This window comes from Rhodococcus sp. IEGM 1351, from assembly GCF_030056875.1.
GTDB lineage: Bacteria > Actinomycetota > Actinomycetes > Mycobacteriales > Mycobacteriaceae > Rhodococcus_F > Rhodococcus_F opacus.
In genome coordinates this window covers 169,940-280,998 of sequence record NZ_JASHKU010000002.1, presented here as the reverse complement: position 1 = coordinate 280,998, position 111,059 = coordinate 169,940, and the positions used below count along the sequence as shown (strand labels likewise).

Genomic DNA, 111,059 nt, shown 5'->3' with positions numbered 1-111,059 from the left:
CACGTTCGACAAGGCCGATGTTCCGACTATCGAAGCTGCCCTTGACGTCAGCTGGTTGCGCGACGTTGTTACGGTCAGCTCAGGTAGCGATCGTTTAAAAGCCTAGATCTCGTAGACCTTGAGCGCCAGTACAAAGACTTTCTGGTGCGTGGACTGACGGCAGGAGTGTCCGAAGAGGTCGTCGAATCGATTAGCCGCTTTCGTTACCGGGAGCGACTTCATCTGACCGTGGAGCAGATGGAGAACGAACCGTGGGAAGCTATCTACGAGGCAAATCTAATATGGTCACTCGATATTGAGCGTGATAAGTTAGAGACAGAAAGACAGCGCGCCAACCAAACGAACTAAAGCGCTAATCGAGTTCTGCACTCTGTGACTAAGAAGATAAACATCGTAATCGACGTCGACCGCAAGAAGGCTAGCGGCGAGCTTTCAGAGTTCAAAGGCGATGTAGACGGTTTATCCGGTTCAACCGGTAAACTTGGTGCGTCGATGGCGGGCCTGGGGGCAGTGGCTGGCGCTGCATTGCTCGCTATTGGTGCCGCTGGTGTAGCGGCTGCTACGGCCGGTGCCGCAATAGGCTTTGGCTTCAATAGCTCGGTTGAGCAAGCCCAGACCAAGCTCATGGCCTTCATGAAGGACGGCAACAAAGTAGCTCAGACCCTCTCGTGGGTGAAGGACGAAGCCGCCAAGACACAGTTCAGCTTTACCGATATGGCAGATGCTGCAGCCAACCTGACCCCGGTCGCAAAGACGTCGGGCAAATCACTCGAATCCCTTGTGCAGCAGGCGGAAATCCTCGCGGCCATCAACCCAGCCGAAGGGCTAACTGGGGCCACCTTCTCGCTAAGGGAAGCGCTGTCGGGCGACTGGGTGTCGATCGTCGATCGATTCAACCTTCCTCGCCAGCGAATCAATGAGCTGAAGGAACAAGGCGTTCCGGCGATGGAGATCATTAGCCGCACGCTAAGCGAGATGGGCATCGACTACGGGCTTGTAGCTGCTCAGGGGCAGACGCTCTCTGCCAGATTCGATCAGGTCAAAGACAAACTCACCATGATGGCGGGGGCAGCAACTAAGCCAATATTCGACAAAGTCTCTAAAGAATTCGACAAGCTCGGCCAAGTTGACTTCACGAAAATCGGCAACGACATGGCCGACACGGTCCAGAACGTACTGGGCTCCATGGAGCTACTTAGTACCGGAGACTTCAACAGAGGAATGTTCGCGGACACGATCCAAGAGGATTCGAAACTGGTCGACGTTCTGTTGACTATCAGGGATACGGCGATAGGTGTCATCAACTTCCTTAAGCCGGCTTTCACTGACTTCGCGAACACCTTCACGAATAATCTCATCCCTGCGTTTCGGCGCTTATGGGTTGAAGCTGGTCCGATACTGAAGACATTGGCTATCGCGCTCGGTGCGACGCTGGTCGCCGCCCTGTATGGCCTAGCGGAAGTTCTAAGTTTTAGCGCAGATGCGTGGTCTAACACTTTCAATATGATCACGGGATCTATTCGGTTCGTTGAGGATGTAATAGGAAACTCAGTCAGCTTCATAATCGCCGCGTGGTCTTCGATGATTGCATTCTTTGGATCGGTTAACGCCTTCTTTGCTGGAATACCGGGCTTCTTCAGTAACGTGTGGTCAAGCGTAGTAACAGGAGTTCAATCCGCCGTCGCTGCCATAGGAGCATGGTTTGCGCAACTTCCACAAATGATCGCGTTTGGGCTTGGTTTTGTTGCTGGACTGCTCGTTGGGTTCGTGACTCAGACGATACCGAGTTTCGTTAACTCCACGATCCAATGGTTCCAGCAATTACCAGGCGCTGTCGGTGGCGCCATTTCGGCGATGTACGGCGCTGTCGTGCAATGGTTCTCAAATACGGGATCAACCATGACTAATACCGCCTCATCTGCAGTGAACGGCGTGTCCTCGTGGTTCTCACAACTACCGGGACGTGTGGGCAGTGCAGTCAGTTCCATGTGGTCAGGTGCAGTCAGTGCAGCTAACGGATTCAAGGATTCATTCGTGTCCTGGGCGAACGGCGTCGTTAACGCTGTAGTGGATGTCTTTACCGGGCTACCAGGACGGATCAGCGCGGCGATCAGGGGCGCAGTTGATACAGCGAAGCGCTGGCTCGGGGACATCGGCTCGAACGTAATGGAGGGCTTCAAGGCTGGCGTTGGAGTCAGCAACAGGCACGCCCTTGGTACCGCCTATTCACCAGGTGGATCGACTCTCGTGGGTGAGCACGGACCAGAAATCGTCAACATGCCTCGCGGGGCTCAAGTCACTCAGGCCTATCGCACACAGTCGATCCTGAGCCAGAACGCGGGCGGGGGAGACGGCGGTGTGGTTGTCAACATCACCGGCCCGATCAGCTTCAACAACCGATCGGACATCGACTACTTCGCCGAACGGATAAGCGCGACACAACGACTCGCATTGAAAGGAATGGCTTAATGAGCGCAATCGGTATCCAGTACGGGGACTTCGATCTTCAGACTGAGGAAGTCACGACGACCAGCACGGATGTCTACTCGTCACCCCGCAACAACGTCCAGGCGGACAAACTGGCGGAGTCAGACGGTGCAGTCATCGTGAAGACGGCGTATGAACCGAAGACCTTCACCGCTGAGGGCTATCTGCGCACGGACACGGTAGAAGACACGCAGCGCTTAATGGACGACTTCAAAGTGGCTCTCAGCGTGCCAAACCAGGCCTTCGACATCGACCACGCGGGCGACACCCGTCGCTACGTGGCCACGGCGCAGAACGTCATCATCACCAATCCGCGAGGACGGACCCGTGCCGGCTTCTCTGTCGAGTTCCTGTGCCCATCTGGCGTCGGGTCGGATACTTATGCTTCCGTGCTCCTGGCCTCGAAGAACTTCTCGACCTCTACCGCAACACTCGGCATTACCGCGGGCGGCACGTATCAGGTGGAACCGATCATCACCTTGACCGTCAACACCGTCACGGGCGGCACGGCGAAGACGATCACCGTGAACAACGACGTGACGCGGCGTGGACTGGCCGTGACGCGGACGTGGAGTAACGGCGATGTACTGGAGATCGACTCGTTGAACAAGACGATCTTCGTCAACAACGTGCCGGTCAACTTCAGTGGCCAGTTCCCAGTCTGGAAGCCAGGCGTGGGCAGCATTGGCTACGTCGACGACTTGACGACGCGTGACGTGACGGTGACGGCCGACTACATACGACGATGGCTATAGGCGTAATTGGGTGGTTGCAATATATTGAAAGAAAGTAAACAGGAACTAACAGAATGAGCTTATACGACAAAGGAAGAGAAGGATTTCTAGACGGGTCAATCGTCTGGACGTCGGACAACATCAAGGCTGTACTGGTGGATACGGGGTCATACACCGTGAATCTCAGTACCCATCAGTACCTCAGCGACATCCCATCTGGCGCACGTATTGCGACTAGCGCGAACTTGTCCAGCAAGACCGCAACAGCTGGCGTGGCTGACGCGGCCGATATCACGTTCTCGAGTGTCGGTGGTGCAAGTGCTGAAGCTGTTGTGCTTTATAAAGACACTGGCACTGCAGGAACATCGCGACTGATTTGGTATACGACGTCTGGAAGTGGCTTGCCAGTCACACCTAATACGGGTGACATCACGATCGCCTGGGGTAATACGTCTAACAAGATCTTCAAGCTGTAGGAGCCGCCAGTAGATGGCAACTCGCTATTGGCGCGGAGGATCGGGTAAGTGGTCCGAAACATCACACTGGTCTACTACCAGTGGTGGTTCTGGTGGTGCGAGCGTTCCGAACGCCAGTCATGACGTTCGCTTCGATGCGAACTCGTTCACAACGGCAGGACAGACGGTTACGGTGGACATCAATGATGGATCGAGTTGGTACTACAGCGTTGAAGCGTTGTCTATCGACTTCACTGGTGTAACAAACTCCCCGACTCTTTACTTCAAGAGCCAAACGAGCAATCCGAGTCTGTTTTACTTAGAGATGCACATCTACGGCGATTTGACGATTCCATCCTCGGTTGCCGTCACCTCTGACAACCCTACTCATCCAAATATCTACATAGAGGAAGACGCGACCATTGATGTTAACGGCGTCGAGCTGGCAGCGCAGCTACTGTTGTGGGGATCTTCTATATCGCTTAGCGGCCCACTTCAAGTAGCCGGTATCTCTGTCGCGTCAGGTACCACTCTTAACACCAACGGTAATGCGCTAAGTATCGGTAAATTGTACGCAAGCGGCGGCAGCACGCTCAATTTGTCATCATCTGTAATCACGCTGTACAGCACCGTTTCACCGCTCACCTCGTGGCAGGTTGCTCCGACCAGTACGTTGAACGCGGGGACGTCGACGATTGTCCTGACCCAGGCATTTACCAGGACCTTCGAGGGCGGCGGAAAGACGTACTACAACATCCGCCACGATGGCTTCAGCGGATCATCCAATGGCTGGACAGTTAACGGCAACAACACCTTTAATCAGATTGAAGTAGTGCCGGGAAGGCATATGAGCTTCCAGGCGAGCTCGACTCAAACAGTCTCAGCGTTTGTCGCCAATGGGACATCAACTAATCCGATCACCCTTCGGTCCGCAACCAACGGAACTCAGTTCACGCTCTCCAAGGCGAGCGGGACGGTGTCTACCAGCTACCTTGACCTGAAGGACTCCAAGGTGCAGGGCGGGGCGACATGGAACGTCTCTAACGGTACGAATAGCGGCAATAACACAGGATGGAACTTCGTCGGGCCTGTCATCCCGACTGCAAACTTCACCGCAACGCCGACGAGTGGGGTTGTCGCCTTGGCGGTCAGCTTCACTGACACGTCGACGGGCTCACCAACATCATGGCTGTGGGACTTCGGCGACAGCACGACAAGCACGAGCCAGAATCCATCGCACACTTACACCACGACTGGCAGCTTCACCGTCTCGCTCACCGCAACGAATAGCGTTGGTAGCCATACCAAAACAGAGCTGAGTTACATATCCGTTGCCGCAAATGTGATTAGTGACGTCGGCGGCGACGCGAGTGCTGAAGCGGATGGATCGCTGACGATCACACCAGGTGCGGTCACGATTTCGCCGACCGGTGATGCTAGCGAGGAGACTGATGGCTCGCTGACGGTTGGCTACTCCCTCTTGGACATCGGTGGAGACACCAGCGAGGAGACTGATGGCAGCCTCACCATCACCCAAGGTCCGCCACCGCCACCCGAGGAAGTCGACTGGTCCAACCTCGGCACTGAAAACACGAAGGAATTCATCTACAAGGTCAGTGACCACTCGGGCACCTTCCTCGGCATCTGGAAGGACGTGAGCGACGACCTCCAGTTCAGTCAGCCAATCAACTCACCGGGCACGACGGCAACTGTTCGCCTCTCGCGCTCGGCCAACCAAACCATCGAGACCCGCGAACCGTTGATCGATCAGGCGGGTGATCCGTACGTTGACCAGGCGGGTGATCCGTACTACGTCGTGGGCGAGACCAGCAACACGGTTGGCGAGGACACTGACGTGCAAGTCGGCTATCTCGTTGATGTCATCGCGGTCTATGGCGGCTACGAAGAATTGGTCGATCACATCGGCGAGCCCTACGTTGATCAGGATGGCAACGCGTACATCGTGGCGACCGGGGCACCGATGGGGCGACGCGTCTTCAGCGGCAAGATTCTCAAGTACAAGGCAACGTACGGAGAGACGGTTGGCGTCGAGGTCACCCTCGCGAGTCACGGCGTGGGCTTCTCGGATGAGTTCGTCCGATCAGGTGCGACCACCACAGTCACCTACAGCACTACCGAGATCGGCGCGATCCTGAAGAGTGTGCTCGACACCAATCCTGGCGTGATGAGCTACGACAACAGCTCAATCGACGCGACTGGGACGACGATCACGCAGAAATTCCAGCTGAATACGAAGCTCGAGGCGATCAAGAGTCTCTACAACCAGACGCCGGACGGTTGGTACTGGTACGGCAACGTGGCGGACAACCTCGTCTATTTGAAGCAAATTGGGTCAACGCCCGACCACGTCTTCATCAAAGGCAAGCACATCAGCAAGATCGACCCGGAGCAATCGATTGAGAACCTGATCAACGTCGTACACGTCATTGGTGGAGATGTTGGCGGCGGAGTCCAGCTGTACAAGGAGTACACCGATGCGGCGAGCATCGCGCAGTGGGGGCGCAAGGTGCACCGCATCACCGACCGCCGCATCACCCTCGCAGCCACGGCACAGCGCTACGCCGATAAGGTTCTGAGCCTCTACAGCCAGCCGATCTACACGACCACGATTGAAATCAGCAGCGGAACCTACGACATCGAGACGATCAAATTGGGGCAGACGGTTGGGCAGAGCAATTTCGACAACTTCATCGATGGGCTCGTTCTGCAGATCGTGAATCTCAACTACACGCCGAGGAAGGTGACGTTGCAGCTCGGCGGATTACTCGATAGCCAGCAGCGTATTGTGGCCGACCTTCAAGAAGATCTGGCCAATGAACAGTACGAACAAATTCCAACAGCACCGAGCTAATAGTATGTTAAGTTAAAGAAAAAGGACAACTTCATATGGCAAAACAGTTTACCGATCAACCGCTACTAACTACCGCTGATGCAACGGATGTAATTCCTATTCGTGATATCTCCGCTGGAGTCGATAAGAAGACGACGGTTAGTGGTCTGGCTGCGGCCGTCGCCGCGAATATTCCATCAGGAAGTGTCACTAACTCGATGCTGGCTACTAGTGCTGGGCAACCAGGTGGCGCGTGGGAAGCGTATACGCCAACTTGGACTGGTGCGACGATCGGAAACGGCTCAATCACGGGACACTACAAGCAGATCGGAAAGACAGTCCACTTCCGGTTCAAGTTCGTGATCGGGTCGACTACCACTCAGCCAACCGGCGGAGTGTTCTGGAAGATTAGTCTGCCGGTTGCCGCTGCGGCTGCCGAATATGCAGGTTCGGGCGGAGGATACGGGTTCCCGATCGGAGTTTGGTACGGCGAAAATCCAGGAACGAGCGGGTATGCCGGAACGCTCCCTATCAAGGACGCGAACGGCGTCTATGTTGGCTACACCTCTGCAACCACCGGCGCGCAGGCATTCATTAGCGGTAGTTCGTGGGCGACGAACTGGTACTTGCAAGGCCAAGGCACATATGAGGCTGCATAAAGTATCATGACCGACCACGAAGCCCCACTAAAGCGCTATGAAGTAGAACGTCTTGTCGACGAAAAGATCAAGTCGGCTATCAAGGAGTATGACGAGGATCTACAGAAGATTCTCGTCAACATGTTCATCATCAAGCTGTCGAAGTTTGAGAGCGCCTATGGTGTCGGCAAGTTCGTTGTAGTAGCCGTAGCGCTTCTCGTCATCGGAACCCTATATCAGCTATTTGTCACGCTTGCTCAATCGGGAGTTGGCAAATGAAACCGAAGCAACGCCTACTTGCCATCTTCGCCGCGTCGCTACTCGCAACCTTTGGAATAGCGCTCGCGGTCGCTATGTATGCCCAGTTCACTGCCGATCGGTCTAATGAGATCTCGACAAGCATCGCTGTTCCTAAGCCGCCAGCTCCGCGTGAAGTCAAGAGCGTACTGACCGACAGCGCTGGCGATCTGATCATCACCTACACAGACGGAAGCACTCAGAACGCGGGGCATGTGGTCGGGAAGAACGGCGACGGTCAAGCGCCGACACAAGCTCAGATCTCCGCTGCACTACTTGAATACTGCGCGAACGGTCGGTGTGACAGCAAGGCTCCAACGCAGCAACAAATAGTCGACGCACTCAACATCTACTGTGCTGGGGGAATCTGCAAAGGAAAAGATGGAGCAAGCGCAGCACCGATCACTGCTGAACAGATCACTCTCGCCGTATCAAGTTATTGCGCAGACGGCCGGTGCAAAGGCGCAGACGGACAATCCATCAAGGGAGATACCGGCGAGGCAGGTCCGCAAGGTCCAGCCGGCGAAACGACTGTCCTCTCATGCGTTACACGTACTTCTAATGGCGTTGCAACCAACTACATCGCATGGAAGTACGTGAAAGAGAGTGTGAGCTTATATCGGGATCTATACAAACTTCCGGTGTGGGCAGAGGCATCCAACTGTATCGATTTAAGGTAAGGAGGTGAGAAGTGAGTAGATTCGTTAGACCGGTAGACGACGCGATAACGCAGCAATGGGGTGCAAATCCCGACTACTACAAACAGTTCGGCCAAAACGGGCACACAGGCATCGACTTCAAGTCGGCCATCGGCACGCCAATCAGGGCCACTGGTGATGGCCGAGTGGTCTTCGCTGGCAGTGGCTCGATACATGGAGGGTTCTTGTCTATCGCTGGCAACGCGATGCTTATCGATCACGGCGACATCTACAGTGCGTATTCGCACTTGAGTAAATACGAAGTCGGTACCGGTACAACAGTCAAGCAAGGCCAGATCATCGGCTATACCGGAAACACAGGTGAGGTCACCGGCCCGCACTTGCACTTCGAGTTTTGGGGTAAGCCTACGGACTGGAAGAACGGATGGTCGGGTCGCGTGAACCCCAACGATTATTTAAGTCAGGAAGGAGAAGAAATGAAGCCAACAGAACAGGACGTTGCGAACATCGTGGGCGAGGTCTGGGGCATCCCGGCGAACGCCAACAACATTCGCGATTACACGGAACTTGATTGGAAGGACTTCATCTATCGCCTGCTCGGCAACTCAACGCCGTGGATGGATAGGAAGAATTACTTTACGAACATCGAGTCGCAGAACAAGTCGTTGCTGAAGCAGCTGGACGCGGCACTGAAGAAAGTTCCTGCGGACACCAGCGATGCAGAAAAGCTAGTGCAAGCAATGAAGGATGCCATGGGCATCAAGTAAGGAGAATATATGGACCATACCTACAACCAACCAACAGCAGCACCAACGTCTAAAGTTGCGGCAGCAGGTATCGGCGGATCAATCGCCATCGTGCTGATCTGGCTTGCCGGGCAGTTCGGCGTTGAGCTGAGCGCGGAAGTCGCATCAGCCATCACCGCGCTCATCGCGTTCGCGGCTGGATACTTCAGGAAGTCACGTACCAGCTAGTCTCATTTAGAAGCATTTTGCATCGCGCCTGGCACACGTTGCCGGGCGCTTTCGATATCTAACGCATCCATCCTGAACACAATGCTTGTGCGACCTCTCATGAGTCTGTGTAGGATGTGAACACAAAACTTGTTCAAAGCGTAAGGGGATTGAAGATGGTGCGCGAGGCTATCACGACGTACGTTGTGAAGGATGATTTTGACGGCAAGGAGATCGCGGATGGTCTGTCGCACTTGGTCGACTTCAGCTTTGAAGGATCGGATTACCGCATCGAGCTGAGGCCGGAGAACTACGACAAGATCAAGAGTGACTTCCAAAAGTGGCTTGCGGCGGCGACAACGGTCAAGTCGAAGCGTGGCCGGCCGAAGGGGGCGACTGGGGTTAAGGGAGCTACGGGCTCTGGGCGCTCGAAGGAAGAACTCGCTCAGATCCGGAAATGGGCACAGGATCAGGGCATCGACGTATCAGGCCGTGGAAGGATTGCGTTGACGGTGATTAGCCAGTATGACGAATCACATAAGGCGAAGGCGAGCTAGTCTCTACCGATGATATTGAGGTTGGCGTAGTTTCCGAAAAGCTGGATGGCTGCTGAGTCGTAGGCAACGGCAGCCTCCAGCTTGTCCACGAATACTCCTAGGTGGATGCGAGTACCGTTTAGCCGTATGTATGCCGTGAACTTATTTAGATTCTTATCGAACCACACTCCCTTGTATCCGCTCTTATTGTCGCTTCTAAGCCCGTGATTTAGGTTGTTCTGTAGGTGTGTAGCCAGTCTCAAATTGTTTCTTCGACAGTTTGTAGGGTCGGTATCTTCATGATCTACTTGTTCCCACTGCTCAAGGGGTCTTCCTAACTTCCGCTCCATGATAACTCGATGCAACGTATATATTTTGGTAGTGCGGTTTCGCATTACCCGTCGGCGTGCGTACCCTCTCATATTCGTCCACGTATAGTCGCAAAGATCACTATCCTCGAAGTCGATATGTATCGGTTCTGTCAAAGTAGGTATCAGTAAGTGATCGTCGGGTTGGACTAACGATTGTCGATTCTTTTGTGCTTGCTCGCGAAAGCGAGCGGATGCGGCTTCGGCTAGAGTCGTACTCGCGCAGCTACGTGAACAGTACGTGGTTTTGCTGACATGGTTTGGCCTGCGCTGGGCAATGGTTCCACACCTATGACACGGTATTGATAATCGAATTGCTTTACGCATTCTACTCCTTTCCGTTAGGAGACCAATGCTTTATAGTAGAGCCTGGTCCCGCTGCAACGGGACTTTTTATGTGTCTCCAATTGTAATATAGCGGAGAGTATAAATAAATAGTTCAGTGTTTGCCGCAGGCCATTTGGGAGTTTTTGCTTCCGTCGGCCACCCCACTCGACCGGAGAAGGGGTTATTTTTGAAACTTACGCAAACTCACGATCTACCCCTGTTATGTTCTATTTTTGTTCCCTGCCCTACCCCGCCGAGTGGGGTAGGGGGCTAAGGGGTTAGCTTGCAAAACCAGGGGGATATGGTGACGTAGGGTAGGGGTAGCCATAAGCGCGATCACTAACATCCCCCCACACATGAGAAGCCCCGCACCATATCGATATGGTGCGGGGCTTCTTTCTTGTCACTAGGACTCGTCGAGGTACCTAGATATTCGGACGGCGTTGGAGCCCATCCATGCGCAGGTCGCCATCATCATGACAGACCATTGGAACTCCACGTCGAGCCATCCTTTGAGGTCTGATAGCCACAGATCGAACAGGTCGTGCATGCTCATTTCCGTCACCTCCGGATGTGTGTGAAGTCGCGTAGTGTGTCGCGGATGCGGATGAAATCACCGTTCGCCAGATGGTCCAGCTCGTCACGTATGGCGGCGATCCGCGACCTCGTTGGTGACTCAAGATAGCGATCCGGGTCTATCTCATCGCCCATCATCCGTCGTGCTTCGTGGGCGATCTCTTGGCACTCGATGACGATCGATTCGGCGTGACGCTCTAGCCTGCCTGCCGCTTCGATCATGCTTTCCAGGTCGCTGATCCGTGTGCTGTCGTCCATAGCAGTCTTCTCCTAGTTCGCAGGGATCAGTCGCACGATCTGCGCTTGCACGTGTTCGAGATACGCGTTTAGAGCGACGAGCAAGATGACTGCCAGGGCCGTGTTCTCCTCACGCAGATCGTCCACGGCATCCGCCATGTCGTGCGCGTCGTCTAGCAGCTTCTCGATGGACTTCACGGCATCTTCGTTGAGTGCGATGGTCATGATGCGTCCTTCGTGTCGTCGCGAGCCGGTCTCTCGTACGGGGTGTAAGTGCCCCTCAGGGGCTTTCGCTTGACTTGATTGTTCTCCGGTTCGGCACGACGGCGATTGTTGATCTCGTCGCGGACTTCTTGAACGGGCCGTCCATACTTCTGACGCGAGCGCTCGATGACTCGTTGAGCGACGCCAGTCGGCGGAAGTGGAGCGAGAGCCTTCAACGTGACCGGTGCGCTGGTGCCGCTGTCGGTCGCGATGGTGGCGATCGCCTCGTGCAGTTTGATGCCCGTGAAGTCACTTGGTGAGAAGACCTTGTGTCCACCGAATTCCGGAATCCAGATGTTGGCCTCGGCTGAACTCGTCTCGTAGATGATGCGAGTGCCGGTGTTGTTGATGATCGCCGTCCGTAGGCTGCGGTCGACGTCTTCGATGTACTGGGTCGCGAGCGTAAGTCCAAGGTTGTGCTTGCGCGCTCGAGCCAGTAGATCGTCGAGACCATCCTGAACCTTCGCGCTCACCTGGAACTCATCGAGATACAGGAAGTTGGCCTTTGGCGGACTGATGCGCTGTGCGGTGTTCCAGAGCGTCGTCGTGAGTAGCGATCCCAGCAGTTCGGCGGTCTCACGGGGAAGCCCGCTCAGACTGATGAAGAGAAGCTTGTTGTTCTCCAAGACGTCCTGGATGTTGAGCGTCGATGCTGTCTGGCCGATGATGTGCTTGACCTCGGGCCGACCACTCAATTGCCAGAGCTTGTTGTGCAGCGGTTCTACGTATCGCGGGTCGAGTTCGCCAGTCGATGCGCCCGTTCTGCCCTTCGTCTCCACGCGTTCCCAGAACTCCTTCAGCTCCGGCTCGGTCACGTCGCGACGGACCTTGGTCGACCAAGCCTTCTCGGCGGCGGTCCGCGGACTGATCAAGGTGGCGAGATCGACGAACGTCAAACCCCCATGATCAAGTAGTGTCCAGATGCCGTGGTAGAGCAGATCTCGTACGGCGACGCCGGTTGCAACATTCGGGTACAGACTCACGAACACGCCGACGATCTGATCAATCACCGCTCGCCCACCGCCCTGGTCGAACAGGTTGAACGCAATCGGCTGGTCAGCGTCCGCCCCGACATCAAGCGCGATCACGTCGTCGATGCGGTTGGGTGGAACGTACTCGAGTGCCCGGTTGTACAACGTCTCCGGTGAACGGCTGGAGCTAGCGTCGATGATGATCAAACCGTGCCCGGTCGCCATATCGTTTGCCGCGTTGTTCGCCATCTGCACTGTCTTGCCGCGTCCGGTCTTACCGCCGATGAACGTGTGCACCGTTGCCCGGTCGTGAGACAACGCGATCGGACGCTCACGACCCGGCACGTTGCTGTGGCCAAGTAGCCGGCCTTCGCGAGCGATCGCTTCCGTGGCCGGAAAGCGCCTAGCGCTACCCTGGCTCAGCCCCGGAATCTGAGGATCACCGACCGGCCAGCCGACGAGCGCCGACAACTCGGACACACTGAACTGAACGTCACGAACGATCGGCGTGACAGCACCATTCACCAGTCGGTCAAGATGTTTGTTCGGGATCGATGTCGCGCGGAACTTGTTCTGACCGTTCTCACTCTTGAGCGCGCGCACCACATCCTCGACGAGTCGCTTCGCACGCGGCTCGTTCTTCGCGGTGGCCGCCACTCTTCCAACGGCGCTGAAGTTCTGCTCGGAAGCCTTGGCTCGTAGATCTTGAAGATCGTCGTTCGTGGCCTTGGTCCCGAAGAGCACAGCCTTCCAAATGGGCGCCGACGACGCCGCACCATCGGAGATCTTCGCTCGGTCGGAGTGCGAGATGATCCACTGCAGTACAACCGCTTCGTCCGGATGATCGGACTGGACGCTCTTGAGGATCTTCGCCGAGTAGTCGCGGGCGTTGCTGATGCGAATCGTCCGCGCTGGATCGGTGAGGTGCAGTGTCGCGCCGAACTTGAAGTCCAGCAGATCGGACTTCGGGGTCGGGGAGAGATCGATACCGGACATGTGCGCTTCGATCTGTCCCACCAGGTACTCGGCGTCACGTGACGGAATGCGGATGCGGTGGCTGATCCCGCGATCGGTCGCCCAGGTCTCGAACACGACAGACCGCGTGCCGCCGAAGAACGAGCTGCGACGGAGGTTGGACCCAATGGAGTTGATGAATGCCTTAACGCGATCTTCAGACAGATCTCGAGGGAACACGATGTCATAGGACACTCGATCGGAATCGAGCTGCTTCTGGGAATCTTGCTTCATGTGGAATAGCACCCCTAAGAGAGGGGGCGACAGGATGCCGATGGTGAGAAGCAACTCGAACATCTACTTCTACTGTGGCACCCTGCCGCCCGTTTGCCTAGCAGGATTAGATTGCGCCCGGCCTGCGCTACATGCCCGACCGGATCTTGATGAGCTTGAAGATGACGATCGCCCCGAAGAGGCCGAGTGCCATCAGCGCGATCATTGGCGCGTACTGCATGATGATCGGGAACAGGACGGACAAAGCGATCGCCATGAAGAAGATCGCCCAAGCGAGACTCACCATCTTCTTAGCCATCGTCAGTACCCCCGGCGGTAGCGCTCGCGGCGACGTTCCTGCGCCACCTCGTAAGCGGCCTCGGTCTCGGCCCGCCTCTCGCCTTCCCGTTGCGACCACTTGAGGACGCGCCGAATGGTGAGCGCGATGAAGCCGAAGAACACCACCCAGAATCCGACGACCGCTACTAAACCGATGAGATCTTCCATTGCCTTCTCCTATCAGGGTTAGCGATCGGGGCTAGCAGTTCGTGTCCACCAGCCCCGATCGGTGTTCACTTGCGCCAGGTGGGGACGGTCCCGTTGTGACGGTCAAGTTCGCGGTTCATCGCGACTCGAATTCGTACGTAGTCCTGGCGATCAGCATCCGCGTCGATGAGACGCTGTTCTTCTGCACTTACCTTGCGTGTTGTCTTCGGCTTAGCCGTCGGGGTGAAGAGCCCGACGATGTAGAAGACGCCTAACGCGAACGCGATGATGACGAAGAAGATGACTGCCAGTTCCATGTCAGCCCCCGAGCATCCGGCGACGCTGACGTTCGGTGACTAGCTCGGCGTACTTGCTCACGTAAGCGATGACGATCTGCTGAGCACCCTGGTCGTTGCCGGCCTTCGCCGCACCTTCGTTGTAGATGTCGATGGTGCGACCCATGTTCCGCTTCGTGGCGACTGCCTCGAAACCGTCGATCTCTTCCTCAACATCAAGGCGACCAACGTATGCCTCGATGAAGGAGGTCGGGCTGACCTCAGCTTCCTTACCCTTCCAACGCTCGATGCTCGACATGTTCTGGCTCCTGTCTGCTGGTTGGAGCGTCTGACTGAAGTCATCAGCCGCTTCACTGACATCACCAAATTAGAGGATTGACCAAGTTGGAGTCAAGACCAAGTTGGGTGTAGCACCAAGTTGTAGTGAAGACCAGGACGGTTGTAAGCTTGCAAAGTGGACGAATCACACAAGGAGCGTCAGCGACAAGCTCGGCAACAAACGGCAAAAACTAAAAGGCTCCGAACGCAACAGGCAATTCTCGACGCTCTCGGTAGCTTCGAAAGTTCCGAGGGTTCTTTAACGGTTGCGGCGATAGCAAAGAAGGCTGGTGTTGGTTCCGCGACGTTCTACAATCACTTCAACGACTTGAGTTCCGCTATCCATGCGTTTCGATCACGCGCACTCTTTGAGTGTGATTTCGAAACACCTCACGATAGGGAGAGTTTGATTGAATCTATTAAGTCGGAGATCATTCGGGTTTCCGTCCGCTATTCTCGGCTTCAGAGCTACTTCTACAACTTTGGGCTCATTAATGAGGTTACTCTTGAGGATGTGCCCAGTCGGTTCATGCGGATTCTGTTTACCGAAGAGCAGCGAATAGAGCTGGATGAGGCTGATTTTCTTTTCGTGTACTACCATATTTTTGGCGTGGTTGAGACCATTCAGGCCTCTCACGAGCTGCATGACTGGAATGAAATGGCGTCTGGTTACGTAGATGATGATGACTATGTTAAGTACGAACATAACTTGTCCGACCGAATTCGTGGTTTAATTGACTACGCTACAGATTCGATCGTGCAACGATGTATCGATAAGACCTCGTTCGCGCCATCATAAACTCCCGCTACCTTCACCCCCAGGGGGCGGGGAGTTGTCACATACTTGTCACAAGTGGCGTGACACTGCGCAAAGGAAACGACCTCTGTTGGGAGTTCGTGCAGGTCAGAGACTTGCAATTTCCCAACAGAGGTCGTCATCTGGTTTTACACACCAGCGGTCGGGGGTTCGAAACCCTCCGCGCCCACCGTCAGGCAAAGCCCCGATCTGCGTTTCCGCGCGGGTCGGGGCTTTCTCGATGCCGGTGTTCGCGCCGCTGCCGCGGTCGGCTGCCGCTCACCTCGTCTCACTCCTCGGTGAGTTCCATGAGCTGTTCGGCGGCGGTGATGTTGCCGTTGTCGGCGAGGCGGCGAAGTTCGTTCATGTCGCCGAGTTCGGTAGCGACTTCGATGAGCTGGTCGGCCGCGTCGGAGCTGCCGTTGTCGGCGAGGCGCCGGAGCTCGTCCATGTCACCCCGCTCGCCGGCGAGCTCGATCAGGATGTCCACCGCTGTGGCGTCACCGTTCTCGGCGCGCTCGCGCAGGACGGACAGGTCGGATTCAGTCATGATGTACTTCCTCTTCTCGATCGAGTTTCTTCGTGTGCCGATCCCGGAGCTCGTCGCGATGCGTGTGCCACTCGTCCAGCAGGGCGGGAAGTCGCTCGCTGAGGAAGTCGGCCAGCGCGACCATTTCCTCGAGTGGGGCGCGGCGTTCGGGTGGAGCGTCGGCCAGCAACGCCAATCCCTCCCGGAACAGCGCCGCATGCTCCCGGTGGAGGGCGGAATCGAAGTTCTGCGGTTGCTGACTCGCCGGGTCCAGGCTCACCCGGTCCACTCGCTCGCCGGCCACACGGGTTCGCCGCGCCATCCGATAGCCCTCGAGCAGCTTGACCGCCCCGGTGATGGCGCTCCGGCTCGCCAGCAACGCCTCGCCCAGTTCGTCGATCGTCTGTTGCGGCGGATCGCAGACGAACAGGTATCCCAGCAGCCGTCCCGCCATCGGCGGGAATCCGTACTGGCGCGCGTAGAAGCGGCCGACATGGTCGGCGAAGATCAGCTGTGTGTCGGACGGCACAGTATCGAAGATAGCAGTTCTGACTGAAATGACACAGATTTGTGTCATTTCAGTTCGGCTGCGGTGCTGCGACAGGTTTCGTCGAGTTAACCTGTTCATCGCCCGGAGCTCCGCCTGCAGTGGCATATTCCTGACATGCCCAGGTACAAGGTGACGCTGCGGAACGGCACGTCGAGCGACAGGACCTTCGAATCAGACTTCCAGGCCGTCAACGAGACGCACCGGCCCACCGAATCCGGGGCGGGCATCGTGAAGATCGACCGCTACGAGGAGGACGGGGAAGTGACTGGCGTCTGGTCCGCGCCCGCCACGAGCCGCACGTCCCGCACGTAGCCCGTCAGGTTGCGTCGCGCGAGACCGCGGAGCCGCGGCGATCGAGCTCGGCCTCGAATGCTCTGATCCGGCTCGTGACTCCGCGGACCGTTTCGCAGCCGTAGTCGTTCGCGATCGACTCCCCGAGCAGGGCTCGGTGCTCATCCAGCCGGGCGAGCAGTTCGTCGTCGCCGAGCTTCGTCAGGTCGCTGCACACCTCTCGATCGTCCCAGGCTCAGTCGGCGAAACCAATGCCTCACACGAATGTCCACCGGACGCGCAGAACCCCGCCGGGCCACGTGGGTGTGTTGAGTCAGCACCGAAGATGTGAGCAGGGCGGGGCCGTGCGCCGCCCTGAATGGGGGGAACGAGGCGGCATTTACCATGGTAGGCGCAGGAAAGGGCGCTTGGCGAGATACTCAGCAGAGTTTCAGGAATCCGACATTCCGACCGGAACGGGTGCGCGTTCGCAGCTGCCGACGGATTGGTGAGACGCACACGCTATTGCGCGGGTTTCCGGCGAATCGGTGCGCAATTGTCCACCCGGTTAGCGCGCGCGAGTGCCCGGACCCACGGTGTCGTAGGCCTCGGCGAGGAGCGCGGCTAGCGTGTCGTCGAGCTGATCGTCGGAGGTGATCGTCAATCGGTGCGTGATCACCGTCTTCGTGGTGGGAAACGCCTCGCGCAGCTGGGGGTGATGGACGCGCCGGCGCAGGTCGAGGGCGATCTCGAGCCGCGACGAATAGATGAACGCGGCAGCGAAGACGCGGGCACGAGCCCACGCGATCTCCGTCCGGTGGACTCGCTCGTCCACCTCCCCGCACGCGAGAACGAGGTCACGGAACTGCAGTAGGCGCTCGGTGGCGTCCGGGTCCTTGCCTGCCAGGTACTCGTCGATCGCGGCACTCATGGGACGCTCCTTTACATCGCCTGCAACGTTAGTTGATACAAATATCGGCGTGCATCGAACCTCCCGTCCCGCCACCGCGCGTGCTGCCGGACTGCTTCTCGGCTTCGCCGCCGACCGTGTGTTCGCCGATCCTGCCCGGTGGCATCCCGTGGCCGGATTCGGCCGCACGGCAATGGCATTGGAGAAGGCGACGTACCGCGACTCCCGGTCGGCCGGGATCCTGCACGTGGCCGTCCTGGTCGGCGGAGCGGCGGGTCTGGGGGTCGCCGCGACGCAGGTGGCGCGGCGCGGGGGATGGGCAGGCGAGGCGGCCGGAACGGCCGCCGCGACGTGGGCCGTGCTCGGCGGAACGTCGCTCGGACGGACCGGATCGACCATGGCCGCACACCTGGAGGCGGACGATCTTGCCGCCGCCCGCTCCCTGCTGCCGTCGCTGTGCGGTCGCGACCCCAGCGTGCTCGGCGTCGACGGGCTCACGCGGGCGACGCTGGAGTCGGTGGCCGAGAACACGTCCGACTCGGCGGTCGGGGCATTCGTGTGGGGCGCGGTGGCAGGCATCCCCGGACTGTTCGTCTACCGGGCGTCCAACACCCTGGACGCGATGGTCGGGTACCGCTCGCCGAAGTACCGCAACTTCGGCTGGGCGGCGGCCCGGTGGGACGACGTCCTCAACCTGCTGCCCGCCCGCCTGACGGGTGCGCTGACCGTCGCGGCCGCACCGACGGTCGGCGGGTCGCCGAACGAGGCGTGGGAGGCGTGGCGACGCGACGCGTCCCAGCACCCCAGCCCCAACGCGGGCGTCGCGGAGGCCAGCGCGGCGGGCGCACTCGGGATCTCACTGGGCGGGCGCACCGAATACGCGCACGGCGTCGAGATGCGACCCGTCCTCGGCTCCGGGGCGTCGCCCCGGCCCGTCGACCTCGACCGTGCGGTGAAGCTGTCCGCCGCGGTGCAGGGCGGCGCGGCGCTGGTGTCAGCGGCCCTTGCCGTAGCGGTCGGCCAGCTTCGCTTCCGCCGCCGTCCGAGGAGTTGATTCCACCGGCTTGCTTCGGGTGAACGGCTTCTTCCGGGCCACCGGTGCGGGAGCCGGAGCGGAGGCCTCGGAGGTCTTCGCGGACTTCTCCTTGCGGCGTTCGCGCCACTCCGCGCGGATGAAGTAGGCCAGGCCGAGTGGGGCCATGATGCCGAACGCCAGCCACTGCAAGCCGTACGACAGGTACGGGCCCGCGTCGAGTTGCGGGAGCGGGATGGTCCCGAGGCCGCCGGGCTGATCGGGTTCGAGTTGCACGTACGCGTCGACGAGGTCGGTGCCGATGAAACCGCCGATCTGACCCGCGTCGATGTAATACACCTGGCGGAGCCCGTTCTCGTCGATCGGCTCCTTGCCGGCGATGGTGCCCTCCGACTTGCGGACGCGACCGTCGAGCGTCACCGGCCCGGCCGGTGGCGGATCCACCGGCGGCGGCTCGGTTCCCTGGACCGGTCGGACGTAGCCGCGGTTGACCAGGATCGTGCGACCGTCCGTCAGTTGCAGCGGGGTCAGGACCTCGTAGGCGGGCTGCGATTCGATGGACCGCAACCGGACCAGCAGGTCACTGTTCTGGACGTAGGACCCGGTCGCGGTGACGCGGCGCCACTCGTCGTCCGGATTCGGGGCCGCGCCGGACAGCAGGGTCTCCAGCGGAACGGGGTCGGCGTCGACCGAGTCGGCGATCAGCTGGTTCCGGTGCTCCGTCGACGTGTTCTTGCCGAGCTGCCACGGCGCGAGCACGTAGAAACACATGAATGCGAATCCGGCGACCACCAAGGCCAACACCAACCAGCCGGGTCGCAACAGAAATCTCAGCCTTCGCACGCCTCCACGGTAGCCGCTCGCAGGTGGGGACCCTGATCGTGGGTTACCGGCTGCGCACCCAGTCGAGCAACCCGGGCACCGCGGCCTCGATCTGCAGGCGGACCCGTTCGAAGTCCTCGAGGTCGCCGTAGAAGGGGTCGGGGACGGACGACGTGTCCGCGTCCGGGTCGAAGCTGCGCAGCAACCGGCGGCGTTCGTCGGGCACCCCCATGTGGGCAAGCTCACGGTCATGGTTGGCCGCCAGTGCGACCACCAGATCGGCGCCGAGATGGAACGGTCCGACCTCCGCGGCCGTGTGGCCCGTCGGGTACCCGTTCAGCTTCAGGGTCTCGGTGGTGCGGATGTCGGCCTCGCGGCCGACGTGCCAGCCGTGGGTCCCGGCGCTGCTCACCATCACCCGGTCGTCGAGGGCTTCCCGGCGGAGGTGTTCGGCGAAGATCTTCTCAGCCATGGGGGAGCGGCAGATGTTGCCGGTGCACACGAACGTCACGTGCAGCGGGGTGTCAGGCTGCGGCATCGAGCAGCTTCCCGAGGTGGGCGACGGTCTCCGCCGTCGTGTGCGCGCGCTCGGCCTCGGCCGGGAAACCGTAACCCCACTCGACGAACACCGCGGGGATACCCCAGTGCGCGGCACCGAGGACGTCGTGGTCACGGTCGCCGACCATCAGGACGTCGGGGGTGGCGCCCTCGGCGGCGGCGACTCCCAGGTTCCGGAGGGAGTGGGCGATCACGTCCGACTTGGCGCGGCGACTGCCGTCGTCGCTGGCGCCGCCGATGAACTCGAAGTAGTGGGCCAGCTCGAAGTGTTCGAGGATGCGGATCGCGAACCGTTCGGACTTCGACGTGGCGACGGCGAGCCGTCGGCCGCTGTCGCGGGCGTCGATCAGCACCTTCTCGATGCCGTCGAAGACGGCATTCTCCGCCCACCCCACGCTGTCGTAGCGCTCGAAGTAGGCCGCGATCGCCTGCTGCACGACGTCTTCGTCCAGCCCCATCGACCGGAACGTGTCGATCATCGGCGGGCCGATGACGGCGTCGATCATCTCGTCGGTCGGTTCCGGCTGCCCGATCGTCGCGAGCGCATGACGGAACCCGGCGTGAATGCCGGGCGCGGAGTCGGTGAGCGTGCCGTCGAGATCGAACAGCACGATCGGAGCCGACAGGGCCGAAGGGGCGGAGGACGGGGAGGTGGAGAGAGATGTCACCGGACCATTGTCCCTTAGGCTCGACGGTTGTGGACATTCGTGCCGGTAGCCGGGAGAGCCTGCGTCACCACGGAGACGTGGATGCGGGGCCCGGTCTCCTCGATTTCGCAGTGAACGTGCAGGGCGACGGGCCCCCGGAATGGCTGCGACTGCGCCTCGCGGACGCGTTGCCGCGCCTGGGCTCCTATCCCACCGTCGGGGCCGATCGCGTCGCCCGGACCGCCGTCGCCGCCCGGCACGGCCGCTCGCCCGAGGAGGTGCTGCTCCTCTCGGGTGGGGCCGAGGGCTTCTCCCTGCTCCCGCGGCTCGGGGTCCGGGAGGCGGCACTGATCCATCCGTCGTTCACGGAACCGGAGTGGGCCCTGCGGGAGGCGAACGTGCCCGTCACGCAGGTGCTCCTCGACGACCCGTACGTCCTGGATGCCGCCGCGGTCCCCGACTCCGCCGACCTGGTGGTGATCGGCAACCCGACCAACCCCACCTCCGTGCTGCACCCGGCGGAGGAGATCCTGCGGCTGCGCCGGCCCGGCCGGATCGTCGTGGTCGACGAGGCGTTCGCCGACGCGGTGCCGGGTGAGGTCGAGTCGCTCGCCGGTCGTTCGCTGCCCGACGTACTGGTGCTGCGCAGCCTCACCAAGACGTGGGCACTGGCCGGGCTGCGCTGCGGATACGCGCTCGGCTCCCCGGAGATCCTCGAACGCCTGCAGGTGGGGCGGGCGCACTGGCCACTGGGAAGCCTGCAGGTGGAGGCGATCGCCGCATGCAGCGAACCGGACGCCGTCGCCGCCGCCCGGGAGCACGCCGTCGTGCTGGGTGCGTGGCGGGACTACCTGATCCGGCGGCTGAACGAGATCGGCGTCGCGGTGCACCAGCCCGCCGTCGCACCGTTCCTGCTGCTCCGACTGCCGGACGGCGAACTCGTGCGGAAGCAACTGCGCGAGCGGGGCATCGCCGTGCGGCGGTGCGACACGTTCCCCGGACTCGGTCCCGACTTCCTCCGGGTCGCGGTGCGACCCCGTGAGCAGACCGATGTCCTGATCGACGCGATGAAGGAGATCCTGTGAATCCGGTGCGTCTCGCCGACGTGATCGCGACCCTGGATGCGGCGTACCCGCCCGCCCTCGCTGAATCGTGGGACTCCGTCGGACTCGTGTGCGGCGACCCCGACGACACGGTGACGACGGTGACGATCGCGGTCGATCCGACCGCCGCCGTCGTCGACGAGGCGATCGACGCCGGCGCCGACCTTCTCCTCGTCCACCACCCACTGCTGCTGCGCGGCGTCGACACCGTCGGCGCCCACACGCCGAAGGGCGCACTCGTCCACAAGCTGATCAAGACCGGATGCGCCCTGTTCACCGCGCACACCAACGCCGACTCCGCGGACCCCGGCGTCTCCGACGCCCTGGCCGCGGCACTCGGACTCACCGTCACCGGACCGATCGACCCGCACCCCACCGAGAACCTGGACAAGTGGGTCGTCCTGGTCCCGGCCGGCGACGCCGATACGGTGCGGCGCGCCCTGTTCGACGCGGGCGCCGGGCACATCGGCAACTACCGCGACTGCAGTTGGTCCGTCACCGGGCAGGGCCAGTTCCTCCCGACCGACGGTGCGAACCCCACCCTCGGCGCGGTCGGTGCGCTCGAACGTGTCGAGGAGAGCCGGGTGGAGGTGATCGCTCCGCGCGGCATCCGGCAGAACGTGCTCGCCGCGATGCGCGCCGCCCACCCGTACGAGGAGGTCGCGTTCGACGTGTTCGAGATGGCGACGTTCCCCGGACCCCGCGGACTCGGGCGGGTCGGGGAGCTGCCCGACCCGCTGTCGCTGCGGGACTTCACCGACCGGGTGGCGGACGCGCTGCCCGCCACGACGTGGGGCGTGCGGGCCGCGGGCGACCCCGAAGCGACGATCCGCACCGTCGCGGTGTGCGGCGGCTCCGGCGACTCGTACCTCGACGCCGTCTCCCGACTCGGCGTGGACGCCTACGTCACCGCCGATCTGCGACACCACCCGGCGGACGAGCACCTGCGCGCCGGGGGGCCGGCCCTGATCGACGTCGCGCACTGGGCGAGCGAGCAGCCGTGGTGTGACCAGGCCAAGGGCGTCCTCGACACCGCGTTCGGCCATACACCGGATTGGCAGGTTCGGGTGTCGGCCGTACGGACCGATCCGTGGTCGGTCAGCGCGTCGCCGTCGTAGCGCCGTCCGGCCGAAACCGGTGATCCGCCGGGGTACGGTTGACACCCAGCAATCTGCACACAAGAACCCTTCACAGAAGACAGCAGGAGTTACCACGCGTGAACGTCGAACCACAGGTGCAGTCCAAGCTTCTCGACCTCGCCGGCGTCGATGCGGAGCTGTCGAGGATCGCCCACCGACGCACCGCGCTTCCGGAGCGTCAGGAAGTCGAGCGGCTCGAGGCGGAGCGCGTCACCCGTAAGGACGCGGCGGTGGCCGTCGAAATCGTCCTCGACGATCTCGACCGCGACATCCGCAAGCTCGAAGGTGAGGTCGACGCCGTCCGTCAGCGCGAGGACCGCGACCGCACGCTGCTCCAGAGCGGAACGGTCGGATCGAAGCAGCTCACCGAACTCGAACACGAACTCGGCAGCCTCGTCCGCCGTCAGGGACTGCTCGAGGACGAATTGCTCGAGGTGATGGAACGGCGCGAGGCGTCGCAGTCCGACCACGACCACGCCGGTGCGCAGTTGTCGCAGATCGAGGAAGACCTCATCGACGCCGCCCGCCGCCGGGACGACGCCGTCGCGGATCTGGACGCCGCCGAGCAGCGCTGCATCCGCGACCGCACAGCGCTGGCCGACCAGTTCCCCGCCGACCTGATCGCCGTCTACGAGAAGCAGCGCAGCCAGAACGGTGTCGGAGCGGCGCTGCTGCAGGCCCGGCGCTGCGGAGCGTGCCGCATCGAACTCGACCGCGGCGAGATCTCCCGCATCACCGCCACCGCACCCGACGTCGTGGTGCGCTGCTCGGAATGCGGCGCGATCCTGGTGCGCACGAAGGAGTCGGGTCTGTGAGTGCCGGTCGGGTCGTCGTCGAGGCCGACGGTGGTTCGCGCGGCAATCCCGGACCCGCCGGCTACGGCGCCGTGGTGTTCGACGCCACCCACGGCACCGTTCTCGCGGAACGCAAGGAGAGCCTCGGGATCGCCACCAACAACGTCGCCGAGTACCGGGGCCTGATCGCCGGTCTCGACGCCGCCGCCGAACTCGGCGCGTCCGAGGTGGACGTGCGGATGGACTCCAAACTGGTGGTCGAGCAGATGTCCGGGCGCTGGAAGGTGAAGCACCCGGACATGATTCCGCTGCAGCGCCAGGCGTCCACACTCGCCCGGCAGTTCGATTCTGTGACGTACACCTGGATTCCGCGGGCGGAGAACGCGCACGCCGACCGCCTCGCCAACGAAGCCATGGACGGCGCCGCCGGCGATTCCGACGCCGAACCGGAACCGGCTGCCGTCCAGCCGGAGAAGGCCACCCCCACGGCACCCGGCTGGATGGACACGACGGACGCCCCGACCCGGATGCTGCTGCTCCGGCACGGGCAGACCGCGCTGTCCGTCGACCGGCGGTACTCGGGTCGCGGGAACCCGGCCCTCACCGAGATCGGGCAGGCCCAGGCGAACGGCGCGGCCGCTCGCCTTGCAGGCAACAGCGGAATCGCGGCCGTGGTGTCGTCCCCGCTGGGACGCGCGCAGCAGACCGCGACGGCGGCGGCGAAGGTGCTCGGACTCCCGGTCACCGTGCACGAGGGCCTCACCGAAACCAACTTCGGCGAGTGGGAGGGCCTCACGTTCCGGGAAGCTGCCGAGCGTGACCCCGAACTGCACCGCAAGTGGTTGTCGGACACGTCGGTGTGCCCGCCCGCGGGGGAGAGCTTCGACGAGGTGCGGGAGCGCATCCTGAAGGTCCGCGACGACCTCACCGCCTCCTACGCCGGCTCCACGATCCTCGTGGTCACCCACGTGACCCCCATCAAGACCCTGTTGCAGTTGGCGCTCGACGCGGGACCGTCCCTGCTGTACAAGCTGCATCTGGATCTGGCGTCGCTGAGCGTCGCCGAGTTCTATCCCGACGGCGGCTCGTCCGTCCGCCTGGTCAACGACACCTCCCACCTGTGAGTACTTGTTAACCGCGGGCGGTTAACAAGTACTCACAGGCCCAGAGGGCAACGACCGCGGCGAGCAGGGTCAACGGCGTGGTCACCAGCGCGAGAAGCGTGAACGTCCGGAGATCTGCGGGAGATCCGGCGCGCGCGGCGACGCGCCGCCACAGCATGATCGCCAGCGACCCCACGTACGTGAGGTTGGGGCCGAGGTTCACACCGAGCAGCATCGCCAGCACGAGTCCGGTCGGAGCGTGCGGTCCGAGCGCTGCCAGCAGGAGCAGCGTGGCGGGGAGGTTGTTCACCAGGTTCGCGGCGACCGCGGCGACGACGGCCATCGTGAGCAACGCCGTGAACGACGTGTCGGTCGGCAGTCGCGTGGCGATCCATTCGCCGATCGGACCGTTCGCGACCCCGGCCACGACGACGCCGAGGATCAGGACGAACCCGCAGAACCACACGTCGATCGAATACACGATCCGGCCCACGCTGGTCCGGCCGTCGCGCAGGGCGACGACGCCCAGCACGATCGCCCCCGCCGCGGCCACCCACGCCGGTGCGACCCCGACGAAGCCGGACACCGCGAACCCCAGGAGTGTGGCCGCGATGATCGACAGTGCGACTACCGGCGCCGGCGGGTCACGTTTCGGCTCCGGCTCGGCTTCGGGCCGGACGAGGTGCCGCCGGAAGAACACTCGGAACAGGATCAATTCGACGAGGATCGCCACGGCCCACGGCAGCGCCATCACGGCGGTGAAATGCAGGAAGCTCAACCCGGTCGCCGAGAACGCGATGAGGTTCGTCAGGTTGGAGACGGGCAGCAGGGTCGACGCGGTGTTCGACAGGTGCGCGGTGGCATACGAATGGGGGCGCGGATCCATCCGCAGCGAGCGGGCGGTGGCGATCACCGCCGGTGTCAGCAGGACCACCGTGGCATCGAGGCTCAGGACCGCGGTGGTCAGCGCCGCCGCCGCGAACACGAGAGTCAGCAACCTCTTTGGATCCCCCCGCGCCCCGCGCCGCAACCGGCCCGCGATCCAGGTGAACACCCCCATGGCGTCCGCGAGGTGCGCAAGGACGAGGATCGCCGCCAGGAACCCGACGGTCGGGGCCATCTCCGACACTTCGTCCCAGGCCTCCGCCGGCGTCACCAGACCGGTGGCGAGGACGACGACCGCGGCCGGTGCGGCCGCGACGATCTCGGGCAGCCTCCGTGGACGCACGACCGCGAAGACGAGGACTCCGGCGACGAGCGCCACCGCCAGAACTGTCACCGACGGGTCACTTCAGGAGTTTGTGGAGGGTGCGCAGATTCCGGGTCGTGGTGAACGCTTTGAGCTTGGGAGCGCCGGTGCTCTTGCCGAACCTGCTCTTGAGCGTCATACCCCGTTCGACTTCCCAGTACAGGACGCCGTCGCCGGCCTGCACTCGTTCGACCTCCGGATCCAGCTCGCCCCCGATGCTCAGAAGGGTGTCCAGGACCTCGGGTTCGGGCGTCACCAGCACGTACGGGTGCCAGCCTTCTCGCTCGGGGTCGAACGGGTAGTCGTCGACGATCTGTCGAACCGTGTCGAGGTCGAGGACGAAAACCCAGGCTTCGTAGTGGAATTCGGCACGCAGCCCGGATTCGATCTCACTCTTCAGTGCGGGGACGTCGTCACGGTCGGAATCGAACAGCACGTTGCCCGACGCGAGGACGGTCTTCACGTTCTCGAATCCCAGATCGACGAAGGTGCTGCGGAGGTCGGCCATCTTGATGTTGATGCCGCCCACATTGATGCCGCGCAGGAGGGCGGCGTATCGGGTCATGATCAGACCATAGTGCGGCGGCATGACACGTTCGCGCGAACTGTAGGCTGATCGGGCGGACGAGTTGGCCGGGCGACCGCGGCACAGGGAACCAGCACATCAGTGCACAGGCCCTGAGTCGAGGAAAGTCCGGACTCCACAGAGCAGGGCGGTTGTTAACGGCAACCCGAGGTGACTCGCGGGACAGTGCCACAGAAAACAGACCGCCGACGCCACATCCTCCGGGGTGAGGCGTCGGTCAGGGTGAAACGGTGCGGTAAGAGCGCACCAGCACCCCGGGTGACCGGGGTGGCTAGGTAAACCCCGCCCGGAGCAAGGTTGAAGGCCGCACCGGATCCTCCGGGTCCCGGTGCGGCTGCGCAGGTGTCCGAGGGCTGCTCGCCCGAGCCTGCGGGTGAACCGCTCGAGGTACCCGGCGACGGTGTGCCCAGATGGATGGTCGCCACCCGGCGCTTCGGCGCTCGGGGACAGGATCCGGCTTACACGCCAACTCGTCCGCCTCACCCGTGCGCCGGTCGGCGAGGTCTCGATCCTGACTGGCGAGTAACAAACAGACCGGTTAGCATCTTTCCCGCAACGGCCCGACTGACCCGAATCGGGGTCGATGCCGGGGCCCATCGCCCACGTCCGTGGGCGATGGGGCCCCTCTATCGGCGGCAGTAGATGTTACTCGTGATAGCGGTAACATCTGTCCATGGACTTGCCCCACGACATCGCCGGCTCCGGCCCCACCCTGATACTCGTGCACGGGGTGGTGCATCGCCGGCAGGCCTGGAACGCCCTGCTGGACCAGTTGACGCCCTATCGCCGAGTGGTCACCGTCGACCTTCCGGGACACGGAGAATCGGCGGCACTCGAAGACGGCCCGGACATGATGGATCAACTCCTCGAGGAACTGAGCGGGTTCGTCCGCTCGGTGACGCCGCCCGGCGAACGGCCCCACGTCGCCGGAAACTCGCTCGGAGGCTGGCTGTCCCTCGCGCTGGCGGCCAGGGGCGAGGTCGCCTCGGCCACGGCGCTCTCACCGGCCGGCTTCTTCGTCAACCACGCCGATCAGGCCCGCACCATCTACACGTTCCGGGCCCTGCGCGGACTCGCCCGGGCAATGGGTCCGAACGCTCCGAAGGCTTTGCGATACAAGGCTGTCCGCTATCCCTCGCTTGCCGCCTTCTTCGCACGGCCCAGCCGGGTGCCGTACGAGGATGCCGTGGTCGACGCGCACTCGCTCACCACCAACGCCCTGGTCGACAAGGGGGTGACGGCCTCGTTCGATCTTCCGCCGGTCGTCGACGCGACGGTTCCGGTCACCGTGGCGTGGGGGCGCCGCGACCTGATTCTGCCGGTGTATCAGGCACGGCGGGTGCGCCGATTCCTCCCGCAGGCGCGGATACTGGTCCTGCCCGGCATCGGGCACGTCCCGATGACCGACGACCCGAATCTGATCAGCACGATTCTGCTCGGCGGCAGCTCGGCGACTTCCGGCGATTCCCGGAACTGACCTCGGCCCTACCGCGCCTCGGCGACGACGACGGCGCCGAAACCGAAGAGGACCGTTCCTGTGATCCGATCCAGGACCCGCCGCACCGACGGCTTCTCCAGCGTGGTGCGGGCACGGGTCAGCAGAAGGCTGTACGCGCCGAGCCAGACGATCCCGAGGAGCCCGTGAACGAGCACGAGCAACGCCAGGGTCGGGGCGGTCGGCCACCCGGGCGGAACGAGCTGGGGGAGCAGGCCGGTGTAGAACACTGCGATCTTCGGGTTCAGGAGGTTGGTCAGGAACCCGGCCCGCCAACTCGACCCCGGCGACGGAACCTGTGCCGGTCCGGGCGCGGCGGTGCGTTGTCGCGACCGGCTGCGCCAGAGGGTGGAGAGGCCCAGATACGCCAGGTACATCCCGCCGACGATCTTCACGACGGTGTAGGCCTCCGCGGAGGCGGCGAGCACCGCGCCGAGCCCGACGACGGTCAGCGCGCCCCACACCATCAACCCGGCGACCACGCCGAACGTCGCTCGCAGCGCGGCGCCGCGTCCACCGGACAGGCCGGCGCGCGTCACCACCGCCATGTCCGGACCCGGAATGACGGTCAGGAGACCGAGCACCGCGAACGCGGTCATCACGACACCGATCATCGGCCCAGTATGTCGGGCGCGCTCAGCGCAGTGAAATCCAGACTTGTGACTTGCCGAGCACGGTGTGCCCGTCGAACGTCACCGTCAGGTCGATCCTCGCAGTGCCCGCGGCCTCGTCGACCTGTGCGGCCTTCGCGACGACCTCGACGACCGCGCCGTCGTCCGGGGCGACGATCACCGGCTTGGTGAAGCGGGCGCGGTATCCGGTGACCCGTGCCGCGTCGCCGAGCCAGTCGACGACGCACTGCGTCGCCAGTCCCAGCGTCAGCATTCCGTGCGCCAGCACACCGGGCAGGCCCACGGCGTTCGCGACGTCGTCCCGGTAGTGGATGGAGTTGAAATCACCGGACGCCCCGGCATAGCGGACCAGGGATTCCCGGGTCACGTGATATCGGGCCTTGGCGACGGTGTCGCCGAGCATGATTCGCTGCGGCGACGTCATTCCTCCCCCCTGACGAACAGCGTCGACGTCATGGTGCTCACGTGATCGCCTGCGGCGTCGAGGATCTCGATGTCGGCGACGAGCAGTGTATGCGGACCGCGTGACGTCACGTTCGTGACGGTGAGCACCGCGGAGAGTTCGTCGCCCGCGACGACCGGGCGGATGGACGTGGCGTGTTCGGTGCTGTGCACCAGATTGACCGGCTCGATTCCCGACGTCGGATCGGCGACGAGCTGCGCCAGTGCGCGTTCCTGCACGATGACGGGAAACGTGGGCGAGGCAACGAGATCGGCGTGACCGGCGGCGCGGGCACTGCCGACGTCGAAGGACGTCGGGTTGGTGGCGAAGACGGCGCGGGCGAATTCCCTGATCTTCTCGCGGCCGACGAGGTAGGGCTCGGTCGGCGGATAGACACGACCCTCGATCGCTGGATTCACTGCCATCAGGTCAGCCTAGAGACGTCCCGTCCCCAGGGCAGGGCGAAGCGTTCGGAGAATCGTCACGAATGTGTCGCGGACGTGCCTGCCCGCTCACGTCGAAGCCCCCGCCGGACAGGTCCGGCGGGGGCTTCGACGTATCGACTGATCGATAGCCGTCAGACGGGATCGACCATCAGCAGTTGGGCCCAGTAGGTGGCGCCTTCGGCACCGAGGTAGGGAAGTAGCTGATCAAAAATGATCGTTGACATGCTCGCTCCATTCTCTGTTCGGGCACTGCGCCGGGAGGCGAGCCATCGGCACCGCACTGACCGGCGCCGGGGACCGTATCACCGGACAGGACTCCGAGGGTAACAGTATGAGCGTGATCCACAACCCCACACGTCCCACCGGTGCCACACTGAGGGCATGACTGACGAAGATCATCTCTGGTACTACAACGTCGAGGACGGCACGGTCACGCAGGGGAAGGCGGCATCGTCGATGTCCCGGATGGGCCCGTACCCCGATCGCGCGTCCGCCGAGAAGGCGCTGCAGATCGCCGCGGAGCGGAACAAGGCGGCGGACCGGGCAGACGAGGAGTGGAACAACTAGCGTTGTCGAGAGGGTGTGCGTGAGGTGCCGATGAGTCGTTTCGTCGCGCGCGGAATCGATTTCGGCACCGTGCGCACCGAATTCCACCTGCCGGAGGGGTATCCGCCCGCGGCGGTCGCGCAGGCGCGGGCGGCGTCCGACCGGTACGCGTCCGAGCGGGAGGACCGCACCGATCTGGCGTTCGTCACCATCGATCCGCCCGATTCCCTGGATCTCGATCAGGCGCTGCATCTGGAGCGGACACAGGTCGGATTCGTCCTGCACTACGCGATCGCGGACGTCGGCGCCGTCGTGGAGCCCGGTGGGGTGCTCGACGTGGAAACCCGCAAACGCGGGCAGACGTTCTACCTCCCCGACGGCAAGGTGCCGCTGCACCCGAAGGAACTCTCCGAGGGATCCGCGAGTCTTCTCCCCGACGAGGACCGCCCGGCGGTGGTGTGGCGGATCGAACTCGACGAATCGGCCACACCCTTGTCCTGCACGGTGTCCCGTGCGACGGTGCGTTCCGTGGCACGGCTGGACTACGCCGGGGTGCAGGCCGATTCGGAGGCGGGGAGACTGCATCCGTCCATCGCGTCGCTGCCGGAGTTCGGCCGGCTCCGCACGGCGGCGGCGGTGGCGCGCGGAGCGATCGAACTCCGGCTCCCCGAGCAGGAAGTGGTGCCGGACGGCGACGGCTGGCGGGTCGACCTCGCGCCCCGCACCGAGGCCGACGACTGGAACGCCGAGGTCTCGCTCCTCACCGGAATGTGCGCCGCGGACATGATGCTCGACGCGAAGGTCGGGCTGCTCCGCACCCTGCCGCCCGCCGGACCGGACGCGGTCGAGGCGCTGCGACGCACGGCGTCGGCATTGGGGATCGACTGGCCGGAGAGCGTCGGCGTCGGTGAACTCCTGGCGCGGCTCGACCCGAATTCGGCGTCGACGCTGGTGCTGATGACCGAGGCGCCGTCGCTGCTGCGGGGCGCCGACTACGCGGCGTTCGACGGCGCCCTGCCCGAATTGACCACGCACGCCGCCATCGGCGCCCCGTACGCCCACGTGACCGCGCCGCTGCGCCGGCTCTCGGATCGGTACTCGACGGAGGTGTGCCTCGCCGTCACCGCCGGAACGCCGGTGCCGTCCTGGGCGCGGGACGCCCTGGGTTCGATGCCCGAGATCATGGTCGGCTCGGATTCCCTCGCGAGCAAGATCGACCGCGCCTGCATCGACCTCACCGAAGCGACGGTGCTCGCCGACCGGGTGGGGGAGACGTTCGACGCGACCGTGCTGCGGTCACGGAACGGCAAGCGCACCGCGGACGTGTTCGTCCCGTCCGTGTCCGTGATGGCGAAATGCGTGGGCGACCCCGCCGAGGGCGAACAGGTGAAGATCAGGCTCGTCTCCGCCGACGTCGCGAAGCGGACCGTCGAGTTCGGTTACCCCGCATAGCGCGTCAGTCGCGGAACCGGTCCGTTGCCTCGACGAGGTGATGCACGATGCCCGGCTCCATCGCCGAGTGTCCCGCGTCGTCGACGATCTCGAGCCGCGAACCCGGCCAGGCCCGGTGCAGCGCCCACGCACTGGTCGCCGGGCACACCACGTCGTAGCGCCCCTGCACGATCACGCCCGGAATGCCGTCCAGCGCGGCGGCGTCCCGGAGAAGCTGACCCTCGTCGAGGAACCCGCGGTTGTGGAAGTAGTGGTTCTCGATGCGGGCGAAGGCCAGCGCGAACCTCGGCTGGGACGTCTCCACCACCCGTTCCGGTTTGGGGAGCAGCGAACTCGTCGCGCCCTCCCACGTGGACCACGCGACCGCGGCCCGCGTCGCGACGTCGGGATCGTCGGACTGCAGGAGCCGGTGGTAGGCCTCGACGAGGTCGCCACCCCGCTCCGACTCCGGCACCGGCGCCAGGAACTCCTCCCACAGTTCGGGGAACAGATGTCCGGCACCGCCGTTGTAGTACCAGTCGATCTCGCTGCGGCGCAGCAGGAAGATGCCGCGCAACACCAGCTCGGTGACCCGGCCGGGATGCTTCTGGGCGTAGGCGAGAGCCAGCGTGGAGCCCCACGACCCGCCGAAGACCTGCCACCGGTCGATACCGAGATGGCTGCGCAGCAACTCCACATCGCCGAGGAGACGGTCGGTGGTGTTGACCGACAGATCGGCCCCGTCGGCGACGTGGGGTGTGGAACGGCCGCATCCGCGCTGGTCGAGCAGCACGATCCGGTACACCTGCGGGTCGAAGAACTGTCGTTGCGCGGGATCGGTGCCGCCGCCGGGCCCGCCGTGGAGAAACACGACCGGCTTCCCGGCGGGGTTCCCGCTCTGCTCCCAGTACATCTGCTGACCGTCGCCGACGTCGAGATGCCCGAACTGGTACGGCTCGAGCGGCGGGTACAGGGTGCGCAGCTGGGTCACGTCGGCCTCAGAACCCGATCAGGCCGGACGCCAGATCGGGGATCACCAGAGCGGTCACCGCTTCCTGCCGGATGCCGGGGCAGGCCGCCGTCGTGATGACGTCGATCCGGCCCCGGTCCTGCAGGAAGTCGAGCGCGTTGAGGTTGTTCTTCGCGATCCACGTGCCGACCAGACCGTTCAACCCGGTCTTGCCGATGGTCGGGGTGTAGGTGCGCCAACTCTGCAACTGACCTTCGAGGTCGGTGCACAGCTGGGCGGCCTGCGCCTCGGTGACACCACCCGGCACCAGGCCGGGGCCGGGAACCGCGGTGGTGGCCGGGGGTGGGGTGGTGCCGGGTGCGGGTGCGGGGCCCGGTCCGGCACACCCCGTGACGACCGCCGCGGCCGCCACCGCCGCGGCCGCCATCACGGCCGGGCGGTGACGACGTCCGGTGCCCTGCACGCGTCGCTGTCCCATGAACATCCCCCTCGAGTGTGTGCCGGCCCGGTGAGTCGAGGACGACCTAGAAGCTGTGCTCTTCCGCCGGGAACGTTCCGGCGCGTACCTCGGTCGCGTATGCGGCGGCTGCGTTACGCAACTCGTCACCGACGTTACCGAAGCGCTTGACGAACTTCGCCGTCTTGCCGCTGGTGTAGCCGGCCATGTCCTGCCACACGAGGACCTGGGCGTCACACTCGACGCCCGCTCCGATGCCCACGGTGGGGATGGTGAGCTTGCGGGTGACCTGGCCTGCGATCTCGGCGGGCACCATCTCCATGACGACGGAGAACGCGCCGGCCTCCTGCACGGCGATCGCGTCGGCGACCAACTGCTCGGCGGCGTCGCCGCGGCCCTGTACGCGGAAACCGCCGAGCGAGTTCACGCTCTGCGGGGTGAACCCGACGTGGGCCATGACGGGGATGCCTGCCGCGGTGATCGCGGCGATCTGCGGCGCGACACGCTCGCCGCCCTCGAGCTTGACCGCGTGGGCCAGCCCTTCCTTCATGAACCGGGTCGCGGACGCGAGAGCCTGCTCCGGGGAGCTCTCGTAGCTGCCGAACGGGAGGTCCGCCACCACGAGAGCGTGCGGCGCACCGCGGACGACGCCGCGAACGAGGGGGAGGAGTTCGTCGATCGTGACCGGGACGGTGGTCTCGTATCCGTAGACGACGTTGGCAGCCGAGTCGCCGACGAGGAGAACGGGAATCCCGGCTTCCTCGAAGATGCGGGCGCTGGAGTAGTCGTAGGCGGTGAGCATCGCCCAGCGTTCACCCTCGGCCTTCATGGCCTGCAGGTGGTGGGTTCGGGTCTTGCGCTTGGGAACGTCGTGCGATGGTGCTGATCCGTAGAGCCGATCTTCGGACGTGCTCGCGGACGACTTGCTATCGGACATCGTTGTCCCTTTCTGGCCTCGAGGCCCTTGGCGGGTCCCCGGGTGCGGGTGATGACGCCTACAGTCTGCCACCGCCCCGCGGGGGAGCGAAGGGCTCGCGCGGGTGCGATAGGTCACACCCACCGTCTGTCCTCTGACCTGCGGGAAGGCCTGCCGGCGCAGAACCCCTGGCACGATCGTCCTATGTCGAAGAGTGCTCGGGTACCGGCCGCGTTCGCGGGGTGCATCGCCGTCGTCCTTGTCGTCGCAGGCTGTGCGGGAGGCGGACGGGACACCGGTGAGGCCGTCGCCGAACCGCCGGCGGCCGCGGCGGCTCCGGCCGGACCGATCCCCGCCGGGCTCGAGGAGTTCTACACGCAGCAGGTGCAGTGGGGGTCGTGCGAGGGCTACAGCACGGACGGGTCTCCGCTCGGCGACACTCTCGACTGCGCGAAGGTGACCGTGCCGAACGACTACGCGAACCCCGGGGGCGCCACCGCTCAGATCGCCGTCTCCCGGTCGAAGGCGACCGGCGACAAGGTCGGATCGCTGCTCGTGAACCCCGGTGGCCCGGGGGCGTCGGGTATCGGGCTGGCGTCCGTAGCCGACGGCACCGACATCGCGGAGCGGTTCGACGTCATCGGTTTCGATCCGCGCGGCGTCGGCGCGTCCACGCCGCAGGTGACCTGCCTGACCCCGCCGGAGGTGGACGCGCGGCGCAAGGACGACGACGTCGACATGAGTCCCGCCGGAATCGCGCAGACGGAGGCCGAGAACCGTGAGTACGCGGACAAGTGTGCGGAGCGGACCGGCGTCGACGTCCTCGCACACGTCGGAACGTACGACGTGGTGCGCGACATGGACGTCATCCGGGCGGTGCTCGGTGACGAGAAGCTCAACTACCTCGGCTACTCGTACGGCACCCGGCTCGGCTCGACGTACGCGGAGACGTTCCCGGGCAACGTGCGCGCAATGGTCCTCGACGGTGCCCTCGATCCCGAGCAGGACCCGACGGAGGAAGTGATCCTGCAGGCGGCCGGATTCCAGTCCGCGTTCGACGCGTTCGCCGCGGAATGCATGCAACAACCGGACTGCCCGCTCGGCACCGACCCGGCGCAGGCGAACGCGAGGTTCCGGGCGCTCGTCGACCCGCTGATCGCCAAGCCGGCCGCGACCACCGACCCGCGCGGACTCAGCTACACCGATGCGATCACCGGCGTCCAGCAGGCCCTGTACTCGCCGAATCTGTGGGGCCCGCTCCGTGGAGGCCTGGAGAGCCTGCAGACGGGGACGGGCGATTCGCTGCTGATGCTGGCCGATCTGTACGAGGGGCGCGCCGACGACGGCACGTACTCCAACCTCAACGACGCCTTCAATTCCATCCGCTGCATGGACGATCCGCCCGTCACCGACCGCGCGGCCGTCGGGGAGGCGGACGTGCGGTACCGCCAGGCGGCGCCGTTCCTCGACGACGGTCGCGGCACCGGCAGCGCGCCGCTGGACGTCTGCGCGTTCTGGCCCGCGCCGAACACGGGCTCGCCGCACACCGTGTCGGCGCCCGGGATCCCGCCTGTCGTCGTCGTGTCGACGACCGAGGACCCGGCGACGCCGTACCAGGCGGGCGTGGATCTGGCGAAGCAGATGAACGGCTCGCTCGTCACGTACCGGGGCACTCAGCACACCGTCGTTCTCGACGGCGAGGCGTGCGTCGACGACGCCGTCTCGGACTATCTCGTCGACCTCGCGGCGCCGCCCGCGGACCTGACGTGCTGACCCACGCCTGTGATGGGATCGTCCGAGGTGCCCGCACGCTGGCACGATGCGGAATCCGGCATAGTCGAATCAACGAAGTAACACAGATTTAACGAACTTTGCTTACTCTCGCGGACATGGATCGCCAAAAGGAATTCGTGCTTCGCACCCTCGAAGAGCGCGACATTCGGTTCGTCCGATTGTGGTTCACGGACGTTCTCGGATACCTGAAATCGGTGGCGATCGCCCCCGCGGAACTGGAAGGTGCCTTCGAGGAGGGCATCGGCTTCGACGGATCCGCGATCGAGGGCTTCTCCCGGGTGTCCGAGGCGGACACGGTCGCGAAGCCGGACGCCTCCACGTTCCAGGTGCTGCCGTGGAGTTCGAGCAAGGGGCATCAGCACTCCGCCCGCATGTTCTGCGACATCGCCATGCCCGACGGTTCCCCCTCCTGGGCGGATTCGCGGCACGTGCTGCGCCGTCAGCTGAACAAGGCGAGCGATCTGGGCTTCAGCTGCTACGTGCACCCCGAGATCGAGTTCTTCCTGCTGGAGAACGGGCCGATCGACGGCACGCCGCCGAAGCCCGCCGACTCCGGCGGCTACTTCGACCAGGCCGTCCACGACTCCGCTCCCAACTTCCGCAGGCACGCGATCGACGCACTCGAGTCGATGGGCATCTCCGTCGAGTTCAGCCACCACGAAGCGGCTCCCGGCCAGCAGGAGATCGACCTGCGGTACGCGGACGCCCTGTCGATGGCCGACAACGTGATGACGTTCCGCTACGTCGTCAAGGAGGTCGCGATCGCCGAGGGCGTGCGCGCCACGTTCATGCCGAAGCCGTTCAGCGATCAGGCCGGCTCGGCGATGCACACCCACATGAGCCTGTTCGAGGGCGACACCAACGCCTTCCACAACCCGGACGATCCGATGCAGCTGTCGGAGACCGGTAAGGCGTTCATCGCCGGCATCCTCGAGCACGCCAACGAGATCAGCGCCGTCACCAACCAGTGGGTGAACTCCTACAAGCGTCTGATCCACGGTGGCGAGGCCCCGACGGCGGCGTCCTGGGGCCCGTCCAACCGGTCGGCGCTGGTCCGCGTCCCGATGTACACGCCGAACAAGGCGTCCTCGCGTCGCGTCGAGATCCGCAGCCCAGATTCGGCCTGCAACCCGTACCTGACGTTCGCGGTGCTCCTCGCCGCCGGTCTGCGCGGAATCGAGAAGGGCTACGAACTTCCCCCGGAGGCCGAGGACGACGTGTGGGCGTTGACGTCGGCCGAGCGCCGCGCCATGGGCTACCGGGAACTGCCCGGCAACCTCGACGGCGCGCTGCGCGAGATGGAGAAGTCGGAGTTGGTGGCCGAAGCACTCGGCGAGCACGTGTTCGACTTCTTCCTGCGCAACAAGCGTCGCGAGTGGGAGGAGTACCGGAGCCACGTGACGCCGTTCGAACTCAAGACGTATCTGGGGTTGTGAGCAAGAGCATGGTGAAGCCTCCGGCAGCGCGTTCTGCCGTTCCCGGTCCGGGTCGTCTGGGTCTCGTCGAGCCGACCGCTCCGTCCGAACTCCGCGATCTGGGCTGGGTCGGTGAAGACAGCATCGAACTGCTCTGGTCGTTGTCGCGGGCCGCGAACGCCGACCTCGCCCTCCGCACCCTGGTGCGCCTGAAGGACGGGCTCGGCGAGGGCTGGGCCGAACTCGATGCGGCGCTCCGCACCGACAAGGGCCTGCGTGGCCGGTTGTTCGGGCTGTTCGGCGCGTCCAGCGCGTTCGGCGACCACCTGGTCGCGGATCCCGCGTCCTGGAAGATCCTCGCCGGCGACGTCCGCCTCCCGTCGAAGGACGAGGCGACCGCCACGATGATGGCCGCGGTCGGGGCCGAACCCGAGGACGGCGCCCACCCGGACGCAAAACTGTACCGGGCGAAGGTGACCGGACCCGATGCCATCGCGGCGCTGCGCAAGGCGTACCGCGACGAGCTGATGCTGCTCGCCGCCGTCGACCTCGCAGCGACTGTCGAGAACGAACCGGTACTTCCGTACCAGACTGTCGGGCATCAGCTGTCCGATCTGGCGGACGCCGCGCTGAACGCCGCCCTCGCGGTGGCCGTCGCAGCCGTGTGTCCCGACGCGCCGTGCCCCGTGCGGCTGGCCGTCATCGCCATGGGCAAGTGCGGTGCCCGCGAACTCAATTACGTCAGCGACGTGGACGTGGTCTTCGTCGCCGAACCCGCCGACGCGATCGCCAGCCGGATCGCGGGCGAGATGATGCGCGTCGGGTCCTCGGCCTTCTTCGACGTGGACGCCGCGCTGCGGCCGGAGGGCAAGCGCGGCGAACTCGTCCGCACCCTCGATTCGCATGTCGCGTACTACAAGCGCTGGGCCAAGACCTGGGAATTCCAGGCGCTGCTCAAGGCCCGCCCGATGATCGGCGACGTCGCGCTCGGACAGCAGTACGTCGACGCCCTCAGCCCGATGGTGTGGACCGCGTCGGAGCGCGAGGACTTCGTTCCCGAGGTGCAGGCGATGCGCCGCCGGGTGGAGGAGATGGTTCCGCCGGAACTCCGCGAACGCGAACTGAAACTGGGCCGCGGCAGTCTGCGCGATGTCGAGTTCGCCGTCCAGCTCCTGCAACTCGTGCACGGGCGCGCGGACGAGGCGCTGCACGTCCAGAGCACCATCGACGCGCTGACCGCCCTCGCCGCCCGCGGCTACGTGGGCCGCGACGACGCTGCGAATCTCGCTGCGTCCTACGAGTTCCTGCGGTTGCTCGAGCACCGGCTGCAGTTGCAGAAGCTGCGACGCACGCACACCCTCCCGCCCGCCGACGACGAGGAAGCGCTGCGCTGGCTGGCTCGCGCGGCGCACATGCGGCCCGACGGCAGCAAGGACGCACTCGGCGTTCTCAATGCGGAGATCAAGCGCAACTCGCACCGCGTGCGACGGCTGCACGCCAAGCTGTTCTACCGGCCGCTGCTCGAATCGGTGGCGCGCATCGACAAGGAGGCTCTGCGGCTGAGCCCGGACGCGGCCATCCGCCAGCTGGCGGCGCTGGGCTACACCGCCCCGGAGAACGCGCTCGGGCACCTCACCGCACTCACCAGCGGCGCGTCCCGCAAGGGCCGTATCCAGGCGCTGCTGCTGCCGACGCTGCTCGAATCGCTCGCCGACACACCGGATCCCGATGCGGGTCTGCTCGCGTACCGGCGGCTGTCGGACGCGATGACCGATCAGACCTGGTTCCTCCGGCTGCTGCGTGACGAGGCCTCGGTCGCCGAGCGGCTGATGACGGTACTCGGATCCTCGGCCTACGTTCCCGACCTGCTGATCAAGGCGCCGGACGTGGTGCGCCTGTTCGCGGATTCGCCGGCCGGACCGCGGCTGCTGGAGTCGAAGCCGGAGGACGTCGCGCGCGGCATCCTGACGGCGTCGGCACGCCACGACGACCCGGCCCGCGCGATCGCGGCGGCGCGCTCCCTGCGCCGTTACGAGCTGGCCCGTATCGCCTCCGCGGACATCCTCGGCATGCTCGACGTGCCGGGCGTCTGCAAGGCGCTGTCGTCCGTGTGGGCGGCCGTGCTCAATGCCGCCCTGGCGGCCGTGACCAAGGCGAGCGAGAAGGAACTCGGCACGCCCGCTCCCGCGACCTTCACGGTGATCGGCATGGGCCGGCTCGGTGGCGGTGAGCTCGGCTACGGTTCCGACGCGGACGTGCTGTTCGTGTGCGAGCCGCGCGAGGGGATCGACGAGACGGTCGCCGTCAAGTGGGCCAACAGCATCGGCGACAAGGTGCGGGCTCTGCTCGGCGCGCCCAGCACCGATCCGCCGCTGGAGGTCGACACGGGCCTGCGCCCGGAGGGACGCAGCGGCCCGATGGTGCGCACGCTGGCGTCCTACGAGGCCTATTACGCGCAGTGGGCGCAGGCCTGGGAGATCCAGGCACTGCTGCGCGCGCATCACGTCGCGGGCGACGCCGATCTGGGACTGCGCTTCCTGCACATGATCGACAAGACCCGCTACCCGGAGGGCGGGGTGTCGGAGCAGGCGGTCCGTGAGATCCGGCGCATCAAGGCGCGCGTCGACTCCGAGCGACTGCCGCGCGGCGCCGACCCCGCGACGCACACCAAGCTCGGGCGCGGCGGTCTCGCCGACATCGAATGGACCGTGCAGCTGATCCAGCTCCGGCACGCCCACGAGATCGAGTCGCTGCACAACACGTCGACTCTCGAGACACTCGACGCGATCGGCGCCGCCGAGTTGCTCAGCGAGTCCGACGTCGATCTGCTGCGTGACGCGTGGATCACGGCGACGAAGGCGCGCAACTGCCTCGTGCTCGTTCGCGGCAAGGCCACCGATCAGCTGCCCGGCTCGGGCCGGGTGCTGTCCGCGGTCGCGCAGATCGCCGGCTGGGGTGGCGGCGACGCGGGCGAGTTCCTCGACAACTACCTGCGGGTGACCCGGCGGGCCAAGGCTGTGGTGGAGAGAGTCTTCGGGGAGTGATCGCCACCTGGGGGGTGCGGGCGCTGACGGCGCTCGGGTGGCTCGCGGTGCTCGTCGGCGTGTTCGGCGTCGTGCTGAGATTCCTCGACGTCCAGAACCAGCGTCTGCTCGTGCTGGCGTCCGCGGCGCCGTACCTGATGGCGGCCGCCGCGGCCGGGGTGCTGTTGCTGGGAATCACCCGGCACTGGATCGGTTTCGGGGTCGCGCTGGCCGTGGCCGCGGTGGCCACCCTGTCGCAGGGCCCGCTGTACGTGGCCAACAGTTCGGTGACGGCGTCCGGGCCGGAACTGACGGTGATGCAGGCCAACATCTGGCTCGGCAACGCGGACGCCGACTCCCTCGTCCGGCAGATCCGGGACCACGACGTCGACGTGCTCACCACCAACGAACTGACACCGGAGGCCGTCGACCGGTTGGTGGCCGCGGGAATCGAATCGACGCTGCCGTTCTCGTTCCTCATGCCCGGCAGTGGCGGCGAGGGAACCGGGATCTGGAGCCGGTACCCGCTGAACGACAAGGTCCACCACTCGGAATTCGTCCTGTCCGCGCTGTCGGCGCGGGTGGAACTCCCGGACGGTGCGAGCACGGCACTGTACGCATTCCACCCGGTCCCGCCGTGGCCGTCGGATCCGTCGCTGTGGTCGCGCGAAATGGACCGCATCCAGACCATTCTCGACGCCGTCCCCGCCGACTCGGGACCGGTGATCGTCAGCGGCGACTTCAACTCCACCCGCGACCACGTGAAGTACCGCAACCTCGTGACCGGACGCTACCGCGATGCCGCGGACCAGGTGGGTGCCGGAATCCAGAACACGTATCCCGCAGACCGGCAGCCGTTCCCGCCGATGATCGCGATCGATCACATCGTCACGAGCGGAGCGCAGGCGGAGTCCGTGGAATCGGTTGTCCTGACGGGTTCGGATCATCGAGGCCTGATCGCGAAGATCGCCCTCGGCAGCTGAGCGTCACGGGAGCGTGACGAATCCCTTCTCCACCAGCCAGTCCCGGGCCACGTCCGCTGGTTCCTCGCCCTCGACGTCGACCCGCCGGTTCAGTTCGGTGATCTCCTCGTTGGTGAGCGCCGCGGAGATCGGGGCCATCACCTCCGCCACCTGCGGATGTGCCTCGGCGAAATCCTTGCGCATGGTGATCGCCGGGTTGTACTTCGGGAAGAACTGGCGATCGTCCTCCAGCAGCACCAGATCGAGCGCGATGATGCGGCCGTCCGTCGTGAACACCTCGCCGAACTTGCACTGCGTCCCGTCCGCGGTGGCCTGATAGATGATGCCGGTCTGCAGGATCTGGCGGTTCGCGCGGGCGGGGTCGAAGCCGTACTTGGCGGCCATACCCGGGAACCCGTCCTGCCGGACGTTGAATTCGGTTTCGACGCAGGTCGTCGCGGCGGCGGGGTCGCGGTTGACCAGATCCGCGTACTCCGACAGGGTGGTGATCCCGGTTTCCTCGGCGGTCTGCCTGCTCATCGCGAGTGCGTACGTGTTGTTCATAGGGGCCGGATCCACCCACACCATGCCGTTGCTTTCGAGGTCCTCGTCGCGGACCGCCTCGAACTGCGCGGTCGGGTCGGGAATCGGAATCTCGTTGCCGAGGTAGTTGATCCACCCGGTCCCGGTGTACTCGTAGGTGACGTCGATCTGCCCGTCCAGCTGCGCGTCCCGGGTGCTGTTGGACCCCTGGATGTTGGTGAGGTCGCGCACCTCGGCGCCGGCGGCACTGAGCGCGAACTCGATGATGTACCCGAGGGTGACCTGCTCGGTGAAGTCTTTGGAGCCGACGGTGATCTTGACGTCCTCGAGTTCGGGGACGGGCTGGATGCTGCCCGGTTCCACCGACAGCGGCAGGGCGCCACCGGATTCGAGGCCGCAGGACGCGGCGAGGACACCGCACAGTGTCACCGCCGTCGCGGCGATCGCCTTCCGGAGGTGGTCCATCAGCGCAGCCCCTTCGGGCCGAGGAACTCCTCGGCCAGGGCACCGCACCAGTCGACCAGCAGCGCGAGCGCGACCGCCAGCACGGCTCCAACCACCAGAGTCACGTTGTCGCGCAACTTGTATCCGGTGTCGATGAGGATTCCCAGACCGCCGGCGCTGACGAGGAAACTGAGTGTCGCGGTGCCCACGGCGAGCACGAGCGACGTGCGCAGTCCCGCGAGGATGTACGGCACGGCGAGCGGGAACTCGACCTTCCGCAGGACGAGACCGGCGGTCATGCCCTGTCCGCGCCCGGCGTCGATGACGGCGGGATCGACCTCCTGCAGACCCAGGATCGTGTTCCGGAGAACGGGCAGGAGAGAGTAGAACGCGATGGGGAGCACCCCGATCCAGAATCCGGTGGTCCCCGTCGCGAGGAAGAGCAGCACCAGCAGTCCGATGGCCGGCGCGGCCTGTCCGATGTTGGCGATTCCGAGGAAGATCGGTGCCAGCTTGGTGAACCCGGGCCGCGTCAACAGGATCCCCAGCGGAACCGCGATGACGACGACGATCGCGACCACCGCGACTGTGATCAGCACGTGCTGCCACGTCAGGGTCGCGATGTTGGCGGCGTTGAGACTGCCCTTCTGCGTGGCGGTGAGTTCGCGGTTGAAGGCCCAGGCGAGCACACCCGCCACCAGGATCACGACGATGATCGGCTGGACCAGCAAGCGGGCCCGCTCCGACCGCCGGGCGGCCGGTGCGGTGGGCGTCGTGGCGACGGCAGCCGTCATGACGGTGTCCCGCCCTCGCTCGCCCCGTTCTGCTTCGGCTCGCTGTCCTCGTCGTCGTGCGCGTGTTCCTCACGCAGCGCGGACAGGTGCGTCACCAGTGTGTCGATGGTGATCAGGCCGCGGTACTCGCCCCGCCGGCCGGTGACGATCGTCGACGCACTGCTCTCCGCCAGGAGCGCTTCGAGGGCGTCCTGCAGCGTCGACTGGGTGGACACCACCTCTTCGATCGGGTCGCCGATGCCGCGCAGCGAGGTGGCGTTGGCCAGATGCCGCAACGACACCCAGTGGGTCGGTCGGTCCCGCGCGTCCAGGAGGACGCCCCACTTGATCTTGCGGGGTGCGATCGCCGCCCGCAGATCGTCAACCGAGCCGTCCTCGTACGCGGTGGGGCAGTCGAGGAGTTCGACCTCCGCCACCCGGGTGAGCGTCAGCTGCTTCAGCGACGCGTCCGCGCCGATGAACCCGGCCACCATGTCGTTGGCGGGATGGGCGAGGATCGCATCCGGAGTGTCGTACTGCATGATGTGCGACTGGTTGCCCAGGACCGCGATCCGATCACCCAGCTTGACCGCCTCGTTGAAATCGTGCGTCACGAAGACGATCGTCTTGCCGAGATCGGACTGCAGTCGCATCAACTCGTCCTGCAGCAGTCCGCGCGTGATCGGGTCGACCGCGCCGAACGGCTCGTCCATGAGCAGTACCGGGGGATCGGCGGCCAGTGCCCGCGCCACCCCGACCCGCTGCTGCTGACCGCCCGACAACTGCCGGGGGTAGCGCTCGCGGTAGAGGTCGGGTTCGAGTCCGACGAGGTCGAGCATCTCGTCGGTACGGTCGGCGATCTTCTTCTTGTCCCAGCCGATCAGACCGGGGACCGTGCCGACGTTCTTGGCGATCGTGAGATGCGGGAACAGTCCGGCCTGCTGGATCGAGTAGCCGATGCCGCGCCGCAACTTGTCCGGGTCGATGGACAGGGCGTCCTTCCCGCCGATCGTGATCTTCCCCGACGTCGGTTCGATGAGCCGGTTGATCATGCGCATGGTGGTGGTCTTGCCGCAGCCGGACGGGCCGACGAGAACCACGATCTCGCCGGCGGGGATGCGCATCGACACGTTGTCGACGGCCGCCTTCTCCTGGCCCGGGTAGCTCTTGACGACGTCTTCGAGGACGATGTCCACTCCGGAGACGGTGCTTCCGTTGGTCGGCGGTGTATCGAGGTCAGTCACGGATCCCCCTGGAGGTGGTGAGTCGGCCGATGACGGCGAGGACTCCGTCGAGTACGAGGGCGAGGGTCACGATGAGAACGGTCCCCGTGAGGGCCTGCGGTATCGCGGTCGGGCTGCCGACACGGGACAGTCCCGAGAAGATGAGGTTGCCGAGCCCGGGACCCTTGGCGTAGGCGGCGATCGCGAGGATGCCCATCAGCATCTGCGTGCTCACCCGCATTCCCGTCAGGATCGACGGCCAGGCGAGCGGGAGTTCGATCCTGCTCAGCACCGTCGTGCGGCTCATTCCCACGCCCCGGGCGGCGTCGGTGACCGCGGGGTCGACGGAGGCGAGTCCGAGGATGGTGTTCCGGATGATCGGCAGCAGCGCGTACAGCACGAGAGCGGTGACGGTGGGGGCGACACCGAGGCCGAGGATCGGGATCAGCAGGCCGAGCAGAGCGAACGACGGGATGGTGAGGATCGTGCTCGCGAGTGCGGTGGCGATCGAGGAGCCCGCCGGACTGCGGTACACGAGGATACCGATCGCCACCGCGACGATCGTGGCGATCACCACCGACTGCACGACTGCGCTGACGTGCAGGAACGAGTCGGTGACCAGTTGCTGCTTGCGGGCGGAGACGAAGTCCCACAGTTGCTGCATGTCCAACCGTGAACACCTTTCTCCCGATGTGAAACAGACCTCGGTCCTTCACAGTGCTACGTACCCGAACATCGCGCAGGTGAATCGGAAAGTCTGTTACGTGGTCGGGATCATGAACAGCAGGGTGCACACGGCGATCGAAATCCCGAACAGCGCGATCATCACGGCGTAACCGAGGTTCCGCCGGCGGGGGGAGATCGCCGGGTCCATCCACCATCCGAACACCTTGAACGCAGCCGGAACCGCCCACCAGCCGAGGATCTGAGTGGTGACCAGGTTCGCGAGAAACAGGGCGACGGCGATCGGAACCCCGTGCGCCTCGATGAACGGTGCGCTGACGAAATGGCCCCAGATCACCACCAGCGGATACAGCACCAGCAGCGCCAGGAGATTGCTCCGGGCAACGGGCACCGGGGGCGGCTCGTCACCGCCCGCGCCGCGGAACCAGAAGTCGAAACCGTAGCTCGCTTTGCGGATTCGGAGATTCTTGTTGAACTTCTCGCCCTCCTTCAGGAGGGCAGCCCGCTCGGGTGAATCCATCCACGACGCCAGGTTGTCCTCGGTGTCGAAGCTCAGCACGATCGTCCAGTCCTCGGTGATCCCCTGCACCGGCCTCTCGACCTTGTGCCCCCGGAAACCCCGGAACCCCGCCTCGGCGGCGGAGATCTTCCGCTGCCAGTCCATGAACGCCGACTCGTCCTCGGGGGCGACGTGACAGGAGATGACCACCGACGTCGCCGACTGCTCCCGGGTCTGCTCGCCGGTGAGCAGGTGGACGTCCTCGTTGCCGATGAAGGCGTGCTTGATCTCCGCCACGAGCTCCGTCCGGCGGTCGCTGTCGAGCCACGCGCGGGCGTCCTCGACGGTGGCGAACCGCAGCACGTCCACCCAGTCGTCCTGCACGGGCGGCGACGGCGGCACGATGTCCTGATCGATGAAACCCGGAACGGTCGCGAGGGCCTCCGCCGCACGCTTCTGCCACCGTGCGTAGTCGGCGTAACTCGCGTCGTCGATCCGGCGTTGGAAGATCACCGACACCGGGGACGCGGCAGGGCTGCGCGGGTGTGAATGCGGCACGGTGAGGTCACCTCCGTTCTGGTCGTGGTGCAGGCGCGGCGGAGGGGGAACCCTGGGACCGCCGGGTGGACGTGGTGAGGAGCAGCAGGATCCCGGCTCCCGCGCCCAGGGTCAGGTACAGCCAGCCCAGCGGTGCCTGGCTGTTCTCCGGTAGTACTCCGGCGACGGCCATCGCCGCACTGACGACGAGATAGCAGGCCGCCGTGACGACCCCGCCGATCAGTCCGAGATTGCGGGTGAACAGTCCGAGAGCGAGCCCGTACATCTGCGGGCAGAGCACCCCGCATCCGGCGAGCGCGAGGCAGGCGCCGATCGTGATGGCCGGTGCGGTGACGACGGACAGCCCGGCCGTAACGGTGAGTACGAGCGCGCCCGCCACGAACACCCACCACGCGCCGAACGCGAGCCTGCGTGTGCCGACCCGGACAGCCAGCGCGCTGCAGGCGAGTTCGCCGACGAGGTTGGCGCCGCCCACGACGAGCGCCACCGCACCGTAGGCGGCCGGGGAGAATCCGAGAATCTGCTGGTAGAGGAAGGGCGCGACGACACCGAACACCATCTGTGCAGATGCCATCAGTCCGAACACGAGCACGAACCCCACGAAGATGCGGTGGCGCAGAGCCGCACCCAGCACCCGCGCCGCGGCGCCGACGTCGACCGGTGCCCGCAGTTCCGGTGGAAGCGTCTCCGGCAATCCCGCGACGACGAGGGGAACGGCCAGGGCCGCCAGAAGCGCGATCAGCCCGAACACCAGACGCCACGACATGAACTGCACCAGTACCCCACCCACGGCGGGTGCGAGAACGGGTGCCAGCCCCCACGCGGCCCCGAGGAGACCGGACACGGACGTGAGCCGGGCGCCGCGGTAGCAGTCGGCGGCGATCGCGTAGGCGAGGACGAGGCACGCGCACCCACCGATACCCTGCACGAATCTCAGACCGAGCAGGAGCGTGATGTTCTGCACGAGTGCGCATCCCACGCTGGTGACGACGAGGATCGCCAGGCAGGTCAGCAGAGTTCGCTTGCGGCCCACCGCATCCGCGATCAGTCCGACCGGAATGAACGCCAGGCTCATGCCCAGCATGTAGGCCGTCACCGTGTTCTGCACCACGGCCGCGGACGCGTCCAGGTCGAGCACCATCTGCGGCAATGCCGGGGTGTAGATGTCGAGCGGGATCTGGCTGAGCGGAATCACCAGCAGCAGAATGACCACGACACGGCGCGGAACCGGCACGCCGGACGGCGTCGTGGGCACTGACATCCCGCACCACCTGCTTCTCGACCCGAGGGGGCTGGAGAACGGAGCAAGTATCCCGCAAGGCGTCGACCGCACGCTCCGCAACGGTCCGTGTGGTCGGTTCCCTGGATCATACGACGCGGCCCGCGGCACTCGGGCGGGTTCCGGACCGCGCGGCCGGGGAGTGACGTACGAAACGACGGGGCCCGCGTCCGTCGTAGGCTGACTCTCCCAGGAACGGACAGGAGGCTCAGGTGGCCGAGACGACGCTGACCGAGACGACGGTCGCCGAGGTGATGGCCGAGCTGGCCGAGCTCGAGGACCCGAGGGCACGCGAGGTGAACGAGAAGCACGGTGACGATCACGGTGTGAACCTCGGCAAGCTGCGCGCGCTCGCGAAGAGGCTGAAGACGCAGCAGGAACTGGCGTGCCGGCTCTGGGAGACGGGTGACACCGCGGCGCGACTGCTGGCGATCCTGATCTGCCGCCCGAGGGTGTTCGAGCGTGACGAGTTGGACGTCATGGTGCGCGAGGCGCGCGCACCCAAGGTGCACGACTGGCTCGTGAACTACGTGGTGAAGAAGAACCCGCACTCCGAGGAGCTGCGCCTGGCGTGGTCCGCCGATCCGGATCCGGTGGTCGCGAGTGCCGGCTGGGCGCTGACCACCGAACGCGTGGCGAAGAAGCCCGAGGACCTCGACCTCGCGGGACTACTCGACGTCATCGAGGCGGAGATGAAAGACGCCCCGGATCGCCTGCAGTGGGCGATGAACCACTGCCTGGCTCAGATCGGGATCGAGCACGCGGAGCACCGCGCCCGCGCACTCGACATCGGTGAGCGCTTGGAGGTGCTGAAGGACTACCCGACGTCCCCGGGCTGCACGTCTCCGTACGCGCCCGTCTGGATCACCGAGATGGTGCGCCGACAGGGCGACAAGTAGAAGGTTCGCCCCGCGCCCGACCGCGCCCGGCCATCTGTGGCCGGACGCAGAAGAGCCCACCCGCGCCGCGATCGGTGTAGTGATCGCGGCGCGGGTGGGCTCGACCGAAGCTACTGCGTACCGGGGCGCTCTACCGAACGCCCCGACGCAGGTCAGCGGCTGCTGACGACTTACACGTCGTAGTACAGCTGGAACTCGTACGGGTGCGGACGCAGGTTGACCGGAGCGATTTCCTGCTCACGCTTGAGCGAGATCCACGTCTCGATCAGGTCGGACGTGAACACGCCACCCTCGGTGAGGTAGTCGTGATCTGCCTCGAGGCGATCGATGACGGCCGACAGGCTGGTGGGAGCCTGCGGGATGTTGCGGGCCTCCTCCGGCGGGAGCTCGTAGAGGTCCTTGTCGACGGGAGCCTGCGGCTCGATCTTGTTCTTGATGCCGTCCAGGCCGGCCATCATCTGCGCCGCGAAGTTCAGGTAGGGGTTACCCGAGGAGTCGGGGGCGCGGAACTCGAGGCGCTTGGCCTTCGGGTTGTTGCCGGTGATCGGGATACGCACGGCCGCCGAGCGGTTGCGCTGGCTGTACACGAGGTTGATGGGGGCTTCGTAGCCCGGCACCAGACGGTGGTACGAGTTGATCGTCGGGTTGGTGAACGCCAGCAGCGACGGTGCGTGGTGCAGGATGCCGCCGATGTAGTGACGCGCCATGTCGGACAGACCCGCGTAGCCGGCCTCGTCGTGGAACAGCGGCTTGCCGTCCTTCCACAGCGACTGGTGGACGTGCATACCCGAACCGTTGTCACCGAACAGCGGCTTCGGCATGAAGGTGGCCGACTTGCCGTGCTGCCAGGCGGTGTTCTTCACGATGTACTTGAACAGCTGCAGGTCGTCCGCGGCCGCGAGCAGCGTGTTGAACTTGTAGTTGATCTCCTGCTGGCCGCCGGTGCCCACCTCGTGGTGGCCGCGCTCGAGCTCGAAGCCCGCGTTCTGCAGGTTGGTGGAGATCTCGTCGCGCAGGTCGACGTAGTGGTCGTACGGAGCGACGGGGAAGTATCCACCCTTGGGGCGGACCTTGTAGCCCAGGTTGGGGCTGCCGTCGGCGTTCACGTCGTTGCCGGTGTTCCAGGAACCCGAGATGGAGTCGACCTCGTAGAACGCGCCGTTGATGCCGGAGTCGTAGCGGACCGAGTCGAAGATGTAGAACTCGGCCTCGGCGCCGAAGAAGGCGGTGTCGGCGATGCCGGTCGACTTCAGGTATTCCTCGGCCTTGCGCGCGACGTTACGCGGGTCGCGGCTGTAGGACTCACGCGTGAACGGGTCGTGCACGAAGAAGTTGATGTTCAGCGTCTTGGCGGCGCGGAACGGGTCGAGCTGGGCGGTGGCGACGTCGGGAAGGAGCATCATGTCCGACTCGTGGATCGACTGGAAGCCGCGGACGGACGAACCGTCGAACGCGAGGCCGTCCTCGAAGACGTCCTGGTTGAACGCGGACGCCGGGATCGAGAAGTGCTGCTGCACGCCCGGCAGGTCGCTGAACCGGATGTCGACATATTCGACGTTCTCGTCCTTGATGAACTTGATGACCTCTTCGGCCGTGGTGAACGCCACGCTTGTGCTCCTTAAGTCGCTTCAGCCAAGTGGATATTGGCGAATTCGTCGAGCCAGACGGTAAGGACTTGGTGTTGCCCGCTGGTCAACCTTTTGTTTCGCCCGTGTTACGCGTCGAATCTTCCTGGGCTTTTGCACCGGCTGTGACTGCGCACACAGCCCAAAGCTCCGGTGTGAGGTCCTCGGAGAGTCGACGCCTATCCTGGACAGCATGGCACGTATCACCGGTTCCTGGCTTTCCGGACCTTCGGCTGCCCTGCCGAACGGCGCGGACGAGACGAAGCAGTCCTTCCGGGGCGAGCGCCTCGGCCTGCAGGCGGAAGGTCCCGGTTCACTCGCGAGCACGGGCCGCCGTCTCGCCGCTCTGATGATCGACTGGGTGTCGTCGGCGGGCGTCGCGGCACTGATCATCGGCGACAACTTCTTCGAGGGTCCGTTCTCGACCTTCACTCTGCTGGTCTGGTTCGTCGTCGGTATCGCCACGGTGTCGCTGTTCTCCTTCACACCGGGGCAGCTGTTCCTCGGCATGCAGGTGGCGCGGGTGGACGGGCCCGCCCGGGTCGGCTTCGTCCGGGCCCTGGTGCGTCAGGCGCTGCTCGTGTTCGTCGTGCCCGGGACCATCACGGACATCGACGGTCGCGGCATGCAGGACCGGGCCACCGGCACCGCGCTGGTTCGCACCCGCTGACCCCGCAGAACGTCTTCCGCCCGATGTCGGATCGACATCGGGCGGAGTAGTGGGGCGACAGGCTTCTAGCGACGACGGATGGTGCGCTGCACGCCGCGCATCTTCGCGCCGCCGGGCATCGGACCCTTGGGCAGTGCGGCACCGCCACCGCGGCTGCTGAGCGCGGCGAGCCGCGACTCGATGGCGTCCATCCGCTTGGTGTCGATGTTCTTCGGGAGCTTGTTCAGATGCTTCTGCAGCTGCGACAGCGGGACCTGGCCCTCGTCGTTGCCGATGACGATGTCGTAGATCGGGGTGTCGCCGACGAGGCGCGCCGTCTTCTTCTTCTCCTGGGCCAGGAGCGACTTCACGCGTTGCGGCGATCCCTCGGCGACGAGGATGACGCCGGGACGTCCGATCACGCGGTGAACGGCGTCGAGCTGCGTGGTGCCCGCGACCGCGCTGGTCACGCGCCAGGAGCCCTGCATGTTGTCGAGCGCCCACGCGGCCGCGCCCGCCTGGCCCTCGGCCTTGCCGTACACCGTCTTCTGGACGCGCCGGCCGAAGATGATGAAGGCCCCGAGCACGCCGAGGAGGAGACCGATCGGGAGGAGGAACCACTGGAGGCCCCAGATCAGACCGACGAGGAAGAACACCACCGCGAGTCCGATGAGCGTGCCGAGCATGAGCGGCAACAGCAGCTTGTCTTCCTTGCGCTGCATCTGGAACGCCTGCCAGAGCTGAGTTCTGCGTTCCTTCGACGCCTGCCTGCGGGCTGCCTTGGCGGCTGCCTTTGCTTCTTTACTGGGTTTGCCCGCTTTACCGGATTTACTGCCGTTCGCCATGCTCTTCAGGATACGTCCCTGGCCGTGCGCGGTGATGACCCGTCCGGTGTCGACCACCGCGCACGCGGGGAGGTCAGCGGGCGAGCCGCGCCATGAGGGAACTTGCCTCCTGCGACGCATCGCCGCTTTCGGTGAGATGTGCCTGTCCTGCAGGCAATTCGCGGCCGTGGTGGGCCATCGCCTGTGCGTAGAGGCGGCCGGCGCGGTAGGAGGAGCGGACGAGGGGTCCGGCCATGACGCCGGCGAAGCCGATTTCCTCGGCGGTCTTGGAGTGCTCGACGAATTCCTCGGGCTTGACCCACCGTTCGACCGGGTGGTGGCGGGGGGAGGGACGCAGGTACTGGGTGATGGTGATGATGTCGCAGCCGGCGTCGTGCAGGTCGTGCAACGCCTGGGTGACCTCGTCGGGGGTTTCGCCCATGCCGAGGATGAGGTTGGACTTGGTGACGAGGTTGTCTTCGCGGGCGGCGGTGATCACGTCGAGGCTGCGCTGGTAGCGGAACGCGGGCCGGATCCGTTTGAAGATGCGGGGGACGGTTTCGACGTTGTGGGCGAGCACCTCGGGGCGGGTGGAGAACACCTCGGCGAGCTGGTCGGGTTTGGCGTTGAAGTCGGGGATGAGCAGTTCGACGCCGGTGCCGGGGTTGAGCTGGTGGATCAGGCGGACGGTTTCGGCGTAGAGCCAGGCGCCGCCGTCGGGGAGGTCGTCGCGGGCGACGCCGGTGATGGTGGAGTAGCGCAGTCCCATCGCCTGGACGGATTCGGCGACGCGGCGGGGTTCGTCGCGGTCGAGGTCGTCGGGTTTGCCGGTGTCGATCTGGCAGAAGTCGCAGCGGCGGGTGCATTGTTCACCGCCGATGAGGAAGGTCGCCTCGCGGTCTTCCCAGCATTCGTAGATGTTGGGGCAGCCGGCTTCTTCGCAGACGGTGTGCAAACCCTCGCGCTTGACGAGGCTTTTGAGCTCGGAGTATTCCGGGCCCATCTTCGCTCTCGTCTTGATCCAGTTCGGTTTGCGTTCGATCGGAGTCTCCGCATTTCGGATCTCGAGGCGGAGCAATTTGCGTCCTTCTGGGGCCACAGTCACGGAGACGATCGTACGCCCGGCCCGTCGCGCCCGGCGGGCCGGGGAGCGGAGGTCAACCGTACTGAACAGTAGTGAAGGTGGGCGCGGAGGACGTCGTCCCGGCGGCGGCGGAGTCGAACGTGACCCGCTCGATGTCGTGTTCGGTCACCGGAAGTTCGCCGTCGAGCGCGGCGACGACGGCCGCCGTGACGACGGGCGTGACCTCCTCGACAGTGACGTCGCGGCCCAGTTCCCGCGACAGCGACGTGACCCCGGCGTCGCGGATACCGCACGGGATGATCGCGTCGAACCCCGTGAGAACGGAATTGCAGTTGAGCGAGAAGCCGTGGAGTGCGACACCACGCTGTACCCGCACGCCGATGGCCGCCACCTTGCGCTCGGGCAGCCACTGCCCGTTGTCGAGGGACGCCGGCAGCCACACACCGGAGCGACCGTCGACCCGGCCGCAGTCGACGCCGAGGTCGGTGCACACGGTGATCAGTGCCTGCTCGAGCCGGCGCACGTACCGCACGACGTCGACCGGTTCGGCCAGCTTGACGATCGGGTAGCCCACCAGCTGACCCGGACCGTGCCAGGTGATCTTCCCGCCGCGGTCGACGTCGATGACGGGAGTGCCGTCGGTCGGACGGTCCTCGGGTTCGGTCCGGCGCCCCGCGGTGTAGACGGCCGGGTGTTCGAGCAGGAGCAGCGTGTCGGTACCCACGTTCTCGGCGCGTTCGGCCGCCAGCTCGCGCTGTCGATCCCAGGCGTCGACGTACCCGATCGTGCCGAGATGTTCGACGGAAATCGGGGAGGGGCTGAAACGGGCGGATTGTGTCGCGCTGCTCATGCGCTAGAGGTTACGCCGGGGCTGCGGCCGCACCGGCACGACCTGGGTTCACTGCACGAGGGCGGCGTCGAGCGCTTCCCCGATGGTGTTGTGCCGGAACCGGAATCCCGCATTCTCGAGCACCGTGGGTATCGCGCGCTGTCCGGCCAGAATGCCCTCCTGCGCAAACTCTCCGACCAGCGCGCTGAGCGCGAACCCGGGAACGATCCACGGTGCGGGGCGGTGCAGCGTCCGCGCGACCGCGCCGTTGAACTGGGCGTTGGTGACGGGCGCCGGGCCGGTGACGTTCACGGGGCCGGCGACGTCGTCGCGGGTGAGGACGAACTTGATCGCATCGACCTCGTCCTCCAACGAGATCCACGACAGGTACTGGCGGCCGTTGCCGAGCCGGCCGCCGAGCCCGAACGTGTACAGCGTCTTCAGCCTGCCGAGCAGGCCGCCGTGGGGAGAGAGGACGATGCCGCTCCGCAGCAGAACCGTCCGGATCTTCGAGGTGTCGGCGGGGGCTGTCGCGGCCTCCCAGTCGCGGCAGGTGTCCGCGAGGAAACCCGTCCCGGAGGGCGAGGTCTCGTCGACGACCCGATCGCCGGTGTCGCCGTAGTAGCCGACCGCGCTCGCATTCACGAACACGGGCACCGCGGCCTCCGCGACGCCCTCGGCCAGGACGTCGGTGGCGGCGATGCGACTGTCCCGGATCAGTTGCTTGTACGCCCCGGTCCAGCGTTTGTCGCCGACCCCGACGCCGCACAGATTCACGACCGCATCCGCGTCCGCGAGGATCCCCGTGTCGATCCGGTCCTTCTGCGGATCCCAGCGTGACTCGTCGGGACCCGCGGACGACCGGCGGACGAGGCGGACGACGTCGTGACCGTCGCCGCGGAGAGACGAGACGAGAGCGGTGCCAATCAGCCCGGAGGAACCGGCGATGACCACTCGCATGTGCAACAGCCTCCTTCACAGCGCAGGGGCACCATCCCTGATGGAAATGGTGCCCCTGCGAAACTACGTTCGGCTCGAAGTCCGGTGACGATCAGAGGCCGAGGTCGGCCTCGAACGCTCCCTGCTCCAGACGCTGCTTGATCGTGGTCAAGAAGCGGCCGGCGTCGGCGCCGTCGACGAGGCGGTGATCGTAGGTGAGCGGCAGGTAGCACATCGAGCGGACGCCGATGCTTTCACTGCCGGACTCGTCGGTCACGACCACGGGACGCTTGACGATCGCGCCGGTTCCGAGCATCGCGGCCTGCGGGGGCACGAGGATCGGGGTGTCGAACAGGGCGCCCTGGCTGCCGATGTTCGTGATCGTGAACGTGCCACCGGACAGCTCGTCCGGCTTGAGCCCACCGGAGCGGGCGCGCTTGGCGATGTCCGCGATCGCGCGGGCCAGGCCGGCCAGCGACAGGTCGCCGGCGTTGTGGATCACGGGGGACAGCAGACCCTGGTCGGTGTCGACCGCGATGCCCAGGTGCTCGGCGTCGTAGTAGGTGATCTGCTTGTTCGCCTCGTCGTAGCTGGCGTTGATGTTCGGGTGCGACTTCAGCGCCTCGACGACGGCCTTCGCGAAGAACGGGAGGAACGTGAGCTTGACGCCCTCGCGCTCGAGGAAGGTGTTCTTGGCCTGCGCGCGCAGGGCCGCGATCTTGGTGACGTCGATCTCGAAGGTCTGGGTGAGCTGCGCCGTGGTCTGCAGCGACTCCCGCGTCTTCGTGGCGGTGATCTGACGAATCCGGTTGGCCTTCTGCGTGGTTCCGCGCAGGTGGGCCAGTTCGGGGCGGACCCCGGCGGAGGCGGCTGCGGGAGCAGCGGCGGCGGCCGGTGCGGCAGCAGGCGCGGCAGCGGCGGCCGGTGCCTTCTTGGCCTCGGCGGCAGCGAGGACGTCCTGCTTACGGATGCGGCCACCGACTCCGGTGCCCGTCACCGAGGACAGGTCGACGTTGTTGTCCGTGGCGAGCTTGCGCACCAGCGGGGTGACGTACGGGGTGCTGTCTCCGGACGTGGCCGCGGGAGCGGGTGCGGCGGGAGCCGGCGCGGATGCTGCCGGTGCACTCTTGGCGGGCTCGGGCTTCGCGGGCTCCGGGGCGGGAGCGGGCTTCGCGGGCTCGGGGGTCGGCTCGGGCTTCGGTTCCGCGGCCGGCTTGGCGGCGGGCGCACCCGAACCGATGACGGCGAGCTGACCGCCGACGGAAACGGTGTCGTCTTCCTCGGCGCTGATCTCGAGGAGAGTACCGGCGACGGGGGACGGGATCTCCGTGTCGACCTTGTCGGTGGACACCTCGACGAGCGGCTCGTCCACGGCGACCTCGTCGCCGACGGCCTTGAGCCAGCGGGTGACGGTGCCCTCGGTGACGGACTCGCCCAGTTCGGGCATCTTCACGGCGGTGCCCTCGGCGGAACCGTTGCCGGATGCTGCGGGCGCGGGCTCGGCGGCCGGCGCCTCCGCGGCGGGAGCCGGCTCTGCGGCGGGCTCTTCGGCGGCGGGTGCGGGAGCGGAGTCGGAGGCAGGAGCCTCACCGGCGTCGCCGATCACGGCAAGCTCGCCACCGATTTCCACGGTGTCGTCTTCCTGAGCAACGATCTTGCTGAGAACGCCGGCCACGGGAGACGGGATTTCCGTGTCCACCTTGTCCGTGGAGACTTCGAGCAAGGGTTCGTCAACTTCGACCGTGTCTCCTTCCTGCTTGAGCCACCGCGTGACAGTTCCCTCGGTGACACTCTCACCAAGCGCTGGCATCTGGACGGAGAAGGCCATGTCTTTTGACTCCTCGACAGTTGTGTTCGGGTTGTTGAATTTTGTCGACTTGTGGTCGTGAACCATTGTGCTTCGAGATGCACGTGTCTTGCGTCTACTTGCAGGTAATTCCGATTCGTCGTCACCCACTCGCTGTGTCGGCGCTCCACATCTTTCCATTGATCCGGCGGGCGTGTCCGCCGAGGGGCACCCGTCGGGGACTCCGGTGTGTCGCGACGTAATCGCTACCGGCCAGTAGTTTTCGTGTGCGGCGGAAACCGGGCGTTCGCTGGCAAACTTGGAGGACAGTCGCCGGCATCGTCGGGCGCACGCACTCGAGGAGGCTCGACGTGGGGTTGTTCGACCGATTCTCGCGGCCTCGGTCCGGTCGATCTCAGGCGTCCCCCGAGGACGCCGCGTATCTCGCGAACTGGACTCGCACGCACCCCGGTGTGGAGGCCTACGTGGAACCTCAGACGACGGTGACGGAAGTCACTGTCGTGCTTGTTGCGGCGGACGGCGAGTGGACCCGGCGCCGTGTGGGCGGTGAACGCGGCGCCCGCAAACTCGGCGAGGACCTCCGCATCCCCGTGTACGACGTCCGCAAGACCGGCTACCCGCAGCGGATGCGCGATCACGACGCGCGGCGCCGTATCGAGCGGAAGCGCGAGCGCGAGCGCGACCTGTAGGCGGCTTCGCCGCCCGTCCGCCTTTCTGGTTGTTCCAGCTACCTGAAAGGCGCACGGGCGCGGAGCGCCTACCCGTTGGCGGCGATGTCCTCGATCACCGAGATCATGGTGCGCACGGGCACGCCGGTGCCGCCGCGGCCGGTGTATCCCCACGGTCCCGACGAGTTGTACGCCGGTCCGGCGACGTCGATGTGCGCCCACTGCACGCCGTCGGCGACGAACTCCTTGAGGTACAGGGCCGCCGCGAGCATGCCGCCCCAGCGATGGTTGGTGACGTTGGCGAGGTCGGCGACCTTCGAATCGAGGTCCGAGCGCAGTTCGGCGGGCATCGGCATGGCCCACGCGTTCTCACCGATCTCCTGGGAGATGGCGGCGACGCGGTCGCGGAACTGGTCGGTGCCCATCACACCGGGCGTCCGGTTGCCCAGTGCCACCATCTGCGCGCCGGTGAGGGTCGCGGTGTCGATGAGGTAGTCGGGGTCGTCCTCGCACGCGCGGACGATGGCGTCGGCGAGGACGAGACGTCCCTCCGCGTCGGTGTTGATGACCTCCACCGTGGTGCCGCCGTACTGGGTGAGGACGTCGCCGGGACGCTGCGCGGTGGACGACGGCATGTTCTCGGCCATCGGGACGGTGGCGGTGACGTCGACGGGCAGTCCGAGCTTGGCGGCGAGGACCACGGTGGCGACAACGGCTGCGGCGCCGCCCATGTCGGACGTCATGTTCTCCATGCCTGCGGCGGGCTTGATGGAGATGCCGCCGGTGTCGAACGTGATGCCCTTGCCGACGAGCGCGACCTTGGGGGCGTTCCGCTTCTTGGCGGAGTAGCTCAGCCGGACCAGCCGCGGCAGACGAGACGAGCCCTTGCCCACCCCGAGGATGCCGCCGTACCCGTTCTTTTCGAGCGCCTTCTCGTCGAGGACCTCGACCTTCAGTCCGGCGTCGGTGCCGAGAGCCTTTGCACGGTCGGCGAATTCGGCGGGGAAGAGGTGGCTCGGGGGAGTGTTGACGAATTCGCGCGCAGTGGCGACGGCGTCGGCGATCGCCGCGGAGCGCGCGAGGGTCTCCTTCGACTCCTTCGCACGCGGAGACGACACCAGCAGCTCCACCCGCGAGACAGGTTGTGCGTCCGGGCCGGGAGCGGATTTCGCGGACTTGAACTCGTTGAAGCGGTACGCGCCGAGGGCGAAACCTTCGGCTGCGGCACCGAGATCGAGCACGGACAGGGTGGTCGCGACGGTGCCGACGCCACTGAGTGAACGCGCCGCGGCGCCCGCGGACTTGCGGATCTGCTCGGCGTCGAGCTTCTCGGCCGAACCGAGGCCGACGGCCAGCACACTGTCGACCGGAAGCGTGTCGGGTGCCGGGATGCGGGTCGTCTCCTCCGCCTTGCCGGAGGCGCCCACCGCGACGAGCGTGTCGAGCAGATCGGTCAGCACCGATTCGTCGACGATGCCGTCGCCGAGCGCGATTTCGGGTCCGTCCGAGCTCGACGTCAACCCGATCACCAGCACGTCCACCCGCTTGCCGACGGTGCCGGCGAGGGCGAGTTGTGGTCCGAGGGGTCGGGCTGTGTGAGTGCTCACGGTGTCTCTCCTGCAGCGGTTCGGGATCGGGTGGTGTCGGATGGTCGACGTCCGTCCCGATGGTAGTGCTCGTCCGCCGTCGCCTACCCGGTGCGCCCGGGGGTCGGATAAGTTGAGGCCCATGACCGAGGAGCAGTTGTCCCAAGGCCCCGTCCACGCCGTTCACGTCGAACTCGGGGCCACGTTCGCTCCCTTCGGCGGCTGGGAGATGCCCGTCTCGTACGCCGGTGTCGTCGCCGAACACACCGCGGTGCGCGAGTCGGTGGGGGTGTTCGACGTCAGCCACCTCGGCAAGGCCCTCGTGCGGGGCAGCGGCGCCGCAGCCTTCGTGAACTCGGCGCTGACCAACGATCTCGACAAGATCGGTCCCGGCAAGGCGCAGTACACGCTGTGCTGCACGCCGTCGGGCGGAGTGATCGACGATCTGATCGCCTACTACGTGAGCCCCGACGAGGTGTTCCTCGTCCCCAACGCGGCCAACACCGCGGACGTGGTCGCGGCACTGGCCGCCGCGGCTCCCGAGGGCGTCACCGTGGCGAACCAGCACCGGGACTTCGGTGTGATCGCCGTGCAGGGCCCGAAGTCGGCGGACGTACTCACCGCCCTCGGCCTGCCCACCGACATCGAGTACATGGCCTTCGCGGACGCCACCTGGGACGGGGTTCCGGTCCGCGTGTGCCGCAGCGGGTACACCGGCGAGGTCGGGTTCGAACTGCTGCCGCGCTGGGTGGACAGCGAGAAGCTGTTCCGGGCCGCGGTCGAGCAGGTCCGCGCCCACGGCGGCCAGGTCGCCGGTCTCGGCGCCCGGGATACGCTGCGCACCGAGATGGGATACCCGCTGCACGGGCACGAACTGTCGCTGGAGATCTCCCCGCTCGAGGCACGATGCGGCTGGGCGATCGGGTGGAAGAAGCCGAAGTTCTGGGGCAAGGAGACGCTCACCGACGAGAAGGAGTCCGGCCCGGCGCGCACGCTGTGGGGCATCAAGGCGCTGGACCGCGGGGTTCTCCGCGCCGGTCAGACCGTGCTGCGCGACGGCGAGTCGATCGGCGAGACCACGTCGGGCACGTTCTCGCCCACGCTCAAGGTCGGGATCGCATTGGCGCTGCTCGACTCCGGAGCCGGCGTGTCGGCGGGAGACGAGATCGCCGTGGACGTCCGGGGACGCTCCCTGCGCGCCGAGGTGGTGTCTCCGCCGTTCGTGGAGATCAACACCAAGTAAGCGCCTGTCGCGGACGACCTGTCGGCCGTGGGGCGGCGGAAGGCGTTCGATAAGATCACGGGCATGACAGGTGTCACCGAGTTCGTTCGCGTCCCGCATCCCGCCCTCACCTCCGACGAGGTACGGCGAGAGATACTGGCGGCGCCCGGATTCGGTCGGTACTTCACGGACCACATGGTGTCGATCACCTACTCCACGGAGCTCGGCTGGCACGACGCCAAGGTGGAACCGTACGGGCCGCTCCAGCTCGACCCCGCCGCGATGGTGCTGCACTACGGGCAGGCCATCTTCGAGGGGCTGAAAGCGTACCGGCAGCCCGACGGCGGCATCTCGACGTTCCGCCTCGAGGCGAACGCCGAACGACTCGCGACGTCGGCGCGTCGTCTCGCGATGCCGGAACTACCGGAGGAGTTGTTCGTCAAGTCGATCACCGAACTGCTCGAGCTGGATCACGAATGGGTGCCCGCCGCCGGTGGTGAGGACGCGCTGTACCTTCGCCCCTTCATGTTCTCCACCGAGGCCGGACTCGGTGTGCGTCCGGCCGACGAGTACCGCTACCTGCTGATCGCCTCGCCCGCAGGCGCCTACTTCCCGCGTGGAGTGAAGCCGGTCAGCGTGTGGCTGTCGACGGAATACGTGCGCGCCGCACCCGGTGGCACCGGCGCCGCCAAATTCGCGGGTAACTACGCGGCTTCGCTTCTCGCGCAGGCGCAGGCCGCCGACGAGGGTTGCGACCAGGTGGTGTGGCTCGACGCCATCGAACGGTCGTACGTGGAGGAGATGGGCGGCATGAACCTCTTCTTCGTGTTCGGCTCCGGATCCGACGCCCGCCTCGTGACGCCGTCCCTGTCCGGTTCGTTGCTGCCGGGTATCACCCGTAACTCGCTGCTGACCCTCGCGACCGACGCCGGTTTCGCGGTGGACGAGCGTCGGATCAGCACCGACGAATGGCGCACCAAGACCAAGTCGGGCGAGATCACCGAGGTGTTCGCGTGCGGTACGGCGGCGGTCATCACGCCTGTCGGCCGGGTCAAGTCGGCCGAGGGTGAGTTCACGATCGCCGACGGCGAGCCCGGCGAGGTCACCATGGCCCTGCGCGACACGCTGACCGGCATTCAGCGGGGAACGTTCGCCGACACCCACGGGTGGATGACGAAACTGCGCTGATCTCGGTTTCGGCGGTCGCTCAGAACGTGAGACCGATCGCCGAGATGGTGACGGTGATCTCGAGCACGGCGCCGAGCACGTCGCCGTTGAGGCCGGCGAATCGCCGGACGCAGTGAGCCACCAGGAACGCGGTGAGCGTCAGCGCGACTGCCACGACGATCGGTCCCTGCCACCACGGCGAGGTGCACCACGCGGCCGCCGCGAGGAGCGGAACGGTCCAGGCGATGCCGGTCCACGGTGACTGGGTCTCGGCGACCAGTGCGCCGAATCCTTCCGTCGACGACGCGGGAATTCCGCGCCGGCAGGCGAAGACGACCGCCACCCGCCCGGCCGCCACGGCGACGGCCACGCACGCGAATTGTCCTGCGGCGGCCAGAGATCCGAACGCCAGTCCCTGCGCGCCCAGGCAGATCACCAGGGCGCACACCCCGAACGGGCCCGCGCCGCCGCTGTGCATCACGGCCCGCGCCCGCTCCGGCGGCCCGTAACAGCCGAGCCCGTCGACGGTGTCGGACAGACCGTCGATGTGCATCCCCCGGGTGGCGAGAGCGTGTGCACCCACCGTCATCAGGCCGGCGAGGGCGGGGTCGAGACCGGCGGACACGAGCGCCCACAGCAGCACCGCGGCCAGGACTCCCAGCGCGACCCCGGTCACCGGCGCCGCCCGGATCGCGCGGCGGCCCGACACGCGGTCCACGGAATCCGGTCCGCGCAGGGGGAGGACCGTCAGCCAGGAGAACGCGAGCAGTACGCCCGACACGGTCAGCCCGCGGTATCGGCGGCGGAGCCGGGGGCGGTGTCCTCGCCGTCCTCGGCGTCGCGGGTGCTGACTCCGGCCTCCGCGAACGTCGCCATCTCCGCGAGCGTGGCGACGGCGCCCTGCAGGATCGGCAGCGCGGTGACGGCGCCGGATCCCTCGCCGAGTCGCATGTCGAGTTCGAGGAGGGGGTCGAGTTGCAGGTGCTTCAGTGCGATCGTGTGGGCCGGTTCGGTGGAACGGTGGCCGGCCAGCCACCACGCGCGGGCGCCGTGCGCGAGTTCCTCCGCGACCATCGCGGCCGCGGTGACGACCACGCCGTCGAGAATCACCGGGGTCTTGCGGGCGGAGGCCTGGGCGAGGAAGCCGGCCATCGCGGCGAGGTCGGCGCCCGACACCGTACGCAGGAGCGCCACCGTGTCCCGGACCACCGGCCGGGCCCGGCGCATCGCGTCGCGGATCGCCGCCGTCTTCCGGATCCAGCCGGCGTCGTCGACACCGGTGCCCCGGCCGACCGCCGCCACGGGTTCGGTGTCCGTCAGCGCGGCGATGAGAACGGTGGCCGGCGTGGTGTTGCCGATTCCCATGTCGCCGGCGATCAACAGGTCTGCGCCGGAATCGATTTCGGAGTCGGCGATGGACCGTCCGGCCTCGATGGCCTTCAGTGTCTCCTCGTGTGTGAGCGCGTCCTCGCGGTCGATCGCCCCCGACGAGCGGCGAATCTTGAACGTGGACACCGACGGATCCGTGTCGCCGTCGACGGACAGGTCGACGACGCGCACGCTTGCGCCGGCCCGGTTCGCGAGAGCATTGACGGCGGCCCCGCCGCCGACGAAATTGGCGACCATCTGGGCCGTCACCTCGGGCGGATACGCCGAGACGCCGGTCCGTGCCACTCCGTGGTCGCCGGCGAACACCACCACGCGCGCCCGCGCGAACGGGACGGGCGGGCAGACACCCTGGCAGGCCGCGGCCCAGCATGCGAGCGTCTCGAGGCGTCCGAGCGAGCCGGCCGGTTTGGTGAGCTGCAACTGACGGGCCTCGGCCTGTGCGCGCACCCCTTCGTCGGGTGGGGTGACGGGTTCGAACCGACCGGGGTCGGTGCTCACGGACTCGCTGGTCACGCTTGGCCTCTCGCTCGAGTGGACACTTCTGCCCCGCACGACTCGCGTGCGGGATCATCTTTCAGGGTCATGGTCAGTCCGGCGACGACGAGGACCACGCGATCGCAGACCTGGGCGAGCCGCGCGTTGAGGGAGCCGATCTCGTCGCGGAACAGGCGACCGGACCGGGTCTCGGGGATGACGCCGAGGCCCACCTCGGGAGTCACCAGCACGAGTGCGCCGCGGTAGTCGCGGACGCTCGCGACGAGTTCGTCCGTGCGTGGGGTGATGGTGCCGCGCGGCGAGTCCCAGGCTGCGGCGCCGTCGAGTTCGACGGTGAGCCAGGTGCCGAGATCGTCGACGAGGGTGGCCGCAGTTTCGGTGGGGGAACGCAGTTGGTCGGCGAGGTCGAGCCGGTGCGCGGTTTCCACAGTGAGCCAGCTGCGGGGACGCCGATCGCGGTGCTGAGCGATGCGGTGTTCCCAGTCGTGGTCGTCGGGGTCGCGGTGACTGGTGGCGACGTAGCGCACCCGGCCCGCCCCGGCCAGGGCCTGGGTCAGTTCCTCGGCGTGAGCGGATTTTCCGGAGCGTGCACCGCCGAGCACGAGTGTTCGCGACGTCTGGTTCGGACGGCTCGGGCGGTCCGGGGAATCGGCGGTGGGCACGGAGGGAAACGCTACCAACCGACCGGAGTGGCAGTATTTTGACGAAGAACGTCAATTCCGCCACTGTTGGCGGGAAGTGAATGGGCGGAAAATTTCAGCCATGACCGAATTCCTCGTCCTCGTTGCACTTCTCCTCGTGCTGCATGCGGCCGTGATGTACGCCGGTCGGCACCTGGGTCCACTCCATCCGCGACTGCGGAAAAGCTACCGCGACAACTTCTTCCGACCGGCCGATCCCATGACCGACCTGTCCTACGACCGCGACGCCGACCTGGGGCGGCTGCTCGCCGAGACGCACCGCGCGCCCCACAACTGACCGTCAGATGGCGTCGCCGGGGCGCACCCGCGGCTTGGGGGCGCGCAGCTTGCGGATCTGCGACGCACGCACGAACGCGTACCACCCGAGCTTGAAACCGCCGTCGGGGGTGTCCGGGAAGCGCTCCCGCACCTGATTGTTGATCTTGCGGCCCAGCCAGACGCCCTCGATGGCCATGAACATCATCATGATGAGCATGGCGAGCGTCACGATCGCCTGCAACGCCGGGCTGACGAACATCGCCATGATGAGAACCAGGGCCAGCGGCATGAACAGGCCGACCAGGTTGCGCCGGGCGTCCACGATGTCGCGGACGTACGCGCGGACCGGGCCCTTGTCGCGGGGGAGGAGATACTTGTCCTCGCCGGCGAGCATGCGGGCGCGTCGCTCGGCGGCGGTGGCGCGTCGCTCCGCCGCGGCGACCTTGCGCTCTTCCTTGCTACCGCGGGTGGCCTTCTTACGGGCGCGTGCCTCTTTCGCCGTCAGGGGCGCGGGCGCGACCGGTCCGCGTCGCTTCGCCTCCGCGTCGCGTCGCTTGGGGGTCGGGCGGCCCTTGCCTGCCTGTTCGGCGGACTCCGCCTCCGGGGCCGTGGACGACTCGGCGACCTCGACGTCCCGCTTGTCTGAATTGTCCGAATCACCGCGGCGTAGCAATTTCACCCTTCCAGAGTATGGGAAGACGGCGCCGGGAGGAAAACCGCCCTCACATCGAAATGCCGGGTCGCGCCCGTCGCCATACACTTCGCCGATGCGAGTGATGATCGCACCGGACTCCTTCGGTGAAACGCTGACCGCCGTCGAGGCGACCGCCGCGATCGCGGCGGGATGGTCGGCCGTGCGCCCGGACGACCAGCTGATCGAGGCGCCGCAGTCCGACGGCGGCCCTGGGTTCGTCGACGTGGTAGCGGCTGCGGGCGGCACCGTCCGGACCGCGGTCGTGGAAGGGCCCCTCGGCGCCGACGTCACGGCCCGCTGGCTCCTCGACGGCACCGACGCCTACCTCGAATCCGCCCAGGCCTGCGGACTCGGACTGCTGGGCGGACCGCCGACGCCCCGCACCGCCCGCGACGCGCACAGCCGGGGCGTCGGCCAACTCGTGGTAGCGGCCCTCGATGCCGGGGCGAGCAGAATCGTCGTCGGTCTCGGCGGCAGCAGCTGCACCGACGGCGGCCGCGGCCTCGTCGAAGCCCTCGCGCAGGGTTTCGGGAGCGCGGATGCCGCCGTCGCCCGCCTGCGCTCGGTGGAACTGGTGGCCGCGTCCGATGTCGAGCACCCGTTGCTCGGCGAGCACGGCGCCGCCCGCGTGTTCGGACCGCAGAAGGGCGCCGACCCCGACACCGTCGCATTCCTCGAGGACCGGAACGCCGCATGGGCGGGGCAACTGCAGCGGGTGACGGCCCGGGAGGTCGCCGCCGAGGCCGGGGCCGGCGCCGCCGGTGGCATCGGGGCCGCGCTGCTCGCCCTCGGCGCGACCCGAGAATCCGGTGCTCACGTGGTCGCGCAACGCACCCGGCAGGACCGGCAACTCGCCTCCGCCCAGCTCGTGATCACCGGGGAAGGCCGGCTCGACCAGCAGTCGCTGCGCGGGAAACTCGTGATCGCGCTTGCCGCTGCCGCCCGCCGGCGGTCGATCGGGACGCTCGTCCTGGCCGGGCAGGTGCTCCTCGACCCCGCGGATCTCGACAGCGCGGGCATCGACGAGGCACTGTCGCTGGTGGACCACGCGGGATCGGTCGAACTCGCGATGTCGGACGCATACGCGCAGCTGAGAGACCTTGCCGCGGCCGCAGCCCGCGGATGGGACGGTGCGGCCGCAGGGCAGTAACCGGAATCCGCGACGTCGGATACCATGGACGTGGATCGATCTGCGGACGCTGCCGCAGGGAATGGAACCCGGGAATAAGTCGGGCGCGGAGTACCGTTGAAGCGTTCACGGGTTTGTTACGAACTACAGGGAGAGCCCATGACTGTGCAGAACGAGACCGCCGTCCACGGCGTCAAGATGACCGAAGCCGCGTCCGCCAAGGCGAAGGCGCTGCTCGATCAGGAAGGTCGTGACGACCTCGCACTGCGTATCGCCGTGCAACCCGGCGGCTGCGCAGGGCTGCGTTACCAGCTGTTCTTCGACGACAGGAACCTGGACGGCGACCTGATCGTGGACTTCGGTGGCGTCGCCCTCGCGGTGGACCGGATGAGCGCACCGTACGTCGAGGGTGCCTCGATCGACTTCGTCGACACCATCGAGAAGCAGGGTTTCACCATCGACAACCCCAACGCGACCGGTTCGTGCGCCTGCGGCGACTCCTTCAACTGAGTCCCAGGCCGAAGTACAACTGAATCGACAAGTCTGACGCGGCGCCGACCGGCTGCCGCGTCAGACTTTTTTCGTGCCCGATCTCCACGTACCCGGGTCCCCGTGCTGCCGACCGATCGTGGTGGTACCCCGGGGTACGGTGAGAAATCCCGACCGAACTCATCGAAAGGCATCCGCCCGTGACAATTGCGGTTACCGGTTCCATCGCCACCGACCACCTGATGCGGTTTCCGGGCCGGTTCGCCGAGCAGCTGCTCGCCGATCAGCTCAGCCACATCTCGTTGAGCTTCCTGGTCGACGACCTCGTAGTCCGGCGCGGGGGAGTGGGCGGCAACATCGCCTACGCCATGGGCGTCCTCGGTGGATCTCCGCTGCTGGTCGGGGCTGTCGGGGCCGACTTCGCGGACTACCGCCAGTGGCTCGAGAGCAATGGTGTCGACTGCACCGCCGTCCGGATCTCGACCACCGCGCACACCGCGCGTTTCGTGTGCACCACCGACGAGGACATGGCGCAGATCGCGTCGTTCTACCCCGGTGCGATGAGTGAGGCCCGCGAAATCCAGCTGTCCGGTATCGCGCAGGACGCCGAAGCGCTCGATCTGGTCCTGATCGGCGCCAACGACCCCGAGGCGATGATCCGCCACACCGAGGAATGCCGCCGGCAGGGAATCCCGTTCGCCGCCGACCCGTCGCAGCAGCTCGCCCGACTGAACGGCGAGGAGGCGTCGGCGCTGATCCGCGGTGCAAAATACCTGTTCACGAACGAGTACGAGTGGGGACTGCTGCGGCAGAAGACCGGACTGACCGAAGAGGAGATCCGCGCTCAGGTCGGCGTCCGCGTCACGACCCTCGGTTCCAAGGGCGTCGAGATCGTCGACTCCGAGGGCAACTGGACCCGCGTCGCCGTCGTTCCCGAGAAGGCGAAGGTCGACCCGACCGGTGTCGGTGACGGATTCCGGGCCGGATTCCTCCTCGCGCACAGCGCGGGCCTGAGTTTCGAGCGCTCCGCGCAGCTGGGGTCGCTGGTGGCGGTGCTCGTGCTGGAGACCGTCGGAACCCAGGAATGGACGTTCGACCGCGACGAGGCCGTCAAGCGCCTCGCGGACGCCTACGGCTCCACCGCCGCCGACGAGATCGCTGCCGTTCTGCCGTAACAGGCGGCTCCGCCGCCCGTGCGCCGTCTTGGTAGCGCCAACTACCAAGAAGGCGCACGGGCGCGAAGCGCCTACAGCGAGACCGGGTACGCCGGCTCGGCGATCTCCGGAACGATGCGGTTCTCCACGAAGATGCCGTGCCAGACCATGAAGATCAGCACGGTCCACAGGCGACGGCTGTGGTCGGACACGCCGTCCCGGTGGTCGTTCAGCATCTTCGCGATCGCCGCCTTGTCGAGCAGGTGATCGGTGCCCGACGCCGCGATCTGCTCGTGTGCCCAGTCGAACAGTTCGGTGCCGCGCAGCCAGTGCCGCAGCGGCACCGGGAAGCCCAGCTTCGCCCGATGGAGCACGTGCCCGGGCACGATGCCTTCCAGCGCCTGACGCAGCGCGTACTTGGTGGTGCTCTTGGTGATCTTCTGATCCAGCGGCACCTGCGACGCCACCTTGAAGACCTCGGGATCGAGGAACGGCACCCGAAGTTCGAGCGAGTTGGCCATCGTCATCTTGTCGGCCTTGACGAGGATGTCGCCGCGCAACCACGTGAACAGGTCCAGGTGCTGCATCCGGGCCACCGGATCCCACCCCTGCGACTGCGCGTAGATCGGGTCGGTGACGTCGCGGTGCGTCCACTCCGGCCGGAAGTCGCGCAGGACGGCGCGCAACTGTGCGTCGTTGAAGCTGCGCGCGTTGCCGTAGTACCGCTCTTCCAGGGTCAGTGAACCGCGGTTGAGCAGGCTCTTTCCGCGGGTACCCTCGGGGATGCGCTCGGACAGCTTCCCGGCGGCCCGCCGCAGTCCCTTGGGCAGGTACTCGAACGGCTTCAGCGAAATCGGCTCGCGGTAGATGGTGTAGCCGCCGAACAGCTCGTCGGCGCCCTCACCGGACAGGACGACCTTGACGTGCTTGCGCGCTTCCTTGGCCACGAACCACAGCGGAACCAGCGCGGGATCGGCGACGGGGTCGTCGAGGTACCACACGATCTCGGGGATGGCGGCGGCGAACTCGGACGGGCTCACCACCTTCACCACGTGACGCGCGCCGATCGCTTCTGCGGATTCGGCTGCGACGTCGACCTCGGAATAGCCTTCGCGTTCGAAACCGGTGGTGAACGTGATCAGGTTCGGGTTGTGACGCATCGCGAGCGCCGCGATGGCCGTCGAGTCGATGCCACCCGACAGGAAGGAACCGACCGTGACGTCGGCGCGCATGTGCTTGGCGACCGAATCCTCGAGCGCCTCCGCGATCTCGCGGTACCGGGCCTGCTCGGTGCCCGCGGCGAACGGACGCACCGGGAACGTGGGCGCGAAATAGCGGGTGATCACGGGTTCTTCGCCCGGCCGCACACGCGCGAAGCAGCCGGACTCGAGCCGGCGGATCTGCCTGTGGAGGGTTTCCGGCTCCGGCACGTACTGAAGGACGGTGTAGTGCTCGACGGCCCGCGGATCGAGTTCGGTGCCGATGCCGATCAGGCTCGCCAGTTCCAGCAGGCTCTTCTTCTCGCTACCGAACGCGGTGCCGCCGACGCCCGTCGCCAGGAAGAGCGGTTTGATGCCGAACGGATCGCGCGCGAGGAACAATTCCCGCGTCTCCGTGTCCCAGATCGCGAACGCGAACATGCCGCGCAGGCGGCGGACCGCGTCCTCGCCCCAGTAGTGGAACGCTGCGACGATGGCCTCGCTGTCGCCCTCTGTGACGAACTGCGCACCGAACTGCTCGGCGAGTTCGGCACGAACCTCGAGGTAGTTGTAGATCTCGCCGTTGAACGTCAGCGCGTAGCGTTCCGGATTCTCCACCGGACCCCACCGCAGGGGCTGGTGGGAGTGTTCGATGTCGATGATCGACAGCCGATTGAACCCGAAGACCAGGTGGTCGTCGTGCCAGGTCCCGTGCTCGTCCGGCCCACGGTGCCGCAGGCAGTGCATCGCCTGGTCGACCTGTGAGACGGCGTTGTCGCTGGTTTCTCCAGAGGTCAGTAGCCCGAGCAGTCCGCACACAGCGTCCGGTACCTCAATTCAGAATCTTGGAAGGCTCCACGAGGTGGAGTGGTCAGGGATCTCTGCCGGAAAGTATGCCGCAGATTGCCGGAGCGTCCGGTTCGGGCCGCCGGTGACGGTGCCCGGCGCGAACAGCGGCACCGCCGCGGCGTCGGCAGCGACACGTCGTCGCCCGACCCGAGGATGGAGAGCCGCCACCTTTGGTCTACGCTGCGTAGTAATTGGGCCTTCCCATCGGGTGTGCCCTAGTGGAATTTGCGGCGATCAGGAAGGCGTGAACGTGGCGCAAGGTCGGATCCTTCGGCGGGCAGGGTTGGCAGTATCTTTGGGCATTGCTGCCTTGCTGCTGTCGGGTTGTTCAATCGACAACGAGGTGCTTCGTTTCGGGTGGCCTTCGGGCGTAACCCCGCAGGCGCACCGCATGCGTGAACTGTGGACCTGGTCGGTCATCGCCGCCCTCGTCATGGGTGTGCTGGTGTGGGGACTCACCTTCTGGGCGGTGATCTTCCACCGTAAGAAGAAGGACTCACCCGAGTTCCCGCGGCAGACGGCATACAACGTGCCGCTCGAGCTGGCGTACACCGCGGTTCCGTTCGTCATCATCGCCGTGCTGTTCTACTTCACGGTGATCGTGCAGAACCATGTCCTCGAGAAGGAGGACAACCCCAACGTGGTGGTGGATGTCACTGCGTACCAGTGGAACTGGAAGTTCGGCTACCGCTCCATCGACCTCGGTGAGGGTGGCGGCAAGTACGACGGCGTCGATCAGGAAGCGCAGGCTGCGGTCGAGTCCGCACCGGCATCCGAGGCGGAGGCCGAGGGCGAGCACGCTCAGCCCGGGCCAATCCACGGCAAGACCCCGCAGGACCTGTCCTACCTGCACTACGACAAGATCGAGACGATCGGCTCGAGCAACGAGATCCCGATCCTCGTCCTGCCGACCGGCAAGCGGATCCAGTTCGAACTGGCCTCGGCCGATGTCATCCACGCCTTCTGGGTGCCGGAGTTCCTGTTCAAGCGCGACGTGAACCCGAACCCGAAGGAGAACCACTCCGACAACGTCTTCCAGATCAGTGAGATCGAGAAGGAAGGTGCCTTCGTCGGGCGCTGCGCCGAGATGTGCGGCACGTTCCACGCGATGATGAACTTCGAGGTTCGCGCCGTGAGCCCCGACAAGTTCGCGCAGTACATCGAGCTGCGTAAGCCGGCGAGCGAGGGCGGCCGGGATCTGACCACGGCGGAGGCTCTGCAGGCCATCGGCGAGTCCCCGGTTGCGACGTCGACGTCTCCCTTCACCACCGATCGCGGCTACAAGCAGGCGAGCGGTGTCGAAGGTAACTGAACCTGCTGCTGATACCTCACTGACCAAGGACAAGTGCTGATATGAAGATCGAAGCCAAGCTCTTCGAGATCCTGACGGTATTCTTCATTCTCGTCGCGATCGTCTACGGCGTCTTCACCGCCGTTTCACGAACCGGTATCGAGTGGGCGGGTCTGACGGGCATCTGCCTGTCGGCGGGACTGACGCTGATCATCGGAACGTACTTCCGGTTCGTCGCCCGTCGCCTCGACACCCGTCCCGAGGACTACGAGGACGCGGAGATCGCCGATGGCGCAGGCGACCTGGGCTTCTTCAGCCCCGGTAGTTACTGGCCGATCCTGCTCGCCGCCTCTGCTGCTTTCGTCGCAGTAGCGATGGCGTTCTTCCAGCCGTGGATGATTGTGGTCGCCGTGATTGCCGTGCTCGCGGCCGCTGCAGGCCTCGTCTTCGAGTACTACGTCGGGCCCGAGAAGCACTAGTTCCACCCACAGTCGGACAGCGGAGGCGCCGAATCCCACCGGGGTTCGGCGCCTCCGCTTTGTCGTCGGCCCTAGCCGGCCGGGTCCGCCGCGGCGGCGAGGAGTGCCGCCGCCTGATCGGACGCGAGTCGTACCGCCTCCGGAAACACGTGCAATCCGTGCGAGACCAGGGCACCTTCGTGGAGCAGCATGATGGTGCGCGCGAGTGTCTCCGGATCGCGCACCGACGCGTCCCGGCACACCCCCGTGAACAGGTCGAGCATCCACCGTTTCTGGCCGATGATGACCGCGTACGCCGGATGTGACGGGTCGCTGATCTCAGCGTGCGCGTTGACCATGCTGCACCCTTTCGCGCTGTTCTCCGTGGTCCACTCCCCGGACGCGTCGAAGATCGCCGTCAGGCGCCGCTCGGGGGAGTCGCCGACGGTGTCGAGGTGGACTGCGAGGAATGCCCGCCACCGCTCGTCCCGGTCGGCGAGGTACTCGACCACGATCTGTTCCTTCGATCCGAAACGGTCGTAGAGCGTCTTCTTCGTGACGCCGGCCTCGGCGGCGATGAGATCCACGCCGACCGCGTGAATTCCCCGCTCGTAGAAGAGGCGGCCGGCCGCGTCCAGCGCTCGCCTCGCTCCCGGGGTCAGTGCGACGCGTCGCGGTGACGGCACAGAATCCATGACAAAAGTATACAGATCGGTATAGGTTGAAGAGGTATACCGATCTGTTTACTTGGGTGGTGGTCAGTTGTGAATGCGTTTCTCGCCGTGCTGTTCGTCGTGTGCTGGAGCTCCGGCTTCATCGGGGCCAAACTCGGCGCCGGGGACGCATCCCCTCTGACGGTTCTGACCTGGCGGTTCCTGCCACTCGCCCTGGCACTCGCCCTGGCGGCCGCGCTGTTCGACCGCGCACGGTGGCGTGGACTCGGGTCCCGTGCGTTCGGTCGTCAGGTGACGGTCGGCGCGCTGTCGCAGACCGGGTATCTGCTGACCGTCTACCAGGCGATCGGGCTCGGCGTCTCGACCGGTACCACCGCGCTGATCGACGGCACCCAGCCCCTGGTCGTCGCCGTACTGGCCGGCCCGCTGCTGGGGCAGTACGTCGCGCCCCGGCAGTGGTGGGGGCTGCTGCTGGGACTGGCGGGGGTCGTGATCGTCACCGCAGGCGACGCCACCTCTGGGTCCGGTGTGTCGTGGTGGGCGTATCTCGTGCCGTTCGCCGGGATGCTGTCGCTGGTGGCCGCGACCTTCCTGGAGAGTCGCTCACCGACCGACACCGACCCCGTCGTGTCCATGACCGTGCACTGCGCGACCAGTGCCGTGCTCTTCACCGCCCTCGCCGCGTGCGCCGGACAGGTGTCGCCACCGCCGACGGCATCGTTCTGGTGGTCGGTGGCCTGGTTGATCGGCCTGTCCACGTTCGGCGGCTACGGCCTGTACTGGCTCGTGCTGCGTCGGAGCGGGGTCACCCGGGTCAATGCTCTGATGTTCCTGATGGCACCGGTGACGGCGATCTGGGGGACCGTGATGTTCGGCGAGCCGTTCGGAATCCTCACCGCGCTCGGTCTACTTCTGGGACTCGGGGCGGTCGCGCTCGTGTTCCGCGCACAGCCGCGGGGGAGGGGAGCGGGCAAGCCCACAGACGAGCAGAGCCCCGAACCGGAAGTGGTTCGGGGCTCTGCTCGGTTGCGGAGGTGAGGCTAGTGGGCCTCGCCGTTGCCGGACGATCCGTTGCCGGAAGTCGACGAACCGTTACCGTGGGCGCGGTCCTGGTACTCCCGCAGCATTGTGAGCTGCTCGTGCTCGCCGTGGTGCAGGGCGTGCTCGAGAGCCAGGCTCTCCTCGACCGGGTCGGCCGTGACGAGGCTGCCGGAACCGGGCTTGCCAGCGGAACCGAGCTTGTTCATCTTCTTCGGGACGGTCGCACCCTGGTACTCGAGCGGGATCGGATGACCGTGGTCGTCGACCGGGCCGAGCGGCTGGTGGATCTCGATGTACTGACCGTTCGGCATCCGCTTGATGATGCCGGTCTCGATGCCGTGCTCGAGGACCTCACGGTCGCTGCGCTGGAGACCCAGGCAGAACCGGTAGGCCACCCAGAAGGCGATCGGAGGCAGCAGCACCATGCCGATGCGGCCGATCCACGTCATCGCGTTCAGCGAGATGCTCAGGTGGTACGCGATGATGTCGTTGATGCAGGAGATCGTCAGGACGGCGTAGAACGCAATCGCCATCGCACCGATCGCGGTACGCACCGGAACGTCACGCGGACGCTGCAGCAGGTTGTGGTGAGCGTCGTCCTTCGTCAGGCGCTTCTCGATCCACGGGTAGGCGATCAGCACCGTGAACACCAGACCCATGATCAACGCGACAGCGAACACCGACGGAATGGTGTAGCGGTCGAACAGGTAGATGTCCCATGCCGGCCACAGACGGGCCAGGCCGTCCGTCCACATCATGTAGATGTCGGGCTGCGAACCGGCCGACACCTGCGACGGGTTGTAGGGGCCGATGGTCCAGACCGGGTTGATCTGCAGCACGCCACCCATCACGGCCAGAACACCGAACGTGATCGCGAAGAACGCACCCGACTTGACGGCGAACACCGGGAGGATGCGCACACCCACGACGTTGTTCTCCGTGCGGCCGGGGCCGGGGAACTGCGTGTGCTTCTGGTACCAGACGAGCGCGAGGTGACCGGCGATCAAGGCGAGGATGATGCCCGGGAACAGCAGGACGTGCGCGACGTACAGGCGCGGGATGATCAGGTCGCCGGGGAAGTCGCCGCCGAAGATCAGCCAGTGCATCCAGGTGCCTGCGATCGGGATGCTCAGCGTGATGCCGGAGAACGCGGCGCGCAGGCCCGTGCCGGACAGCAGGTCGTCGGGGATGGTGTAGCCGAAGAATCCCTCGAACATCGCCAGGATCAGCAGCAGGCAGCCGATGACCCAGTTGGCCTCACGCGGACGCCGGAAGGCGCCGGTGAAGAAGATGCGCATCAGGTGCACGACGATCGACGCCGCGAACATCAGCGCGGCCCAGTGGTGGATCTGACGGACGAACAGGCCGCCACGGACCTCGAACGAGATGTTCAGCGTGGTCTCGTACGCGCGGGACATCGTGACGCCGCGCAGGGGCTCGTACGCACCGTTGTAGACGACGTGCGCCATCGACGGATCGAAGAACAGGGTCAGGTAGACACCGGAGATCAGCAGGATAATGAAGCTGTACAGCGCGATCTCGCCGAGCAGGAACGACCAGTGGGTGGGGAAGACCTTGTTGATCTGCCGCCGCATTCCCGCTGCGAGGTGGTAGCGCGAGTCCATCGCTTCGGCCTGGCCGGTGGCCATCGCGCTCAGTTTGGACGGTTTGTTGTCGGTCACGGTCGACGCTCCCAAAATGCCGGGCCGAGAGCTTCGATGTAGTCACCCGTTGTGACTAGGAAACCCTCTTCGTTCACTGTAATAGGCAACTGCGGAAGTGCACGAGCGGCCGGACCGAAAATCGGCTTTCCGTAGGTCAGCGCATCGAACTGCGACTGGTGGCACGGGCAGAGGATTCGGTTGGTCTGCTGTTCGTACAGGGAGGTGGGGCAGCCGAGGTGGGTGCAGATCTTCGAGAAGGCGAAGTAGTCGCCGTAGTTGAAGCTCTCCTGGCCCTTGCGCTTGGTGACCCGTGCCGCGTCCTCCGTGCGGAGGCGGATGAGCATGGTTGCGTTACGGATGCCGCGCAGCGCCTCGAGCAGCGCGTCGTGGTCGCCGCGATCGGACTCACGGAACGGGAACACCGTTTCCATGGCGCCGGCGTCCAGGTCTTCCGGGCGAACGAGGACGACGTCCTCGGGGCGACCGGTGTCGCGGCGCAGGTAGATGGTTTCACCCTCGTAGCGGGGGGTCCATCCCGACACCCACAGCGGGGAGTCGTCGCGCTTGGCCCACGGGTTCTTGATCAGACCACCGAGGGGCATGACGGACATGATGCCGAGGGCACCGCCGCCGAAGATGAGGGTGCGCTTGAGGAGCTTGCGGCGTCCCAGCGTCGACGTGTCGAACGAGTCGCCGAGTTCCGCGACGATCGTCTTGCGGTCGACCTCGGACGATCCACCGTCGTGGCGGTCCTGGATGGACACCTCTTCGGGGATGAACTTCTTGGTGAACTGCACCGCACCGACACCGAGGCCGAGGATGGCCAGACCCATGGTGAGGCCGATCAGGGGCGTGTACAGGCTGTAGGCCGAGTAGTGCTCCTCGCCGGCGCCTGCGTACTCCCAGGGCCAGAAGAGGTAGATCGCGATGAACGCGATCGCGGAGATGCCGGAGAGGGCGAACCAGAAGGCGACCGACCGCTCGGCGCGCTTCTCGGCCTTCGTCCCCGGAACCGCCCAGCGGTTGCGGCGGAACGCGACGTCGACGTGGTCGAGGTTGGTTCCGAGCTCGACCAGTTCGTCGCGGCTCAGGTTCTCGAGTTCTGCATCCGTGTACTTCTTTGGCGTGGCGCCGCCCGGCTGGCCAGCGTCGCTCATGACCTTGCTCCGATCCACAGTGCTGCACCGACGACAGCGATGATTCCGATGACCCACATGGCCAAGCCCTCGGAGGCGGGACCGATGCCGCCGAGTCCGTAGCCGCCGGGCTGCTTCGTCTCGCCTGACGACTTGATGTAGGCGATGATGTCCTTCTTCTCCTCGAGGGTCAGCTGACGGTCCGAGAACTTGGGCATGTTCTGCGGGCCGGTGACCATCGCGGTGTAGATCTGCTGCTCGCTGGCCGGGTCGAGGACCGGCGCGTACTTACCGGACGAGAGTGCACCGCCGCGTCCGGTGAAGTTGTGGCAGGACGCGCAGTTGAGGCGGAACAGTTCGCTGCCGCGTCCGATGTCGCCACCGCGCAGCGAAGACTGGGCGACCTCGCCGTTCTCGTCACGAATGACCGTGGGGCCGCCGCCGTTGGCCTGGACGTACGCGCCGATGGCGTCCGTCTGCTCGGCGTCGAACTTGACGGGCTTGCGCTCGACCTGGGCCTCGTTACGCGAGGCAGGCATGCGTCCCGACGACACCTGGAAGTAGACGGCGGCCTCGCCGACACCGATCAGGCTCGGGCCGCGGTCCTGCACACCCTGCAGGTTCGCGCCGTGGCACGTGATGCACGAGGTGTCGTACAACTGCTTGCCCTCGCGGATCAGTGCTGCCTGATCGTCGGTGGCGGTGGCCACCTGCGGGGTCGGCGTCAACGCGGACGCGAGGAAACCGGCGCTGACCAGTCCCATCATCAGGACCAGGGCGCCCGTGACGCGCCTGCGGAGCTTCCGCTGGCGGCGTGCCTTCGCGGCAGACGCTGTGGTGTCGGATGCGGGAGGGGGGGATGAACTCATCTGTATCCCTTTGGTATGTCGGGACGGACTGGACGTCAGGGGGCTGCCTGGGGCGTTCAGCTGATCAACGGATGAAATAGATCGTGGCGAACAGACCGATCCACACGATGTCGACGAAGTGCCAGTAGTACGAGACGACGATGGCGGCGGTGGCCTGGGCGGGCGTGAACTTGCTGACCTTGGTGCGGGCGATCAGGAAGACGAACGCGATGAGGCCGCCGATCACGTGCATGCCGTGGAAGCCGGTGGTCATGTAGAACACCGAGCCGTACACGCTGCTGGAGATCGAGGTGCCGTGCTCGACGAGGTGGATGTACTCGTAGGCCTGTCCGAGGACGAAGAACGTGCCCATCGCCAGGGTCAGGAGGTACCACCGGCGGAGGCCGAAGACGTCGCCGCGCTCGGCCGCGAACACACCCATCTGGCAGGTGAACGACGAGGCGATCAGCACCAGCGTCACCGGTACGGCGAGGAACAGATTCAGCTCGGTCGGCTCCGGCGGCCAGTTCCCATTCGCCTGCGCTCGCGCCACGAAATACATGGCGAAGAGCCCTGCGAAGAACATGAGCTCACTTGACAACCACACGATGGTGCCAACGCTGACCATGTTAGGTCGGTTCAGCGAGTGCACGCGTTGGGTGATTGCTGATCCTGAAGTCCCTACTGCGCTCGTCACAGACAGAAGTATGACGCTTCGTCGTAAGAGACGACTACCCGGGTCCACCCTCGGCGCGTCGATGCGCCCCGCTTGTCCGATTCTCCCTGCTGACAGCCTGGTGGCGGACCGTGAAAGGGTGGAGCCATGCGCTCTCGTGACAACAGTACGGGGTGGCTGCGGAGGCTGTTCGGCAGTCGGCAACCGGCCCCTCTCGATCAGGATCGGCACGACCTCGTGGTCGTCGCCTCGAGCTTCGACGACGTGGAGGCGTGCTCGACCGCTCTCGACCGCGCCGCCGCCGAGAAACCGCGGTGGGACGCCGACGCGGAAGCGGTGCTGCGGCACCATCTGCGGCTGCCCGCGTCGTCGGTGGCCGACGCCGTGTCGATCGCCGCCCAGGACGGCTACCGACCGCAGAATCCGCACGGGCCGGCATCCCCCGGCGAGGACGGTGCGACGGTCGGACTCGTGCTGCAGCGAGTCCAGATCCTCGACGCGCTGCACTGTTCTCAGGAACGGTCGAGAATGGCCGGGCTGGCGCAGCGACTCGGTGGCTCGGTCGACGGCTGGGACGCGACGCAACCGGCGCGCGAGTCCGATCCGTCCGGTGACTAGGCTTCCAGGACCGGATCCGCCACTAGTACAAGGGGACACGACGATGCAGAGCCCGACTGCTCAGGGGACGAACGACGGTGTGCGGCCGGCACGCACGTGGCCGTCGGTCCTCGGCACGCTCACCGACGGACGTGACCTCTCGGTGGACGAGGCGAAGTGGGCGATGGACGAGATCATGTCCGACAACGCCACGTCCGCGCAGATCGCGGCGTTCGGTGTCGCCCTGAAGATGAAGGGCGAGACACCGGAGGAGTTGCGCGGACTGGCGGACTCGATGCTCGGGCACGCGCGCAAGGTCCCCGTCGACGACGACGTCGTCGACATCGTCGGAACCGGAGGTGACCGATCCAACACCGTGAACATCTCCACGATGGCGTCACTCGTGGTCGCGGCGTCCGGCATTCGCGTCGTCAAACACGGAAACCGGGCGGCGTCCTCCAAGAGCGGCGGGGCGGACGTTCTCGAGGCGCTCGGGGTGAAGATCAATCTCGGTCCCGACGAGGTGGCCCGCTGCGTCCGGGAGGTCGGCATCGGTTTCTGCTTCGCGCCGGTGTTCCATCCCGCCCTGCGCTTCGCCGGCGCGCCGCGCAAGGAGATCGGCATCCCGACCGTCTTCAACGTGCTCGGACCGCTCACCAATCCGGCGCGTCCGCGGGCCGGCCTCATCGGCTGCGCGTTCCCGGGCCTGATCTCGGTGGTGGCCGGTGTGCTCGCGCAGCGCGGCAACTCGGCGCTCGTGGTGCGGGGTGACGACGGCCTGGACGAGTTGACGACGTCGACGACGTCGACCGTGTACATCGTGGCGGACGGGGCGGTGACCACCCGTCAGCTCGATCCCCGGGACATCGGGATCGCGCGGGTGTCGCTCGACGAACTGCGCGGCGGCGATGCCGAGGTGAACGCGGCGGTGGCGCGGCGACTCCTCGCCGGTGAGACCGGACCCGTCCGCGACGCGGTCCTCCTCAACGCCGCGGCGGCGATCGCGGCGTACCGGGGACTCGGCGGCCGCACGCTCGAAGACGCGTTGTCGGACGGACTCTCGATGGCGGCACAGTCGATCGACAGTGGAGCGGCCGCGACGCTGCTCGCGCGGTGGGCCGAACTCACGTCGGGCCTTTCCGCCAGCAAATAGCCGGCGGAACTATTCGCCGATCGAGAAGCCCGCTTCGACGTCGGCGCTGGAGTAGGACTGGAACGCGATGTGCGTCGCCGTCCGGGAGACGCCGTCCACCTTGTTGATTCCCTCGGTGACGACCTCCGCGATCTTCGCGTGGTCCCGGACCCGCACGATCGCGATCAGGTCGACGTCGCCTGCGCAGGAATAGACCTTGTCGACGCCCTCGATGTCGGCGACCGCCTGAGCGGTCTCCGGGATGCGGTGGGCTTCGGCGTGGATCAGGACGATGGCGTTGATCATGATCGCCAGCCTAAGCGGTGGTCGGCGGAACTCGGCGCGGGTGGTCGGGTCTCGGCGTCCCGTGTCGACGCGCTGCCCGCTCGCGCGAGTGCGCACCACTCGGACCAGGATCCGGCGCCCCGTGCGGGCTCGCACCAGCCCGCGGAGGCGCTGACGATGCGGGTGTCCTCCTGGTCGAGCCAGCGCGCCAGCAGCCCGGCCTCCTCGGGGGACGCGCCGCGAAGCGGAGTTGCGTCGGGAACGACGGTTTCGGCGGTGAGAACGAGCGCATCGACCACCGGCATCGGATGGATTCCGCGCCGGGCGCAGCCCGCGGACGCGAGTCGCCCGGAACGGATCACCGCGAACTCCCAGCCGCCGGTGACGGCCGGGCGAGCGGCCACGAGCTGATCGAGGGCGGTGAGGGCGGCCAGGCGCTGCATTCTGCGCAACGCGAGGACGACCTCCGCGGTGCGATCACGCAGGCGTGCGGCGTTCTCGAACAACTCGCCGGCGGCCAGCTCCTCCACCCGTGCGCGCATGCGGTGCAGCGGGGCGTCGTCCAGGCCGCGCAGGAACTGCCGGAAGAGTTCCGGCCCGGGACGGTAGGCGTCCTCCGTCATGCGGTCGTGGACGGACGCCGGGCAGCGTCCGAGCTCGCGGGGCGGGCACTGCGGACCGTGCTCCCTTCCCTTCGGGATGCGGCTCGTGCACGTCCGGAGAATGCAGTACTCGGCGAGGACGTCGGCGACGTCGACTGCGGTCGAGCGGGACCGGAACGGACCGAGCGAGTCGGCGGCCGGGGTACGCACCACCGACAGCCGGGGGAATGCCTCCGCGGTGAGCGTGATCCACCAGCCGCGTTTCGGGTACTTGGACCTCCGGTTGTACGGCGGCGTGTGCGCGGCGAGCAGCCGGAGCTCGCGCACACCGGCCTCGAGCGCATGCGCGCACTCGACGTGGTCGATCCGGGTGGTCAGGGCCACCATCTCCTTCATCCGTCCACGCGTCTCGGAGCCGGTGAAGTAGTTGCGCACCCGCCGGCGCAGATCGGTCGCCGTGCCGACGTAGAGGACCTCGTCGGACGGTCCGCGGAACAGGTAGACGCCGGGAGCGTGGGGGAGATGGCTTGCGAGTGAGCGTTTCGCCCGCTGGTGTGAGGAGACGTCGGGCAGATAGTCGACGAGTTCGGTGAGACTGTGCACCCCCTGATTGCCGACCCTCGCGATCAGGGCGTGCAGGACGTCGACGGTGGCACGGGCGTCGTCGAGTGCCCGGTGGGTCGGAGTGGTCCCGACGTCGAACAGCCGGGCCAGCGACGACAGCTTGACGGACGGCGCTTCGTCGCGGCTGAGGACGCGCCTGGCCAGTTTGACGGTGCAGAGCACGGTGAACTTGGGCCAGGGGGTGTCGGTGGCGGACGCCGCGGCTTTGAGGAAGCCCGTGTCGAACGGGGCGTTGTGCGCGACGAGCACGGCCCCGCGTGCGAACTCCAGGAACGCCGGCAGCACTCGCTCGATCCGCGGGGCGTCGATCACCATGGCGGTGGTGATGCCGGTGATCTCCACGATGTGCGGCGGGATGGACCGTCCCGGGTCGACGAGAGTGGCCATTTCGGCGATCACCTCGCCTCCGCGGATCTTCACGGCGCCGATCTCGGTGATGGCGTCCTCACCCGGCCGTGCACCGGTGGTCTCGAGATCGACCACCACGAACGTGGTGTCCCGCAGTGGGGTGTCGAGCTCGTCGAATCTCAGCTGTTCGGGTACACCGGGGACACTCACGGATCGGAGCGTATGGACGGGCACCGACAGAACCGCCCGGAGAGCCCGGAGAGACGAGGATCACACTGCCCGTCTCGGGCGGCGGTCGCGGGCGGTGCGAGGGGCGGCCGCGGGGCCGCGAACGAGGGATTCGCATGGTGCGGCGGTCGGTTGCGGCGGGTCCGGCGCGTGCCGCGGGTTCGGTCCGCGGCACCCCGTTGAACAGCAGGAACACGGCGTGGGGAGAAATCGGGGAGTCGTGAGGGTCCGCGAAATGCCCACTCCCGCTGTCGGAAAGAGATCGGAAACAAACCGCTTGTTATCCAGTCGTTACCGAATGTGGGTATCGCGCGCCCGCAAAGCCGGAATCGGCCCAAACGGACACTTTCCGCGTGTTCCGGTCGACATCGGGGTATTCCATTTCGTAACCTTCCTGAGACCTAGCGGAGTCTCGCAGCCCCAACACCGGGGCAGCATCGCTAGTCACCGCCTAATCGGCCACTCGCGAGAGCGGTCGTACCGGGAACCCAAGTTTCTACTGGGGTGAATCCCGCCGGGACGTCCTCACGCACCGGTGGGTAGGGCTGATCTTCCCAGCCCGAACCCGTCAGCTAACTCGGTCGGCGGATGAATGGAAGAAACGGAGTACCCCTTTCGTGGCGTCACAAGTTTCCAAGCGGAATGTGCGACGGGCAGTCGTCGCCGGCGCGCTCGCAGTCGGAGCGCTCACCGCTACCGCGGCCCCCGCGGCCGCAGATCCCGTCACCATCCCCGGAGTCGGAACTTTCGAGATCCCGGGTGTCGTCATCCCGCAGATCCCCGGTGTCCCGAACCTCCCCGCGCCCCCGGCGCCGGCCAGCACCGCAGGTGACAAGGCCGTTCAGGCTGCTCAGACCAAGCTCGGCTCGCCGTACGTCTACGGCGCCGCCGGCCCCAACTCGTTCGACTGCTCCGGCCTGGTGCAGTGGGCGTTCAAGCAGGCCGGACTGAATCTGCCGCGCACCAGCTACGCGCAGGCAGCGGCAGGCACTCCCGTGTCGCAGTCCGATCTCCGCCCCGGCGACGTGGTCTCCTTCTACGGCGGATCGCACTCGGGCATCTACGCCGGCAACGGCAACGTGATTCACGCCTCCACCGAGGGTCAGCCCGTCAAGTTGGCGCCCATCGCGTCCATGCCTTTCGACGGCGCACGCCGCTACTGATCCACACACGAGGCGAGGCATCCACCGAGTCGAGGGCGGGGATGCACGGGGTAGCTTCGTAGGATCTCGCACGACCACCGAGGGTGGGTTCGAATCACGATTCGAACCCACCCTCGATGTCGTTGCGCCCCAGGCAGACAGCGAGTCGTCCACTCGCCGGTGGTCCCCGCCACCCGTTCGTGACATGGGTGGACACAAACGTATGCCATTCCGTAACCTATCCGAGACCTTGCGAAGTCTTGTCGCGCCAGCCGGGCGGCAACGCGGGTCACCACCTCTTCGGCACTCCACGGTCGCCTCGGCCGCGGAAATCCCTGAGCCGCGCATCGGACACCCGACCCGGCTGGTGGAGATCGACGATCGGAGAACTGCATTTCCGTGGCCTCACACAAGATGAAGCGCTCCCTGGGCAGCGTGCTGACAGCCGGCGTGCTGTCGGTGGCGCTCGTGTCGCTGCCCGCGATCCAGGCGGGTGCAGACCCGGTCACCACCAACCCGACCGAAGCGCTGACGAAGCTCGGTGACCTGTCCCGGCAGTCCGAGCAGACGTCGGAAGCACTCCACAACGCGCAGATCGATCTCGAGGCCAAACAGTCGGCGCAACGCGACGCCGACGCCAAGCTTGCGGCCGACCAGGGTGTGCTCGACGCCGCCAACGCGCGCGTCGCCGTCTTCCAGCCCGTGGTGAACAAGCTCGCCACCGCCAACTACCAGGGCGCACGGACCAATCGCCTCTTCGCCGTGATGGTGAGCGATTCGCCGCAGCAACTCCTGGACCAGATGTCCGCTCTGGACGCCATCTCCAACGACACCCGCAATCAGGTCGCGCAATTCCAATCGGCCACGTCGGAAGCCACCGAGGCGGCCGAGGCGTCGAAGAAGTCCGCTGATGCCGCGCGGTCCGCGACCGAGCAGGCCAAAGCCGTGAGCGACGACCTGCAACGCAAACAGAGCGACCTGCAGGCGCAGATCGCCGACGTGATCAAGGCATTCGGAGATCTCACCGGCGCCGAACGCGACCAGCTGGCGGGGACGCCCTTCCCGCCCGGCTTCGACCCGAACACGATCCTCGCGCACCTCACCCCCGGTTCGGGCACGAGCGCGCTGCAGGCAGGCATGACCCGCATCGGCGACCCGTACGTGTGGGGCGCCACCGGTCCGGACGAATTCGACTGCTCGGGACTCGTCGTGTGGGCGTACAAGCAGATCGGCAAGACGCTGCCGAGGTCCAGTCAGGCGCAGGCCAGCGGCGGCACCCCGGTGTCCCGCGACGCCCTGCAGCCCGGCGACGTCGTCCTCTTCTACAACGACGCGTCCCACGTCGGCCTCTATGCCGGAAACGGCAACATTCTCCACGCCTCGACGTTCGGTGTTCCGGTGAAGATCGAGTCGATGGCGAAGTTCCCCTTCTACGGGGCGCGCCGCTACTGACGGCGACCGTCCGACGGCGGCGCCCGGGCGTGCTCATACACTCACCGGCGTGCCCGCTTCAGACCCGTCTCCCGCAACGGATCCGACCTCGCGCCGTCAGGCGCGCCCGTGGGAGCTGGCCGCACTGGCCGGACTCGTTCTCGCCGTCGTCGTCGTACTCGCACTGACCGGGTTCTCCCGGACCGAGCGGGCAGCCGACGGAGCCGTCGGCACCGTGCAGGCCGACGCCGAGGCGCGTGCGGCAGCCGTCCAGACGCTCCTCGACACCTGGGCGTCGGCCGTGCGGACGAACGACGCGGCCCGGTTGTCCGGTCTGATGGATCGGGCGGCGGCACCGGGATTCCTGGCCGCCGAGACGCGGCGGGCGGGCAACGTTGCCGGGGTGGAATTCTCGGACTGGGGCTACGAGATCGCCGAGGGAGCCGAGACGGCGGTGCCGTCGAGTCTCGTCGACGCGATCGGGGCCGACGAGGTGTGGGCCCCCGCCGTGCAACTCCGCCACGCGATCGCGGACGAGAGTCCCACCCGCAAACCGGTGGCTCTCGTCGTCGCCCGGCGCGGCGACCGCTGGGCACTCGTCAGCGACAGCGCCACCGTGGACGGCGAGCGGCGGACCTGGCGCGGACCGTGGGATTTCGGACCCGTCGTGTCGCGCCGCGTCGAAACCGGTGACGGGCGGACGTCGGTGGTGCTCGGACATCCCGAGAACGCCACCATGGTCGACCGGCTGGCGGACGAACTCCCCGCCGCCGTCGTCAACGCCACCCAGCTGTGGGGTTCGAACTGGGCGGGCCGCGCGCTCGTGTGGGTCGCGGGATCGCAGGACGAGTTCACGGCTCTCGTCGGGCCGAATCACGACGGACGCGACATCGCCGCCGTCGCCATCTCGGACGCCGTCGACCCTGACGCCGCCACGGTCACCGGACAGCGAATCGTGTTCAGCCCCGCGTCGGCGGACCGGCTGACCGAGATCACCCGGCGGGCGATCCTGCGGCACGAGCTGATCCACGTGGCGGCACGCGCCGAGACGGTGGACCGCTCGCCGATGTGGGTGCTGGAGGGCTACGCGGAGTACGCGGCCTACCGGGGGACCGGCGAGGCCGAACGGCAAATCGCGCCGGCACTGACCGCGCAGGTGGGTGCCGAGGGTCCGCCGACCGACTTCCCCGAGGACACCGACTTCTCCGGGTACGGACAACGCGGTTCGGTCGCCTACGAGACGGCGTGGTCGATCAACGCCTTCGTCGCGGAGCAGTACGGCGAATCGAGGCTGACCGAGCTGTACCGGACGCTGGCCGTGGGAGAGGCCGATCCGGAAACGGTCGACGGGCGGCTGTCCGACGTCCTCGGCGTCGACGCCGGTCAATTCCGCGACCGCTGGACCGACTGGGTGGGTGCTCACCTGGGGTGACCCTGCGTCCGTCGCCGCACGGTCCACCGCCTACGGTGATCACATGCGCCGAACCCTGTTGGTGACGAACGATTTTCCGCCGCGCCCCGGCGGAATTCAGTCGTACCTGCACACCTTCGCCAAGCACCTGCCCGCCGACGACCTGGTCGTCTACGCCCCGCGCTGGCGCGGCGACTCGCACATCAAGTTCGATGCGCGGCAACCGTTTCAGGTCGTCCGGCACCCCACCACCTTGATGGTGCCCACCCCGTTCGTCGCCCGCCGCGCCGCCACGTTGCTCGCCGAACACGACTGCACGGGCGTCTGGTTCGGCGCAGCCGCCCCGCTCGCGTTGCTGAGTTCGACGCTGCGCCGCGCCGGGGCGGAACGGGTGGTCGCGAGTACCCACGGGCACGAGGTCGGCTGGTCGATGCTCCCCGCCGCGCGACAGGCCCTGGGACGGATCGGCGACCGGACCGACGTCGTCACGTATGTCAGCCGGTACACGAGGGGCCGCTTCGCGTCCGCGTTCGGCGCGAGTGCCGCGCTCGAACACCTGCCGCCGGGAGTCGACACCGACCTGTTCACCCCGGACAGCGGCGCGCGGGCCGAACTGCGGTCCCGCTACGGGCTGGGGGAGCGGCCGACGGTCCTGTGCCTGTCCCGTCTCGTGCCCCGCAAGGGCCAGGACATACTTATCAAGGCGCTCCCGGGCATCCGCGAGCACATCGACGGCGCCGTGCTCGTGATCGTCGGCGGCGGCCCCTACGAGGACCGCCTGCGCTCGCTCGCGCGCTCGGTCGGGGTGGAGGACCACGTCGTGTTCACGGGCACGGTGCCGTCCGCCGAGCTGGCGGCGCACCACACGATCGCCGACGTGTTCGCGATGCCGTGCCGCACGAGGGGCGCGGGACTCGACGTCGAGGGCCTCGGCATCGTCTTCCTCGAGGCGTCCGCCACCGGTGTGCCGGTCGTCGCCGGACAGTCCGGTGGCGCCCCGGAAACGGTGCGGCAGAACGAAACCGGCATGGTCGTGGACGGCACGTCGGTGGCCGAGGTGGCGCGTTCGGTGATCTCGGTCCTGTCGGACCGCGACCGCGCGGCCGCGATGGGGGCGGCCGGCCGCGAATGGGTCAGGGCGGAGTGGCGATGGGACGTGCTCGCCGCCAAGCTCCAGGCACTGCTTGCATGACCGCTCGTGAGTACTTGTCAACCGCCCGCGGTTGACAAGTACTCACGAGCCCGGAGGACACTACTTGGCGTAGATGGCGGCGATGTCGTCGGCGAAGCTGTCGTGCACCACGTTGCGCTTGAGCTTCATCGTCGGCGTGAGCTCGCCGGTCTCCTCCGTGAAGTCGACGGGCAGGACCCGGAACTTCTTGATGGCCTCCGCGTGCGACACGAGCTTGTTGGCCTCCGCGACGGCCTCGTCGATCTCGGCCGTGAGGTCGGCGTCGGCGAGCAGATCCGCGACCGTCGTGCCTGCGGGCTTGCTGTTGCGCTCGTTCCACGCGGGCAGCGCGTCGGCGTCGATGGTGATCAGCGCGCCGATGAACGGCTGCTGGTCTCCGACGACGATGGCCTGGCTGATCAGCGGGTGCGCACGCAGGTGATCCTCGAGCTGGGCGGGGGAGACGTTCTTGCCGCCCGCTGTGACGATGATCTCCTTCTTGCGGCCGGTGATGGTGATGTACCCGTCCGCGTCGACCGATCCGAGGTCGCCGGTGTGGAACCAGCCGTTCTCGATCGCGTCGGCGGTCGCGTTCTCGTTGCGCCAGTAGCCGCTGAAGACGACCGGCCCCGACAGCAGGATCTCGCCGTCGTCGGCGATGCGAACGGAATTGCCCGCCAACGGCTTGCCGACCGAGCCGACCTTCTGCTCGCCGATCGTGTTGACCGCGAACGCCGCGGACGTCTCGGTGAGGCCGTAGCCCTCGTAGATCGTGATGCCGATGCCGCGGAAAAAGTGGCCGAGGCGGGCGCCGAGCGGGGCGCCGCCGGAGATCGCCAGCTGGCACTTGCCGCCGAGCGCCGCCCGCAGCTTCGAGAACACCAGCTTGTCGAACAGCGCGTGCTTGGCCTTGAGCACCAGCCCCGGCCCGCCCTTGTCCTGAGCCTCGCTCCAGGCGATAGCCGTCTCGGCGGCGGCGTCGAAGATCTTGCCCTTGCCCTCGCCGTGGGCCTTGGCGCGGGCGCTGTTGTACACCTTCTCGAACACACGCGGCACGGACAGGATGAAGTCGGGGCGGAATTCGCCGAACGTGGGGACGAGGTTCGGGATGTCGCTGGTGTGTCCGAGTGCGGCGCCGGCGTCGAACGACGCGATGCTGACGGCGCGCGCCAGGACGTGCGCCATCGGCAGGAACATCAGGGTGCTGACGCCGGGCGTCTTCAGCAGGGTGCCGAGACTGGAATCGAGGATGCCCTTGGACTCGGCGATGAGGTTGGAATGCGTGAGCTGGCAGCCCTTGGGCCTGCCGGTGGTGCCGGAGGTGTAGATGAGGGTGGCCGGATCGCTCGACTTCAGCGCGGCCACGCGGGCCTGGACTTCGGAGTCGGGCACGTCGGCGCCCAGTTCGGTCAGTTCCTCGACGACGCCACGGCCGCCGTCGGACACCTCGATCTGGTAGACGCCGCGGAGCGCGGTCGCCTCGGCCGCGACGGCCTTCACGGTTGCCGCGTGCGTCGCGTTCTCGACGACGAGATCGATCGCGGCGGAGTCCTCGAGGATCCACCGGACCTGCTCGGCGGAGGACGTCTCGTAGATCGGGACGGTGACGCCGCCCGCTGCCCAGATCGCGAAGTCGACGAGGGGCCACTCGTACCGGGTGGCCGACATCAGTGCCACCCGGTCGCCCTGCTGGACGCCGAGGGCGATGAGACCCTTGGCGACCGCGGTGACCTGAGCCGCGAACTCGGCGGCCGTGACGTCGGTCCAGCGTCCGCCGATCTTGCGCTTGTACACGACCAGCGTCGGGTCGGCCACGGCGTGGGCGAACACCGAGTCGACCGCGGACGCGTCCTCCGCGATCGTGAACGACTGTGGCGCGCTGAACTCGGGCACGAAAACCTCCGACACTGAAGATACTGACGAGTAGGATTGTCGTCCCAACTTTAGACCTTCCCCCGCCCGGCCTGCTTCCAGGCCGAAGAAGCGTGGTCAGAGCCCTGCCGGCAAGGTGCTGCGGAACCCCGCGGCCACCGCCGGCAGCGGTATGTGAAGCTAGTCGCCGTGAGCAGCATTCAGGTCGCAGACCAGACGTTCATCGCGGCCCCACCACAGCAGGTCGCGGCGGCGATCGCCCCGCCGGCCCGCTGGCGCCGGTGGTGGCCCGATCTCACTCTCGCCGTCCGCGAGGACCGGGCCGAGAAGGGCATCCGGTGGACGGTGGCCGGACCCCTCACCGGAACGATGGAAGTGTGGCTCGAGCCGGTGCTGGACGGGGCGATCGTCCACTACTTCCTCCACGCCGAACCGGCCCGCAGCGAGGGCACCCCCGATCTGGCCGCACTGAACCGTCGCAGGCGCGTCGAGGGAAAGGTCATGTCCTTCGAGGTGAAGAAGGAACTCGAGGCCGGTCGCGCTGCGGGAGAACCGCCGTCCTGAGGCAGATCCGGCCGCGCGGCGGGGTCGGCATTGTGTCAGGGCGCCGAGATCGTGTGTGATAGTCGGGCACAACACAGACATACGACACCGGTAACGGCGTGGCCCCGCGATCGACGAGCGGGTCGGCCAGGCGAAAGGAAGCGTTCACTCCATGCCCGAGAGGACCAAGAGGTCGATCAGTATCGAGGCGCCGCCCGCCCGGGTGATGGATGTGATCGCCGACTTCGACGCGTACCCGGCGTGGGTGGCCGCAGCGAAGTCCGTCGAGGTCATGGAACCCGGACAGGGCGGCCGGGCCGACCGGGTGCGGTTCGTGCTCGACGCGGGCATGGTCAAGGACACGTACGTACTCCGCTACGACTGGGCTCCCGACGGCAAATCGGTCAGCTGGGAGCTCGAGTCCGGTGAGATCCAGAAGTCGCAGTTCGGTTCGTACGTTCTGGAGGACGAGCCGGGCGGCGGCACCACCGTCACATACGAGCTCACCGTCGACCTCACCATTCCGATGATCGGCCTGTTCAAGCGCAAGGCGGAGAAGGCGATCACCGACACCGCGCTCAAGGAACTCAAGAAGCGGGTGGAAGGCTGAGCAGCGAGGGTCGTGCCGGACCTGCGCGGGTCCAGTTCTTCGTAGGGAAGGGGGGCGTCGGGAAGACGACGCTTGCGGCCGCGACGGCGCAGGCGGCCGCAGAGGCGGGAAACCGGACTCTCCTCGTCTCCCTCGACCAGGCGCACTCCCTCGCCGATGTGATCGGGATCGCCGCCGCCCGGGACCTCGTGTCCGTCACCGACACCCTCGACGTGCTCGAACTCGACACCCTCACGTTGCTCGAGAACAGATTCCGGAGTCTGGCAGCGGTTCTCGCCGCCGCCGGATCGCACGACCACGGTGCCCAGCTGTCGGCGCTCGAACCGGAGGAGCTGACGGGGCTTCCCGGCGTGCAGGACGTGCTCGGGCTGCGCGAGATCGTCCGGTTCGCCACCGAGGGCGACTACGACGCCGTCGTGGTCGACTGCCCGCCCACCGCGGACTGCCTGCGGACGCTCGCCGCGCCTGCAATGGCCCTCGAGTACATCGAGCGGGTGTGGCCGCAGCACCGCCGCATCGTCGCGCTCCTGGGTTCCGATCCGCGCCTCGTCATGCTGGTGACGCTGATCGAACAGGTCGTCGCCGCGGTCGGCGAGGTCCGGGAGATGCTCGCGAACCGGGCGAAAACCACTGTGCGACTGGTGACGACGCCGGAGCGGGTGGTGCTGACGGAGACCCGGCGCACCGTGGCGGTGGCCGCGCTGTCCGGCCTGCGCATCGATGCGATCCTCGTGAACAACCTTCTGCCGCACTTCGATTCGCCGGCAGGACACGACGATCCCGGTGTGGCATGGTTGATCAGGCGGCGAGCCCTGCAGCAGCGGGTGCTCGCCGAGCTGACCGCCTCCGCGGGCGCCACGGTGATCCTCTCGGTGACCCGGTCGGTGACGGAGCCGGTAGGGTGGGCCGATCTCGGCGGAATCGCCCGGGAGTTGTATGCCGACGACACGGACGCGGTTGCGGTGTTGGGGAAGAACCCGCCTGCAGTGCGGGTGGGGCTGGAATCGGGGGCCGGTGTGGATTCTGTGTACACGATGCGGATGTATCTTCCGCTCGTGAACCCGTCGACCCTCACGTTGGGTCGAGTGGAGGACGACTTGGTCGTGGGAGCTGAAGGGGTGCGCCGCCGGGTCCGCCTCGCCTCGGTCCTGCGCCGGTGCGTCGTCGCGGGCGCAGAACTCGACGGAAGCGATCTGGTCGTGCGCTTCACGCCCGACCCGCAGGTGTGGCCGGTATGAACGACGACCACGCGCAGCTGGTGGCCGAGCTGCGGGCGCTCGCCGAGACCGCACTGGACCGTCTCGAGCCGATTCTCCAGCGCGCGGCGGCGCCGCACGCCCCGGCGGACGCCGAGGGTGGGGTGCCCGGAACCGGGCAGTGGTCGGGGTGCACGTGGTGCCCGGTGTGCGCACTCGCGGCCCTGATCCGCGGTGAGCAGCACGATCTCGTGACCCTGCTCGCCGGCCAGGCGTCCGTGCTGATCGCGGTGCTGCGGCAGGTCCTCGACGAGCATGCCGTTCACGACACCCCGGACCCCGGCGGCCCCGACACTCCGGAACCCGGCCCGGGCGGTGGAACGCCCGAACCGGACGGCGGCTCGGCGTTCGAGCCGATCACGGTCACCATCAAGCATTGAGTGTGCTCTGCGCGGACCGGATCGCCGGACTCGTGCACGTCGGCGATCCGGCATGGGCACAATCATCTCCATGAGCACAGGCACGGGCAGCGAACGTGGCGGCAGCGCGGCGCTGACCATCGGCATCGACGTGGGTGGAACGAGCATCCGTGCGTCGGTGGTCGACTCGGCCGGTGAGGTGCTCGATTCGCTCCAGTCGCCGACCCCGGCGTCGGCGAAGGCACTCGAGAACGGCCTGGACCGCGCGGTCCGGGAGCTGTCCGCGCGGCACGACGTCGCCGCGGTGGGGCTGGCGGTCGCCGGGTTCATCACGCCCGACCGCACGACGGTGCGGTTCGCGCCGCATCTGCCGTGGGTGGGTGCACCCGTCGGCCGGGACCTCGGGCAGCGTCTCGGTCTGCCGGTGATCCTCGAGCACGACGTGAACGCGGCGGCCTGGGCCGAGCACCGGTTCGGTGCGGCCGCAGGCGGCCGGAACGTGGTGATGCTCGCGATCGGCACGGGTATCGGCGCGGCGCTCCTCGCGGACGGCCGGCTGTACCGCGGCAGCCACGGCGTCGCACCCGAACTCGGCCACATCCAGGTGGTCCCCGACGGGCGCCCGTGCGCGTGCGGCAAACACGGCTGCTGGGAGCGGTACTGCAGCGGGACGGCCCTCGTCGACACCGCGATCGAACTTCTGGCCGCGGATCCGGCGACGTCGACCGTCCTGGCGCGGGAGGTGGCGGTCGATCCCGGTGCGCTGACGGGCCGGCGGATCGCGGGCGCGGCACAGGACGGCGATCCACTGGCACTGGAGACCATGCGGGAGTTCGCCCGTTGGCTCGGCGTCGGCCTGGCGCTCATCGGGGACGTGTACGACCCGGATCTCGTCGTGATCGCCGGTGGGGTCGCGAGTTCCTCACCGCTGTTCATCGACGAGGCCCGCGAGCACTACGCGGCGCTGACGACGGGGGCCGGGCACCGGCCGCTCGCCCGCATCCGGCCTACCCAGCTGGGGGAGGCGGCGGGCATGATCGGAGCGGCGGAACTCGCTCGGGCCGTCCTGCCCGATCGGGTGGGTTGACGTCCGGCCTACTGCTGTAAACCCGCAGAGTGTGATGCTGTGCGGGGCTCCCGGGCGTGTGTAGCGACCCTCACCCACCCGAAGTAGAGTCGACCCGAACGAAGCTTGGGTTGTGAACGGGAGGGACGCCATGTGGTACTGGCTCTTCAAGTACGTGTTTTTGGGGCCGGTTCTCTGGGGGCTGGGTAGGCCGACCGTGGAGGGTACGGAGAACATTCCGGCGGAGGGTGGCGCCATCTTGGCGAGTAACCATCAGGCCGTGCTGGATTCGTTCTTCCTGCCGTTGCGTGTGCCGCGGAGGATCACTTTTCTCGCCAAGAGCGAGTACTTCACCGGGACGGGACTCAAGGGCGCATTCCAGCGCTGGTTCTTCTCGGTGGTCGGCCAGGTGCCGATCGACCGGACGGGCGCGGACGCCGCGCAGGACGCATTGAACGCCGGGTTGCGCGTCCTCTCGCAGGGCAAGCTGCTCGGCATCTACCCGGAGGGCACCCGGTCGCCCGACGGCCGCCTCTACAAGGGCAAGACGGGCCTGGCCCGCATGGCTCTCGAATCCGGTGTGAAGGTCATCCCGGTCGCCATGATCGGAACGGAGAAGGTCAACCCGATCGGCTCCCGGGTGTGGCGTCCTTCGAAGGTCACCATCCGCGTCGGTGAGCCCATCGACTTCTCGCGGTTCGAGGGCATGGGCGGCAACCGTTTCGTGGAGCGGGCCGTCACCGACGAGGTCATGTACAAGCTGATGAAGCTGTCGGGTCAGGAGTACGTCGACATCTACGCGGCGACGCTGAAGAAGAAGGCGCCCGCCGCCGACGCCTCGGTGGCCGATGTGGCGCCGGCGAGCGACGCGACCACCGTCACGCGACTGCCGGACACGCGGGCGAGCTGACCGCCGCGACCTCTCAGCCGACGGGGACGGTGAGATCGTCGGAGGTCTCCGACCGATCGTCCTCGTCGGACTGTGAGGGGCGGGTGCGGAACGCGACGATCGCGACCAGCACCACGGCGAGTCCCCACCACACGTACGACGACGCCAGGAACTGATCCCACAGATTCCAGTGGGTTCCGCTCCAGCGGCCCACCCCGAGTTTCCAGTGCGCGGCGAGCCTCACGACGACGACGCCGGCCACGGCCGTGACCGCCAGGGCGACACTTCGACGGCGGTAGGCGAGGACCCCGAGCACGAGGATCACCGGCACCGACCACACCCAGTGGTGCGACCAGGACACGGGGGAGACGAGCAGTCCGAGAACGGCGTTGAGTCCGAGCGCGAGCGCGGTCTCGCCGGACCGGAGCGCCCGCGCCATCGCGAGAATCACGAGTGCGAGAACCACGACGCTCAGCAGCAGCCAGAACGGGGTGCGCACCGAGTCGCTCAGGCCGAGCCGGGCCAGCACACCGGTGATGCTCTGGTTCGCCGGATATGCCGGGGTGCCGATCCGATCGGAATCGAAGAGCGTGTGCGTCCAGTAGGTGACGGAGTCGTTCCACGTCGCGATCGCGCCCACTGCGCTGAACGCGAGGAAACTGACCCCGGTCACGACGGCGGAGCGGAAGTCCTTGCGCACCAGGAAGTACAGGATGAACACGGCGGGCGTCAGCTTCACCGCCGCCGCGAGGCCGATCAGCACGCCGCGCGGCCACGGCGTCTTCTTCGGCAGGCAGTCCGCGGCGACCAGCAGCATCAGCAGGATGTTGATCTGCCCGTAGTCCAGGGTCGACGAGACGGGTTCGAGGGCCATCGACACCGCGAGCGCACCGAGGGCAGTCCACACCAGCGTGGTGCGGGGTGCGATGCCCAGCGAGTCGAGCGTGACGACGAGAACACCGAACAACGCGATCAGCGACAACACCGTCACGACGGTCCCGGCAGTCGCCAGCGACACCGTCGACAGCGGACTGAAGACGACGGCGGCGAGCGGCGGGTAAGTGAACGGCAGGAAGTTGCCCATCTGGGTGGCCGGCATCGACCCGTACAGGGTCGGGCCGTGCAGGAACACCGAACCGCCCAGGCGGTAGACGTCGAGATCCAGCCGGTAGTAACTGCCGAAGTCCCGCAGGCCGGGCAGTCCGAGCAGGTTGTAGGCGAATCCGATTGCGAGCCCGGCGAGGACGAGGACTCGGACGACGAGACCTCCGATGCGGAGATGCAGAGGCACCCGCGGGGGGTCGATCAGGTCCGCGACAGGGGCGGCGGACTGTCGACCGTCGGAGGTTGCGCGCACCGAGGCCTCCTTCACGAGGTAGGGGTGGATCCGGATGACGCCAACGGGTGAGGCATAGTTTGCGGGCGTGCGTTACTTCTACGACTGCGAGTTCATCGAGGATGGTCGCACGATCGACCTGGTGTCGATCGGGGTGGTCGCGGAGGACGGACGTGAATTCTACGCGGTGTCCACCGAGTTCGATCCCGACCGCGCGGGCAAGTGGGTGCGCAGGAACGTGCTGCCGAAGCTGCCGCCGCCGTCGTCGCCCCTCTGGAAGAGCCGCGCCCGCATTCGCGACGACCTCTACGCGTTCCTGATTCCCCGGCCCGGCATCGTCCCCGAACTGTGGGCGTGGGTGGCCGCCTACGACCACGTCGCCCTCTGCCAGTTGTGGGGGGACATGACGGAGCTGCCGCAGTCGCTGCCCCGGTACACGCGGGAACTCCGCCAGTACTGGGAGGAACACGGCAGCCCGGCGCTCCCACCTGCACCGGGTGACGCGCACGACGCCCTCGCCGACGCCCGGCACAACCTGGCGAAGTTCGAGGCAGTTCGGGCGGCGCGCTCACTCCGGTGACCTGACTCGCCATCGCTCCGGTCGAGCGAATATCCTGTATGGGTGAACTGGACTGTCGACGTGCCGATCGACCGCTTGCCCGAACTCCCGCCGCTGCCCACCGAGATGCGTGAGCGCCTCGATGCAGCGCTGGCCAAGCCCGCTGCCCAGCAGCCGCAATGGCCCGAGGGTCAGGCCGCCGCGATGCGGACGGTCCTCGAGAGCGTGCCACCGATCACGGTGGCCAGCGAGGTCGTGGCCCTGCAGGAGAAGCTGGCCCAGGTCGCGCGCGGCGAGGCGTTCCTCCTCCAGGGCGGTGACTGCGCCGAGACGTTCGCCGACAACACCGAGCCGCACATCAAGGGCAACATCCGCACCCTGCTGCAGATGGCCGTGGTCCTGACGTACGGAGCGAGCCTGCCCGTCGTCAAGGTCGCCCGCATCGCCGGCCAGTACGCCAAGCCGCGGTCGTCGAACGTGGACGCCCTGGGCCTGCAGTCGTACCGCGGCGACATGATCAACTCCCTCGTCGCCGACGAGGCCGTGCGCGCCCACGACCCGTCGCGGCTCGTGCGGGCGTACGCGAACGCCAGCGCCGCGATGAACCTGGTCCGCGCGCTCACCGGCGCGGGCATGGCCGACCTGCACAAGGTGCACGACTGGAACCGCGAGTTCGTGGCGTCGTCGCCGGCCGGGGCCCGGTACGAGGCACTCGCCGCGGAGATCGACCGCGGGCTGCAGTTCATGAACGCCTGCGGCGTCACCGATCCCAGCCTGCACCACGCGCAGATCTTCGCCAGCCACGAGGCGCTCGTCCTCGACTACGAGCGCGCGATGCTGCGCCTCGACAACGACGACGACCACGCCAAGCTGTACGACCTGTCCGCTCACTTCCTGTGGATCGGCGACCGCACCCGTCAGCTCGACGGGGCGCACATCGCGTTCGCCGAACTCGTGTCGAACCCGATCGGCCTGAAGATCGGACCCAGCACCACACCGGAGATGGCGGTCGAATACGTCGAGCGCCTCGACCCCACCAACAAGCCGGGTCGCCTCACCCTGATCTCGCGCATGGGGAACAACAAGGTCCGCGACCTGCTGCCGCCCATCATCGAGAAGGTCCAGGCCACCGGTCACCAGGTGATCTGGCAGTGCGACCCGATGCACGGCAACACGCACGAGGCGTCCACGGGATACAAGACCCGCCACTTCGACCGCATCGTCGACGAGGTGCAGGGATTCTTCGAGGTCCACAACGGTCTCGGCACGTACCCGGGCGGCATCCACGTCGAACTCACCGGTGAGAACGTCACCGAATGCCTCGGCGGCGCGCAGGACATCTCGGACCTCGACCTGTCCGGTCGCTACGAGACGGCGTGCGACCCTCGCCTGAACACCCAGCAGTCCCTGGAACTGGCGTTCCTCGTCGCGGAGATGCTGCGCGGCTGATCGCCCGCATCATTCGGACCCTCACTGCCCTGCACCTGCGGGGTCAGGGCAGTGAGACCAGGGTGACCGTGCTCCCGGGCTTCACCAGATCGCCGCTGCCCGGGTTCTGGCTGATGACGAACGACCTGTCCGTGTCGGTCACCGAACGCACCTTGACGTCGAGTCCGAGACGGCTCAGTTCGTCCCGCGCGGATCCGACCGTCCGGCCCAGCATCGACGGAATTCGCACCGCATTCGACACACTCAACGTCACGCTGGTACCCGCATTGACGCGGGCGCCCGCCTTCGGGCTGGTGGCGATCGCGTCCCCGGCGGCGACGTTGCGGTCGAAGTCCGTGGTGACGTCCTGCACGACGATGCCCACCGCCTCGAGTGACGCGCGGGCCTCGGCTTCCGACATGCCCTTCACGTCGGGAACATCGACCGGCGGTGCACCTTTGCTGACGATCAGTTTGACCGTGGAACCGGTCGCGAGCTCGGTACCCGGTGCCGGGTCGAGTGCGGCCACCGCACCGATCGGGACCTTCGCGCTGAACGCCTGACCGCCGTCGACCGGGGTGAACGTGCGGTTCCGCAGTTCCTGCTCGATTCCGGCGCGCTCACCGCCCGCGGGCAGCGGCGGGACCGTCGGCCTCCCGAGGGAGACGAGAAGAGCCACCGTGCCGTCGCGGGAGATCCGCGAACCGCCGGTGGGATCGGTACCCAGCACCGTGTCGAGCGCAGCCGTGTCGGAATACTGCCCCCGGATCTCCGTCGACAGACCGGCCGCTTCGATCGCCGTCACCGCCGCACCGCGATCGAGACCGTCGGTGGTCGGGACCGCGGTGAATCTGCCCGAACCCATCCACCAGCCACCGAAACCCACCGCCAGGGCGAGCATCAGGATCACGAGCAACCACACGATCGTGGTCCGGCGCGACCGCTGCCGTTCGGCGGCGAAGTCGGGGTAGTGGTAGCCGTCGTCGGGTTCGTCCTCCACCCCGAACGACGGTTCGTCGATCGGCGGGCGCGGAGTCTGGGTGGTGACGACCCGCGTGTGCTGGACACCGGGCTGCGCCGGTAGCGGGCTGGGCGGCGACAGCGGCGCGGCGGGGGGAAGGTGCACGGTGGGCGGTGCGGCGGGGCCCGGCGGCGCGCTCAGGGGAGGCGCGCTCGCGGCGGCCGCGGCGCTCAGGTGCTGCGCCGAGCGTCGCGGGGCGGGCACCCGATAGGCGGGCAGGTCGAGCGCCGCCGCGATGCCGCGCAGGGCCGAGCCCATCTGCTCGGCGTTGGCGAAGCGGTGCGACGGTTCCCGGTGGGTGGCCTCCGCGACGAGTTCGTCGAACTCGGGCGGGACGCCCGCGATGTACGAACCCGGCCTCGGAACGTCCTGGTTGATCCGCTGATAGGCGACGGACAACGACGTGTCCCCGGTGAACGGGGTCCGTCCAGTGAGGAGTTCGAACAGCAGGACACCGGTGGAGTAGACGTCGCTGCGGGTGTCCGCGATCCCGGACGTCACCTGCTCCGGCGACAGATATGCCGCCGTGCCCAGAATCACACTGTTCGACGTGGTGGTCGACGCGGCGGCGGCCCGCACCAGACCGAAGTCGGCGATCTTCACCTCACCGCCGTCGGAGATCAGGATGTTCTCGGGTTTGATGTCGCGGTGCACGAGACCGGCCCGGTGAGCGACGGCGAGCGCGTCGAGAACCGGGCCCGCGACCGCGGCCACCGCGTGCGGCGGCATCGGCCCGCGTTCCCGGAGCAGTTCGCGGAGCGTTCCGCCGTCGACGAGTTCCATCACCAGGAACGCGTGCTCGCGGTCGTGCCCCTGGTCGTAGACCGCGACCAGCGACGGGTGCTTGAGTCGTGCGACCGAGCGGGCCTCGAACTCGAACCGGGTGACGAACGCCGGGTCGGCCGCGAACTGCGGATCCATCACCTTGATGGCTACCGGACGGTCGAGACGCGTGTCGAGCCCCCGGTAGACGGTGGACATGCCGCCACGCGCGATCGTGGCATCCACCCGATAGCGCCGGTCGAGCAGCTCGCCGATCAAACGTTGACCTCCATCGTGCACAGTGTCCGTTCCCCCGTCAGTGCGCGCGGCCCGGCCACGCGTCCCTCAATCGTAGCCAGCGACACCGACCGGTAGCGCCACGCAGGAAGCGACCAGATAACGTTAGGGGAGTGAGTGCCATCCCTTACTGTGACGATGTCCTGGACCCTTCCGTCTCGCTCCTCCAGTTGGTGGACGTCGCGAAGAACCTCGGTGTGGCCGTCACCCGTGTGCAGCAGCTTCTGCGCGATCAGCAGTTGATCGCCGTCCGACGCGACGGCGTCCTCGGTGTTCCCGAACTCTTCTTCGACGAGACCGGCGAGACGGTCAAGTGGCTGCCCGGTCTCATCGCCGTGCTGCACGACGGCGGATTCAAGGACGAGGAAATCCTGCAGTGGCTGTTCCGTGAGGATGACAGCCTCCCCGGCGCACCCGTCCAGGCCCTGCACGGCGACCTCGCCCGCGAAGTGATCCGCCGCGCTCAGGCGATGGGATTCTGACCGCCGGTCACCACGCTCGGCCACGGGCCGGCACCGCGAGCCGGGCGAACTGAGGCAGCGCCGTCGCCCACCGGTGTCTCCGGGACACGGTGGCGCGCCGGTCGAGAACCCGGTAACCGCCTCGCTCGATCTCGTCGAGAATGCGGGAATACAGCACGAACGCGGTCCGGATCCCGGGTTGCACCCGTCGGTCCAGCATCGCGATGCCCGGTTCCGCGTCCCGGTACACGGAACGGGTGATCGAGATCAGGTGGGCGAGGGCCCGCACGATCCGCTGGTCCGTCGTGCCGCTGCGACGACTGTGCGCGAGGAGTTCGGTGTCGACACCGAACGCGGCCAATTCGTCGGCCGGGAGGTAGACCCGGCCCCGATCCAGGTCCTCGCCGACGTCGCGAAGGAAATTGGTCAGCTGGAACGCCTCACCGAGAGCCGCAGCGTGTGGTTCGGCATCGGCGGCGGGCCCGGTGGTTCCGAGGACGGGCAGCATCTGCAACCCGATCACGACGGCCGATCCGTACATGTAGGTCCGGAGTTCGGTCATGGTGCCGTACTCGGCCCGATGCTCCGCGGTTCCCGGAACATCCATCCGCATGGACTCCAGGAACGCGAAGAAGTAGTCGTGGGGGATGTCGAACGAAGCCACGGTGTCGAGGAACGCGGGAAGGACCCGCTGCATCTCCGGTGCGCACGCAGCCGGCCCGACCGCGTTCCGGTCGGTGAAGCCGAGTCGCAGTGCCGCGTCGATCCGATCGAGTTCGGCGGCGCAGTCGCCGGCCGTCCGACCGGGATCGACGTCCACGATGTCGTCGACCGTGCGGGCGAACCCGTAGAGGGAATGCACAGCGGCCCGGCGGCGCTCGGGGAGCAACCGGGTCGCGAGATGGTAGGTGCGACCGTGCTCCGCCGTCACCGCGCCGCAGAACCGGTAACTGTCGGCCAGCTCGGTCATCGACCGGTCATTCGACGCGGGACGACGCCGCAGCATCTGTGAGGCCGGAGGTGCGCTCGTGCTCGACGGGCCGGGGTGCGCGCAGCCGCAGCGGATCGACCGTGCGGAGCGATACCGCCGCGACGACCGCGGCGAACGTCGCGAGCACGACGTGCGCGAACGTGTAGAGACCGATCGAGCCGTCGGGCTGGAAGACCAGCATCAACCAGGTGGACAACCCGACGAGGATCATCAGGGTCCGCGTCGACAACGCGAAGCCGGCCGCGATGGCGATCGGCCACGAGTAGTACCAGGGCAGTGCCGCGGGCGACAGGATCACGATCGCGACCAGGACGATGAGAATTCCGAGAATCGCCTCACGCTCGGTCTTCCGGTAGCGCCACCAGGCCGCCAGCACGATCGCAACCAGGGCGACCGCGCAGATCGGGCGGGTGATGGCCAGCACCTCACCCAGCCGCAGCTCAGCGAACCACGACGTTCCGACGGTCACGATGTGGGCGAGGATCGTCGGCAGCGACAACCAGTTGATGATCTTGTTCGACCCGGACAGCGCGGTCATCCAGCCGAGCCCGACACCGGCGACGGCGGACGCGGCCGCGAAGACGGCCACGAACACGGCGAATCCCGCGCCCGCGGTCTTCGCGAACGACGCGAGCGGCGACGCGGGTGTGCGCCCTTCCGCCTCGGCCTTCTCCCTCTCGTGGAGCATCCAGATCCAGACCATGAAGGGCAGCGCGGCGCCTGCGGTCGCCTTGATCGCGACCGCGACCGCCACGAGGGCGATCCCGGCGAGATGGTGTCGTTCGAGGACGAGCGCGATGCCGGCGATCATCAGGCCGACCATCAGCAGTTCGTTGTGGACACCGCCGATGAGGTGGACGAGAACCAAAGGATTGAGCACGGCGAGCCACAGGGCGATCGCCGGATTACCGCCGAGGTGGCGCGCGAGGTGCGGGACTCCCCACACCATGAGCGCGAGTCCGGGCAGCATCGTCACGCGAAGAAGCATCGTCCCGGCGATCACGTTGTCGCCGGTCAGCCCCGTGATCCCCTGACTGAGGAGCAGGAACAGCGGACCGTACGGCGCCGTGGTGGTGGTCCACACGTTGCTGACGTTGTCGAGGAGCACGCCCGGGTTGACCACCGGCCCGACGGCGTAGGGGTCGAACCCGTCACGCAGGAGCGCACCCTGCGCCAGGTAGGAGTAGGCGTCCCGGCTGAACATCGGCACGGCCAGCAGCAGCGGCGCCGTCCACACCGGGACGACCATCCGCAACTGCCGGAGGGTGACGTCGCCGCCGAGCGTGGCGCGGCCCAGCCGCACCCAGGCCGTGATCATCGCGACGACACCCACCCACACGATGACCGTCGACAGGATCTGACCGTGACCGAACCGGAGCCACGACAGGTGCATCGCCTCCAGGAGCGGGTCCTCGCGGCGGACGCTGCCCGCACCGAAACCACCGAACGTGATCATCACGGCGCCTACGAAACCGAGGATGGCGGCGTGCCCCTCGGGGCTGCGGAGGAAGTCGGCCGTGGTCTGGGGCCACGACCGCTGCGGCGTGGGCGTCGCAGCGGCGACGGTCGCCTGCCGGGCAGAGGACGTCATGAGTGCAGATTCCTCCCCCGAGGTGCGTTCGGTTGCGGTCGGTGCGCTCGTCGTCGTGCGCATCGCATGGTCGAGGAACCAGTTTAATTGCTGCCGGCACCAGTTCCCGCCACGCCTCGCCCTATCCTCCCGCACTGGATGCTTTCGTGTGTCTTTCTGCACTTCGTGCTGCGGTGGGTCTCTTCGCACTTCGTGCTGCGGTGGGCCCGGTGACGCGGGCGGCCGCGAGCTTCCCCGACAGCAGGACGGTCGGAACTCCGACCCCCGGGACGGTGCCGGAACCGGCGAGCACGACGTTGTCCAGCCCCCTGACCAGGTTGGGCCGCCGGAACGGTCCGGTCTGCCGGAACACGTGCGCCGCCGCGAACGGACTGCCCGCCGCCATGCCCTTGCCGAGCCAGGTGAGGGGGGTGTCGACGTGGTCGATCGTGAAATGCTCCGCGATTCCGGTGTACCCGCGCGTCTCGAGTTCGCGCAGCAGTTCGTTCACGTACGGGCCGGTCAGCGACGACCACTCCAGCGGTGCGCTGTGCAGGTTCGGGCAGGGCGCCAGCACCGACAGCGGTTCCGACGGAGTGCCCGCCCGGTCCACGGCGAGGCCCGGATCCGACAGGGCGGGCCGGGTGATCAGCAGCGACGGGTCCGTCATGAGCCGTCCGCGCCCCGCGCGGGCGGTGATCTCCGCGAACGTCCGCTTCCACGCGTGACCGAAGTCGATGGTGTGGTGCCGTTGGGCGGCCCACTGGGACGCGACCGAGGTGGGGACGGTCCCGTGCAGGACCACGGCGGACGGCGACACCCGCACCCGGCGGGGCGTCCGGCGTGTCACCGGGCGGAGCAGTGCGTCGACGACGGCGGTGTCCGGGGTGAGTACCAGCGCGTCGCAGTCGATGCGGTCACCCGCCGCCGTGACGACGGTGCCGATGCGGTCGCCGCTTCGCTCGAGCGCCGCGACCTCGGTGTCGAACCGGATCTCACCGCCCGCGGAGGTGAAGGCGTCGGCGAGGGCGAGCGCGATCGAGCGCATCCCGCCCCGGGGGAAGTAGACGCCGAGCGAGGTGTCCATGTGGGCGATCGCGCCGTACACCGCGAGGGCGTCGGCGGGAGCGACCCCGGCGTAGAGGGCCTGGAACGTGAAGATCCGGCGGAGTCTCGGATCGGTGATCGTGCGGTCGACCCGGGCTCCGAGCCTGCCGAACCCGCCCAGGGCCGTGAGCGTCAGCAGATCCCGCGCGGCCGCGGGGGACGAGACGAGATCGAGCGGCGAGTCGAAGTTCGCGTCCATGAAACGGTGGTACTCGGCGTCGAAGATCCGGCCGAGCCAGCGCCGCAGCCGCAGGTACCTGGCCGATTCCTCCGGCCCGCACACCCGGCTGACCTCGGCGACCATCGCCTCGGGATCGGAGTGCACGTCCAGCGAGGAACCGTCGGCGAACCGCGCGTGATACGCCGGCGCCAGCCGCTCGAGGACGAGCGCCGGACTGGTGGACTCGAAATCCGCGCCGACGGCGGCCAGGGCCTCGCCGACCAGTTCGGGCATCGTGAGGACGGTGGCACCGTTGTCGATGTCGTAGCCGGGACCACGGTAGGTGCCCACCCGGCCGCCCGGTGACGACTCCCGTTCGAGGACGGTGACGCGCCGGCCCGATCCGGCGAGGTGCAGAGCGGCCGAGAGACCGGCGAGGCCGGCACCGACGACCACGACGTGATCGGTGCGGCCGGGAACCGTCCGGAGCGCGCGGGCCATCCCGGACCCTCAGTAGTCGCGGCGCGTCGCGGCGACGGCCATCTCGGTGAGCTGCTGCCTCGCCTCCGCGGTGGCGGTGCTCGCCGCCAGCGTCGACAGCGCGTTCTCGACGAGTTCCTCGATCTGTTTCTCCACGTCCGCGACCGCGCCGAGCGACGTGATCGTGGTCCGGAGGGTGTCCACGTCCGAATCGGACAGATCGGTGCCGATGCCCTCGCGGAGGAGTTCGGCCGCCGCCGGGTCTTCGGCGTCGGCGCGCTGCAGCGACATCGCGAACAGGACGGTGCGCTTGCCCGCCCGCAGGTCGTCGCCCGAGGGCTTGCCCGTCACGGCCGGATCGCCGAACACGCCGAGCAGGTCGTCGCGGAGCTGGAAGGCGATACCGATGTCGGTGCCGAAACGGCGGTACGCCGAGACCAGGGTCTCGTCGGCGCCTGCGAGCGCCGCACCGAGGTGCAGGGGCCGCTCGATGGTGTATGCCGCCGTCTTGTACCGATTCACCTTCATGGCGGCGTCGATCGATTCGTCCGCCCGGGCCTCGTTGCTGATGTCGAGGAACTGCCCGCCGAGCACCTCGGTGCGCATCGCGGACCAGACGGGGGAGATGCGGGCCGACGCGTCCGCGGTGATGCCCGATTCGCGGATCATGTCGTCGGCCCAGGCCAGCGCGAGATCGCCGAGCAGGATCGCGACGCCCTCGCCGAAGTGAGCGGAATCACCGCTCCACGCCCCCGCACGATGCTGTTCCGCGAATTCGACGTGGACGGTGGGGAACCCGCGGCGCGTCGTGGACGCGTCGATGATGTCGTCGTGGACCAGTGCGCAGGCCTGAACAAGTTCCAGCGCGGAGCAGGCGCGGAGCACGGGTCCGGCCTCGGGGCCGCGAGGGTCGCCGCCCGCCCCGAGCCAGCCGGTCCACGCGAAGGCGGGACGGACCCGCTTGCCTCCGCGCAGGACGAAGTCTTCGAGGGTGGTCACGGCCTCGCGGTAACCACCGCCCACGGAGTCGACGAGGACCTGCCGGCTGGTGAAGAAGTCGCGAAGCGCATTTTCGACCTCGGCCGCGAGGGCGGCGGGGCGCGTTCCAACGGACAGTGTTGCCTCCAGGATCGAATTCTCGCGTGCGCGCCGAGACCGGCGACAGGCGTCGACACCACCATAGTGGGCGCCCTCCCGGGTGGCCGGATACCCGGATCCCGCCGCCCCGTGTAGACGCAGTGGGTGCATTGCCCTGGGCACTACCTATGCTGGACGGGTGACATTCGATTCCGTCAGGGGGCGGGCCAGCGAAGGTTGGGTGACCCGCACTCCGTCCATCGTCGACCGGATCCGGTCGTCCAGCGACGGCCGGGTCCCCTTTTCCGTCGAGTTCTCGCCGCCGCGTGACGAGGCCGCCGAGGCTCGTCTGTGGCGTGCGGTGCGGGAGTTCGAGCGGCTGGGTCCGGCCTTCGTGTCCATGACCTACGGTGCGGGCGGGTCGACGCGGGACCGCACGGTCCGCGTCACCGGCCAGCTCGCCGAGGAGACCACCCTCCTGCCGGTCGCGCACCTCACTGCCGTGTCGCACAGTGTCGACGAACTGCGGTCGATGGTCGGCGCCTACGCCGACCGCGGAATCAGCAACATCCTGGTTCTGCGTGGCGACCCGCCCGGCGACCCGCTGGGCGAGTGGGAGAAGCATCCGGACGGCGTCGAGTACGCCGAGGACCTCGTCCGGCTCGTCCGCGACCTCGGCGACTTCCACGTCGGCGTCGCATCGTTCCCCGAAGGCCACTACCGCGCGCCCGATCTCGCGCACGACACCCGGTACCTGGTGTCGAAGCTGCGGGCCGGCGCCGAGTACTCGATCACCCAGATGTTCTTCGACGTCGACGACTACCTGCGCCTGCGCGACCGGGTTTCGGCGTACGACCCCGAGCAGGGGGCCAAGCCGATCATCCCCGAGATCATGCCGATCACGTCGCTGCGGTCGGTCCGCCGCGTGCTCGAACTGTCGGGGTCGCGTCTCCCGGCGCACCTCGAGAAGCGTCTGGCCACGGCCGCCGGGGACGGTCCCGAGGAGAACCGCGCCGCCGTGCGCGAGATCGGCATCGACGTCGCCACCGAGATGAGCGAACGTCTCATCGCCGAGGGTGCGCCCGGCCTGCACTTCATCACCCTCAACTTCGCGCGCGCCACCAGCGAGGTGCTGGCCCGGCTCGGCGACAAGGTCGGTTCGGGTGTGGCGGATCCCACCCCGGTCACCCCGGCTCGGGTCAGCTGAGCGTCCGCCCCTTCCATCGGGTGCGCCCGCGTCGATGATTGCGGTGTGACGACACAGTCAGGGCCGTCACCGCGGCGACGGACAGCGGGTGCGCGACCGCGCCGGCGACGTCGGCGGCGGTGAGGCGGCCCTGACGTTCCAGTGCGCGGGCGCACAGCCGGGACGCCGTGGCGGCGAGATACCCCACCGCACCCCACCCGCGCACGCGTCCCCGTCCGGCCGCGAACGCGACCGGCGGCACGAGGTACGCCACGCTTGCCGCACCGAGCACCGCGGCGGCGCCGAGGCGGGAGCTGAATGCCGTCCACAGCCAGCGGTCGTAACCGCGGCGCAGCGCGTCGGCGTCCTCGTACATCCGGCACGACGCCGACCGGCCGGCCACGACCAGTGTGCTCGCACGACCCCGCGTACGGAGCAGCCGTGCGATGTCGAGGTCCTCGGTCACGCTGTCCGCGACGGCCCGGTGGCCCCCGACCCCGCGGTACCCGGCGGAATCGAAGACCATGAACTGTCCGCAGGCCACGGCCGTCGACGGGCGCCGCGACCGGTTGGCCAGGCGGATCGGCAGTGTCGCCGCCCACGACCACGCGAGCAGCGGCTGCACCAGGACCTCGGTCACCGACCCCGCCTGCTGGAACGGCCACGGGCAGACCAGCGCTGCCTCGGACTCGCGCAGCACGGCGCAGGCGGCAGTCAGGGCGTCCGGACGCAACCGCACGTCGGCGTCGAGGAACACGAGTATCCCGCCGTCACCGCGGCCCTGCGCGAAGGCGTGCTCACTCACCCGATGGCAGGCCGCGGGTTTGCCCACCCAGCCCGGCGGCGGTTCCGCGGTTCCCCGCACCACGGAGAAGCGGGGGTCCGCGCCGCTCGCGGCCTCCGCGACCTCGGCCGTCCCGTCCGTGGAGGCGTCGTCGTAGACGAACACCCGCAGGTCGCCGACGCCTCGCTGCTCTCGCAGGTCGCCGATCAGGTCGGGCAACCGGTCACGCTCGTCCCGGGCCGGAATGCAGACCGTGACGGGTTCGGTGACCGGGCGGGTCGCCGTGGGGAGCCGTGGGGCGCGGACGAGGTTGGTGCCGGCCGTGACGAGACCGAGAACCGAGATCAGGGAGCCGATCCGCACGACCCACTCGATCGGCGGAGAGGTCACACCTCCGAGTGGTCCCGTGCGCGACCGCTGCCGATCACCGGATCCTTGTTGCGGGCCATCCAGGCCAGCGCACCGACGATCACGGCGACGCCCAGCGTCACGCCGGCCATGATGCCCGCCCAGCCCGCGAAGCTGCGGGTGCTGGGGTCCGAGTACCGCACCTCGGCGCGGATCGTCGAGGTGTCGCCGGCGGGAAGTTTCCACGACACGATGGAGTCGCCCTCCCGGGTGCCGTTGGTGGTGGCGACGCGCGCCGGAAAAGCAATCGTGAACTGCACGTCCGTGCCTTGGGCGGGTACCGAACCGAGATCGGCCTTCCCGTCGAGGGTCACGAGGTCGCCGGTCCGCTTGAGCGAGATCTGAAAACTTCCGTTGGCCTGCTCCGACATGGAGCCGAGCTGTTGCACGTCGCCGAACGTGAGGTCGCTGAAGAACGCCTGGCTGCCGACGTACCCGTCCTTCTTGTACTCCTGGACGCGCACCTTGCCCGACAGCGAGTCGGGCGGAGTGAGTTGCGGGCCCTTGTCCTGATCGTTCGCCGGCACGGCGGCCGCGACGATCTGACCGGAGACCCGGTCGTCGGCGGACACCCCCATCGACACCTGAACCCGCAGGCATCCCGCGAGGAGGGGCACGAGAAGGAGGCCGAGGGCCGCGAGGGACAAGGCCCTCCGCGAGCGGGTGGAGGTCGGAACTGAGGGCGGCTGCACAGTCGTATCGTGCCAGGGGAGTGGATCGGTGTCAGGCGTGAGGGTGCGTGTCGTGGGTCCGGGGTCGCCGGGCGCGCGGCCGAAGCAGCGACACGAGCAGGGGAACTCCCAGGATTCCCATCGCCAACCACCCGTAGATCGCCGAGTACCGCAACTCGAGGGCGCCGAGGAAGACCGAGTGTGCCAGCGCCGAACCGAGCCACGTCCACAGGAACAACCCGATCGGGACACCGTCACGGTGCCGGGTCCCGGCGTCCAGACGACGGTCGATCCGGTCCACGGCGACGGCCATCACGGCGGCGACGACGAACCACCCGGCGTAGTTGGTCAGCGGAATGTGTTCGACACCGGGCAGACCGGCGTCGGTGACACACCAGTGCCACTGCCCGTCCGCGACCATCTGCGGGTCGAGGTACAGGTCCCAGCCGACGACACCGATCGTCGTCAGTGCGATGCGCGTCAGCCGTCGGTACGGGCCGCGCGCGAGCACGGACGCCACGCACCACACCGGATAGAACCCGGCCGTCCAGGCGAACGGCACCACCAGAGGCACCCCCGCAAGTGCGGGCCCGAGCCGCCCGACGCTGTAGTCGTAGCAGCCGTAGGGGAAGCCGGTGGCCGTGCCGACGATCTCGGAGCACAGACCGAGCCCCGCGGTCACGAGCACCAGTCCCACCGTCCAGCGGGCACCCCGGGTCGCGGCCGCGTGGGTGACGGACGCCGCGGCGAGCAGCGCGACGACGAGGACGGTGACGACGTCACGGATCCCGCCGTGCACCAGCGGGTAGACGATCTGCGCCGCGATCGCCGCGCCCGCGAGCAGCAGGGGCAGGCGGGAGGTCATCGCTTGCGCCGCAGGCGTCCCAGACCCCGCCGGTCGTCGTGGAGCGCGATGCGTGCAGCGCTGCGGCCACTCGCGCCGGACACCCCGCCACCCGGATGGGTCGAGGCGCCGGTGAGGTACAGGCGGCCGGCCCCCGGCACCCGGTGTCCGGACAGTTCGGGGAGCGGACGCCACATCATCATCTGGTCCAGCGACATCTCCACGTGCATGACGTTGCCGCCGAGCAACCCCATCTCGTCTTCGAGGTCCTGCGGCGACTGCACGTGCCGGTCGAGGACGGACTCACCGAAACCGGGTGCCAGCGCGTCGATCTCCGTGACGATCCGATCGGCCTCCGGTCCCGCGAGGTCGCTCCAGCGCCGGCCGCCGGTGAGCCGGTACGGCTGCCACTGCGACCACAGGGTCACCTGGTGCCTGCCCTCGGGTGCGATGGTGGGGTCGAGGCCGCTGAAGCTCATTCCCAGCACCGCGGGCCGCGGCGGGAGTTCCCCGGCGAGTGCCGCGCCGTGCGCGAGCCGCAGGTGTGCGCGATCCGAGACCAGCAACTGCAGCCCGTGGGTGACCGACGCGTCGGGCGCACTCGGATAGGCGGGGAGGGCGTCGGTGGCCAGCCGCACGACCATCCCGATCCCCGGGCCCACGCGGATCCGGCGACGCCACCGGTCGAGGGTCAGCGCGTCGTACCCACCGCGCTCGAGCAGGCCGAGCGTGGTCAGCACGTGACAGCCCGCGATCACCGCACGTGAGCGGATCTCCCGTCCGGACGCCGTCCGCGTCGTCCAGGAGTCGCCGTCGCGGCTCAGCGAGACCACCGAGTCGCCGAGCGAGACGGTCCCGGAGTCGGCGCGCAGCTTCGCGGCGAGAGCGGCGGTCAGGGCTCCGCTGCCGCCGACGGCACGGCCGGGCGGAATGGTGTGCAGCAGGGCGGCGAATCCGACCATCGGCGCCGTCCCCGGCTCCGACATCGGCGGACCGGACTGGGCGCCGAACCATGCGAGGGCGGCCTTGAGGCGTTCGTCGTCGAAGTACTCGTCGAGCAGCGCGTCGCCGGAACCGAGGAACTGCCGGGAGAGGTCGCTGCCGCCGCCGCCCGTGTCGAGCCCCCAGAACGACGAGAGGAGCGCGGGCCCGGTCGGCGGATTCGAGAACGCGCGCATGACACGTGCGCTGCGCGGACCCCACACCGCCACGAACCGGCGGTACGCGTCGGCGTCCGCGGCGCCGCAGGACTCCTCGATGGACCGGCACGTCGCGTCCAGGCTGCGGCGGAACACGATCCCCGGCCGATCCGACCCCGCGGGGGCGGGGGCGAACGCCCACGGATCGCAGTCGAGGTACCGCAGGCCGTGCGCGCCGAGGTCGAGTTCCTCGACGATCCCCGTGTGACGGACCATGATGTGCGCGGACGACCCGCGGTCGACCTTGTACCCGGGGAAGCGTTCGACGGTGGACACCGCGCCACCGATGACGGTGTCGCGTTCGATCACTTCGACCGACCATCCGGACCGCGCGAGGTAGCACGCCGACACGAGGGCGTTGTGTCCCGATCCCACCACCACCGCGTCGATCACAGGGGAAGCCCGCGTCCCAGTACGGCGAACGGCCGGTTGTCCCCGGCGAATCGGAAGTGGCGCAGGACATCTCTGAAGCCGAGGCGGCGATACAGCCGCCATGCGCGGTTGTCCTCGTCCGCCACTTCCGGGGTGGAGAGCAGCACGCCGCGTTCGGGCCTGTGGTCGAGGAGGCGGAGGAGCAGGGTCTCGCCGAGCCGATGTCCCTGGGCGTCCGGGTGGACGTGGAGTTCGGTGAGTTCGAAGTAGTTGCCGAGGATCACGTCGATCTGGTCCCGGGTCCACCCGGTGTGGCGCAGACCGGAACGGACCTGCTGATGCCACCACTGTTCGGGTGCCCCGCGGTAGCCGTAGGCGACGGCGACGAGACGGGCGGCCGCGGTGTCGGCGGATCCGTCACCGGCCGGGACGAGCGCGCCGACGCCACGCCACCCCGATCGCTGCAGGTGCTCGTTCCACATCGGCGCCCGGTGGTATTCGGTGCCGTGGGGATAGCCCATGGCGGCGACGTAGATCGACAGCGCCTCGTGCAGGCGGTCGCGGAACTCGGTGGCCGTGAGTTCGACCACGAGTGGAGTCTGGTCAGCGTTCGTGTCGACCGGTCTCACCTTTCTCTTGACGACGTGTCGGTGGGTCCAGCTATATTGAATAGGTCGAACGGATGTTCGATAGCGGGGATCCGGCGATGCTCGAGGGAAGCGAGCATCGCCGGCCCCCGAACTCACGAACCGACTACGCCCGGCGGGGTGGTTGCACCGGGGTTTTGGAGGTGTTCGAAGTGATGACGAACCCGGTCACGGGACCGGCCTCTGGGAACTCGCGCCGACCGGGTGACATACGCAACCCGGGCTCCAGGCGGGGTTCGACGCTGCTCGATCGCGCCGACGCGCTCCTCGCCCAATCGGTGGGGGCCGGTGGGCCGGCGGATCGATTCCACAGTGCGTATCTGGCCGCGCTCCGCGGCGCGGGCGCAGTGCTGGCCGCCGTCGAGGGGCCTGCGGCGGGGAGCAGACGGACACGAACGCGTAACGCCTGGGTTCTCATGGCCGCCGCGGCGCCGGAATTCGTGAACTGGGCCGACTACTTCGCCGGGCACTCGGCCACCCGCGCCGCGATCGAGGCAGGAATGTCGCGTACCCTCACCGATCTCGAGGCGGACGAGTTCTTTGTCGAGGTCGGACGCTTTCTCCAGCACGTCGAAGATCACATCGGACGTGGCGCAGGTCTCGATTTGCGGGCGTCGTAGACCGGGCTGTGGGCCGCAAACGGCCGGAAAACGGTGAGGCGTCCGCGACATTGCAGTGCCCCGAACGGGGTTCGGTGCGGGAGTCCGTAAGGTTGGTGTCGAACTCGTACGTGGAGTAGGTGGTACGGGGATCGAACTGCTCGTATTATTAAATCTAGGTAGCCGCCAAAGTCGGTTACCCACCGTCTCGCACCGTGAGGCGGTGGCCAACACTCCAGTGCCGGGGGAGGTACCGTGCCACTCTCCGAGCACGAGCAGCGCATGCTCGACCAGATCGAGAGCGCTCTCTACGCCGAGGATCCCAAGTTCGCCTCCACTGTGCGAGGCGGTCGCATGCGTGCGGCATCGAGTCGTCGTCGATTGCAGGCGGTGGCCCTGTTCGTTCTGGGGCTGGTCCTGCTCATTGCCGGCGTCGCCCTTCCGATCAAGCCGGGCGGTTTTCCCGTCATCAGCCTGATCGGCTTCATCGTCATGTTCGGTGCCGGAGTCCTCCTCCTGTGGGGTGGAGGAAAGAGCAAGTCCGGACAGTCCTCACGTGGTGGCTCGACCACGCAAGGTGAGACCGGCCGTGCCGATCGCGGTAAGCCCCGAGGCGGGCGCAAGAGTGGCGGATTCTCGTCGCGAATGGAAGACCGCTTCAAGAAGAGATTCGAGCAGGAGTAGTTCGACCCGCTCGGCAGCACAGTGGCGGGGGGGGGGGGGGTTGCCCCCCCCCCCAGGCGTGTGCGGGGGGGGGCGGGGGGCCGGGGGGGGGGGGGGCGGGGGCGG

114 protein-coding genes, 1 tRNA gene, 1 other RNA gene, 1 pseudogene and 1 riboswitch (1 of these 118 cut by a window edge) are annotated in these 111,059 nt (G+C 66.9%); of the genes and pseudogenes, 57 read left to right on the top strand and 60 right to left on the bottom strand.

From position 1 onward, the window contains the following. From QM806_RS04340 to QM806_RS04290, 11 genes are all read left to right on the top strand, one after another. Positions 1–106: the final stretch of a hypothetical protein gene (locus tag QM806_RS04340; RefSeq protein WP_283290467.1), read on the top strand. The gene continues 239 nt to the left of window position 1, outside the view; only the last 106 of its 345 coding nucleotides appear in the window; its start codon lies beyond the left edge, outside the window; the stop codon is at positions 104–106. Between the two features lie 266 nt (positions 107–372). Further along, entirely contained in the window at positions 373–2,469 is a 2,097-nt protein-coding gene (locus QM806_RS04335; RefSeq protein WP_283290465.1) for a phage tail protein, read from the top strand. Further along, positions 2,469–3,242 (top strand): phage distal tail protein, encoded by a 774-nt coding sequence (locus QM806_RS04330; protein WP_283290463.1) that lies wholly within the window; start codon positions 2,469–2,471, stop codon positions 3,240–3,242. The genes QM806_RS04335 and QM806_RS04330 overlap by 1 nt, the downstream gene beginning before the upstream one ends. Before the next feature lie 53 nt (positions 3,243–3,295). Further along, the gene (locus QM806_RS04325; RefSeq protein ID WP_283290461.1) at positions 3,296–3,697 is read left to right on the top strand and encodes a hypothetical protein; all 402 of its coding nucleotides are present in this window, start codon (positions 3,296–3,298) and stop codon (positions 3,695–3,697) included. Positions 3,698–3,710: 13 nt separating this feature from the next. After that, positions 3,711–6,548, top strand: a complete 2,838-nt coding sequence (locus QM806_RS04320) for a PKD domain-containing protein (protein ID WP_283290459.1) — start codon at positions 3,711–3,713, stop codon at positions 6,546–6,548. A 35-nt stretch (positions 6,549–6,583) separates the two neighbouring features. Next, positions 6,584–7,186 carry a hypothetical protein gene (locus tag QM806_RS04315; RefSeq protein ID WP_283290457.1) on the top strand — a complete coding sequence of 201 codons (603 nt, stop codon included), beginning with the start codon at positions 6,584–6,586 and terminating at the stop codon, positions 7,184–7,186. Positions 7,187–7,192: 6 nt separating this feature from the next. Beyond that, a complete protein-coding gene (locus QM806_RS04310) occupies positions 7,193–7,444 on the top strand; it encodes a hypothetical protein (RefSeq protein WP_283290456.1) in 252 nt (83 codons plus the stop codon). Continuing rightward, entirely contained in the window at positions 7,441–8,142 is a 702-nt protein-coding gene (locus tag QM806_RS04305; RefSeq protein WP_283290455.1) for a hypothetical protein, read from the top strand. Before QM806_RS04310 ends, QM806_RS04305 begins: the two co-directional genes overlap by 4 nt. Before the next feature lie 11 nt (positions 8,143–8,153). After that, positions 8,154–8,888, top strand: coding sequence for a M23 family metallopeptidase (locus QM806_RS04300; protein WP_283290454.1), 735 nt, complete (start codon positions 8,154–8,156; stop codon positions 8,886–8,888). A gap of 9 nt (positions 8,889–8,897) precedes the next feature. Further along, positions 8,898–9,095, top strand: a complete 198-nt coding sequence (locus QM806_RS04295) for a hypothetical protein (RefSeq protein WP_283290452.1) — start codon at positions 8,898–8,900, stop codon at positions 9,093–9,095. A 155-nt stretch (positions 9,096–9,250) separates the two neighbouring features. Further along, on the top strand, positions 9,251–9,631 hold the full coding sequence (locus QM806_RS04290; RefSeq protein ID WP_283290450.1) for a histone-like nucleoid-structuring protein Lsr2: 381 nt from the start codon (positions 9,251–9,253) through the stop codon (positions 9,629–9,631). Between the two features lie 224 nt (positions 9,632–9,855). On the opposite strand, the pseudogene QM806_RS41580 reads toward QM806_RS04290, so the two are convergent. The 8 genes and pseudogenes from QM806_RS41580 to QM806_RS04250 form a co-directional block, all read right to left on the bottom strand. Continuing rightward, positions 9,856–10,005, bottom strand: a pseudogene (locus QM806_RS41580) (HNH endonuclease); the annotation flags it as partial. A gap of 861 nt (positions 10,006–10,866) precedes the next feature. Further along, positions 10,867–11,139 carry a hypothetical protein gene (locus QM806_RS04280; RefSeq protein WP_283290447.1) on the bottom strand — a complete coding sequence of 91 codons (273 nt, stop codon included), beginning with the start codon at positions 11,137–11,139 and terminating at the stop codon, positions 10,867–10,869. 12 nt (positions 11,140–11,151) lie between these two features. Continuing rightward, positions 11,152–11,343 carry a hypothetical protein gene (locus QM806_RS04275; protein ID WP_283290445.1) on the bottom strand — a complete coding sequence of 64 codons (192 nt, stop codon included), beginning with the start codon at positions 11,341–11,343 and terminating at the stop codon, positions 11,152–11,154. Then, a complete protein-coding gene (locus QM806_RS04270) occupies positions 11,340–13,664 on the bottom strand; it encodes a type IV secretory system conjugative DNA transfer family protein (RefSeq protein ID WP_283290443.1) in 2,325 nt (774 codons plus the stop codon). The genes QM806_RS04275 and QM806_RS04270 overlap by 4 nt, the downstream gene beginning before the upstream one ends. Before the next feature lie 64 nt (positions 13,665–13,728). Next, positions 13,729–13,899, bottom strand: coding sequence for a hypothetical protein (locus QM806_RS04265; RefSeq protein ID WP_283290442.1), 171 nt, complete (start codon positions 13,897–13,899; stop codon positions 13,729–13,731). Between the two features lie 2 nt (positions 13,900–13,901). Beyond that, positions 13,902–14,087, bottom strand: a complete 186-nt coding sequence (locus tag QM806_RS04260) for a hypothetical protein (protein WP_283290441.1) — start codon at positions 14,085–14,087, stop codon at positions 13,902–13,904. Positions 14,088–14,152: 65 nt separating this feature from the next. After that, positions 14,153–14,383, bottom strand: coding sequence for a hypothetical protein (locus QM806_RS04255; RefSeq protein WP_283290440.1), 231 nt, complete (start codon positions 14,381–14,383; stop codon positions 14,153–14,155). 1 nt (position 14,384) lies between these two features. Further along, entirely contained in the window at positions 14,385–14,660 is a 276-nt protein-coding gene (locus tag QM806_RS04250; protein WP_283290439.1) for a hypothetical protein, read from the bottom strand. Between the two features lie 156 nt (positions 14,661–14,816). On the opposite strand from QM806_RS04250, the gene QM806_RS04245 reads away from it, so the two are divergent. Together QM806_RS04245 and QM806_RS04240 are read left to right on the top strand one after the other, a co-directional pair. Next, positions 14,817–15,479, top strand: a complete 663-nt coding sequence (locus tag QM806_RS04245) for a TetR/AcrR family transcriptional regulator (protein ID WP_283290438.1) — start codon at positions 14,817–14,819, stop codon at positions 15,477–15,479. Between the two features lie 90 nt (positions 15,480–15,569). After that, positions 15,570–15,666, top strand: a tRNA-Ser gene (locus QM806_RS04240). 99 nt (positions 15,667–15,765) lie between these two features. Here the strand turns inward: QM806_RS04240 and QM806_RS04235 are convergent. Both QM806_RS04235 and QM806_RS04230 read right to left on the bottom strand, forming a co-directional pair. Beyond that, positions 15,766–16,026: a hypothetical protein gene (locus QM806_RS04235; RefSeq protein WP_005247825.1), complete on the bottom strand. Its 261-nt coding sequence runs from the start codon at positions 16,024–16,026 to the stop codon at positions 15,766–15,768. Beyond that, entirely contained in the window at positions 16,019–16,534 is a 516-nt protein-coding gene (locus tag QM806_RS04230) for a GbsR/MarR family transcriptional regulator (protein WP_005567698.1), read from the bottom strand. The genes QM806_RS04235 and QM806_RS04230 overlap by 8 nt, the downstream gene beginning before the upstream one ends. A 135-nt stretch (positions 16,535–16,669) precedes the next feature. Between QM806_RS04230 and QM806_RS04225 the strand changes: the two genes are divergently transcribed. Beyond that, the gene (locus QM806_RS04225) at positions 16,670–16,867 is read left to right on the top strand and encodes a hypothetical protein (RefSeq protein WP_169695265.1); all 198 of its coding nucleotides are present in this window, start codon (positions 16,670–16,672) and stop codon (positions 16,865–16,867) included. 4 nt (positions 16,868–16,871) lie between these two features. Here the strand turns inward: QM806_RS04225 and QM806_RS04220 are convergent, their stop codons facing one another. Together QM806_RS04220 and QM806_RS04215 are read right to left on the bottom strand one after the other, a co-directional pair. Next, entirely contained in the window at positions 16,872–17,063 is a 192-nt protein-coding gene (locus QM806_RS04220; RefSeq protein WP_054246366.1) for a hypothetical protein, read from the bottom strand. A 330-nt stretch (positions 17,064–17,393) separates the two neighbouring features. Beyond that, a complete protein-coding gene (locus QM806_RS04215) occupies positions 17,394–17,756 on the bottom strand; it encodes a DUF5655 domain-containing protein (protein ID WP_005247817.1) in 363 nt (120 codons plus the stop codon). 49 nt (positions 17,757–17,805) lie between these two features. Here QM806_RS04215 and QM806_RS04210 point away from each other — a divergent pair, with 49 nt between their 5' ends. Then, positions 17,806–18,789, top strand: coding sequence for a cobalamin biosynthesis protein (locus QM806_RS04210; RefSeq protein ID WP_005567694.1), 984 nt, complete (start codon positions 17,806–17,808; stop codon positions 18,787–18,789). Here the strand turns inward: QM806_RS04210 and QM806_RS04205 are convergent. Genes QM806_RS04205 through QM806_RS04195 form a run of 3 tightly spaced genes read right to left on the bottom strand, consistent with a single transcriptional unit; the run spans position 18,730 to position 20,816 of the window. Beyond that, complete coding sequence (locus tag QM806_RS04205; RefSeq protein ID WP_043790269.1) at positions 18,730–19,611, bottom strand: SURF1 family cytochrome oxidase biogenesis protein; 882 nt, start codon at positions 19,609–19,611, stop codon at positions 18,730–18,732. The genes QM806_RS04210 and QM806_RS04205 overlap by 60 nt on opposite strands. A gap of 43 nt (positions 19,612–19,654) precedes the next feature. After that, the gene (locus QM806_RS04200; protein WP_283290432.1) at positions 19,655–20,128 is read right to left on the bottom strand and encodes a low molecular weight protein-tyrosine-phosphatase; all 474 of its coding nucleotides are present in this window, start codon (positions 20,126–20,128) and stop codon (positions 19,655–19,657) included. Next, entirely contained in the window at positions 20,115–20,816 is a 702-nt protein-coding gene (locus QM806_RS04195) for an HAD-IA family hydrolase (RefSeq protein WP_005567691.1), read from the bottom strand. Before QM806_RS04195 ends, QM806_RS04200 begins: the two co-directional genes overlap by 14 nt. 29 nt (positions 20,817–20,845) lie before the next feature. Here QM806_RS04195 and cobC point away from each other — a divergent pair, with 29 nt between their 5' ends. The 4 genes from cobC to QM806_RS04175 all read left to right on the top strand — a co-directional run bounded on the left by cobC (position 20,846) and on the right by QM806_RS04175 (position 24,955). Next, positions 20,846–21,880, top strand: a complete 1,035-nt coding sequence (gene cobC, locus QM806_RS04190) for an Rv2231c family histidinol phosphate aminotransferase CobC (protein WP_005567688.1) — start codon at positions 20,846–20,848, stop codon at positions 21,878–21,880. Next, a complete protein-coding gene (locus QM806_RS04185) occupies positions 21,877–23,016 on the top strand; it encodes a Nif3-like dinuclear metal center hexameric protein (RefSeq protein WP_005567684.1) in 1,140 nt (379 codons plus the stop codon). Before cobC ends, QM806_RS04185 begins: the two co-directional genes overlap by 4 nt. Positions 23,017–23,114: 98 nt before the next feature. Next, positions 23,115–23,852 carry a zinc ribbon domain-containing protein gene (locus QM806_RS04180; protein ID WP_005254270.1) on the top strand — a complete coding sequence of 246 codons (738 nt, stop codon included), beginning with the start codon at positions 23,115–23,117 and terminating at the stop codon, positions 23,850–23,852. Then, positions 23,849–24,955 (top strand): bifunctional RNase H/acid phosphatase, encoded by a 1,107-nt coding sequence (locus QM806_RS04175; RefSeq protein ID WP_133984452.1) that lies wholly within the window; start codon positions 23,849–23,851, stop codon positions 24,953–24,955. Before QM806_RS04180 ends, QM806_RS04175 begins: the two co-directional genes overlap by 4 nt. A gap of 7 nt (positions 24,956–24,962) precedes the next feature. Here QM806_RS04175 and QM806_RS04170 read toward each other — a convergent pair whose 3' ends face one another. Together QM806_RS04170 and QM806_RS04165 are read right to left on the bottom strand one after the other, a co-directional pair. Further along, complete coding sequence (locus QM806_RS04170) at positions 24,963–26,213, bottom strand: SLC13 family permease (RefSeq protein ID WP_043790267.1); 1,251 nt, start codon at positions 26,211–26,213, stop codon at positions 24,963–24,965. A 7-nt stretch (positions 26,214–26,220) separates the two neighbouring features. Continuing rightward, positions 26,221–26,748: a DUF1697 domain-containing protein gene (locus QM806_RS04165; RefSeq protein WP_206033612.1), complete on the bottom strand. Its 528-nt coding sequence runs from the start codon at positions 26,746–26,748 to the stop codon at positions 26,221–26,223. 60 nt (positions 26,749–26,808) lie between these two features. On the opposite strand from QM806_RS04165, the gene rnpB reads away from it, so the two are divergent. Together rnpB and QM806_RS04155 are read left to right on the top strand one after the other, a co-directional pair. Then, an RNA gene (gene rnpB / locus QM806_RS04160) (RNase P RNA component class A) lies at positions 26,809–27,246 on the top strand. 196 nt (positions 27,247–27,442) lie between these two features. Continuing rightward, positions 27,443–28,246, top strand: a complete 804-nt coding sequence (locus tag QM806_RS04155) for an alpha/beta fold hydrolase (RefSeq protein ID WP_005254266.1) — start codon at positions 27,443–27,445, stop codon at positions 28,244–28,246. 8 nt (positions 28,247–28,254) lie between these two features. On the opposite strand, the gene QM806_RS04150 is transcribed toward QM806_RS04155, so the two are convergent. From QM806_RS04150 to QM806_RS04140, 3 genes are read right to left on the bottom strand one after another with little or no spacing between them, the layout of a single operon-like run. Beyond that, on the bottom strand, positions 28,255–28,878 hold the full coding sequence (locus QM806_RS04150; RefSeq protein WP_005567679.1) for a LysE family translocator: 624 nt from the start codon (positions 28,876–28,878) through the stop codon (positions 28,255–28,257). A gap of 22 nt (positions 28,879–28,900) precedes the next feature. After that, complete coding sequence (locus QM806_RS04145; RefSeq protein ID WP_054248485.1) at positions 28,901–29,320, bottom strand: MaoC/PaaZ C-terminal domain-containing protein; 420 nt, start codon at positions 29,318–29,320, stop codon at positions 28,901–28,903. Continuing rightward, a complete protein-coding gene (locus tag QM806_RS04140; protein WP_054248486.1) occupies positions 29,317–29,763 on the bottom strand; it encodes an FAS1-like dehydratase domain-containing protein in 447 nt (148 codons plus the stop codon). The genes QM806_RS04145 and QM806_RS04140 overlap by 4 nt, the downstream gene beginning before the upstream one ends. Before the next feature lie 402 nt (positions 29,764–30,165). Between QM806_RS04140 and QM806_RS04135 the strand changes: the two genes are divergently transcribed. Continuing rightward, complete coding sequence (locus QM806_RS04135) at positions 30,166–30,351, top strand: hypothetical protein (protein ID WP_005254262.1); 186 nt, start codon at positions 30,166–30,168, stop codon at positions 30,349–30,351. Between the two features lie 30 nt (positions 30,352–30,381). Next, positions 30,382–31,782, top strand: coding sequence for an RNB domain-containing ribonuclease (locus QM806_RS04130; protein WP_037203218.1), 1,401 nt, complete (start codon positions 30,382–30,384; stop codon positions 31,780–31,782). Positions 31,783–31,786: 4 nt separating this feature from the next. Here QM806_RS04130 and pip read toward each other — a convergent pair whose 3' ends face one another. Genes pip through panB form a run of 3 tightly spaced genes read right to left on the bottom strand, consistent with a single transcriptional unit; the run spans position 31,787 to position 34,125 of the window. Further along, a complete protein-coding gene (gene pip, locus QM806_RS04125) occupies positions 31,787–32,752 on the bottom strand; it encodes a prolyl aminopeptidase (RefSeq protein ID WP_005254260.1) in 966 nt (321 codons plus the stop codon). Between the two features lie 7 nt (positions 32,753–32,759). Next, positions 32,760–33,215 carry a hypothetical protein gene (locus QM806_RS04120; protein ID WP_005254259.1) on the bottom strand — a complete coding sequence of 152 codons (456 nt, stop codon included), beginning with the start codon at positions 33,213–33,215 and terminating at the stop codon, positions 32,760–32,762. 40 nt (positions 33,216–33,255) lie between these two features. Next, complete coding sequence (gene panB, locus QM806_RS04115; RefSeq protein ID WP_005247779.1) at positions 33,256–34,125, bottom strand: 3-methyl-2-oxobutanoate hydroxymethyltransferase; 870 nt, start codon at positions 34,123–34,125, stop codon at positions 33,256–33,258. Between the two features lie 183 nt (positions 34,126–34,308). On the opposite strand from panB, the gene QM806_RS04110 reads away from it, so the two are divergent. From QM806_RS04110 to QM806_RS04095, 4 genes are all read left to right on the top strand, one after another. Then, positions 34,309–35,877 (top strand): alpha/beta hydrolase, encoded by a 1,569-nt coding sequence (locus tag QM806_RS04110; RefSeq protein WP_120660678.1) that lies wholly within the window; start codon positions 34,309–34,311, stop codon positions 35,875–35,877. 116 nt (positions 35,878–35,993) lie between these two features. Beyond that, positions 35,994–37,334: a type I glutamate--ammonia ligase gene (gene glnA, locus QM806_RS04105; protein ID WP_005247775.1), complete on the top strand. Its 1,341-nt coding sequence runs from the start codon at positions 35,994–35,996 to the stop codon at positions 37,332–37,334. Between the two features lie 8 nt (positions 37,335–37,342). Beyond that, positions 37,343–40,357 (top strand): bifunctional [glutamine synthetase] adenylyltransferase/[glutamine synthetase]-adenylyl-L-tyrosine phosphorylase, encoded by a 3,015-nt coding sequence (locus tag QM806_RS04100; protein ID WP_005254257.1) that lies wholly within the window; start codon positions 37,343–37,345, stop codon positions 40,355–40,357. Then, positions 40,354–41,319: an endonuclease/exonuclease/phosphatase family protein gene (locus QM806_RS04095; protein WP_005561166.1), complete on the top strand. Its 966-nt coding sequence runs from the start codon at positions 40,354–40,356 to the stop codon at positions 41,317–41,319. Before QM806_RS04100 ends, QM806_RS04095 begins: the two co-directional genes overlap by 4 nt. Before the next feature lie 3 nt (positions 41,320–41,322). Here the strand turns inward: QM806_RS04095 and QM806_RS04090 are convergent, their stop codons facing one another. The 6 genes from QM806_RS04090 to QM806_RS04065 all read right to left on the bottom strand — a co-directional run bounded on the left by QM806_RS04090 (position 41,323) and on the right by QM806_RS04065 (position 47,283). Further along, positions 41,323–42,306, bottom strand: coding sequence for a glycine betaine ABC transporter substrate-binding protein (locus QM806_RS04090; protein ID WP_005254255.1), 984 nt, complete (start codon positions 42,304–42,306; stop codon positions 41,323–41,325). Then, complete coding sequence (locus QM806_RS04085; RefSeq protein ID WP_005254254.1) at positions 42,306–43,079, bottom strand: ABC transporter permease; 774 nt, start codon at positions 43,077–43,079, stop codon at positions 42,306–42,308. Before QM806_RS04085 ends, QM806_RS04090 begins: the two co-directional genes overlap by 1 nt. Then, the gene (locus QM806_RS04080) at positions 43,076–44,302 is read right to left on the bottom strand and encodes an ABC transporter ATP-binding protein (protein ID WP_005561165.1); all 1,227 of its coding nucleotides are present in this window, start codon (positions 44,300–44,302) and stop codon (positions 43,076–43,078) included. The genes QM806_RS04085 and QM806_RS04080 overlap by 4 nt, the downstream gene beginning before the upstream one ends. Next, the gene (locus tag QM806_RS04075) at positions 44,295–44,945 is read right to left on the bottom strand and encodes an ABC transporter permease (protein ID WP_283290719.1); all 651 of its coding nucleotides are present in this window, start codon (positions 44,943–44,945) and stop codon (positions 44,295–44,297) included. Before QM806_RS04075 ends, QM806_RS04080 begins: the two co-directional genes overlap by 8 nt. Before the next feature lie 96 nt (positions 44,946–45,041). Then, the gene (locus tag QM806_RS04070) at positions 45,042–46,022 is read right to left on the bottom strand and encodes a putative antibiotic biosynthesis monooxygenase (protein ID WP_005254251.1); all 981 of its coding nucleotides are present in this window, start codon (positions 46,020–46,022) and stop codon (positions 45,042–45,044) included. A 7-nt stretch (positions 46,023–46,029) separates the two neighbouring features. Beyond that, entirely contained in the window at positions 46,030–47,283 is a 1,254-nt protein-coding gene (locus QM806_RS04065) for a multidrug effflux MFS transporter (protein ID WP_005254250.1), read from the bottom strand. A 230-nt stretch (positions 47,284–47,513) separates the two neighbouring features. Here QM806_RS04065 and QM806_RS04060 point away from each other — a divergent pair, with 230 nt between their 5' ends. Next, complete coding sequence (locus QM806_RS04060; protein ID WP_005561163.1) at positions 47,514–48,200, top strand: DNA alkylation repair protein; 687 nt, start codon at positions 47,514–47,516, stop codon at positions 48,198–48,200. 170 nt (positions 48,201–48,370) lie between these two features. On the opposite strand, the gene glnA (QM806_RS04055) is transcribed toward QM806_RS04060, so the two are convergent. Continuing rightward, positions 48,371–49,807 (bottom strand): type I glutamate--ammonia ligase, encoded by a 1,437-nt coding sequence (gene glnA, locus QM806_RS04055; RefSeq protein WP_005561162.1) that lies wholly within the window; start codon positions 49,805–49,807, stop codon positions 48,371–48,373. 211 nt (positions 49,808–50,018) lie between these two features. Between glnA (QM806_RS04055) and QM806_RS04050 the strand changes: the two genes are divergently transcribed. Continuing rightward, positions 50,019–50,495, top strand: a complete 477-nt coding sequence (locus tag QM806_RS04050; RefSeq protein WP_005561161.1) for an RDD family protein — start codon at positions 50,019–50,021, stop codon at positions 50,493–50,495. A gap of 65 nt (positions 50,496–50,560) precedes the next feature. On the opposite strand, the gene QM806_RS04045 is transcribed toward QM806_RS04050, so the two are convergent. From QM806_RS04045 to sucB, 5 genes are all read right to left on the bottom strand, one after another. Next, positions 50,561–51,319, bottom strand: a complete 759-nt coding sequence (locus tag QM806_RS04045) for a DUF4191 domain-containing protein (RefSeq protein WP_005247752.1) — start codon at positions 51,317–51,319, stop codon at positions 50,561–50,563. A gap of 73 nt (positions 51,320–51,392) precedes the next feature. Beyond that, positions 51,393–52,403 carry a lipoyl synthase gene (gene lipA / locus QM806_RS04040; RefSeq protein ID WP_005561159.1) on the bottom strand — a complete coding sequence of 337 codons (1,011 nt, stop codon included), beginning with the start codon at positions 52,401–52,403 and terminating at the stop codon, positions 51,393–51,395. Between the two features lie 52 nt (positions 52,404–52,455). Beyond that, a complete protein-coding gene (gene lipB, locus QM806_RS04035) occupies positions 52,456–53,232 on the bottom strand; it encodes a lipoyl(octanoyl) transferase LipB (RefSeq protein WP_005561158.1) in 777 nt (258 codons plus the stop codon). Between the two features lie 48 nt (positions 53,233–53,280). Next, entirely contained in the window at positions 53,281–54,171 is an 891-nt protein-coding gene (locus QM806_RS04030) for a TIGR01777 family oxidoreductase (protein WP_005561156.1), read from the bottom strand. Between the two features lie 91 nt (positions 54,172–54,262). After that, on the bottom strand, positions 54,263–55,978 hold the full coding sequence (gene sucB, locus QM806_RS04025; RefSeq protein ID WP_269591677.1) for a 2-oxoglutarate dehydrogenase, E2 component, dihydrolipoamide succinyltransferase: 1,716 nt from the start codon (positions 55,976–55,978) through the stop codon (positions 54,263–54,265). A gap of 329 nt (positions 55,979–56,307) precedes the next feature. On the opposite strand from sucB, the gene QM806_RS04020 reads away from it, so the two are divergent. After that, positions 56,308–56,646, top strand: a complete 339-nt coding sequence (locus QM806_RS04020) for a hypothetical protein (protein ID WP_005561154.1) — start codon at positions 56,308–56,310, stop codon at positions 56,644–56,646. Positions 56,647–56,714: 68 nt separating this feature from the next. Here QM806_RS04020 and QM806_RS04015 read toward each other — a convergent pair whose 3' ends face one another. Further along, complete coding sequence (locus tag QM806_RS04015) at positions 56,715–58,232, bottom strand: leucyl aminopeptidase (protein WP_169692839.1); 1,518 nt, start codon at positions 58,230–58,232, stop codon at positions 56,715–56,717. Between the two features lie 121 nt (positions 58,233–58,353). On the opposite strand from QM806_RS04015, the gene gcvT reads away from it, so the two are divergent. Together gcvT and QM806_RS04005 are read left to right on the top strand one after the other, a co-directional pair. Continuing rightward, the gene (gene gcvT / locus QM806_RS04010) at positions 58,354–59,454 is read left to right on the top strand and encodes a glycine cleavage system aminomethyltransferase GcvT (RefSeq protein WP_283290420.1); all 1,101 of its coding nucleotides are present in this window, start codon (positions 58,354–58,356) and stop codon (positions 59,452–59,454) included. Between the two features lie 63 nt (positions 59,455–59,517). Then, positions 59,518–60,621 carry a branched-chain amino acid aminotransferase gene (locus tag QM806_RS04005; RefSeq protein WP_005260097.1) on the top strand — a complete coding sequence of 368 codons (1,104 nt, stop codon included), beginning with the start codon at positions 59,518–59,520 and terminating at the stop codon, positions 60,619–60,621. A 19-nt stretch (positions 60,622–60,640) separates the two neighbouring features. Here the strand turns inward: QM806_RS04005 and QM806_RS04000 are convergent, their stop codons facing one another. From QM806_RS04000 to cobU, 3 genes are read right to left on the bottom strand one after another with little or no spacing between them, the layout of a single operon-like run. Continuing rightward, positions 60,641–61,381, bottom strand: coding sequence for an adenosylcobinamide-GDP ribazoletransferase (locus tag QM806_RS04000; RefSeq protein WP_064080156.1), 741 nt, complete (start codon positions 61,379–61,381; stop codon positions 60,641–60,643). Positions 61,382–61,383: 2 nt separating this feature from the next. Next, on the bottom strand, positions 61,384–62,502 hold the full coding sequence (gene cobT, locus QM806_RS03995; RefSeq protein WP_054248972.1) for a nicotinate-nucleotide--dimethylbenzimidazole phosphoribosyltransferase: 1,119 nt from the start codon (positions 62,500–62,502) through the stop codon (positions 61,384–61,386). After that, positions 62,499–63,146 (bottom strand): bifunctional adenosylcobinamide kinase/adenosylcobinamide-phosphate guanylyltransferase, encoded by a 648-nt coding sequence (cobU, locus tag QM806_RS03990; RefSeq protein ID WP_005573616.1) that lies wholly within the window; start codon positions 63,144–63,146, stop codon positions 62,499–62,501. Before cobU ends, cobT begins: the two co-directional genes overlap by 4 nt. 100 nt (positions 63,147–63,246) lie before the next feature. On the opposite strand from cobU, the gene QM806_RS03985 reads away from it, so the two are divergent. After that, complete coding sequence (locus QM806_RS03985) at positions 63,247–63,462, top strand: hypothetical protein (RefSeq protein ID WP_005573615.1); 216 nt, start codon at positions 63,247–63,249, stop codon at positions 63,460–63,462. Between the two features lie 3 nt (positions 63,463–63,465). On the opposite strand, the gene QM806_RS03980 is transcribed toward QM806_RS03985, so the two are convergent. Beyond that, entirely contained in the window at positions 63,466–64,122 is a 657-nt protein-coding gene (locus QM806_RS03980; protein WP_007297475.1) for a DUF3043 domain-containing protein, read from the bottom strand. 88 nt (positions 64,123–64,210) lie between these two features. Here QM806_RS03980 and QM806_RS03975 point away from each other — a divergent pair, with 88 nt between their 5' ends. The 3 genes from QM806_RS03975 (at position 64,211) to QM806_RS03965 (ending at position 66,930) form a co-directional block, all read left to right on the top strand. Continuing rightward, positions 64,211–65,287 carry a glycerate kinase family protein gene (locus QM806_RS03975; protein ID WP_064080154.1) on the top strand — a complete coding sequence of 359 codons (1,077 nt, stop codon included), beginning with the start codon at positions 64,211–64,213 and terminating at the stop codon, positions 65,285–65,287. 138 nt (positions 65,288–65,425) lie between these two features. After that, complete coding sequence (locus QM806_RS03970) at positions 65,426–65,776, top strand: iron-sulfur cluster assembly accessory protein (RefSeq protein ID WP_005247725.1); 351 nt, start codon at positions 65,426–65,428, stop codon at positions 65,774–65,776. Between the two features lie 179 nt (positions 65,777–65,955). Next, complete coding sequence (locus QM806_RS03965; protein ID WP_005573186.1) at positions 65,956–66,930, top strand: carbohydrate kinase family protein; 975 nt, start codon at positions 65,956–65,958, stop codon at positions 66,928–66,930. 71 nt (positions 66,931–67,001) lie between these two features. Here the strand turns inward: QM806_RS03965 and asnB are convergent, their stop codons facing one another. Continuing rightward, positions 67,002–68,927 (bottom strand): asparagine synthase (glutamine-hydrolyzing), encoded by a 1,926-nt coding sequence (gene asnB, locus QM806_RS03960; protein ID WP_005573188.1) that lies wholly within the window; start codon positions 68,925–68,927, stop codon positions 67,002–67,004. 274 nt (positions 68,928–69,201) lie between these two features. Here asnB and ctaC point away from each other — a divergent pair, with 274 nt between their 5' ends. Then, positions 69,202–70,269, top strand: coding sequence for an aa3-type cytochrome oxidase subunit II (ctaC, locus tag QM806_RS03955; RefSeq protein ID WP_016880030.1), 1,068 nt, complete (start codon positions 69,202–69,204; stop codon positions 70,267–70,269). Positions 70,270–70,310: 41 nt separating this feature from the next. Further along, entirely contained in the window at positions 70,311–70,727 is a 417-nt protein-coding gene (locus QM806_RS03950; protein ID WP_005573189.1) for a cytochrome c oxidase subunit 4, read from the top strand. A 71-nt stretch (positions 70,728–70,798) separates the two neighbouring features. Here QM806_RS03950 and QM806_RS03945 read toward each other — a convergent pair whose 3' ends face one another. Continuing rightward, complete coding sequence (locus QM806_RS03945; protein WP_065491675.1) at positions 70,799–71,401, bottom strand: TetR/AcrR family transcriptional regulator; 603 nt, start codon at positions 71,399–71,401, stop codon at positions 70,799–70,801. Between the two features lie 69 nt (positions 71,402–71,470). Here QM806_RS03945 and QM806_RS03940 point away from each other — a divergent pair, with 69 nt between their 5' ends. After that, complete coding sequence (locus QM806_RS03940; protein WP_065491674.1) at positions 71,471–72,418, top strand: DMT family transporter; 948 nt, start codon at positions 71,471–71,473, stop codon at positions 72,416–72,418. Between the two features lie 2 nt (positions 72,419–72,420). On the opposite strand, the gene qcrB is transcribed toward QM806_RS03940, so the two are convergent. The 4 genes from qcrB to ctaE form a co-directional block, all read right to left on the bottom strand. After that, positions 72,421–74,070, bottom strand: coding sequence for a cytochrome bc1 complex cytochrome b subunit (qcrB, locus tag QM806_RS03935; protein WP_133986725.1), 1,650 nt, complete (start codon positions 74,068–74,070; stop codon positions 72,421–72,423). Positions 74,071–74,099: 29 nt separating this feature from the next. Beyond that, positions 74,100–75,242, bottom strand: a complete 1,143-nt coding sequence (qcrA, locus tag QM806_RS03930) for a cytochrome bc1 complex Rieske iron-sulfur subunit (protein WP_005247713.1) — start codon at positions 75,240–75,242, stop codon at positions 74,100–74,102. Beyond that, positions 75,239–76,090, bottom strand: coding sequence for a cytochrome bc1 complex diheme cytochrome c subunit (gene qcrC, locus QM806_RS03925; protein ID WP_005247712.1), 852 nt, complete (start codon positions 76,088–76,090; stop codon positions 75,239–75,241). The genes qcrA and qcrC overlap by 4 nt, the downstream gene beginning before the upstream one ends. Positions 76,091–76,154: 64 nt before the next feature. Beyond that, positions 76,155–76,766, bottom strand: coding sequence for an aa3-type cytochrome oxidase subunit III (gene ctaE / locus QM806_RS03920; RefSeq protein ID WP_005260123.1), 612 nt, complete (start codon positions 76,764–76,766; stop codon positions 76,155–76,157). 126 nt (positions 76,767–76,892) lie between these two features. On the opposite strand from ctaE, the gene QM806_RS03915 reads away from it, so the two are divergent. Beyond that, positions 76,893–77,363: a hypothetical protein gene (locus tag QM806_RS03915; RefSeq protein ID WP_005573196.1), complete on the top strand. Its 471-nt coding sequence runs from the start codon at positions 76,893–76,895 to the stop codon at positions 77,361–77,363. A 43-nt stretch (positions 77,364–77,406) separates the two neighbouring features. Beyond that, entirely contained in the window at positions 77,407–78,495 is a 1,089-nt protein-coding gene (gene trpD, locus QM806_RS03910) for an anthranilate phosphoribosyltransferase (protein ID WP_133984446.1), read from the top strand. A gap of 9 nt (positions 78,496–78,504) precedes the next feature. Here trpD and QM806_RS03905 read toward each other — a convergent pair whose 3' ends face one another. Together QM806_RS03905 and QM806_RS03900 are read right to left on the bottom strand one after the other, a co-directional pair. Beyond that, positions 78,505–78,780, bottom strand: a complete 276-nt coding sequence (locus QM806_RS03905) for an Lrp/AsnC family transcriptional regulator (RefSeq protein ID WP_005247708.1) — start codon at positions 78,778–78,780, stop codon at positions 78,505–78,507. Beyond that, complete coding sequence (locus QM806_RS03900) at positions 78,777–80,543, bottom strand: DEDD exonuclease domain-containing protein (protein WP_054247637.1); 1,767 nt, start codon at positions 80,541–80,543, stop codon at positions 78,777–78,779. Before QM806_RS03900 ends, QM806_RS03905 begins: the two co-directional genes overlap by 4 nt. A gap of 456 nt (positions 80,544–80,999) precedes the next feature. Next, a riboswitch (cyclic di-AMP (ydaO/yuaA leader) is annotated at positions 81,000–81,164 on the top strand. Between the two features lie 14 nt (positions 81,165–81,178). On the opposite strand from QM806_RS03900, the gene QM806_RS03895 reads away from it, so the two are divergent. The 4 genes from QM806_RS03895 to QM806_RS03880 all read left to right on the top strand — a co-directional run bounded on the left by QM806_RS03895 (position 81,179) and on the right by QM806_RS03880 (position 85,737). Then, positions 81,179–81,724 carry an NlpC/P60 family protein gene (locus QM806_RS03895; RefSeq protein ID WP_029537328.1) on the top strand — a complete coding sequence of 182 codons (546 nt, stop codon included), beginning with the start codon at positions 81,179–81,181 and terminating at the stop codon, positions 81,722–81,724. 378 nt (positions 81,725–82,102) lie between these two features. Then, positions 82,103–83,155: a C40 family peptidase gene (locus QM806_RS03890; RefSeq protein ID WP_005260128.1), complete on the top strand. Its 1,053-nt coding sequence runs from the start codon at positions 82,103–82,105 to the stop codon at positions 83,153–83,155. Between the two features lie 49 nt (positions 83,156–83,204). Further along, positions 83,205–84,566 (top strand): peptidase MA family metallohydrolase, encoded by a 1,362-nt coding sequence (locus QM806_RS03885; protein WP_283290407.1) that lies wholly within the window; start codon positions 83,205–83,207, stop codon positions 84,564–84,566. A 43-nt stretch (positions 84,567–84,609) separates the two neighbouring features. Then, a complete protein-coding gene (locus tag QM806_RS03880; RefSeq protein WP_005573205.1) occupies positions 84,610–85,737 on the top strand; it encodes a glycosyltransferase family 4 protein in 1,128 nt (375 codons plus the stop codon). Between the two features lie 60 nt (positions 85,738–85,797). Here QM806_RS03880 and QM806_RS03875 read toward each other — a convergent pair whose 3' ends face one another. After that, positions 85,798–87,609, bottom strand: coding sequence for an AMP-dependent synthetase/ligase (locus tag QM806_RS03875; protein ID WP_120661441.1), 1,812 nt, complete (start codon positions 87,607–87,609; stop codon positions 85,798–85,800). A 168-nt stretch (positions 87,610–87,777) separates the two neighbouring features. On the opposite strand from QM806_RS03875, the gene QM806_RS03870 reads away from it, so the two are divergent. The 6 genes from QM806_RS03870 to QM806_RS03845 all read left to right on the top strand — a co-directional run bounded on the left by QM806_RS03870 (position 87,778) and on the right by QM806_RS03845 (position 92,332). Next, positions 87,778–88,152, top strand: a complete 375-nt coding sequence (locus tag QM806_RS03870; RefSeq protein WP_005260151.1) for a hypothetical protein — start codon at positions 87,778–87,780, stop codon at positions 88,150–88,152. 151 nt (positions 88,153–88,303) lie between these two features. After that, entirely contained in the window at positions 88,304–88,741 is a 438-nt protein-coding gene (locus QM806_RS03865; RefSeq protein ID WP_005247694.1) for an SRPBCC family protein, read from the top strand. Next, positions 88,738–89,979 carry an ArsA family ATPase gene (locus QM806_RS03860; protein WP_080606193.1) on the top strand — a complete coding sequence of 414 codons (1,242 nt, stop codon included), beginning with the start codon at positions 88,738–88,740 and terminating at the stop codon, positions 89,977–89,979. The genes QM806_RS03865 and QM806_RS03860 overlap by 4 nt, the downstream gene beginning before the upstream one ends. Beyond that, complete coding sequence (locus QM806_RS03855; RefSeq protein WP_005260157.1) at positions 89,976–90,377, top strand: hypothetical protein; 402 nt, start codon at positions 89,976–89,978, stop codon at positions 90,375–90,377. The genes QM806_RS03860 and QM806_RS03855 overlap by 4 nt, the downstream gene beginning before the upstream one ends. 52 nt (positions 90,378–90,429) lie before the next feature. Continuing rightward, positions 90,430–91,443, top strand: coding sequence for an ROK family protein (locus QM806_RS03850; RefSeq protein ID WP_005573209.1), 1,014 nt, complete (start codon positions 90,430–90,432; stop codon positions 91,441–91,443). 130 nt (positions 91,444–91,573) lie between these two features. Next, positions 91,574–92,332, top strand: coding sequence for a lysophospholipid acyltransferase family protein (locus tag QM806_RS03845; RefSeq protein ID WP_005260161.1), 759 nt, complete (start codon positions 91,574–91,576; stop codon positions 92,330–92,332). A 13-nt stretch (positions 92,333–92,345) separates the two neighbouring features. On the opposite strand, the gene QM806_RS03840 is transcribed toward QM806_RS03845, so the two are convergent. Then, positions 92,346–93,668: a glycosyltransferase 87 family protein gene (locus QM806_RS03840; RefSeq protein WP_005260163.1), complete on the bottom strand. Its 1,323-nt coding sequence runs from the start codon at positions 93,666–93,668 to the stop codon at positions 92,346–92,348. 67 nt (positions 93,669–93,735) lie between these two features. Between QM806_RS03840 and QM806_RS03835 the strand changes: the two genes are divergently transcribed. Together QM806_RS03835 and QM806_RS03830 are read left to right on the top strand one after the other, a co-directional pair. Further along, complete coding sequence (locus tag QM806_RS03835; protein ID WP_005260165.1) at positions 93,736–94,227, top strand: polyadenylate-specific 3'-exoribonuclease AS; 492 nt, start codon at positions 93,736–93,738, stop codon at positions 94,225–94,227. 42 nt (positions 94,228–94,269) lie between these two features. Next, positions 94,270–95,655, top strand: a complete 1,386-nt coding sequence (locus QM806_RS03830; RefSeq protein WP_005247669.1) for a class II 3-deoxy-7-phosphoheptulonate synthase — start codon at positions 94,270–94,272, stop codon at positions 95,653–95,655. A gap of 43 nt (positions 95,656–95,698) precedes the next feature. Here the strand turns inward: QM806_RS03830 and pknB are convergent, their stop codons facing one another. Next, positions 95,699–97,717, bottom strand: a complete 2,019-nt coding sequence (pknB, locus tag QM806_RS03825) for a Stk1 family PASTA domain-containing Ser/Thr kinase (protein WP_242322849.1) — start codon at positions 97,715–97,717, stop codon at positions 95,699–95,701. Between the two features lie 110 nt (positions 97,718–97,827). Between pknB and QM806_RS03820 the strand changes: the two genes are divergently transcribed. Next, the gene (locus tag QM806_RS03820; protein ID WP_005260167.1) at positions 97,828–98,196 is read left to right on the top strand and encodes an Rv2175c family DNA-binding protein; all 369 of its coding nucleotides are present in this window, start codon (positions 97,828–97,830) and stop codon (positions 98,194–98,196) included. A gap of 7 nt (positions 98,197–98,203) precedes the next feature. Here QM806_RS03820 and QM806_RS03815 read toward each other — a convergent pair whose 3' ends face one another. The 4 genes from QM806_RS03815 to QM806_RS03800 form a co-directional block, all read right to left on the bottom strand. Further along, a complete protein-coding gene (locus QM806_RS03815; protein ID WP_005260169.1) occupies positions 98,204–99,145 on the bottom strand; it encodes a phytoene/squalene synthase family protein in 942 nt (313 codons plus the stop codon). Between the two features lie 7 nt (positions 99,146–99,152). Next, on the bottom strand, positions 99,153–100,757 hold the full coding sequence (locus QM806_RS03810) for an alpha-(1->6)-mannopyranosyltransferase A (protein WP_065493166.1): 1,605 nt from the start codon (positions 100,755–100,757) through the stop codon (positions 99,153–99,155). Positions 100,758–100,878: 121 nt separating this feature from the next. Continuing rightward, the gene (crtI, locus tag QM806_RS03805) at positions 100,879–102,504 is read right to left on the bottom strand and encodes a phytoene desaturase family protein (protein WP_269591675.1); all 1,626 of its coding nucleotides are present in this window, start codon (positions 102,502–102,504) and stop codon (positions 100,879–100,881) included. 9 nt (positions 102,505–102,513) lie between these two features. Next, complete coding sequence (locus QM806_RS03800; RefSeq protein WP_183102241.1) at positions 102,514–103,731, bottom strand: polyprenyl synthetase family protein; 1,218 nt, start codon at positions 103,729–103,731, stop codon at positions 102,514–102,516. Between the two features lie 70 nt (positions 103,732–103,801). Here QM806_RS03800 and metF point away from each other — a divergent pair, with 70 nt between their 5' ends. Beyond that, positions 103,802–104,767, top strand: a complete 966-nt coding sequence (gene metF / locus QM806_RS03795) for a methylenetetrahydrofolate reductase [NAD(P)H] (RefSeq protein WP_005260176.1) — start codon at positions 103,802–103,804, stop codon at positions 104,765–104,767. Here the strand turns inward: metF and QM806_RS03790 are convergent. Genes QM806_RS03790 through QM806_RS03770 form a run of 5 tightly spaced genes read right to left on the bottom strand, consistent with a single transcriptional unit; the run spans position 104,760 to position 109,653 of the window. Continuing rightward, positions 104,760–105,920 carry a glycosyltransferase family 2 protein gene (locus QM806_RS03790; RefSeq protein WP_169695526.1) on the bottom strand — a complete coding sequence of 387 codons (1,161 nt, stop codon included), beginning with the start codon at positions 105,918–105,920 and terminating at the stop codon, positions 104,760–104,762. The genes metF and QM806_RS03790 overlap by 8 nt on opposite strands. Continuing rightward, a complete protein-coding gene (locus QM806_RS03785) occupies positions 105,917–106,630 on the bottom strand; it encodes an LppM family (lipo)protein (protein ID WP_037204868.1) in 714 nt (237 codons plus the stop codon). The genes QM806_RS03790 and QM806_RS03785 overlap by 4 nt, the downstream gene beginning before the upstream one ends. Positions 106,631–106,661: 31 nt before the next feature. Then, positions 106,662–107,474 (bottom strand): carotenoid biosynthesis protein, encoded by an 813-nt coding sequence (locus QM806_RS03780; protein WP_283290383.1) that lies wholly within the window; start codon positions 107,472–107,474, stop codon positions 106,662–106,664. After that, positions 107,471–109,045 (bottom strand): phytoene desaturase family protein, encoded by a 1,575-nt coding sequence (locus QM806_RS03775; RefSeq protein WP_283290380.1) that lies wholly within the window; start codon positions 109,043–109,045, stop codon positions 107,471–107,473. Before QM806_RS03775 ends, QM806_RS03780 begins: the two co-directional genes overlap by 4 nt. Next, a complete protein-coding gene (locus QM806_RS03770) occupies positions 109,042–109,653 on the bottom strand; it encodes a GNAT family N-acetyltransferase (protein ID WP_005260186.1) in 612 nt (203 codons plus the stop codon). The genes QM806_RS03775 and QM806_RS03770 overlap by 4 nt, the downstream gene beginning before the upstream one ends. Before the next feature lie 173 nt (positions 109,654–109,826). Between QM806_RS03770 and QM806_RS03765 the strand changes: the two genes are divergently transcribed. After that, the gene (locus QM806_RS03765) at positions 109,827–110,291 is read left to right on the top strand and encodes an SAV_6107 family HEPN domain-containing protein (RefSeq protein ID WP_231137658.1); all 465 of its coding nucleotides are present in this window, start codon (positions 109,827–109,829) and stop codon (positions 110,289–110,291) included. 234 nt (positions 110,292–110,525) lie between these two features. Continuing rightward, complete coding sequence (locus tag QM806_RS03760) at positions 110,526–110,954, top strand: SCO2097 family morphological protein (protein WP_005247640.1); 429 nt, start codon at positions 110,526–110,528, stop codon at positions 110,952–110,954. Positions 110,955–111,059 lie beyond the last annotated feature (105 nt).

What these genes read in the sequence shown, in the direction of transcription:
- QM806_RS04150 (WP_005567679.1), bottom strand. Translation starts at nt 28,878, where the DNA reads ATGATCGGTGTCGTGATGACCGCGTTCGCGGTGCTCGGTCTCCTGACC.
- QM806_RS04075 (WP_283290719.1), bottom strand. Translation starts at nt 44,945, where the DNA reads ATGCAGCAACTGTGGGACTTCGTCTCCGCCCGCAAGCAGCAACTGGTC.
- qcrC (WP_005247712.1), bottom strand. Translation starts at nt 76,090, where the DNA reads ATGAGTTCATCCCCCCCTCCCGCATCCGACACCACAGCGTCTGCCGCG.
- panB (WP_005247779.1), bottom strand. Translation starts at nt 34,125, where the DNA reads ATGTCCGATAGCAAGTCGTCCGCGAGCACGTCCGAAGATCGGCTCTAC.
- QM806_RS04325 (WP_283290461.1), top strand. Translation starts at nt 3,296, where the DNA reads ATGAGCTTATACGACAAAGGAAGAGAAGGATTTCTAGACGGGTCAATC.
- qcrB (WP_133986725.1), bottom strand. Translation starts at nt 74,070, where the DNA reads ATGGCCACCGGCCAGGCCGAAGCGATGGACTCGCGCTACCACCTCGCA.
- QM806_RS04330 (WP_283290463.1), top strand. Translation starts at nt 2,469, where the DNA reads ATGAGCGCAATCGGTATCCAGTACGGGGACTTCGATCTTCAGACTGAG.
- QM806_RS04295 (WP_283290452.1), top strand. Translation starts at nt 8,898, where the DNA reads ATGGACCATACCTACAACCAACCAACAGCAGCACCAACGTCTAAAGTT.
- QM806_RS03975 (WP_064080154.1), top strand. Translation starts at nt 64,211, where the DNA reads ATGCGAGTGATGATCGCACCGGACTCCTTCGGTGAAACGCTGACCGCC.
- QM806_RS03850 (WP_005573209.1), top strand. Translation starts at nt 90,430, where the DNA reads ATGGGCACAATCATCTCCATGAGCACAGGCACGGGCAGCGAACGTGGC.
- QM806_RS04130 (WP_037203218.1), top strand. Translation starts at nt 30,382, where the DNA reads ATGAGTCGTTTCGTCGCGCGCGGAATCGATTTCGGCACCGTGCGCACC.
- QM806_RS04030 (WP_005561156.1), bottom strand. Translation starts at nt 54,171, where the DNA reads ATGCGAGTGGTCATCGCCGGTTCCTCCGGGCTGATTGGCACCGCTCTC.
- QM806_RS04305 (WP_283290455.1), top strand. Translation starts at nt 7,441, where the DNA reads ATGAAACCGAAGCAACGCCTACTTGCCATCTTCGCCGCGTCGCTACTC.
- QM806_RS04155 (WP_005254266.1), top strand. Translation starts at nt 27,443, where the DNA reads ATGGACTTGCCCCACGACATCGCCGGCTCCGGCCCCACCCTGATACTC.
- QM806_RS04200 (WP_283290432.1), bottom strand. Translation starts at nt 20,128, where the DNA reads ATGCCGCAGCCTGACACCCCGCTGCACGTGACGTTCGTGTGCACCGGC.
- QM806_RS04225 (WP_169695265.1), top strand. Translation starts at nt 16,670, where the DNA reads ATGCCCAGGTACAAGGTGACGCTGCGGAACGGCACGTCGAGCGACAGG.
- QM806_RS04265 (WP_283290442.1), bottom strand. Translation starts at nt 13,899, where the DNA reads ATGGCTAAGAAGATGGTGAGTCTCGCTTGGGCGATCTTCTTCATGGCG.
- QM806_RS04135 (WP_005254262.1), top strand. Translation starts at nt 30,166, where the DNA reads ATGACTGACGAAGATCATCTCTGGTACTACAACGTCGAGGACGGCACG.
- QM806_RS03905 (WP_005247708.1), bottom strand. Translation starts at nt 78,780, where the DNA reads ATGATCAACGCCATCGTCCTGATCCACGCCGAAGCCCACCGCATCCCG.
- QM806_RS04090 (WP_005254255.1), bottom strand. Translation starts at nt 42,306, where the DNA reads ATGGACCACCTCCGGAAGGCGATCGCCGCGACGGCGGTGACACTGTGC.
- QM806_RS04235 (WP_005247825.1), bottom strand. Translation starts at nt 16,026, where the DNA reads ATGACTGAATCCGACCTGTCCGTCCTGCGCGAGCGCGCCGAGAACGGT.
- QM806_RS04275 (WP_283290445.1), bottom strand. Translation starts at nt 11,343, where the DNA reads ATGACCATCGCACTCAACGAAGATGCCGTGAAGTCCATCGAGAAGCTG.
- glnA (WP_005247775.1), top strand. Translation starts at nt 35,994, where the DNA reads ATGGATCGCCAAAAGGAATTCGTGCTTCGCACCCTCGAAGAGCGCGAC.
- QM806_RS04165 (WP_206033612.1), bottom strand. Translation starts at nt 26,748, where the DNA reads ATGACCCGATACGCCGCCCTCCTGCGCGGCATCAATGTGGGCGGCATC.
- QM806_RS03810 (WP_065493166.1), bottom strand. Translation starts at nt 100,757, where the DNA reads ATGACGTCCTCTGCCCGGCAGGCGACCGTCGCCGCTGCGACGCCCACG.
- QM806_RS04215 (WP_005247817.1), bottom strand. Translation starts at nt 17,756, where the DNA reads ATGAGTGCCGCGATCGACGAGTACCTGGCAGGCAAGGACCCGGACGCC.
- QM806_RS04045 (WP_005247752.1), bottom strand. Translation starts at nt 51,319, where the DNA reads ATGGCGAACGGCAGTAAATCCGGTAAAGCGGGCAAACCCAGTAAAGAA.
- QM806_RS04310 (WP_283290456.1), top strand. Translation starts at nt 7,193, where the DNA reads ATGACCGACCACGAAGCCCCACTAAAGCGCTATGAAGTAGAACGTCTT.
- QM806_RS04120 (WP_005254259.1), bottom strand. Translation starts at nt 33,215, where the DNA reads ATGTTCATGGGACAGCGACGCGTGCAGGGCACCGGACGTCGTCACCGC.
- QM806_RS03765 (WP_231137658.1), top strand. Translation starts at nt 109,827, where the DNA reads ATGACGAACCCGGTCACGGGACCGGCCTCTGGGAACTCGCGCCGACCG.
- QM806_RS03985 (WP_005573615.1), top strand. Translation starts at nt 63,247, where the DNA reads ATGACCGAATTCCTCGTCCTCGTTGCACTTCTCCTCGTGCTGCATGCG.
- QM806_RS04315 (WP_283290457.1), top strand. Translation starts at nt 6,584, where the DNA reads ATGGCAAAACAGTTTACCGATCAACCGCTACTAACTACCGCTGATGCA.
- QM806_RS04250 (WP_283290439.1), bottom strand. Translation starts at nt 14,660, where the DNA reads ATGTCGAGCATCGAGCGTTGGAAGGGTAAGGAAGCTGAGGTCAGCCCG.
- QM806_RS03780 (WP_283290383.1), bottom strand. Translation starts at nt 107,474, where the DNA reads ATGACCTCCCGCCTGCCCCTGCTGCTCGCGGGCGCGGCGATCGCGGCG.
- QM806_RS03815 (WP_005260169.1), bottom strand. Translation starts at nt 99,145, where the DNA reads ATGACCGAGCTGGCCGACAGTTACCGGTTCTGCGGCGCGGTGACGGCG.
- QM806_RS03855 (WP_005260157.1), top strand. Translation starts at nt 89,976, where the DNA reads ATGAACGACGACCACGCGCAGCTGGTGGCCGAGCTGCGGGCGCTCGCC.
- QM806_RS04100 (WP_005254257.1), top strand. Translation starts at nt 37,343, where the DNA reads ATGGTGAAGCCTCCGGCAGCGCGTTCTGCCGTTCCCGGTCCGGGTCGT.
- trpD (WP_133984446.1), top strand. Translation starts at nt 77,407, where the DNA reads ATGCAGAGCCCGACTGCTCAGGGGACGAACGACGGTGTGCGGCCGGCA.
- QM806_RS03865 (WP_005247694.1), top strand. Translation starts at nt 88,304, where the DNA reads ATGCCCGAGAGGACCAAGAGGTCGATCAGTATCGAGGCGCCGCCCGCC.
- QM806_RS04145 (WP_054248485.1), bottom strand. Translation starts at nt 29,320, where the DNA reads ATGACGTCGCCGCAGCGAATCATGCTCGGCGACACCGTCGCCAAGGCC.
- qcrA (WP_005247713.1), bottom strand. Translation starts at nt 75,242, where the DNA reads ATGAGCGACGCTGGCCAGCCGGGCGGCGCCACGCCAAAGAAGTACACG.
- QM806_RS04255 (WP_283290440.1), bottom strand. Translation starts at nt 14,383, where the DNA reads ATGGAACTGGCAGTCATCTTCTTCGTCATCATCGCGTTCGCGTTAGGC.
- QM806_RS03915 (WP_005573196.1), top strand. Translation starts at nt 76,893, where the DNA reads ATGCGCTCTCGTGACAACAGTACGGGGTGGCTGCGGAGGCTGTTCGGC.
- QM806_RS04280 (WP_283290447.1), bottom strand. Translation starts at nt 11,139, where the DNA reads ATGGACGACAGCACACGGATCAGCGACCTGGAAAGCATGATCGAAGCG.
- QM806_RS03945 (WP_065491675.1), bottom strand. Translation starts at nt 71,401, where the DNA reads ATGGATTCTGTGCCGTCACCGCGACGCGTCGCACTGACCCCGGGAGCG.
- QM806_RS04050 (WP_005561161.1), top strand. Translation starts at nt 50,019, where the DNA reads ATGGCACGTATCACCGGTTCCTGGCTTTCCGGACCTTCGGCTGCCCTG.
- sucB (WP_269591677.1), bottom strand. Translation starts at nt 55,978, where the DNA reads ATGGCCTTCTCCGTCCAGATGCCAGCGCTTGGTGAGAGTGTCACCGAG.
- lipB (WP_005561158.1), bottom strand. Translation starts at nt 53,232, where the DNA reads ATGAGCAGCGCGACACAATCCGCCCGTTTCAGCCCCTCCCCGATTTCC.
- QM806_RS03800 (WP_183102241.1), bottom strand. Translation starts at nt 103,731, where the DNA reads ATGCACCCACTGCGTCTACACGGGGCGGCGGGATCCGGGTATCCGGCC.
- QM806_RS03950 (WP_005573189.1), top strand. Translation starts at nt 70,311, where the DNA reads ATGAAGATCGAAGCCAAGCTCTTCGAGATCCTGACGGTATTCTTCATT.
- QM806_RS04260 (WP_283290441.1), bottom strand. Translation starts at nt 14,087, where the DNA reads ATGGAAGATCTCATCGGTTTAGTAGCGGTCGTCGGATTCTGGGTGGTG.
- QM806_RS04005 (WP_005260097.1), top strand. Translation starts at nt 59,518, where the DNA reads ATGACAGGTGTCACCGAGTTCGTTCGCGTCCCGCATCCCGCCCTCACC.
- QM806_RS04140 (WP_054248486.1), bottom strand. Translation starts at nt 29,763, where the DNA reads ATGGCAGTGAATCCAGCGATCGAGGGTCGTGTCTATCCGCCGACCGAG.
- QM806_RS03970 (WP_005247725.1), top strand. Translation starts at nt 65,426, where the DNA reads ATGACTGTGCAGAACGAGACCGCCGTCCACGGCGTCAAGATGACCGAA.
- crtI (WP_269591675.1), bottom strand. Translation starts at nt 102,504, where the DNA reads ATGGCCCGCGCGCTCCGGACGGTTCCCGGCCGCACCGATCACGTCGTG.
- QM806_RS03845 (WP_005260161.1), top strand. Translation starts at nt 91,574, where the DNA reads ATGTGGTACTGGCTCTTCAAGTACGTGTTTTTGGGGCCGGTTCTCTGG.
- gcvT (WP_283290420.1), top strand. Translation starts at nt 58,354, where the DNA reads ATGACCGAGGAGCAGTTGTCCCAAGGCCCCGTCCACGCCGTTCACGTC.
- QM806_RS04290 (WP_283290450.1), top strand. Translation starts at nt 9,251, where the DNA reads ATGGTGCGCGAGGCTATCACGACGTACGTTGTGAAGGATGATTTTGAC.
- QM806_RS04065 (WP_005254250.1), bottom strand. Translation starts at nt 47,283, where the DNA reads ATGTCAGTGCCCACGACGCCGTCCGGCGTGCCGGTTCCGCGCCGTGTC.
- QM806_RS04110 (WP_120660678.1), top strand. Translation starts at nt 34,309, where the DNA reads ATGTCGAAGAGTGCTCGGGTACCGGCCGCGTTCGCGGGGTGCATCGCC.
- QM806_RS04085 (WP_005254254.1), bottom strand. Translation starts at nt 43,079, where the DNA reads ATGACGGCTGCCGTCGCCACGACGCCCACCGCACCGGCCGCCCGGCGG.
- QM806_RS04320 (WP_283290459.1), top strand. Translation starts at nt 3,711, where the DNA reads ATGGCAACTCGCTATTGGCGCGGAGGATCGGGTAAGTGGTCCGAAACA.
- QM806_RS04270 (WP_283290443.1), bottom strand. Translation starts at nt 13,664, where the DNA reads ATGTTCGAGTTGCTTCTCACCATCGGCATCCTGTCGCCCCCTCTCTTA.
- QM806_RS03880 (WP_005573205.1), top strand. Translation starts at nt 84,610, where the DNA reads ATGCGCCGAACCCTGTTGGTGACGAACGATTTTCCGCCGCGCCCCGGC.